Genomic DNA, 115343 nt, shown 5'->3' with positions numbered 1-115343 from the left:
CGAACGATTGAGGCGGTGGGCCAGATCGTTCATCACCTGGCGTCCTGTGAGGCAAGGCACGTTAGATGACAGTAATTTTCCGGTATGTCTGTCCATAAGACCGGGCATGCCGATGCCAATTTTTCCTTGCGTTCCAGTCGCCCAGTCGGCGGTATCAATAAGTGAAGTAAAGGTCGAAAGAAAGAGTTCATAATCCTGCACTGGCGTGGCGACGCGCTTACGCCAGCAAACCTGCATTTCCTTATCAAAAGCGACAATTTCAGTTTTGGTTCCACCAATATCAACACCGTAAAACATGCCTCATCTCCTCCGGCTTCACAGCGTAACCAGACTGTTTTCCTTGCGAGCGCGCTCTGCGGCAAAGACCATTAAGTGACTTTCCAGTGATTCATCCGGGCCAGAAAGGATCATATTTTGATCGTTGGCCATCACTGCGTGGATAAAGCGATCCATCAGGTAGTAATCGCCACCACCATGCCCCCCCATCTGGGTTTGTGTGCCAGCGGCGATCTCCTCGATCTGATGCACTGTTTCTTTGTCTGTCAGGAAATCAAACACCCGGATCTGCTCGCCATCGCCTTCCAGATAACCTCTGGTACCAAACAGGCGCGTTTTTCGATCTTCCATTTTGGTAAACGCGGTCATGGTAAAGGTCACTGTCTGCTGGTGGGCAAAACGTAAGTTAACAACCTGATGATCCACCACATCATTATCACAACGATAAACGCAACGACCATAAGGCCCATCGCGCAGCGCCTGGCGAACATTCTCTTCGCTAGGATCTGCAGTCAGCACCCGACGGAAGTGTGGAGTGCATTTGTGGTTTTCACCCAGATAAATTTTGCAGGCAGACCAGGGACAGGTTGATTCAACCTGACAATCAAGGCAGCGGTCGGCGGCACCAGCAGGCTGATTCTCTTTCACAAAGTGACTCAGGCTACCAAATGATCCTACGTCCTGGCAGTTGTCGCTCATGATGTAGCGGATCCAGTCCAAATCATGACAGGATTTCTGTAACAACATAAATGACGATTCTGCTTCATTGCGCCAGTTACCACGTACAAACGAGTGCGCCTGATGCCAGTAACCTACGGGTTCGAGATGCTGCATGCTGACAATATCGCCAATTACGCCATCATCAAGCAGTGATTTCAGCTTTTGCGTATAGCGGGTGTAACGCAGGACGTGCGCGACGGCCAGTAATACGTTGTTGCGTTTGACCGCATCAATAATGATCCGGCAATCTTCTGGCGTAGGGGCGAGCGGTTTTTCCAGCAGAATGTGATAGCCGAGATTAGCAAATGCCACGGCAGGATCTTTGTGCATATTATCCTGCGTGCAAATAAGTACCACATCGGCCATTTTGGGTTGGGCCGCAGCTTCTTGCCAGTCGCAAAACACGTTATTTGGGTCAATCTTATGCTGTGCGACAAACTGCTGGCGGTATGCCTCTCTGGGCTCGGCAACGCCTACCACCTGCATTCTGTCTGGATGTTCAAGCGCATAGCGAGAATATATTTCTCCGCGCGCACCAGCCCCTACCACTAATACGGTCACTTTATTTGCACACATATAAACCTCTCATTTTTCACTTAGCCTGAATAACGGTCAGGCCAAATTTTCTTCATGTTTTTTATCAAACAAAAAGGCGGCATCCAGATTAAATTTCACTTTGATAGATTCACCGGGAAGTGGGGTCCAGTCGGGTGAGGAGTTAATACGTAAGATCATATGTTGCTCACCAATATCAAAATGCAGAAGGTCTTCGTTGCCCATCCTTTCTACGTTGGTAATGTGCGCATCGAACGCAGAGGCATCATGCTGCGAGGCTAACTGAATGGCCTCTGAGCGGATGCCAAACCAGACGCTGGAGTGCGGATATTGCTCCAGTAGGTTACTCAAGCGCGTATTTAATGGCAGGATTAAATTATCAGCCAGGCGCAGGCCACGAGTGCTGGGGTCAATATCAAGCAGCATAATATTCATTGCCGGATTACCAATAAAACCAGCAACAAATTTGTTCCTGGGGTGATGGTAAATATTCCCTGGGGTATCCACCTGCATAATACGACCGCCATTTAGAACGCAAATCCTGTCTCCCATCGTCATTGCTTCAATCTGATCGTGCGTGACGTACACCATGGTTGCGCTCACGCCTTCGTGACGCAGTTGTCGATGCAGTTCTGTCAGCCGCACGCGCATTGAAACACGCAGTTTTGCATCCAGGTTGGACAGCGGCTCATCAAACAAAAAAACGTCTGGCTTACGCACGATGGCCCTGCCAACGGCTACTCGCTGGCATTGACCGCCTGAAAGCTGACCGGGCTTTTTGTCGAGCAATGTTTCGATTTCCAGCTTGTGTGCAGCTTCCCGGACGCGGATATCAATCTCTTCTTTGCTCATTTTCCCTAACAGACTGAATGCCATATTTTTATAAATCGTCATGTGGGGATAGAGGGCATAATTCTGGAAGACCATGGCAACGCCTCGCTCCTTTGGTAGCAGGTCGTTGACGCACTTCTCTCCGATTGCGATATGGCCATGAGTGATATCTTCCAGACCTGCAATCATGCGTAGCAGCGTTGATTTGGCGCAGCCTGATGGCCCGACAAACACCATGAATTCGCCGTCGTGGATTTCAAGATCAACGCCATGGATCGCCTGAAAGCCATTGGGATAGACTTTGCTTACTGCCTGTAATTGAATACCTGACATAACACTGCCCCTTATCCTTTAATTCCGGCACCAGCGATGCCGCGAATAAAATAGCGCTGGAAGAAGATATAAAGTAACAACATCGGGATAATCGCCAGCAATGCGCCCGCCATTAACATCGGATATTCCACGCCTGAACGGCCAGAAAGTGAGGCTAATCCTACTGGTAATGTCATTTTATCCATGGAGGTGTTGACGATCAGTGGCCACATTAAATTATTCCAGCTCCACAGTCCGTTAATAATGACGCAGGCAATCAGTCCCGGTTTAATTAATGGCAGCATAATTTTGAAGAAAATAGTCAGATGGTTATACCCATCCATAATGGCCGCCTCTTCCAGTTCTTTAGGTACTGACAGAAAAAACTGACGTAATAAAAAGGCGCTATATATGCTGAATAAACCCGGTAACACCAGTCCAGGAATTGAGTTCAGCAAACCGATTTTTTCAACGGTTAAAAACTGTGGGATTAAAAAGATCTGACCGGGCACCATCAGAATTGAAATACACAGCATAAACAGGACATCTCGTCCTTTGAAACGCAGTCGGGAGAAACCGTACGCTGCCATTGCCGCAATCAGCGTCTGCAAAATGACGATGACCAGCGTGGAGACGATCGAGTTAAAGTAAAAGCTGCCAAAAGGCATTTCATGCAAGATTTTACCGTAAGCCTGAAACCCTGGGTTGGCGGGTAGCAGTATCGGCGGAAAGGCGATGCTTTCTGCCTGGGTTTTAAAAGAGGTGATGATCATCCAGATAAACGGAACCACCGTTACCAGCGTCGCGAGGATCATCAGGCCGTAAATTAGCCATTTTTCACGTTTTGTCATGAACATCGTGGTGCCTCACTGTGCTTTAAGTCGTTTACCAATCCATATTTGCAGCAGCGTCAGGACCATCGTGATAACGAAAATCACCACGGCGATTGCTGAGGCATACCCTTTTTCATGGTAGATAAAGGCGTATTTATAGAAGAGATAGGCGATGGTCATCGTCTGATCGTCCACCATGGATGAACTGCCAAACAGCAGATAAACCACATCGAAAATTTGCAGCGTTTCGATAAAAGAGATCACCAGTACGAAAAACAGCGTTGGGATCATTAGCGGTAAGGTAATAGACCAGAATCCACGCAATTTGCTGATGCCATCCAGCGACATCGCTTCATAAATTTGTTTGGGGATCCCCTGCAATCCAGCGAGCAGAATGATCATCTTCAACGCAATAGCCGACCAGATGATAACCAACGAGGCGCTCAGGCGGACGACATCGGGATCGGATAACCAACCGATGGCCGGAAGATCGAAAAAAGCCAGGATCTGATTAATTAAGCCGAAGTTTCGGTTCATCAACCACTGCCAGACCATAGCAATGGCCGCAGGCATAGTGACAGCGGGTAGAAATAACAGTGTGCGAAACAACCACTGACCGCGAATCGCCTGATTCAGGCCAATTGCGAGCAGTAATGACAAAACGGTGATTATCGGTACGCAAATAAAAACATAGGCCAGGGTGTTATATATTGCTGAACGAAACTCATCATCGCTGAATAAATTAATATAGTTATCTAAGCTGATCGTCGTCCAGATCTGAAACTCGCCGAGGTCGGTGAAACTATAAAAAACGTTCTGGAAGAATGGAGTAAAGTAAAAAACAATTAACCCCGCCAGTAACGGCATAATCATTATCCATCCCCAGAAGCGTTCTTCTTTTTCCAGCTTGGTCAGGGATTTTTTGTGCACTTCCATGGCTGGTAATTGTGGGGATGCAGCTTCATCTGAATAGCTCATACAGACTCCGGGATGCTCACTGTGCAACCAAAATATATTGCGTGGGCGAAAGCGAGAGGGAGCATGGCTCCCTCAGGATTATTTCTGCATTTCTCGTTCAACGCGTTTTGCAACACCAGGCATGACTTTTTCTGGGTCAGTACCCGTCCAGACTTTTTTCAAGCCATCATTCAGGATGCTATTCCACTTGGCGGTATTGGAGCCTGCGGTTGGATATTTATGTGAGAAAGCCAATGAATCGATATAGGCTGAAACATCAATACCCTTAAAGCCTTCAGCCCACTCTTTGGCCACTTTTTGGTTAGCGGGGATCACGACTTTTCCCGTAGCCAGCGTCTGCTGCGCATGCTCAGAACTCATGAACTCAATGAACTTCCACGCCGCATCTTTATGCTGACTTTTTGCTGACATGGCAAATGCCAGGCTATGGGATACACCTGCCTGCTCTGCCATTTTAGGCATTGGTACCACGCCGATGTGATCTTTAATCAGCTCGTTTTGAGAGAAGGGTAATGCCCACCATGAGCCCGCGTAGACCATGGCCACTCGGTTGGACTGGAAGACATCCGAGGCTTCCATCTCGCCTGGCGGTTGGATTAGTCCCGCGTTCAGCATGCCTTGAACATCGCGATAGACGGCGATGGCTTTGTCATTGGCAACATCCGTTTTGCCCTCAGGCAGGACAATCTTATCGCCAGCCTGTAATAGCAGATTAAAGTAACTGTCCTGCCCGCTGCTGAATTCCATTGCCAGTGGATAAGACTGTTTATCCAGACCTTTACGCAACTGCTCTGATTTTTGTTTTAAATCGTCCCATGTCCAGTTTTTATCGGGATAGCTCACGCCAGCCTGATCGAACATTTTTTTGTTGTACCAGATGGCAATTGCATCAATATCTCTTGGGATGGCATATTGCTGCGACTGGTATTGATAGGCATCGACTGAGCTTTTAACAAAATCATCCAGTTTCGGCGCTGATTTCTCTTTCAGATAATTGCTCAGTGGTTCCAGCATGCCATTTTTAACATATTGCTGGAAATTAGGCATATTCATCCAGAATACATCCGGTGCTACATTTCCACCGACTGCTGAACTTAGCTTGATAAAATATTGGTCATAAGGTGTTAATTCAATTTCGACTTTGATGCCAGGGTTGTTTTTTTCGAATTCATTAACGAGCTGTTGTTCGCCAGGGAGTTGATTACGGTCCCATAACGTGTAGCGTAATTTAACAGGCTTTGCGTCCGATTGGCCTTCAGCACTCGCGACGACAGGAGTTGCCAGTAAACAGGAAATAAGACAGGCCAATGCGACATTATTTTTATTCAGGGTATACATAACTTCCCTCTTTATTCAGGTCAGAATGCTTATGAGGTAAATTACAGGAGCCTATGAATAATCTGTTTTACATCGGAGAAAGTCAAAGCGGTAAAAAATAGGGAATTATCGCATTAAAACAAGGTCGTCTTTCGGTAGGTTTCTCTTTTATCAAAACGAAAATATAACATAAAACAATGGTGGCATTATTTCGTTTAATTTCATATTGTTAGGTTAATTTTGTAGGTTTGAATCGAAAAAAACAGATGTTTGAAAAAACCTCTTAAAATGCGAACGTTATCACTTTATTTGTTGTTACATAGACATAAAAAACGGGGATAAATCCCCGTTTTTTCGTTGGCTTTCGTTTCGATATTCAGGTCACTGGCGCCGGGTTAAACACCGCCAGCTGGTTATGCAGTCCCCACTGATCCGAGAAGGTTTTCTTACGCCCGCTGGCGACGTCGAGAATAAATTCGAACAGTTTCAGACCCACATCTTCAATGGTTTCTTCTCCGGTGGCGATGGTGCCCGCGTTAATGTCCATCAGGTCAAACCAACGGTTGGCCAGCTCGGTGCGTGTCGCCATTTTAATCACCGGCACGGCCATCAGGCCATATGGCGTACCGCGACCGGTAGTGAACACCTGCACGGTGATCCCGGAAGCGACCTGTTGTGTACCGCAAACAAAATCACTGGCGGGGGTTGCAGCGTAAATCAGGCCACGTTTGGTTGGACGCTGACCCGGCGACAATACTTCGACAATCGCGCTCTTGCCAGACTTGGCAATTGAACCCAGCGCCTTTTCCACCACGTTTGCCAGGCCGCCTTTCTTGTTGCCCGGAGAAGGGTTAGCGCTGCGATCCGTTTTGCCCATATCAAGGTAGTTATCGTACCAGGCCATCTCTTCGAGCAGGCGTTTACCTACTTCTTCGTTAATCGCACGTGGGGTCAGAAGGTGGATGGCATCGCGCACTTCGGTTACTTCAGAGAACATTACGGTCGCGCCGCAGCGTACTAACAGGTCGGAGGCATAACCCACCGCCGGGTTGGCCGTCACGCCGGAGAACGCATCGCTACCGCCGCACTGCATACCGACCACCAGTTCTGAAGCCGGACAGGTTTCACGTTGGCGCTGATTGAGCTTTGCCAGATGACGTTCGGCCACCTGCAGAATATCGGTGACCATCGATTGAAAGCCGACGTGCTTTTCATCCTGCAGGCTGACGATACTGGCGCTGTCGACCGGAATACTTTTCACATCGTGCGTGCCTTCCAGCAGCCGCTCTGGCTGCAGTTTTTCGCAACCGAGGCCGATGACCATCACTTCACCGCCAAAATTCGGGTTAAGCGCAATATTGTGAATGGTGCGAATCGGCACGATGGCGGCTGGAGCATTGATCGCCACGCCGCAGCCGTACAGGTGATTGAGCCCCACCACACCGTCAACGTTCGGGTATTTAGGCAGCAGATCGCGCTCAATGATTTTCACCACATAGTCCACCACGCCCGCTACGCAGTGCACGCTGGTGGAGATGCCGAGTAGATTTTTGGTACCTACGCTACCGTCAGCATTGCGGTAACCTTCAAAGGTATAGCCCTCTAGCGGTGGCAGCGGCTCTGGTACTTTAGTTGCCAGCGGCAGCGTCTCCAGCGGTGGGGCTTTGGGCAGCTCAACCATTGATTCATCAATCCAGCTGCCGCGTGGGATATCGCGAACGGCATAGCCTATCACTTCGCCATAACGCACGATTTCGCCATGAACAGGAATATCCAATAGCGCCACTTTATGACCCTGGGGAATATGTTCAATGAGTTCCAGTCCGTCCGGAAAACGCGTTCCGGCTTTCAGACCATTGTCATTGACAATTATCGCCACATTATCTGTTTCGTGAACTTTAATATAAAACGCCGTTGGCGATTCTTGTCTGATTTCGATGTCGGCCATTGTCCAGTATTCTCCAACAAGGTGGTGATAATAGTGTGGATATTTATATTTTGAATCTAATTGTAAGTAATAAAGATTCGGTATCGTGAAATAAGAATGTCAGGAGTTTAACGTGAAGAATGTGACGATGATCACTTAAACTCAGTAAGGCCGCGTCACCAGTGGTAGCAATACGTAAATGTGTGCATTAGCGCCCATGCTTGTGTGCATATGCCCAAAACATTAATTTAATAACGTGTATTTAATGAGCACTTGCACAATGATTAACGTTGTGCTGATGATTATACTAAATCACGGTTTCATAACGTCTGATAAATTATTATCTATTTTTATTATCGGTAATTTATCACGAGAAATACCCACAAAATAATAATAAAAACCTTTTATGTGCCCGAGGTAAATAGAATGATATTGGATACAGTTGTCGAGAAAAAGAAAGGTACGCACACCCGTTATTTAATATTGCTGATAATATTTATTGTTACAGCCGTTAACTATGCGGACCGTGCGACGCTGTCTATTGCCGGAACTGAAGTGGCGAAAGAGTTACATCTCAGCGCCATCTCAATGGGTTACATTTTCTCAGCCTTCGGCTGGGCTTACCTGTTGATGCAAATCCCCGGCGGCTGGCTGCTGGATAAATTCGGCTCGAAGAAAGTCTACACCTACAGTTTGTTCTTCTGGTCACTGTTTACCTTCCTGCAGGGCTTTGTGGACATGTTCCCGCTGGCTTGGGCGGGTATTTCAATGTTCATCATGCGCTTTATGCTGGGCTTCTCGGAAGCGCCATCCTTCCCGGCTAATGCCCGTATCGTGGCGGCATGGTTCCCAACGAAAGAGCGCGGCACGGCATCTGCGATTTTTAACTCCGCACAGTATTTCTCCCTGGCGCTGTTTTCCCCGCTGCTAGGCTGGCTGACCTTCGCCTGGGGCTGGGAGCACGTCTTTACCGTGATGGGCGTGATTGGTTTTGTGCTTACCGGACTGTGGGTAAAGTTTATTCATAACCCAACCGATCACCCACGCATGTCGCAAGAAGAGTTGAAGTTTATCTCTGAAAACGGCGCGGTCGTGGATATGGACCATAAAAAACCGGGCGATGTGAAGTCAGGTGGTCCTAAACTGCATTATATCAAGCAGTTGCTCACGAACCGTATGATGCTTGGTGTGTTCTTTGGCCAGTATTTTATCAACACAATTACCTGGTTTTTTCTCACCTGGTTCCCGATTTACCTGGTTCAGGAAAAAGGTATGTCGATTCTGAAAGTGGGCCTGGTGGCTTCGATTCCGGCACTGTGTGGGTTTTTCGGTGGCGTGCTCGGCGGCGTGTTCTCTGATTATCTGATTAAACGTGGTTTCAGCATTACCCTGGCGCGTAAGCTGCCGATAGTGCTCGGCATGTTGCTCGCATCGACCATTATTCTGTGTAACTACACCGATAATACCGCTCTTGTGGTGGCGCTGATGGCGCTGGCGTTCTTCGGTAAAGGTTTCGGTGCGCTGGGTTGGCCGGTGATTTCCGATACCGCGCCGAAAGAGATTGTCGGTCTGTGCGGTGGGGTATTTAACGTATTTGGCAACGTGGCTTCCATCGTCACCCCGCTGGTGATTGGGTATCTGGTGAGCGAGCTGCACTCATTTAATGCTGCGCTGATGTTTGTAGGGTGCTCGGCGCTGATGGCAATGGTTTGCTACCTGTTTATTGTCGGTGACATTAAACGTATGGAATTGCAGAAATAAACAAAGGTATAGGCGATGAATAACACGATTTTCCCGAATAAGTTTAAAGCGGCCCTCGCGGCGCAACAAATTCAGATTGGCTGCTGGTCTGCATTGGCCAGCCCAATCAGTACCGAAGTTTTAGGCCTGGCAGGTTTTGACTGGCTGGTACTGGATGGCGAACATGCGCCGAATGATATCTCGACGTTTATTCCGCAATTGATGGCGCTGAAAGGCAGCGACAGCGCGGCGGTAGTGCGTGTACCAACCAACGAGCCGGTAATTATCAAGCGTCTGCTGGATATCGGGTTTTACAACTTCCTGATCCCGTTCGTTGAGACGGAAGAAGAAGCGGTTAACGCTGTGGCGTCGACCCGCTATCCGCCGGAAGGTATTCGCGGCGTGTCCGTATCCCATCGCGCCAATATGTTTGGCACCGTACCGGACTACTTTGCGCAGTCGAATAAGAACATCACCATCATCGTGCAGATCGAAAGTCAGCAGGGAGTTGATAACGTTGACGCAATCGCGGCGACAGAAGGCGTTGACGGTGTCTTCGTCGGACCAAGCGATCTGGCCGCGGCGCTAGGTCACCTCGGCAATGCGTCACATCCTGATGTGCAGAAAGCTATCCAGCACATTTTTGCCCGCGCGAAAGCACACGGAAAACCAAGCGGCATTCTGGCCCCGGTAGAGGCGGATGCGCGTCGTTATCTGGAGTGGGGCGCGACGTTTGTTGCCGTTGGCAGCGACCTTGGCGTGTTCCGTTCAGCCACGCAGAAACTGGCTGATTCTTTTAAGAAATAACCACCATCGACAGTAGAGAGAGATAAAGACATGACAATGAAAGTTGGTTTTATTGGCCTCGGTATTATGGGTAAACCAATGAGTAAAAACCTCCTCAAGGCAGGTTACTCGCTGGTGGTTGCTGACCGTAACCCGGAATCCATTGCGGAAGTGATTGCCGCAGGCGCTGAAACAGCCGCCACGGCGAAAGATATCGCTGAGCAGTGTGATGTGATCATCACCATGCTGCCGAACTCTCCGCATGTTAAGGAAGTGGCACTGGGTGAAGGCGGCATTATTGAAGGGGCGAAACCGGGCACAGTGCTTATCGACATGAGCTCCATTGCACCGTTGGCCAGCCGTGAAATTAGCGACGCGCTGAAAGCGAAAGGCGTGGATATGTTGGATGCGCCGGTCAGCGGCGGCGAGCCAAAAGCGATTGACGGCACGTTGTCGGTGATGGTCGGCGGCGATAAAGCGATTTTCGACAAGTACTACGATCTGCTGAAAGCGATGGCAGGCTCCGTGGTGCATACCGGTGAAATTGGCGCGGGTAACGTCACCAAGCTGGCGAATCAGGTGATTGTGGCGCTGAACATTGCCGCGATGTCTGAAGCGCTGACGCTGGCGACCAAAGCGGGTGTGAATCCGGATCTGGTGTATCAGGCGATCCGTGGCGGGCTGGCAGGCAGCACCGTGCTGGATGCGAAAGCGCCGATGGTGATGGATCGCAACTTTAAACCAGGTTTCCGTATTGACCTGCATATCAAAGACCTGGCGAACGCGCTGGATACCTCTCATGGCGTTGGCGCTCAGTTGCCGCTGACTGCAGCAGTCATGGAGATGATGCAGGCGCTACGCGCAGATGGATTGGGTACTGCCGATCACAGTGCGCTCGCATGCTACTACGAAAAACTGGCGAAAGTGGAAGTCACTCGCTAACAAGAAGGGCGCGGATGTGCGCCCTGTATTTCTTGCCTTGCGCGGCACAGTCAGGCTACATAACTATGAAAATCGTAATTGCCCCAGACTCTTATAAAGAAAGCCTTTCTGCCACCGAGGTAGCTCAGGCAATAGAAAAAGGATTTCGGGAAATTTTCCCCGATGCGCAATATGTTTCTGTTCCGGTTGCCGATGGCGGCGAAGGAACGGTTGAAGCCATGATTGCCGCGACGCAAGGGAGTGAACATTCAGCGCAAGTAACGGGGCCGCTGGGCGAAAAAGTGAATGCCTGCTGGGGCATGTCTGGAGATGGTAAAACTGCGTTTATCGAAATGGCGGCAGCCAGCGGTCTGGCGTTGGTGCCTCCTGAAAAGCGCAACCCTTTAGTCACTACGTCACGCGGTACCGGAGAGCTGATTTTGCAGGCGCTGGATAGCGGTGCGCAGAGCATCATTATTGGCATCGGCGGCAGTGCCACCAACGACGGTGGCGCGGGTATGGTGCAGGCGCTGGGGGCAAAACTTTGCGACGCCAACGGGACAGAAATTGGCTACGGTGGTGGAAGCCTGATGAGTCTGAACTCCATCGATATCTCGGGTCTGGATCCGCGCTTAAAAACCTGTTCCATTCGCGTGGCCTGCGATGTGACTAATCCACTCATCGGCGATTCTGGCGCTTCGCGCATTTTTGGCCCGCAGAAAGGGGCGACGGAAGAACGCATTCTCGAACTGGACCGTAATCTGTCTCATTATGCCGACATCATTAAAAAATCGCTGCGGGTCGATGTGAAAGATGTGCCAGGCTCCGGTGCGGCAGGCGGAATGGGCGCGGCATTAATGGCTTTTTTAGGCGCCGAGCTGCGCAGCGGTATCGAGATTGTGACCCAGGCGCTCAATCTGGAAGAGCATATTCACGACTGTACGCTGGTGGTGACCGGCGAAGGGCGGATCGACAGCCAGAGCATTCACGGCAAAGTGCCGGTAGGCGTGGCGAATGTCGCGAAGAAGTACCACAAGCCGGTTATTGGTATTGGCGGCAGCCTGACGCGCGATGTGGAGATAGTGCATCAATATGGTATCGATGCGGTATTTAGCGTATTGACCAGCATCAGCACGCTGGAAGAGGCCTTCCGTGGGGCATTTGATAATATTTATCGCGCCTCAAGAAACATCGCTGCCACGTTAGCTATAGGAATGCGCAGTGCGGGGTGACATTGCCCCGCAAACCCTCTATACTGCGCGCCGAAGCTGACCAGACAGTCGCCGCTTCGTCGTCGTCCTCTTCGGGGGAGACGGGCGGAGGGGAGGAAAGTCCGGGCTCCATAGGGCAGGGTGCCAGGTAACGCCTGGGGGGGAAACCCACGACCAGTGCAACAGAGAGCAAACCGCCGATGGCCCACGCAAGTGGGATCAGGTAAGGGTGAAAGGGTGCGGTAAGAGCGCACCGCGCGGCTGGTAACAGTCCGTGGCACGGTAAACTCCACCCGGAGCAAGGCCAAATAGGGGTTCACAAGGTACGGCCCGTACTGAACCCGGGTAGGCTGCTTGAGCCAGTGAGCGATTGCTGGCCTAGATGAATGACTGTCCACGACAGAACCCGGCTTATCGGTCAGCTTCACTCTTTATAAAACCCCGCTTCGGCGGGGTTTTTGCTTTCTGGGTAAGCCAGATGAATGACTGTCCACGACGCTATGCTCAAAAGAACGCGGCTTATCGGTCAGCTTCACTCTTTATAAAACCCCGCTTCGGCGGGGTTTTTGCTTTCTGGGTAAGCCAGATGAATGACTGTCCACGACGTTATGCTCAAAAGAACGCGCCTTATCGGTCAGCTTCACTCTTTAATAAAACTCCGCTTCGGTGGCTCTTTATTTTGTATAATAAAAAATTGGTACGACAATAGATAATTTCTCTTTTCTAACTTTATTTTTTACACATAATCAAGTGTTGGCTGTTAAATTAATCATATCGTTTCTTAGCTTCCGTAATGCTATAAAATAATCTTTACCATCATCATGATTAACCAGACATTCATTGAGTTTCGCTGAAATCCATGATAAAGATGTGTGCTCAATTTTTTCATTGTTCAGATATTTCAAAAAAAATAATATATCAGCACATTCTATAAAACCATAGTTCCTGACAATATCCATAATATATTGTTTATGCATTAAATAACCTCTTCTATTTTTAGCTATACTACAGGGATAAAATAATCACAAGATATTGTGCCTGGACTTGCATCATCTATATATTTTAAAATCTCAATGTCTGATCCCTCTCGTCTTTTTAATCCAAGTTTAGGAAGTACATAATAATAGACGCTCCTTGGGAAGTATATATATTCATTGAGGCTGCCATTAAATGAAAATTTTATATACTTACCATTTTCAGATGTGAATACCTCATCGGTTGATATCAACCGATCATTTTTAGCGTGAAAACCTAAGAATGAGTTAACGCTCAGTTGGTGATCTTTCTGAGGGTGAGGAGAAAAAGTGCTGCTTATAAATAAATCAGACTGATGTTTCCTCATTATATCAATGATCTTTTGATATCTGATGATGGTTTCATGTTCTCTAATGAAATACATTTGCTGCTCAAAACTAAAGCGGTATCCATGGTATTTTTTTGATTCCAAAATGCAATACTCGAATTTTATTTCAGGTATGTTTTCTGGCTGAATCGGAAGCTGTAAAGCTTTAAAATCCCACTCTCTGGATTTTCGATACTGGCGAGGGGAATATCCGAATAATTTACTGAACTCTCTGCTAAAGGATTGCTGGGAATCGAATTTCAATTGATATGCGATATCCATTATCTTGAGGTTTGTTAATCGTAGTAAAAAAGCAGCGCGACAAAGCTTTCTTTCTCTAATATATTTTGCCGGGGTTAAGTTTGTATACTGCATAAATATGTTTGATAAGTGTCTAATAGTATAGCCACTAATGTTTTCAAGTGTTGAACTGCAGATCTTTTCGTCGATGTTATCCTCAATCCAATGGATGATATCAGCAAGAAATTTCTTTTTCATAGGCTCCTGGCTAAAAAAATCTTAATTTAAATAATGCCCAAAATAAATTATTTGCTTGAAATTTATTCAGTAATAAATGACGGGTGTGAGTATTGATTAGATCTTGCCAATTGTTGATGCTCACAGTATTAGATGCAATTATTAACGCTGTTTCGTCCAGTACGAGTTTGTCCTTGTTGGTTTACGCAATGTAAAGCGTGATATAAATAATACGGCTAAGAACCCCTCTGCTAACTTATTCATTGTTAATCGGTGATTTGTTAATATAAATTCGAGATTTGCTGATTATTATAGCGCATAGGAAAGTAAGATGATTTAAGTTTGAGCTATAGAATTAGTTATAAGAGCTATAATATTATAGCTTCGGTGTGGACATGAATTTTTTCTCTTTCGACTGATACAGTTTTGTTGCAGATTGATCAGGGTTAGCAAAAAGATACGACATTGAATTGCGAATCTGTCGTATCTTTTGTTATCACTATGTTTTACCCAGAAGCAAAGCCTTCACGATTTGAGCAACGGTAGCGCCATACTTATCTGGAGATGTTTCTCCTGTCCCGTTGTTATTTAAAATGTATTTACCATTAACATAGAATGATGGTGTGCCTTGAACCTCAAAACTTTGGGCTGCGTGTATCTGTTTTTGCGTTAGCGCTTTAACCACAAAACTGTCTTTTGCTGCATCGTATTCTGTGGCTGAAATTCCTGCGTCAATAAATACCTGGCGAATATCTTCCTCATTGCGCAAAGATTTTTTATCCTGTACGGCAATAAATAGAGGATGCTCAACCTTGTCTGTTACTCCTAATGCCATTGCAACCGACCACGCTGTTGTCAGATTTTGTCCCAGACTACCCATCGCGCCAACATGGTACTTTTCAACTTTTGTCCCTTCAGGTAGTACCTGGTTTATGGCCTCACTCACTTTATATTCACGAGAAAATGCCATGCAGGGTGGACAATAGAACGAAAAAAACTCGACTACCATAGGTGCTTCTTTAACTGGTCTTTCCATTCGTGAATATTGTTGACCTTCCGCAATAGGAAAAGCGCTAACGCTAAAGGTACAAAATGTCAGAACAACAAAGGAAAATATTTTTTGTATCATGCTTGCTCTCATATCGTTAGTATAAATATGTAAAAAATAATAGGTGTTTGCATTAGAACGAACAGCATATTTCTATTGAGACGGCGCTAAGGTGTGGTGTATTCATATGCGTAGTAATTTGCATCTTCCCTTGTGATACCATTAAGAATAACGCCTTTCACGTTTATTCCATTTTGCTCAAATTTTCGCAGGCATCGGTTCACCTGTTGCAAGCTATCCTGATTTGCGCGCGTAACCACCAGACAAGTTCCTGCCTCGTACCCGGCGATGATTGCATCCGCAACCGCAAGAACCGGAGGGCTGTCGACGATCACCATGTCATATTCATTGTTTGCCCATTTCAATAGCTGCTTAAATCGCTCGTTGGCCAGAAGATCCACAGGACTGGAAAGTAATGTTCCACGGGTAAGTATATCGAATTGGCCTTTCAGACAATGTTGGATACTTTCCGTTAACGTTGCGTTTCCACTTAGAAAATCAGAGAGGCCATTTTTGTTGTCAACGTTGAATAAAACATGGGTATATCCACGCCGCATATCGGCATCAATAAAAAGTACGCGCTGGCCGGACTGAGCAATAACAGCCGCAAGGCTGCTGCTGATAAATGTTTTACCGCATCCCATTGTTGCGCCAGAAATCATCAGCACTCTGTTCGGTGTCTCCTTCATGATAAAATGTAGCGTGGTACGCAATCCGCGAACAGCTTCTATGGAAATATCAGCTGGCTCTTCAAATGCCAGACAAAATCCTGGCGACGTATCTCGTCGGAAGAAGTTCACGATTGAAGACCTTTGCTGATGCCGATATTTTTTTTCCAGCGATTTAGACACCGGCACGGTTGCCAGCACATGAACTCCCGCATTTTCTAATGTTTCTGATGATTCGATCCCACGACGCAGGGCTACGCGAGCAATAGTCAGACCTGATGAAGTGATCAGACCAAGCATCATCCCAAGCATGATAATCAATGCTTTTTTAGGTTTGACCGGTGAAGGCCAGGTCACTGCGGGATCGATAATGCGCACATTCCCCACGTTGCTGGAGCGGGAGATGTTGAGTTCCTGCTGACGGCTTAGAAGCTGTAAATAGATCTCTCTCCCTGTTTCAACATCACGGCTCAACTTCAGAACTTCTTGCTGAGTGGATGGCATTGCAGATATACGCTTGTTAAGTTTGTTCTTTTCCTGCACCAACGTTTGGCGTTTATCGAGTAATGCGCGGTAGGCTGGGTGACTTTTCTTATAAAGTTGCGAGATCTCTGCTTCCCGGAAAGTTAACGCGTTGAGTTGGTTATCTACGTTCACCATCTGTTCAAGTACCGTTTTTGCTTCCAAATTGAGATCAACAGAATCCTGTTGCTGTCGGTAAACGTTAAGTTTGCTTTCAGCATCATCCAGTTCAGACTGCACTTTCGGCAACTGGTGTTGTAAAAAAGCCAGACTGTTGGCGTCGCGGGCTGCCTGACGATTGATATTCTGCTGAACGTAGTTGTTCATTACCGTATCGAGAATGCGTGCGATTTCATTTGGGTTATGTCCCGTGATACGAAGTGCGATCATTCCGCTCTCTTTACCCTGTTGGGACACGTCAATTTGCTGTTGCAAATTGCTGATAGCTTCCAGTTTACTTATTTCACGGAGCTTGAATCGAGAGCCAGGGACAGCATGTATGTTGCTAACTTCGATGATGATATTCTCTTTCTTCAGTCGCTCTCCAACCTTACCCTCTAAAGAAAAGTTTGTTCCTTGTAGATGAAACAATCCCTTCTCTTGCACTGTAAGAATAACCTCCGAGTTTTGATCGTTAGTCTGCGGCAAACTGAGATCTTGTATTGTAATTTTTGCTGATGATTCTCCCTTCAGCTTCGCCCAGAGGTATCCTGTGACAGGAAAATAAATTTGCTCCGATTGTATTCTTAGATTGAGATCATCAACTGTTTTTCCCAGAATCATTCGTGACTTAAGCAACTCAATTTCAGCTGATACAGTAGATGTGTCGGTTGGTAAAACATTCTTCAAGCGGTTCAAAAATGCCTGATTTTGCTTTTGCTCAACCTGAATTAGGGCATCTGCTTGATACACAGTGGGAGATAAAAATGCGTATAGTGATGCAGCCAGGGTAAAGGCGATGGTTATGCAGAGGATTATTTTCCATTGCAAAAATAATGTATGCAGTAGCTGGATAAGATCCAGTTCTTTTTCCGCCGAGGAAGTACGCGGATATTTCGAATTCTCATTCAAGATTAAACGGTCCTTTTTTACACCAGATGCTGGGCCCATCTTTGTGCATCCAGTTCCAGTTGGTGAAACACATACTCATAAACATCACGACTTTTGCGATAAGGGTCGGGGATTGCTTGTTTACTGGACCAATAGCTGAATAATAATGTTTTGCCTCTGGCTTCTGCCGCCATTGATGTAACAAACGCAATATGTTTTGGTTCCATCGCCAGGATAAGTCCGGAGTCACGTAGCATTTCCAGGGTGACATTTCGCGCGATGTGTCCGCTCAGTGACACACCATGCTCGAACGCCACTGCCGCGCTCATGTTTTCCGCCGGATGCCCATAATGGGCATTGATCCCGGCAGAGGTGACAGAAATAGTTGGTGGCAAAAATTGACATAATAAACGTTCTGCAATGACCGAACGGCAAATGTTCCCAGTACACAGCACCAATATCGAGGTGAAATTTATCGGGCCCATGTTCTGATATACCGCGTGGTTTCAGTCAAATCGCGCACACCAACAATGGTGGGCAGTAGCTGTGATATAACGCGATTCCAGCGTGCCAGAGGCGCTGTCGTTACATAGACGATATCGTATGGTTCCAACTGGAATTCGGTACTGAGTACCATTGCGGAAGCATCCTGAGCATCCAGTTGATAAATGTTGGCAATTTTGCCCTCGGGCTTACCTTTCAGCGCCCGAATCACGAAAATACCGGTTGCATCTGAACTCTCTTGCTTCATGCCTTCGGCATTTCCCAGCGCCTCTGCCAGCGTCATTCCACTTCTGTCCATTTTGAGGGTGGCTTGTCTGCCGACCTCACCCATGACAAAAACTTTCAAATCATCATTACGGGGTATAAATAAAATGTCACCAGGATGAAGCAGACGGTTTTGCGTCAGATCACCGCGCTGTAATAGTGCATATAAAGAGAGGTGAGATTTCTGTCCATTATGGGTGAGAGTGACATTGCGCCAGTCGGCGTCCGCAGTCAGACCACCTGCAGCGTTGACTGCATCCATTACCGTAAGTGGAATATTGGTAACAGGTAGTACACCTGAACGCATCACTTCGCCTGTAACGTATATTTTCTGTGAGCGGAAGGCGGCAATACTGACATCTACCTGTGGATTTTCTATAAATGCATTCAGTCGGGTAGATATAGCGTCGCGAACTTCATTTAAGGTTTTACCTGCCACATGCAGGCGCCCGACGTAAGGATAAAAAATAGTGCCGTCAGCACTGACCCAGTTGCCAGTATCACTGGCACTGCGATATTGGCCCGCTGGCGTAGTCAGCTCCGGATGATCCCAGACGGTAACCATTAAGACATCACCCACACCAATACGATAGTTATAAGAAAGCAACTGTTTTTCTAATTGAGGGTTTGGACGAGAAACGATATTAGCCGGACGCAGTATGTCGACAAGTCCGGGAGTCAGCATAATAATATTGAGCCTGTCATTCAGTGCATCACGATTGTGTGGCATACCAGTGTTCTTTTTCCCCTGAACAGGGAGCCCTTGTCCTGGCAATATCGTACATCCGGAAAGCAGTATCATTGTGCCAAACAGAATGAGGCACATAAAACGTTGTCTGTTCATATTATCTCAAGTCGAACGGTTTCAGGCTTGCGTTAAAATTCATAGCCTAAGAATATATAATTGGTCATCGCGTTAATGTGCACCATTCATTATAATTTAACTCTACTGCGTTAATAAATCTGAGCATCTGCTTGCTAATGTTGTTAATAGTATATAGCTTCCTCGATGTTGGCGATAAAATATCCATGGGATTAGGTGCATGAGTTGATAATACCCGCGCCATGATCTTTTGCATGTTGCTTTCAAGGATAAGAAGATACTCTCCCTCACCAACACACACTGATTCAATGACTCGCCATTCCTTGTTGATTTCTTTATTTAATAGTTTGTCCATTTTATGGATATAACTGTCAATGGAATCATTGCTATGAAATGACATTTGTATTTAGTTCCCCATAAACAGAACAATGTTTAGTAATAGGTGATGTTAATTGTCAAATCAGCCTGGTAGCGGCCCGGAGTTAATGATGCAGAAGCAGTATTGATAATGGTTGGATACACTTTAAACGAGCTATCATATATGCTGGGCTGAATCTCAGCATCTTTAACTGACAATATATCTGTAGCAGTGGACAAATCAATCACGCTTGCGCCATTACGTTTCCAGCGGGTAAGGAGAGCAATGTTTGCCATTGTGGTATTCACCAAACCATTCGCTGCATTCTGAAAACCAGGGGTCGCAGCAGTAAAAGAAATCGTGAGTGCGCTGGGCTTGACGCCTTTGCTGCAGTCGATAATGAGCGGTACATCAGTAGCGCTAACGCGATCAATGACGTTACCGCTTTCGTTCATTAGCGGCAGGTTATATGCTCCAGAAATACCTTTTCCGCCATTAACAGTACAATTAGCATGGGTAATCTTCATTTTTACCCCGATACTGGATGTGCTGTTACCAGCGATCGCAGTTAATGAGCATAGTGATGACAATATAATTATGGAGCATGGTAGCAGCAGCTGTTTAATCATAACTCAGCCTTAAAATAACAGATGTATCAATATTTCCAGCTGCCATCTGTTCAGCCGTTATTGGTAATAATTTGAATTTAAGGTCAATAGTTTTTTCATTATAAGGATAATCCTCATTAAAATTCAGGGCACCATACAACCCCATTTTCATTACACCAATACCAATACCATTCAGTCCTGATTTCATTATTGATTTCCCAAAATTTGTTTGACCTGATACGATCCCTTGTGCGGGAACAAACCTCATCTTAGTATTTGCCTCGGCCAAATCACAGTTACGTGTGAAGTTAATTGACTTTTCTACCTTTCCAGCAATTAGGTCATGTGCAGAAACAGAACCAAAGCTAACCTCAGAAGAGATACTAATGGAACAGGTAGCTTCGGTAATTGCGCCATTTATATTAACAACTGTATCCGTTTGCTGTGCGTTAGCGAGACAAGCAAAACAAAACGCAACAAAGAAATATACTCTGAATGGCATTGCTTAAATTCCTGGTCAGGGTTATCACTAATCGTAAGACAGGCGTATGGTCAGCGTCGTATCAATATTACCAGCAGCAATATCCTCTGAAGGTATTTTTACTGGTTTGATTTTTACATATATTCTTCTTATTCCGCCACCAAAACCAGATGGAAACCAGATATGTTCAGTATTAAATGATAAATTATTTATCTTGTCCATTATTGGTAATTTAAACCCGACTCCGGCTAGACCAGATTGCATTATCTTATCATCTCCAGAAACAATTGCACCAGGAATGAATGAGAGCGTTACTCTCTTTGTCATCCAATCACAATTTGCCGTCATGTTAATATCTTTTTCAGAAACGGTATTGTTATTAATGTCTAATGCAGTAATAGAACCAAAGTTTACCTCAGGATCTGCCGTGAAGGTACAGGTGGCTGACGTGATGGTGCCTTTCACTGGGACATTTACTGTTGCCGTAGATGCAAATACAGAGGATGAATAAAGGGAAATTAGCATTGCTATTTTTTTCATCTTTTTTCCTTAATCGTACTGAACACCAATGGTCAGGCTGGTATCAACATTACCGGCTGCGATATCCTCGCCGCTGATATAGAATGGTTTAAGCGCAATTTTACCACCTAAATTGTAAGGTGATGCTGTTGTCGTCGTACTTGCCCAGGTTTGCTCTACGCCAAAGGGGATATCAGTTAATGTACCTCCCGCAGTGTTAGCAAATTGGAGCTTGAATCCTAAACCCGTTTTACCCGAGCGCATTACGCTGGTGTTGCCGGTAACGGTACCTTCCGTAGGGGTAAATGTCACTTTTACATTTTTAGCAATCCAGTCACAGTTCAGGGCAAGACTTACCTCTTTGGCGGCAATTCTGTTATTGCCGATATCTCCTGCGGTCAGAGTATTAAAGTTAATTTCAGTAGGCGTTGGTACAATATTACAGGTAGCGCCTGTTACGCTGGCTTTAATTGCGACAGTCGTATCCGCCGTTTTGGCATAAGAATGAGGAGCTATACCCAGCAGAAAAACGACCGGAATTACTTTTTTCATATTTTATCCTTATATCAAATATAAGTTAACTGAATTGTCATTGAGGTATTAAAAACCCCTTTGGTTATCACGCCATTTGCACCCAGGAGCATCGTGACAGATGTCGTCCCTGGTGATGGCCAAACTATATTACTGTTAAAATTAACATTGTTAACCCCCAGACCTGTCAATGAAACTGTATACATTACACTAGTGTTACTGGTTAATGCCGCATCATTTCTACCGCTTACTATGCCATTGCGTGGAATAAACATTAACTCGACCCGTGAAGCATTGTGGCAAGATGCGGTAATATCAAAATTCCTGATTCGTAAATCTGGATTACCATTTAAGAAATCATTTCTGTTAATATCCCCAAAATTAATCACCGCAGGGGCAGTTAATGTACAGGTCGGAATGATTAGGTTTGCCCCTACGGTTATGCTTAGTGTGCTGGTCTTGGCCGAGACGCTATGACCGCATAGCAGCAGTGTAAACAGGAATACTCTTGTCATCTTTGCACTCTACGTATAAGTCAGCTCAGCGTTAAGTACGACGGATACCGAACCTGAGGTTATCGTTCCGCTGCTACTTTTTTTAACAAGTTTAAATTTTAATTTGTATCCCGAACCACTCAATGTTTTTAAATTATAATCGGAGTTAAACTGCATCCGGGCATTATTGAAAAAGGGAAGGATCGCAACATTATGCCCGGCATCTAAAAAAGCGCCTCCTGACCCCCCGGTACTTACGGGGGAGGTGAAACGCAAGTTAGCCGATTGCAAAGCTGTGATTGCGTTATTCCCGGTTAACTCTGGCGTAGCGCTATCAAGACGACATGTTAACGTCAAATCGGCTTCGATTTCCGGTCCTTCAGTAAGTGTTAAGGTCGTAATATTAACATCACCAAAGCTTAAATTACTCCCTCTGCTGGAGGCGATATTGCATGTAAATTCTCGGAATTTAACAGAGAGAGCAACCGTAGTACTTGTTACTTTAGCGGATGCCTCGATGGTGATGAAGCAGAGTAAAGATAGTAAAACAAGTATTACGCGCATTACAGTAACTCCGTTTAGTTATAGGCAATTTCAAAAGTCACAGCACCATTCCAATCAACACTATTTCCTTGAGTCGAACCGTATTTGTACGGATAAACAGGTATTGAGATCTTATCTAAGTTATTAATATTTACAGCATCCCCGGTCCTGAATCGTAGTCCCCATCCATTACCTATCTGAAGACCAACACTATTTGATGCTGCCAGCCACTCACTAGTGGCATTTGTGGGTGTGACTGCATTCATTCTGGCAGACCCTGCAATAATGAATGATGGATAATTTGATGTCATATTCCCACCACCAGGCCCCAGGCCACATTGCATCGTCAAAATAATAGTCGTCAGTGGTGTGTTTAAATCACCATGAATATTAACTACACCTAAATTCAGGTTGTTTGTATTGCTTGTGACAGAGCATGTTACCGTATTTGTATAATTCAATGTAGTACTGTTATTTGTTACTGAAGGCGTTACGTGCTTAGATCCGGGTATGAGACCACCTGATCTGTAGTTTATCTTGTTCCCGGTTGCTGAAGTCAGCATTGAGATAATTTTACTACTGGACGCAACATTACCACCAATATTTCTATTGGTATATATGCCATAAGTAAATGTCGGGCCAGTATTTGTTGTTGGCCATCCGCCTAGAGCATTTGAAAACTCCACGAGAATAGATGGGTAATTCCAGGCATGGCCGCTTTTATCTTTAAAGTTAGTTCGAGAGGACGCTATTCCTTCTCGCTCTAAATATATCCACCCACTGTTATGCTCCAATCTGTTACTATTGATAAAGTTAAATTCTGGAAGTGGTACATATATATATCCTTTGGAGCCCCCTAAGTAATCATCGGTATTCCAGGCATTTGGTCCGACATAATATGGGCAGCTAAAGGTTATCTTCATTGTTCCTATTCTTGTACCCGCAGCAGTCTCTGTTGTGAGAGTGCTTTGCGAATAAGATATCTCTATTTTGCTGGAAGGCGATCCCCAATAGTAAGCTGCATTGCCCGCCGCAAAACATCCTGCATATGCTGAGGGCACTGCTAGTATTGATAGCAAGAAAATCCAAGAATATATTTTTCTCATTTACTTAACCTGGTATTGATTATTTGCGCCGTAATCATCAATCGCGTTCACCGATACATTCCCGGTTAATGAGTTGCTGATCTGTACTTTGCTAAACGGCGCAAATTTGGCTAGCTGTGCCCCTTCTTTTTTAGTGAGTTTTACCTCATTGCCATTCACTTTTATCCCGGTAATAGCAAAATAGTAGGGAGTGGGGTTTTCAAGAAAATATTTCCCGTCATTCTTTAACAACCTGATCTGCTTTTCTGCTTCTTTTCGCCCATCGACCAGCGTTTGTGGACGATAAATCAGCTTAACGCGAGTGTTTAACGCAATAGCCAGAACATTCCCACCTGATTTAGGGGCCGGTGGGATCTCCTGTACATTAAGCCAGGTTAACGTCTCACGATCTTGCGGCAGATTAGGGTTGATATCCAGAATCCTGATCGTCTGTCTGCTTTTCGGGTCTACTTTAAAAAATGTTGGACTGGTTGTGAAGTAAACGTCTTTATCTTTTTCATTGTCATTATCAATCCATACCTGCCCGGCATATTTTTGCTCGCTTTCATTAGAGACCATTACGGACAGGCTTTTTTTGCCACCTTCATAAACATAGCGAGTACCATTAAGGCTAAACGCGGCATTACTGCTCAGGCTTACAGATAGCATGGCAACAGCAATAAAAGCTTTGATTTTGTTATTTACAGTAAACATCTTGAATTGTTCTCTTGGTTGGACTTAATTTTTCTAAATTAATGACACACTGATCGAGTGTGATATTTTGTACTTTACTATCAACGTTAAGTAACAATACGCCACCATTACTGACAAAACCCACTTCCTTGCCTGCATCATCCTTTGCAATAGTTCCCATAGGAATGACGTACTTATTTTTACTAAAAACGCGTAAAATATAGTGATGAACACGACGATACTTTATCTTCCTGTAGATAATAGCCTTCTCGGTTGGTACAACATTAATCACATTGCCCTGTATTTCAATATCTGTTGGCAACTTATCGACATCGATATTAATAGAGTTCGGTGAATAACTCGCCAGAGAGATCACCGCTCTCCCGTTGCTGTCTGTCGGAAGGCCGCCATTAATTACCGCACCGCTAATTCCATCCATATCGATCACTGCCAGCGTACCATTACTATTCTGTGACAACATCAGCCCACCACCATAAACCCCCAGCACTGATCCGCTCATCTGCAAGCTCAGGTTTTGGCTGGTAGAACCTTTCGAATACATGCTGTTTAATTGGGCATAATCCGAAGCATAGCCAGTGGATAACGAAATATTATTCCCGTTATTATCTCGATTCATACTAACGTTGTAACTCAGTCGATCGTTAAGATTTGCAGAGCTACCCGCCATATAACTCATTCCGCCTTCACGAGTATAGGTCATCGAGGTATTACTATAATGCATCACATCGAATGCACTGAACGGGATGTTAAAGGAGATGCTGGTCATATATTCTCCGCCATTCTCCCCCTTCTTACTGTAACTTCCACTCAGCGAGGCCGAAAAGCGGCTAAATGATTTGCTGAGCATAAAATTCACTCCACTCTCCTGTGGCTTATCCCAATATTGCTGCATCCATCCGCTCATACTGAGATAAATATTTTGTTCCGGTATACGGTGGGCCAGGATCGCCTCATAACGATTTTTCGACTTAAACTCATCCGTGCTGTAGCTCAGGTAATCATAATTGGCATACTCGACATATCCGCGGTCCGTAAACCGGTAGCCGATTAACTGTAAATCCGTCTTATCGGTTAGTGAGCGAGCATACTTAACGGAAGCACTATACCCTTTCTGCTCATCTTTCTGTTTAAACCGGGCTTTTGACAGGTTCAAACTGGTCGATAATGCGCCAAACCATCCGAGCGAATGGGTGCTACCAATACCCATGTTTTGATAGTTCTGACTTAATAACAATGCTGAGTTAAACGTTGCATAGTTAAAACCGTAATCCAGGCTGCCCAGCCCGAAGGTACCGTCGGCGGAACTTTTATTATTGCCCGCCATTTTTTTACCCACGGCCAAACCATAGTCCATGGCACCGGGGCGCAGGAGGTTACCCATTATGGTTACAGGAAAATGTTCTGTTCTTTTACTGCCATTTTCCTCCGTAATAGTCATAATCAGATCCCCGCTACTGATTGCGCCCAGATTGTTAATTTCAAACGGTCCCGGGGGGACAACAATAGATTCTAATACGCGCCCATTCTGCTCTACGGTCACCCTGGCATTACTGGTTGCAATTCCCTGCAATTTAGGTGCATAGGTTCTGCTTAACCATGACGACATGTTCGCATTCGAGGTCAACTGAATCCCGCGAAAACCAAACCCATTCATTAACGGGCTATAGGTACTCTGCGCCTGACCGATGCTTAGATCGGCCTTAATGGATTCCAGCGCACGGGTTAAACGTAGATCGCTGGTGTTAAAACCACTTTCATCGGTGGCATTTGTGGTAAATGAAAGCACCCATTTGCCAATGTTCGCATTACCATTCACACCCAGATAGTTAGTACGCTGTTGCCCTGAGCTTTTACTGGTGTTCGCGTTATATGCTAATTGAAATCCGGAATCGCCATAATCCCAAGGGCGTTGGCTGCGTTCCCCAGATAATAAGGCTGCCTGCGGAATACGTAGTTTCAGCGTTTGTGTACCATTATCCAGCTCAACTTTAGTTGTTTTATTATTGCTTAATACATAACACTTTCGGGTTGCGTCGAATTCCTGTGCATAAAAGTCCTCCTTGATAAAAACGCCTTGTTCTCTTAACCATTCGTTTGTCAGGCAAAGAGCTTGCTTTTCGCTGTCGGTAACGGTAATAAAACCGCTACCGACCTTTTCGCCATTAACCTCAACATCAACCAGATATTCACCAGGAACAAAGTTAACGTTTTTATCAAAGACTTCTGGTAATTCATCCTGTGCACCACCACGAATAAAACTCATGTTAAATTCGTCATCTGCCATTACTGTAAATACAGGCTGTAATGCAGAGCAAATCAGTAACAATAATATTTTATTTTTAAGCATGTCATATATTATTTCAACTGTAAAATAAACGGGCTGCATATTTTATGCAGCCCAAAGGCGCATGAGGGTAATACGATTATTTATAGGCTACGGTATAGGATGCTGAAGTGGCAAAACTACCGGCGCTGACCGTACCACTTTTAACCGTTTTAACCAACTGAGCTTCGTAATCAAACGTTGTCAAAGGTGTGGCTGGGGTGCCAGTACCTGCATATGCAATAGTACGGTTGGTGTCGGTCACCAGTTCGTCAGCTTTCGTGGCATTCTTGGCTTTTAGCTGCAGGGATACGCCGGTTGCCGAACCGCCGCTGTTACCCAGTCCTGCTGCATCCATGTTTGGTGCGCTCCAGCTCACGTCAGCAGCGGTTTTAGCCAGACAGTCGGCGGCAGAAGGGCCAGCTGGCGTCAGTGAAAATTGGACGGTTTTGGCTGTGGTTAAATCCGTGCCCGGCGTACCCAAATCGATTGAGCTTGCTACACCACCTCCCACAACCGGACTTACCGTACAGGTTGCAGAAGTAATCGTACCGGTAAAATTAATGGTACCGCTGTTTGCTGATGCGACAGAAGAGAATGCTACCGCCGAAGCCAGTGCTCCAAGAATAAATAGTTTTTTCATTTTAACTCCAGGGATTAACTTTTTGTGATTACCTGTAAGTGCTAATCAGCGCACTTAAGGGATGTGGTCATATTATCTTTTGAATGGTGAAAGACAATGGCTCAATAGAGGGTTGAGCTAAATGTGTAATATTTTGCGTTTCATTCTGGTATGTTTTATTTTTAATAGCATGAGCGCTGAAGATACTAACCTCCTTAGCTTATAAAGCTTACCATATTAACCAATAGAAAATGGGGGTATCCGTAGTTGATAGATTAATGGGCATCGATACGAAAATGTGTCGATTAATCTGTTGCCTGTTTAGTTGGGCCGGAGTCAATAATGAAGGAGACGGTGGCGAATGCCCTCGTCCCGCTAAAGTATAATTATTAATGGGGTTTTAGCTATGATGAGGGCGCTTAGTTACTGTAAGAATGGAAAGGTCAAGGGGGCTTGATGAAGACAATTCAACCAGATTAACGTTTGCCATTGTATTGATAGTGAAGCGTACTTTCAGTGGTTTACCAGACTCATAAAAGTATAAGGGGTCATCTGGAAGTATTTCTTGAATGTGGTGATAAAATAAGACGTATGGTTGTACCCACACATCACTGAAACCTGAGTAATATTATAATCGCCTGTACGTAGTAGCCTTGCCGCCATACACATCCTGGCATCGAGATAGATCTCGCTGAAGGATGTTTGTTCTATCGCAAGTTTACGTTTTAGGGTGGAGCGGCTCATATACAACCTGGCTGCAACATCGTCCAGGCTCCATACTTTGGATGGAGTATTTTTCACCATATTATATACTTTTTCTCTCAGGCTTGATTTAACCGTACGAATTAGTATGCCAATACCATCCTCGTGAGCGGTAAAGGCCGAAAGCAGAAACATTAACGTAAAATCCAGCGGTGAACCTTCAGTTCCGGTGTCACAGCGTGTGCAATCCCCACATTCACTGCGCTCTGATTTTTGCAGGCAGCCAAAAACATTGTCAAAGGCTTCATTCATCCCTGGACGTAACGGTGAACAAAGCATGCGCGAGCTTATGCTTTTGTGCACGCCTGACATATATTCCTGTTTGTTCCCGGTGATCAGCAATGAGTACATTTTACTCATTAACTCATATGAAATATCGATTAGTTTGAATTCTAAATGATTATCGATATCACTGCATTTAATGTTAAGTGTTTGGTTTTTTTCGATAAGAATAAGGCTTTCTCCAGTGCATTTCAGCATATCATTATTGCTGGAGTTAATGATGAGTTCTCCCTTGCTTAATTTGATGAGTGTTGTATTGGCAACGTAGATATGATTTAAAACTACACCTTCGGTTGATTGATAATAGTTACTATTACTCACATTTTGTTGTTTACAATTCACCATGTCTGAACATTTTCTTTGGTTCATCGAATTTTGCATTGCAGCACCTTTGTTTTTATGTGGTTAATATACATATTATCAAGTAATGATTTTTTCTATGCTTATTTGAGAGGGTTGGTCTGATAGTGAAAAAATTACAGCTAATATTAATATGCAGAGTTGGTGCTGTAGTATTGCATCAACTAAAACCTCAATATTTGAGTTATGTTCATCTCAGGTGTCATAAAAAAGCACGATCAACGAAAGATATCTTCTGAATGGTGTGAGGGGATTTTATGAGTGATGGAAACCATGCATACCGAGTAAAAAAAGATACACGCGATTAAAAAAACACCCGATCAGGCCCGGTAATATCGTTGAACCTGAAATTCAAAATGAATTCAACCGTCTTATGATGCGTCGTCGGGCGTTGTACAACCAGGAGTACGCAAATAACTTAAGGAATTTGGGTGATGTCGACAGGGATTGTGACGTTCAGAACTGTATCAGTTTCATCACACTCAATCACTGAGCGGGCGAAAAGATTTAATTCAATAATCCGTAATCCTGTTTCAATCATAAAGCGATGGTTTGCATAATCCGAGACAAATTGGATTTTCGGACTGATACTGTTCTCTTTGATAAATCGACTTTGAGCAAATGGTGTATCGATGCTAATGACATAATATTTTGTAGTACTAACATCCTCATGAGTTAGCGACTCACTGAGCTGTTTTATTTGGGATTCACAAACTGGTGTATCCAGTGATGGTACGGTGTAAATAATCTTCCTGACACCTTTCGGTAATTTAAAAACATCCAGTTCTGGAGTCACCAGATCGTGTGCTGCTGGCAGTTTACCGCCTACGGACATGAAACCTTGATCCAGCGTCAGATCGTTCTCACCGAACTTTAATTTGAAATCCTTTCCTAAGCGAATATTATTAATTGATTTGACAAGTTTCATTAATCTTTATCCTTATATAATATAAATGCGGATAACCGCTAAAATCGGCATAGCAACTGATAGGGAAGAATCATTTTCTGAATAAATCGAATCGTATTCAATTTTTTATTATTCAGTTGTCTCCCTAATTAAATAATAGCAGATGCGAATTTCAAAAACTTAGCTAAAAAGGAAATGTATGAAATGAATTTTTAGAATGCTTAATGATTAGAATGTATATCCCCCTATAGGGGTATTTTATCTATGTAAAGAAAATGACTTTAAAAAGCATTGGCTTGAGCAAACTTTGTCTTCTTGCGAGTATCAATAAAGGGGGAGCTAACGATTGTCCGATGGGGAGAACTCTCTATTGCCCGTAAAGAAACACTTGCCAATTAGCCATACCCCTCCATCACCGTTAGTGTGGTCAGGTGCGCATGTTAACTGACATGGAAATGTTCTCGGGACTCTATTCCGCACTCATTTCCTGGTGGCTTTCTTTTATGCAGTGACTACTACTGGAAGGTGATAATCGAGACGATTTGGATACAAATGGTATATAGGTCTCTAAAAGAGATTTCTGATTTTGTGACTGTCAACACAAAACGCTACGCGATACGTTTTTACTGAGAATAATCACGCGCAATAGATCGCCATCACAAAATTAGTTGCTGACAAAATGCGCAAAACCAGTGTTAATGTAATGTTGCTAATAGTGGTCATTTGTTTTAATTGGTTTAAATATTGATAAATGCAATGTTTCTTTATAAACAAACAAGGCAAAAAAATGTGATGCATGGCGTTATTTAAACACCATAAACGATAAAATATAATTATATTTGATAAATTACTTATTAAATTTAAGCGCCATTTTTACCGATAATTACTCGGTAATTGATTGAAATATAGCCTTTCGTGGTTCGAAGAAATAACAACAAAAATGATGTCGTTATAGCCATAAAAAATCGTTATCCCCCCATCTTTTTTTGATTAAAGTCAGGGTTAAGTGAGATTGGTATTTTCTATCTCTATGATTAATAAGAAATTATCAATTTAATAATAATCTTACAAAATGTAAGGGAAGGGGATTTGTGAGTGGTCGCACATATCCTCGTTGGCTTAATTTGGTACACTTCCTGCCGTCAACAAAGTAATTAACGCAGGTCGATATGAATACTATTACACTCCCTAAAACACAGCACTTAGTGGTCTTTCAGGAAGTCATTAGAAGCGGTTCTATCGGCTCAGCTGCAAAAGAATTAGGTTTAACCCAACCCGCTGTCAGTAAAATCATCAATGATGTTGAGGCTTATTTTGGTATTGAGTTAGTTGTACGTAAAAATACTGGTGTGACATTGACTCAGGCAGGTCAGGTGATGCTCTCATGGTCTGAATCTATTACCCGTGAAATGAAAAACATGGTTGATGAGATGAACAGTATGACGAGCAATGCGGTCGTTGATGTGTCGTTTGGCTTTCCTTCACTGATTGCCTTCACCATCATGTCCGGCATGATTAAAAAATTCAAAGAAGTGTTCCCGAAAGCGCAGGTTTCTATGTATGAAGCTCAGCTCTCCTCCTTCTTACCGGCGATTCGTGACGGACGTCTGGATTTCGCCATCGGTACGCTGAGTGATGAGATGAAACTGCACGATCTGCATGTTGAGCCGCTCTTTGAGTCAGACTTTATCCTGGTTGCCAGCAAGTCCCGAACATGCACCGGCATCACCTCGCTGAGCGCGTTGAAAAACGAACAGTGGGTGTTGCCACAAACGAATATGGGGTACTACAGCGAACTTCTTACCACGTTACAGAATAATGGCATCAGCAGTGAAAACATCGTTAAAACAGACTCTGTCGTTACGATTTATAATCTTGTTCTCAATGCTGATTTCTTAACAGTAATTCCCTGCGATATGACCACTCCGTTTGGCTCAAACCAGTTTATTACTATCCCGGTAGAAGAAACCTTACCCGTCGCGCGTTATGCCGCCGTGTGGTCGAAAAATTATCGAATTAAAAAAGCAGCATCTATTTTGGTGGAATTAGCCAAAGAGTATTCATCATATAATTGTCGGAGACGAAGGCAATTAATTGAAATTGATTAAAAATTAAATTTGTTTTAACACGAAATAAACGCCATTTGTCTATATCTGACAATGGTCACGGCTATCTATTTACTTTAATACCCAGGTAAGAGGTTCTAATGCACATTACATACGATCTCCCAGTTGCAATTGAAGATATCCTCGAAGCGAAAAAAAGACTTGCGGGGAAAATTTATAAAACGGGAATGCCTCGCTCTAACTATTTTAGTGAACGTTGCAAAGGGGAAATTTTCCTCAAGTTTGAAAACATGCAGCGTACCGGTTCATTTAAAATCCGTGGTGCTTTTAACAAGCTCAGTTCATTAACCGAAGCTGAAAGATGTAAGGGCGTGGTGGCTTGCTCTGCAGGTAACCACGCGCAAGGTGTTTCTCTCTCCTGCGCTATGCTCGGAATCGACGGCAAAGTGGTGATGCCGAAAGGCGCACCGAAGTCTAAAGTAGCGGCAACCTGCGATTATTCCGCAGAAGTTGTACTGCACGGCGACAACTTCAACGACACCATCGCTAAGGTTAGCGAGATTGTGGAAACTGAAGGCCGCATCTTTATTCCACCCTATGATGACCCGAAAGTTATTGCTGGTCAGGGCACTATTGGTCTGGAAATTCTGGAAGACTTGTACGATGTCGATAACGTGATTGTGCCAATTGGCGGTGGTGGACTGATTGCTGGTATTGCGGTGGCAATTAAATCTATTAACCCGACCATTAAAATTATTGGCGTACAGTCTGAAAACGTTCACGGCATGGCGGCTTCTTTCCACGCTGGAGAAATAACCACGCACCGAACGACCGGCACCCTGGCGGATGGTTGTGACGTTTCCCGCCCGGGTACTTTAACGTATGAAATTGTTCGTGAGTTGGTGGATGACATTGTCCTGGTCAGCGAAGATGAAATTCGCAACAGCATGGTGGCATTAATTCAGCGAAATAAAGTTGTGACTGAAGGTGCCGGCGCGCTGGCATGCGCAGCATTATTAAGCGGGAAATTAGATAGCTATATCCAGAACAGAAAAACAGTCAGCATTATTTCTGGCGGTAATATCGACCTTTCTCGTGTATCTCAAATTACTGGTTTAGTTGACGCTTAATATACTTCGTTGAGGATAGGATATGAGTACTACTGATAGCATTGTATCCAGCCAGACAAAACAGTCGTCCTGGCGCAAATCGGACACCACCTGGACACTGGGTTTATTTGGTACAGCCATCGGCGCTGGGGTGCTGTTCTTCCCTATCCGCGCAGGTTTTGGCGGACTGATCCCCATTCTGATCATGCTGGTGTTAGCATACCCCATCGCTTTCTATTGCCACCGTGCGCTGGCACGCCTGTGTCTTTCCGGTTCTAACCCTTCCGGCAACATCACAGAAACGGTTGAAGAGCACTTTGGTAAAACGGGCGGCGTGGTTATCACGTTCCTCTACTTCTTTGCGATTTGTCCGCTGCTGTGGATTTATGGCGTCACCATTACCAACACCTTTATGACCTTCTGGGAAAACCAGCTGCAGATGCCCGCGCTGAACCGTGGCTTCGTGGCATTGTTCCTGTTGCTGCTGATGGCATTCGTCATCTGGTTTGGTAAAGATCTGATGGTTAAAGTGATGAGCTACCTGGTATGGCCGTTCATTGCCAGCCTGGTGCTTATCTCTCTGTCACTGATTCCTTACTGGAACTCTGCGGTTATCGATCAGGTTGATATCAGCAATATCGCCCTGACTGGCCATGACGGCATCCTGGTTACCGTATGGCTGGGTATTTCCATCATGGTGTTCTCTTTCAACTTCTCGCCAATCGTTTCTTCCTTCGTCGTCTCTAAACGTGAAGAGTATGAGAAAGATTACGGTCGTGAATTTACCGAGCAGAAGTGTTCCAAAATCATCTCCCGCGCCAGTATGCTGATGGTTGCGGTGGTAATGTTCTTCGCCTTTAGCTGCCTGTTCACGCTCTCTCCGGCAAACATGGCGGATGCGAAAGCGCAAAACATTCCTGTGCTGTCTTACCTGGCAAACCACTTCGCTTCACTGTCCGGTACGAAGTCCACCTTCGCAACTGTTCTGGAGTACGGTGCTTCAATCATCGCCCTGGTTGCTATCTTCAAATCTTTCTTCGGCCACTATCTGGGCACGCTGGAAGGTCTGAACGGTCTGGTGCTGAAGTTTGGTTATAAAGGCGATAAAACGAAAGTTTCTGCCGGCAAACTTAATACCATCAGCATGATCTTCATCATGGGCTCCACCTGGGTTGTGGCTTACGCCAACCCGAACATCCTGGACCTGATTGAAGCAATGGGCGCGCCGATTATTGCCTCTCTGCTCTGCCTGCTGCCGATGTATGCCATTCGTAAAGCGCCATCACTGGCGAAATACCGTGGCCGTCTGGATAACGTGTTTGTTACCGTGATTGGTCTGCTGACCATCCTGAACATCGTCTACAAACTGTTTTAATCCTTAAGCTCAGGATGAGCGGAGTAGTGAAATGAATGAGTTTCCGGTAGTACTGGTTATTAACTGTGGTTCGTCTTCCATTAAATTCTCAGTGCTGGATGCAGCAAACTGTGAAGTTTTAATGGCGGGAATTGCAGACGGTATTAACTCTGAAAATGCGTTCATAGCAATTAATGGGGGAGAGCCAGCTAAGCTGGCTCACCACAGCTACGAAGACGCATTAAAAGCAATTGCCGTTGAACTAGAGAAACGTAATTTAATGGACAGTGTGGCCTTAATTGGCCACCGCATTGCCCACGGCGGAAATATCTTTACCGAATCAGCAATTATTACTGACGAAGTTATCGATAATATTCGTCGGGTATCGCCGCTAGCTCCGTTACATAATTATGCGAACCTGAGTGGGATCGAATCTGCTCAGCACCTTTTCCCAGGCGTGCAGCAGGTGGCGGTATTTGATACCAGCTTCCACCAGACGATGGCCCCAGAAGCCTATCTGTACGGTTTACCATGGAAATATTTTGAGGAGTTGGGCGTTCGTCGTTATGGCTTCCACGGCACGTCGCACCGCTATGTTTCTCAGCGAGCGCATGAGCTTCTCGAGCTGCAACATGATGACTCTGGTCTGGTTGTGGCGCACCTGGGGAACGGCGCGTCAATCTGTGCGGTACGTAATGGACAGAGCGTTGATACCTCTATGGGCATGACGCCGCTGGAAGGGCTGATGATGGGCACACGCAGCGGCGACGTCGATTTCGGCGCGATGGCGTGGATTGCCAGCGAAACCAACCAGACGCTGAGCGACCTTGAGCGCGTAGTGAATAAAGAGTCCGGTTTACTGGGTATTTCCGGTCTGTCCTCTGACTTACGTACGTTAGAAAAAGCCTGGCACGAAGGACATGAGCGTGCGCAGCTGGCGATTAAAACGTTTGTGCATCGTATTGCACGCCATATCGCCGGACATGCCGCATCGCTGCATCGTCTTGATGGGATTATTTTCACCGGCGGAATTGGTGAGAACTCGGTATTAATTCGTCGTCTGGTTATTGAACATCTCGCCGTTTTAGGGGTGAATATCGACAGCGAAATGAATAGCCTGCCAAATTCCCATGGCGAAAGAATTATCTCTAATAAAGATGCTCGTGTTATTTGTGCGGTTATTCCCACAAATGAAGAGAAAATGATTGCGCGTGATGCCATTGCCTTAGGCAAAATTAATACACCAGTAGAATTTGCATAATTAAATTTCAGCAGAGAGATTATTTTTCATGAAGGTAAATATCGATACCAGCGATATGCTGTATGCCGAAGCCTGGAATGGCTTTAAAGGTACGGACTGGAAAGAAGAAATTAATGTCCGTGATTTTATTCAGCACAACTATACGCCTTATGAAGGGGATGAATCTTTCCTCGCCGAAGCAACGCCTGCGACCACTGCATTGTGGGAAAAAGTTATGGCGGGCATCCGTATTGAAAACTCGACGCACGCGCCGGTTGATTTCGATACCAATATTGCGACCACGATAACCGCGCATGACGCCGGTTATATTGAACAAGAACTGGAAAAAATCGTCGGTCTACAAACGGATAAGCCGCTCAAGCGTGCTCTGCATCCGTTTGGCGGCATCAATATGATCAAAAGCTCTTTTGATGCTTATGGTCGTGAGATGGATGCTGATTTTGAATACCAGTTTACTGAACTGCGTAAAACCCATAACCAGGGCGTATTCGACGCCTACTCTCCGGATATGCTGCGCTGCCGTAAATCCGGCGTGCTGACCGGCCTGCCGGATGGTTACGGTCGTGGTCGTATCATCGGTGATTATCGCCGCGTCGCGCTGTACGGTATCCGCTATCTGGTGCGTGAGCGTGAACTGCAGTTTGCCGATCTCCAGTCGAACCTGGAGTGGGGCCAGAATCTTGAAGCCACGATTCGTCTTCGCGAAGAGCTGTCTGAACACCGTCGCGCCCTGCTGCAAATGCAGGAAATGGCGGCGAAATACGGCTGCGATATCTCCCGTCCGGCGCGTAATGCGCAGGAAGCGGTGCAGTGGGTGTATTTTGCTTACCTGGCTGCGGTGAAATCGCAGAACGGTGGCGCTATGTCGCTGGGCCGTACCGCATCGTTCCTCGACATCTACATTGAGCGCGACTTCAAAGCGGGAATTTTAAACGAGCAGCAGGCGCAGGAGCTGATCGACCACTTCATTATGAAGATCCGTATGGTGCGCTTCCTGCGTACGCCGGAATTCGACACCCTGTTCTCAGGCGACCCAATCTGGGCGACCGAAGTTATCGGCGGTATGGGACTGGATGGCCGCACGCTGGTGACCAAAAACTCGTTCCGCTATCTGCATACGCTGCACACCATGGGCCCGGCACCTGAGCCGAACCTGACGGTGCTGTGGTCTGAGCAGCTACCGATAGCCTTCAAAAAGTACGCCGCCCAGGTGTCTATCATCACCTCGTCTTTGCAGTATGAAAACGACGATCTGATGCGTGCCGACTTTGACAGCGATGACTATGCCATTGCCTGCTGCGTCAGCCCGATGGTTATCGGCAAGCAAATGCAGTTCTTCGGGGCACGTGCCAACCTCGCCAAAACGTTGCTGTATGCAATCAACGGCGGCGTGGATGAGAAGCTGAAAATCCAGGTCGGGCCGAAAACGGCACCGCTGATGGATGACGTGCTGGACTACGACACGGTGATGGAGAGCCTGGACCACTTTATGGACTGGCTGGCCGTGCAGTACATCAGCGCGCTGAACATCATCCACTACATGCACGACAAGTACAGCTACGAAGCTTCGCTGATGGCGCTGCACGATCGTGATGTCTATCGCACGATGGCCTGTGGTATGGCGGGTCTGTCCGTGGCGGCGGATTCTCTGTCGGCTATCAAATACGCTCGCGTGAAACCGATTCGTGATGAAAATGGTCTGGCAGTTGATTTCGAAATCGAAGGCGACTATCCGCAATACGGCAACAACGACGAGCGCGTAGACAGCATTGCCTGCGACCTGGTCGAACGCTTTATGAAGAAAATTAAGGTGTTGCCAACCTACCGTAACGCGGTGCCGACGCAGTCCATTCTGACCATTACCTCCAACGTGGTGTACGGACAGAAAACCGGTAATACGCCGGACGGACGTCGCGCAGGTACGCCGTTTGCGCCAGGGGCGAACCCGATGCACGGCCGCGATCGTAAAGGTGCGGTGGCGTCGTTAACCTCGGTTGCCAAACTGCCGTTCACCTATGCCAAAGACGGTATCTCGTACACCTTCTCCATTGTGCCGGCAGCGCTGGGCAAAGAGGATGGAGTGCGTAAAACCAACCTGGTCGGTCTGCTGGACGGTTACTTCCACCATGAAGCACATGTGGAAGGTGGTCAGCATCTGAACGTTAACGTTATGAACCGTGAAATGTTGATGGATGCCATTGAGCACCCGGAAAACTATCCGAACCTGACGATCCGCGTGTCTGGTTATGCGGTGCGCTTCAACGCGCTGACCCGCGAACAGCAGCAGGATGTTATTTCACGTACTTTCACCCAGGCGCTCTGACGCCGGAGGGACTATGAGAAAAGTAATTGCAACCGAATGTGCGCCAGGGGCGATTGGGCCTTACGTACAGGGTGTGGATCTGGGCAGCATGGTGTTGACGTCAGGTCAAATCCCGGTATGTCCACAGACCGGTGAAGTGGCTGAAAACGTGTCCGATCAGGCGCGTCAAAGCCTGGAAAACGTGAAAGCGATCGTCGAGTCCGCAGGTTTGAAAGTGAGCGATATCGTGAAGACGACCGTTTTCGTTTCTGACCTGAACGACTTCGCCACCATTAATCAGGTGTACCAGCAGTTCTTTGATGAGCATAAGGCAATTTACCCTACGCGCAGCTGCGTACAGGTCGCCCGCTTACCAAAGGATGTGAAGCTGGAGATTGAAGCCATCGCCGTACGTGGCGACACGCTGTAATCCCTTGCGGGGCGATCTCAGGATCGCCCCGATCCTTAATGAGTGTGAAACCTGGTCTTCACTGAACGGCAATCCGAGGGTGTGGATATGATTAGCGCATTCGATATTTTTAAGATTGGCATTGGACCTTCCAGCTCCCATACCGTGGGGCCAATGAACGCAGGTAAAAGCTTTATCGATCTGTTGGTCAGCAGCGGGGAACTTCCCAAGGCTACGCATATTGTGGTCGATCTTTATGGATCACTTTCCCTGACCGGAAAAGGTCATGCGACAGATGTCGCCATCATGATGGGACTGGCCGGTAACAGTCCGCAAAACGTTAATATAGATTCAATCGCTGGTTTTACTCAGGAAGTGGCCCGTACCGGACGTTTACCGGTTGCAGAGGGCACGCATATTGTCGATTTCTCCCCAGACAAAAATATCCTCTTTCACGCCGAAACGCTGCCGCGCCATGAAAATGGCATGCGTATCACCGCATGGAACGGCACCGAGACGCTATTAAGCAAAACCTATTACTCCGTCGGCGGTGGTTTTATCGTTGAAGAGGAGCAATTTGGTCAGGCGCATGATGTTGAAGCACACGTGCCCTACAATTTTCATTCCGCCAGCGAACTGCTGAAACTGTGCGAGCGCAACGGGCTATCCGTTTCCGGTCTGATGATGCAGAACGAACTGGCGATGCGTAGCAAAGAAGAAATCGATGCTGGTTTTGCCGCCATCTGGGACGTCATGCACGCCGGCATTGAGCGTGGCATGAACACCGAAGGCGTCCTGCCGGGTCCATTGAACGTCCCGCGCCGCGCCGTGGCATTACGCCGGTTGCTGGTTTCCAGCGATAACCTGTCCAGCGACCCGATGAACGTTATTGACTGGATCAACATGTTCGCGCTGGCCGTGAGCGAAGAAAACGCCGCCGGGTGCCGGGTTGTTACGGCACCGACCAACGGCGCATGTGGAATTATCCCTGCCGTATTGGCCTATTACGACAAGTTCCGCCGTCCGGTGAATGCAAACTCCATTGCCCGCTACTTGCTGGCCGCGGGGGCGATAGGGGCGCTGTATAAGATGAACGCCTCTATTTCTGGTGCCGAAGTCGGCTGTCAGGGTGAAATTGGCGTAGCCTGTTCAATGGCGGCAGCCGGGCTGACCGAGTTGCTCGGCGGTAGCCCGTCGCAGGTTTGTATTGCGGCGGAAATCGCCATGGAGCATAACCTGGGGCTGACCTGCGATCCGGTTGCTGGACAGGTGCAAATACCTTGCATTGAGCGTAATGCGATCAACGCGGTAAAAGCCGTCAACGCCGCACGCATGGCGCTACGTCGCACATCTGAGCCACGCGTTTCGCTCGATAAAGTGATCGAGACCATGTATGAAACGGGCAAAGATATGAACGACAAATACCGCGAAACGTCACGCGGTGGTCTGGCGATTAAAGTGGTCTGTACCTGAGATGAAAGGGTGCGTTTGTAGGCCGGATAAGGCGTAAGCGCCGCCATCCGGCAATGAATTCATCAATACGGCATGATAAAAAAGTGCACTTTGGTGTAATACCTCTCAGCTAAGTATGTATGGTGAGTATGTGATTCTTGCTCAGGGTTCCGTTCACCTCAGCGGTGTCATCTCTCTGAAACGCCGTTACCCGTGAACGTGCAAGGGAGGCTCACCGCCGCCTCCCTTGCATCCCGGGCTCCCGGCGGGAAAATCGTCGCTGCGCGAGCTATTCGTCTTATTCCGTCTGCCTGTCGGGTCGGGGCCGAGCCTGCATCCATGCAGGCCGTCCCCTCTGCCCGCATCCCTGCGGGCAGTCCCGGTCAGCCGTCAACGCCTCATCGATTTTCAGCCGGACCGGGGTCATCGCTTCAACCCTCTGACTTCCAGTTAAATCTGTTTTGCTGTTTTAACAAAAAACGTAGAAGGTGAGGTGTTAACTGATCAGCATTAGCACTTTAGCGCGCATTTTTTGTTGTGATCTGCTTCAAAAATGGAATTTAAATCCTACATAAGCATATAAAATAGAAAATATTTCTTAACTTTTAGAAATTACAGGGGTTTGTTTGTGAAGTTTTTCTCTGATCCTGCGCGTATGATTTCTTCATTACTCCAATAGCTCACCTGCACCTAAGTACTGCGTATCGCATTGATGCAGTACGAAAAAAATATAAAAACCTCTACCTACACATTGAGCGGGAAATTATGGAAACGGCAACGAATAGTAGCGTAATACTCGACGCATCTGCTCCGGCACGTCGGGCGGGAATGACCGAAAGCGAATGGCGTGAAGCCATTAAGTTCGACAGCACGGACACCGGCTGGGTCATTATGAGTATCGGTATGGCAATTGGCGCGGGGATTGTTTTTCTTCCTGTCCAGGTAGGATTGATGGGGCTGTGGGTGTTCTTGCTCTCCTCTATCATCGGCTACCCAGCCATGTACCTGTTCCAGCGCCTGTTTATCAACACGCTGGCTGAGTCCCCAGAGTGTAAAGACTACCCGAGCGTGATCAGCGGCTATCTGGGTAAGAACTGGGGCATCCTGTTAGGTGCGTTGTATTTTGTGATGCTGGTTATCTGGATGTTCGTTTATTCCACCGCCATCACCAATGACAGCGCCTCCTATCTGCACACGTTTGGTGTGACGGAAGGTTTACTGTCCGACAGCCCGTTCTATGGCCTGGTACTGATTTGCATCCTGGTGGCTATCTCGTCACGCGGGGAACAAATGCTGTTTAAAATCTCCACCGGCATGGTAATGACCAAGCTGCTGGTTGTGGCAGCGCTTGGCGTGTCGATGGTAGGGATGTGGCATCTGCATAACGCGGGTTCACTGCCGCCGATGGCGCTGCTGATCAAAAATGCGATCATCACTCTGCCGTTTACGCTGACCTCTATTCTGTTTATTCAGACCTTAAGCCCGATGGTTATCTCATACCGTTCACGCAACAAATCCATCGAAGTGGCGCGCCATAAAGCCCTGCGTGCCATGAACATCGCGTTCGGTATTCTGTTTGTTACCGTCTTTTTCTACGCCGTTTCCTTCACGTTGGCGATGGGCCACGACGAAGCGGTTAAAGCTTATGAGCAGAACATTTCCGCTCTGGCGATTGCCGCGCAATTTATCAATGGTGCGGGTGCTGGCTGGGTGAAAATCGTCAGCGTTATTCTGAACATTTTCGCCGTTATGACCGCTTTCTTCGGTGTCTACTTAGGTTTCCGTGAAGCGACTCAAGGGATCGTGATGAACATTCTGCGCCGCTATATGCCGGCTGAGAAAATCAACGAAACCTTTGTTCAGCGCGGCATTATGATTTTTGCCATCCTGCTGGCCTGGAGCGCAATTGTGCTCAACGCGCCGGTGCTGAGCTTCACCTCTATTTGTAGCCCTATCTTCGGCATGGTGGGTTGTCTGATCCCGGCCTGGCTGGTCTACAAAGTTCCTGCACTGCACAAATACAAAGGCGCTTCCCTGTATCTGATTATTTTCACGGGCCTGCTGTTGTGCGTTTCTCCGTTCCTGGCATTTTCCTGAGATATTTGAGCAAAGGTTGTTGTTATGTTTGAGACTACATTGAATCCATTATGGGATAGTTTTATCCGCGCGGTGCAGGAAGAAGTTAAGCCTGCGTTGGGCTGTACAGAACCTATCTCTCTGGCTCTGGCGGCGGCGGTTGCATCCTCTGAGCTGGACGGCGCGGTTGAACGCATTGACGCGTGGGTCTCACCGAACCTGATGAAAAACGGCATGGGCGTTACCGTGCCGGGTACCGGAATGGTCGGGTTACCTGTCGCGGCGGCGCTGGGTGCGCTGGGGGGAAATGCCCGTGCCGGTTTAGAGGTACTGAAAGATGCGTCACCACAAGCGATCGCCGATGCGAAAGCGATGCTGAGCGCTGGCAAGGTTGCGGTGATGCTGCAGGAGCCTTGCGAGGACATCCTCTTTTCCCGCGCGAAGGTTTACAGCGCTGAAGGATGGGCGTGCGTGACGATTGTGGGCGGTCATACCAACATTGTGCACATCGAGACCAATAAGGGCGTAGTGTTCACCACAGAACAGAATGCTCAGGAAGAGGAACAGGAGTCGCCGCTGGCGGTACTGTCTCACACCTCGCTGGAAGAGATTCTGGCGTTCGTGAACGCGGTACCGTTTGAGTCAATCCGCTTCATTCTCGATGCGGCAAAACTGAACGGTGCGCTGTCTCAGGAAGGGCTGCGCGGTAACTGGGGTTTGCACATCGGAACCACGCTTGAGAAGCAGTGTGCGCGTGGCCTGCTGGCGAACGATCTCTCCACCTCTATTCTGATCCGCACCAGTGCGGCATCGGATGCGCGAATGGGCGGGGCGACGCTGCCGGCCATGAGCAACTCCGGCTCCGGTAATCAGGGCATTACCGCGACTGTTCCGGTGATGGTGGTGGCTGAGCACTTTGGCGCGGATGAGGAGAAACTGGCACGTGCGCTAATGTTGTCTCATCTGAGCGCTATCTACATCCATCATCAGCTTCCGCGTTTGTCTGCACTGTGTGCGGCAACTACGGCGGCGATGGGGGCAGCTGCGGGGATGGCATGGATCGTAGATGGTCGCTACAACACCATCGCGATGGCGATCAGCAGCATGATTGGTGACGTGAGCGGAATGATATGCGATGGCGCTTCAAACAGCTGCGCGATGAAAGTCTCAACCAGTGCTTCCGCGGCGTGGAAAGCGGTACTGATGGCGCTGGATGATACTGCTGTAACCGGCAACGAAGGGATTGTGGCGCATAACGTGGAACAATCTATCGCTAACCTGTGCGCGCTGGCATGTCGTTCGATGCAGGAAACCGACAAGCAGATTATTGAGATCATGGCCAGTAAGGCACATTAATCTGTAGGCCGGGTAAGCCGTTGGCGCCACCCGGCATAAGTCTAAGCCGCCTGTTCAGGCGGCTTCTTCGTCTTCCAGCCGTAGTTCGGCATCGGCCACAATCGCTTCCAGCTCTGTCAGCATTTCTTCATAGCCGAAGGTAACTGTTTCCTGTTTTTTCGGCTCAACCTGAGGCTGGCGTTTTTTTGATGATTTCTTGCTCAATAGTCGTACTCCATTGTTTTCCCTGACTATACGGGCAAATCTATCAGCAAAGCGCGCAGCGGGGTATCGGCGACTAACGTTATGTTAGTTTCGTCACGAATAAATGCCCCATCGCCACAGGTGAGCGCTTCTTTTTCGGCGCCAGACGTCACCGCATGGAATCTGCCGTGAATCGACTGTAAATAAGCCCGCGGCCCATGTAACTGAAAACTCAACGATTCACCTTGCTGCAGCTCAACGTGGTGCACCCATACCTGTTGGCGCAGATGCAGGCTGCCTTGTTCACCGTCCGGCGAGGCCAGCAGCTGATGCTTACCGGTGCTCAGCGTGGCTTTCTGTACACAGGCGTTTTCACGCTGCGGGCAGGCGTCCAGCCAGAGCTGCATCCGGGTTAACGGTTTGTCTTTGCTGATATTGTGTTCGCTATAGCTAATCCCGGGCTGTGTCGCGAGCAGCAAAACTTCACCTGCTTTGGCCTTGATATGGTTGCCTTCGCTGTCTCGGTACTCCGCTTCCCCTTCGAGGATCAGATTGACGATATCCACCTTCGGATAGGTCCGTGGCTGGAAAGAGGCCCCCGGTGCCAGAACTTCCTGGTTCAGAACACGCAGCGAGGCATAACCCAGCAGTTTAGGATCAAAATAGTGTCCAAAGGAGAAGGTATAACGGGCCTGCAGCCAGCCGTAGTCTGCTTGCCCGCATTGTTTGGCTGTACGGGTAGTAATCATAGTTCTTGACCTCTCTTTACTTCCTTTTATGTTAAATGGCTAGACGCTGCATTGTTAGCCAGATATTCTGCCCGGTATGTTCAAATTTCCTGAATGAGAACGAGATGGCCAAAGAAAGGGCTTTAACGCTTGAAGCGTTACGCGTCATGGACGCAATAGACAGACGCGGTAGTTTTGCTGCTGCGGCAGACGAACTGGGACGCGTTCCTTCCGCACTTAGCTATACCATGCAGAAGCTGGAGGAAGAGCTGGACGTGGTGCTGTTTGACCGCTCAGGCCACCGCACAAAATTCACTAACGTTGGGCGTATGTTGCTGGAGCGCGGGCGCGTACTGCTGGAAGCTGCGGATAAACTGACTACCGATGCCGAAGCATTGGCTCGCGGTTGGGAAACGCATCTGACTATCGTTACCGAAGCGCTGGTGCCGACGGCGGCGTTTTTCCCGCTGATCGACAGGCTTGCCGGGAAGGCCAATACCCAGCTTTCCGTTATTACCGAAGTTCTGGCCGGGGCGTGGGAGCGTCTTGAGCAGGGGCGGGCGGATATCGTGATTGCGCCGGATATGCATTTTCGCTCATCCTCAGAAATCAACTCGCGCAAGCTGTACTCGCTGATGAACGTCTATGTAGCGGCCCCGGATCATCCCATTCATCAGGAGCCGGAACCGTTATCGGAAGTCACCCGCGTTAAATACCGTGGGATCGCGGTGGCGGATACCGCCCGTGAACGTCCGGTGCTGACGGTTCAACTGCTTGATAAGCAGCCGCGTCTGACGGTGAGTACGATAGAAGATAAACGTCAGGCGCTGTTGGCAGGACTTGGCGTGGCGACGATGCCGTACCCGCTGGTGGAAGAGGATATTGCGGCTGGTCGGCTGCGGGTCGTTAGTCCGGAATCGACAAGCGAGATAGATATTATTATGGCCTGGCGTCGTGACAGCATGGGCGAGGCGAAATCCTGGTGTCTGCGGGAAATCCCCAAGCTGTTTGCGGGTAAATAGCCTGACTGTTACGCCGGATGCGGTGCGAAGCACCTTATCCGGCCTGGAAGACGGAGTATGTTGTAGGCCTGATAAGCGCAGCGCCATCAGGCATCTACATATGCTACGTCAGGATAACTGTTTGGGATCGGGCCCGAAGCGGTTACTCCCCTGAGTACCGTTTTGGCAGTTGAAAATGATGATCACCAGCCAGCCTACGATCGGGATCAGCAGCACCAGTAGCCACCAGGCTGAACGATCGGTGTCATGTAAACGCCGGAACTGTACCGCCCACCACGGAATAAAGACCAGAACCCCGTAAATCGTCGTTAATATGCCTTCTCCACCGGCGCGCTCCCAGCCAAACATTCTGTCCAGAATACCCAGCACGAATGTGAAGATGATGTTGACCAGCACAAACATCCAGTATTCTTTACGACGCGCGCGGCCACCAAAACCAAAGTAATTCTTTAATACGTTTAAATACCAATCCATTTTTGCCTCATTCTGCATTCAATTACTTGTTTTTAAAGTAATCAAATTAAGAATAGCTGTGAATGAAATGATGGTAAATATTTACGGTATTAATTATTTAGCCCCCAAATGGGGGCCTGTGTAAATCATGCGAAACGCTCGTCACGCCCATGAGGTTCGTTGAGGTCCTGCCACGGCCCAACAGAAATAATGCCGGTCGGGTTAATGGTTTTGTGGCTACGGAAGTAGTGATTGCGGATATGATCGAAATTGACGGTTTCCGCAATACCCGGCATCTGGTAGATATCACGCAGGAAACCGTACAGGTTCAGATAGTCGCTAATCCGGTGTTTGTCGCACTTGAAGTGGGTGACATACACGGGATCAAAGCGTACCAGCGTGGTCCACAGGCGAATGTCGGCCTCGGTTAACTGGTCGCCGGTCAGGTAGCGATGTTGCCCAAGGATCTGCTCCAGCCGTGCCAGAGATTGAAAGACGTTATCCACGGCGTCGTCGTAGGCTTCCTGACTGGTGGCAAATCCGGCTTTATACACGCCGTTATTAACGTTGTCATAAATCCAGCCGTTCAGCTCGTCGATTTTGCTTTGCAGGGCAGGGGGATAGTAATCTCCGGCTTTCGCGCCCAGCGCATCAAACGCGGTGTTAAACATGCGGATGATTTCTGCAGATTCGTTGCTGACAATAGTGTGGTTCTTTTTATCCCACAGCACCGGAACGGTGACCCGACCGCTGTAGTGCGGATCGGCGTGTAAATAGAGCTGATAAAGAAATTCGTGCTGATACAGGGTATCGCCAGTTGCCGCCGGGAAGTTATCGTCAAAGGTCCAGCCGTTTTCCAGCATCAGCGGATGCACAACAGAAACGGAAATAAACGGTTCCAGCCCTTTGAGTTTGCGCAAAATCAGCGTGCGATGCGCCCACGGACAGGCCAGAGAAACGTACAGATGATAGCGGTCTTTTTCGGCAGCAAAGCCACCTTCACCGGTCGGGCCAGGCGCGCCATCCGCGGTGAGCCAGTTACGGAAAGCCGATGCAGAACGTTGAAATTTTCCACCGGTTGATTTGGTATCGTACCAGGTGTCATGCCAGACGCCGTCAATCAGTTGTCCCATGATTTTCGCCTCCTCAGATAGCAAAAGCGAGGAGATATCTCCTCGCTTTTTGATGTGTTCAGTATAGTTTGATTACCACTTTTTATTCAGCACGCGGTCAATACTAAATGCGCCTGGACCGGTGATAGCCAGCAGCAGGAAACCGCCTGCGATGGTCAGGTTTTTCATGAACATCAGAGAGTTCACACCTTCCGCAAAATTGCTGTGGAAGAGGAACGCCGTCAGCAATGTGAAGCCTGCGGTGAACAGCGCGGTTGTACGGGTCAGGAAACCGAACAGAATTGCCAGACCGCCGCCAAACTCAAGCAGAATCACCAGCGGCAGCATAAATCCTGGGACGCCCATGGCTTCCATGTACTGTTGGGTACCCGCATATCCGGTGATTTTTCCCCAACCTGCGGTAATAAACAGGATTGGCATCAGAACGCGCGCTACCAGTACACCTACATCTTCTAATTTCTTCATCATACTCTCCAGGAAACCACTCAGGCGGCTTATTGTGTTTTTTTGTGCATCGACGCTGCAGAGCGCGTCGTTGCTGTCGATGGAGAGAATCATAAACGTGCTTAATGAGAATTGTTAGCAAGGAAAACTGTCAGTATTTTTCAAAAATTTTGAGGTTGGGGGTAAGGAAAGGATTAGCCGCGCAGTTGCTGCTGTCTGATGGTTGATTTCACCAAACGCCAGATGCTCCAGACGCTAAAGCCGCGCTTAGCCCAGCGTACCAGCAGATTCGGGTTGCGGATGGTGCGAACCGCCATAATACTGCTCCCGACCAACACCCAGCCACGCAGGTTCAGTAGCGTCTTCCAGCCACGATCGTAGACCTCGGTGGCTTCCAGCCAGTCGCGGCGAGTCGCAGACAGATCCAGCCGTTGCTGCTGGATCTGTCCAAGCAGTTGCGCCTTACGCTTTTGACGTTCGACTTTGCTGCTCATTATGCATCATCCTCCAGGGCTTGCCTGTCATTAGCGAGTTCCTGGCGTGTATGGCGTAGCAGCGTTGTTTTGCGTGCTTTACGCAGCGTCCATATCCCGCCAATCAGCGCTAACAGCAACAGCACAACGGTGGTGGCAATCATGGCGTTCAGGCGGTATTGAGGGTCAATGGCCCAGATGATAAGCACCATCAGGCTCATCAGGCCAAACGCCGCGAACAGCATAGTCAGCCCAAGCATCAGCAGGATCTGGATGAGATTGGCTTTTTCCTCTTCCAGCTCAACGACGGCCAGCCGCAGCCGTGTTTCTACGATCTCAACGAGAATCGTCAGGATCCGCTGTCCAATACCCAGTACGCCTTTGCCTGGACCTTGTGCGTGTTGAGAATCAGCCATTGTTAACGGCGCGACAGCAGTACACCAAGCACCACACCGACTGCAGCGCCAATGCCGACGCCTGTCCATGGGTTTTCGCGCACGTAGTTATCGGCTTTAGCCGCGGCCTCACGGGTCTGTTTGGCAATTACATCGCTGGTTTCACTCAGACGATGGCGGCTCTCGCGCAGCGCATGTTCGGCTTTGCTGCGAATTTTACTCATCTCTTCCTTCGACTTATCGCCAGAGGAGCTAAGTACTTCTTCAAGCGTATCCGCAAGAGATTTCAGCTCAGCGCGCAGGTTTTCCGTAGCATTATCTTTCGACATAGTTTTCTCCAGTTGAGTGGCTAGTTACCGTACTTAGTAATCGCGGGTCTCGAGTTCTTTTAGCTCTTGCTGAGCTTCAGCAAGCTTGTGTTCGCGCTTTGCGATTTTTTCCGCATCGCCTTTTTGCTTAGCTTCGGCTAAGTCACGTTGACGCTCGGCAATCTCATTTTTCTGCTCGGCGATTTTTTTCTGATGGTTGGCGCGCAGTTTGCTGTCAGTACAGTTTGCTCTGACTTCGCTCAGTGCTTTGTTCAGCCCATTGATACGGCTCTGATTGTTGTGTTTTTCGGCATAGCTAATCTCCCGCTGAATGTCTTGTTCTTTTTCCTGACAGAGGGTGGTGGCGTAGCTGCCGGCACTGAGAGCGAAAAGGCTAATTGCCAAAGCGATGCGGTATTTCATTCTTGAACCTTCCATTGTGATTCGACCTCGTCGTTTAGGGTCGATGCTCCAGAATAATAAAGCGTTGGGTCATAAACCCAGTTTATTAATCATAGGCGCTAAACGGTGAAATCACCAAAGTGAGTGATCTAATTCAGATTCCTGGAAATTAACCAAAACGGTGTGGGGTCTCACGTAAGCGGGATAACCACTGAACCGCCTGATTATTATCATCCTGCTGAGCGATAACGAAACCGTGCGGTAACGTTCGATCCAGTACGACCTTCGCCGCTGCGCTCTGTGCACTGGAATCAAAGGTAATCAGCAGGGCGTCATTTTGCGGAGTGATGCTTTTAAAACGAATGCCGTTGGCATCCAGGTGATGCCAGATAGAGAAGCCATCAGGCATGCTGGCTCCCTGGTTTACGGCACGAATGGCAAGCGTTGACTCCTGCTGGCGAATGACCGACCAGGTCAGGAGCAACGCGCCGATGAACAACATAAAAGTGGTGGACCAGGCAAGTCGTCGGAGCGTTATGCATGATTTCAGCATAATTTACCCTCGGTTCCCGTATTTCTTTTTCCAAAGAACAACCAGTGAACCTGCCAGACCAAACACCAGTAACACCACAGGAAGCAGCATCAGGCAAGACATCAGCTGATCTTCATATTTGAGAAACACCGGTGTTTTGCCCAGCAGATAGCCCAGCGATGTGAGAATAAGGACCCAAAGCAGTCCGCTCATCCAGTTGAAGAACTGAAAGCGCGCATTGTTCAGGCCGGACAATCCTGCGATGGTCGGCAGTAATGTTCTGACAAACGCGATAAAGCGACCGACCAGCAGCGCAGACAAGCCATGCTTATGGAACAGATGATGCGCACGCTGATGGTAATGTGCAGGAAGATGAGATAACCAGTTTTGCACTGTGCGGGTATTGCCCAACCATCGACCTTGTATATAGCTGAGCCAGCAACCGAGGCTGGCTGCGGTGGTGAGTAGTAGCACCGTTTGCGGAAAACCCATTGCGCCTTTGGCAATAAGTACGCCGACCAGTACCAGCAAACTGTCGCCAGGTAAAAAGGCTGCTGGCAGCAGTCCGTTTTCCAGAAACAAAATGGTAAAGAGTACAAAATAGAGCATGCCAATCATGGAAGGATTGGCCAGCGTTTCAAAATCCTGAGCCCATAAAGCATTTAGTAATTGAGTCAGTAGTTCCATTCAATATTCCTGGAGAATCGGTTGTCGTCATGCCGGTTTTCTGGTTTTTGTAACACCACGATTTTATTAATATTTTTTACATGACTCGCGGTTTGATACAAATTCACGGCCTGAACTATTCCCTGTAAAGTTGTGAAGTTAGCAAGCTCTTAAACACAAAAATTCAAACAGCATCTAATTGTAACAAAGGTCAACGTAGTCCGTTATAGAAATTACGGTTGTTGAACTGTGATTTTGCTTATCGCAATGGAGGGTGGCGAGAGGATTTACACAGGCTGACATTTTATACCTAATGCTTACCAAGTGTCAGAAACAGGCGCGTGGTCGCGCCTGCATTGATAAGATTGTTTATTTTGCGCTGTTAGCCGCTGTATCGAGGTGAACGACCGGATTTTCGGTAAATAGATAACGGTCCGCATTGAACTCAAAATCATCGCTGGTTTCGTTAAACAGCATCTGCTTCGTGTTCTCAAGATGCTGCCACATCGCCAGTTTGGCGGCATGAGGATCTTTGCGAATCAGCGCCCGAAGGATCTGGTCATGGTCATCACACCAGTTATCAACCGTGCGCAGGTCGATGTGGTCGTGCAGTTTCTTCCAGTAGGGGTTATGAATGCGCTGAGTCCACATTTTTTCAACAATCGCGGCCAGAGCCGAGTTCTGCGTTGCCAGGGCGACCTGCACATGGAACTGGAGATCCCACTCGGAGTCACGAAAGCTTTTTTCGTTTCGTGATTTCTCCTGAATCTCCATCAGCTTCATGATGTCCTGTTTGGTCACCTGGGTGGCAGCAAACTCGGCAATGTTACTCTCAATGAGCTGACGCGCCTGGAGCAGCTCGAAAGGACCGTAGCTGGCAAATTCCAGGTTTTCATCTGGCGCAACATAATGTCTGGGTTGGTTGGAAATGACGTGGATCCCCGATCCTTTGCGCACCTCAACGTAACCCTCTACCTCGAGCATGATAATTGCTTCACGAACCACGGTACGGCTGACATTTTTTTCATCGGCGATAAAGCGCTCGGCAGGGAGTTTGTCACCCACCAGATAGACGCCTTGCTCAATGCGTTCTTTCAGATCAGCTGCAAGTTGTTGGTACAAACGTCGTGGTTCGGTGATTTCCATATGCGCTCCAGGCATGATACGGCAGACTATATTTGTTATACCACTTTTGCGATTACTGCTCCACTCGCGGCGATAAAAAAGCCGCCAGATGACTGGCGGCTTCGCATTATATACCCTTGATGAAAAACAGCGGGTTAATTTTGCGGAGCGGGATCGCCAGTCTGTGATCCCGAGTCGACCTCGCTGGCCGATTTGTTTTGCAAGACCGTCCAGATAACGAGTGCGCCGAGCAGGTCGAAGACCGCCAGTACGGCGAACAGCGGGCTAAAGCCGATAGTGTCAGCCAGTGCGCCAACAACCAGTGCAAACAGCGTACTTGCAAGCCAGGCGGACATACCGGTCAGGCCGTTTGCCGTTGCCACTTCATTACGACCAAATACGTCAGAAGAAAGCGTAATCAGAGCACCGGACAGCGCCTGGTGAGCAAAGCCGCCAACGCACAGCAGGGCGATAGCAATGTACGGGCTGGTGAACAGACCAATCATCCCTGGGCCAATCATCAGCAATGCGCCCATGGTGACGACCATTTTACGTGAAACGATCAGGTTAACGCCGAACCAGCGCTGGAACAGCGGCGGTAAGTAGCCCCCAACGATACAGCCCAGGTCAGCAAACAGCATCGGCATCCAGGCAAACATCGCAATCTCTTTCAGGTTAAAGCCGTAGACTTTAAACATGAACAGCGGGATCCAGGCGTTGAAGGTACCCCAGGCCGGCTCTGCCAGGAAACGCGGCAGTGCGATGCCCCAGAACTGGCGGTTACGCAGGATCTGACCGAGCGACATTTTTTTCGAGGTGTTGTTTTTATGCTGTGATTCCTGACCATTCAGAATGTAATCACGTTCTTCATCAGACAGCTTTTTCTGGTCGCGCGGGTGTTTGTAGAACACAAGCCAGCACATCGCCCAGATGAAGCTCAGCGCACCGGAAATAATGAATGCCATCTGCCAGCTGTGCATGACGATTGCCCAGACGACCAGCGGCGGAGCAATCATCGCACCGATAGAAGAGCCGACGTTAAAGTACCCAACGGCAATTGAACGTTCTTTTGCCGGGAACCACTCAGAACTGGCTTTCAAACCCGCAGGGATCATTGCGGCTTCAGCGGCACCTACCGCGCCACGCGCCAGCGCCAGTCCACCCCAACTGCCAGCCAGTGCGGTCGCGCCACAGAAGACGGCCCACAGAACGGCGAACATCGCGTAACCAACTTTTGTGCCGAGCACATCGAGCACGTAGCCGGCAACGGGTTGCATTACGGTGTAAGCAGCAGAATACGCTGCGATGATATAGGAATACTGTTGAGTGGAGATGTGTAACTCTTCCATCAGAGTTGGCGCAGCTGCCGCCACAGTGTTACGTGTCAGGTAACCCAGCACGGTGCCAAGCGTCACCAGTGCAATCATGTACCAACGTAACCCTTTAATTTTACGCATGTAAAACCTCATCGTTTTGTTATGTCCGCGAACGAGCGGTCATCTTCCAGTTCAGGGCGGAGGATGTTCTTTTACGAGGGGGGACCGAAAAAAAGCCGGTACTCCCCGAACTTTGCCATGTCAATAATTGTGCTAATTCGGTTTCCGTACCGGTCAATCCGATGGTTATACATCGGTAATTTGCATTCCGTCGGCTTATGTATCGCGACGGCCAAAAGATAACTTGTCATACAGCTTTAAAAGGTGAGTGCCATCACAAAAGCGTGAATCTTCGTGTGGTCATTATTTCGATTCAGCAAAGCCAGCACTGGCGCGGCTTGACGCGTGATTTACCTCTTTGAGAGTAATTTTTTTGTCACCATTTGTTGATCTAACTCACGAAAATATCTTCAGTGCATGGAAATTGGTGTGATAACTTTGTCAACATCAAAACATAAGCAATCTGACGCACTCGTTGAGAGGAAGACGATAATGACCCCGTTTATGACTGAAGATTTCCTGCTGGACACCGAATTTGCCCGCCGTCTGTACCATGATTACGCCAAAGACCAGCCGATCTTCGATTACCACTGCCATTTACCACCGCAACAAATCGCTGAAAACTACCGTTTTAATAACCTGTATGACATCTGGCTGAAGGGTGATCACTACAAATGGCGTGCGATGCGTACCAACGGCGTCGCTGAGCGCTTGTGTACCGGCGATGCGTCCGATCGCGAGAAGTTTGACGCATGGGCCGCCACGGTTCCGCACACTATCGGTAACCCGCTGTACCACTGGACCCACCTCGAATTACGTCGCCCGTTTGGTATTACAGGTAAGCTGCTTTCTCCTGCGACTGCTGATGAAATCTGGAACCAATGCAACGAGCTGCTGGCGCAGGATAAATTCTCCGCGCGCGGCATCATGCAGCAGATGAATGTGAAAATGGTCGGCACTACCGATGACCCGATCGACTCTCTGGAGCATCATGCGGCCGTTGCTAAAGACGGAAGCTTTGATGTGAAAGTGCTGCCGAGCTGGCGTCCGGATAAAGCCTTTAACATTGAGCTGGCGACCTTTAATGACTACATGGCGAAGCTCGGTGAAGTGTCTGACACGGATATCCGCCGATTCAGCGATCTGCAAGCTGCACTGACCAAACGTCTGGATCACTTCGCGGCTCACGGCTGTAAAGTTTCTGACCACGCGCTGGACGTGGTGCTGTTTGCCGAATCTAACGAATCTGAACTGGATAGCATTCTGGCGCGTCGCCTGGCGGGTGAAACCCTGAGTGAGCATGAAGTTGCCCAGTTTAAAACTGCCGTGCTGGTGTTCCTTGGTGCGGAATATGCTCGTCGCGAATGGGTACAGCAGTACCACATCGGCGCGCTGCGTAATAACAACCTGCGCCAGTTCAAACTGTTGGGCGCGGATGTTGGCTTCGACTCCATCAATGACCGTCCGATGGCTGAAGAACTGTCCAAACTGCTGAGCAAGCAGAACGAACAGAACCTGCTGCCGAAAACCATTCTCTACTGCCTGAACCCGCGTGATAACGAAGTGCTGGGCACCATGATCGGCAACTTCCAGGGCGAAGGTATGCCGGGCAAGATGCAGTTCGGTTCCGGTTGGTGGTTCAACGATCAGAAAGACGGGATGGAACGTCAGATGACGCAGCTGGCCCAGCTCGGCCTGCTGAGCCGTTTCGTCGGCATGCTGACCGATAGCCGTAGCTTCCTGTCATACACGCGCCATGAATACTTCCGTCGCATTCTGTGCCAGATGATTGGCCGTTGGGTTGCTGCAGGTGAAGCACCGGCAGATATCCAGTTGCTGGGTGAAATGGTCAGAAATATTTGCTTTAACAATGCGCGTGATTACTTCGCCATTGAACTGAACTAAGGCCCGGGTGAAGGTATGCAATACATCAAGATCCATGCGCTGGATAACGTCGCGGTAGCGCTCGCTGATTTGGCTGAAGGAACCGAAGTCACCGTTGATGGGCAGGCGGTAACCCTGCGTCAGGCGGTCTCTCGTGGCCATAAATTCGCTTTACGCGATATTGCGAAAGGCGAAAACGTCATTAAATACGGTTTGCCAATTGGCCATACGCTGGTGGACGTTGCGGCGGGTGAGCATATTCATGCTCACAACACGCGCACTAATCTGAGCGACCTGGACACGTATAGCTACCACCCTGATTTTCAGGCGGAAGTTGCACAACCGGCGGATCGTGATGTGCAGATCTACCGTCGTGCCAACGGGGAAGTTGGCGTGCGCAACGAACTGTGGATCCTACCGACGGTAGGCTGTGTTAACGCCATGGCGCGCCAGATGCAGAACCGTTTTCTGAAAGAGACTAACGACGCCGAAGGAATCGACGGCGTGCATCTCTTCAGCCACACCTACGGCTGTTCACAGCTCGGCGACGACCACATTAACACCCGCACCATGCTGCAAAACATGGTGCGTCACCCGAATGCGGGTGCGGTGCTTGTGGTTGGCCTTGGTTGTGAAAACAACCAGGTTGATGCCTTCCGCGAAACCTTAGGCGAGTACGATCCTGAGCGCGTTCACTTCATGGTCTGCCAACATCAGGAAGACGAAGTGGAAGCGGGGATTGAACATCTTCACCAGTTGTACAACGTGATGCGTAACGATAAGCGTGAGCCGGGTAAGCTGGGCGAGCTGAAGTTTGGTCTGGAATGCGGCGGCTCTGACGGCCTGTCTGGTATTACCGCCAACCCGATGCTGGGTCGTTTTTCTGACTACGTGATTGCCAACGGCGGCACCACCGTACTGACCGAAGTACCGGAAATGTTCGGCGCCGAGCAACTGCTGATGGACCACTGCCGCGATGAAGAAACCTTTGGCAAGCTGGTCACCATGGTCAATGACTTCAAGCAGTACTTCATTGCTCACGACCAGCCGATCTACGAGAACCCATCGCCGGGCAACAAAGCGGGCGGTATCACCACGCTGGAAGATAAATCTCTCGGCTGCACGCAAAAAGCAGGCTCCAGCCAGGTAGTGGACGTACTGCGCTACGGCGAACGTCTGAAGACGCATGGTCTGAACCTGCTGAGCGCACCGGGTAACGATGCGGTGGCGACCAGTGCCCTGGCGGGCGCGGGCTGTCATATGGTGCTGTTCAGTACCGGTCGCGGTACACCTTACGGTGGTTTTGTGCCGACGGTGAAAATTGCCACCAACAGCGAGCTGGCGGCGAAGAAAAAGCACTGGATCGATTTTGACGCTGGACAGTTGATCCATGGTAAAGCGATGCCGCAGTTACTGGAAGAATTTGTCGATACCATCGTCGAGTTCGCCAACGGCAAGCAAACCTGCAACGAGCGGAATGATTTTAGAGAGTTAGCGATATTTAAAAGCGGCGTAACGTTGTAGCAAATACCTGATGGTACCTGCATGCAGGTCTGCGCAAACCGTAGGCCTGATAAGCGCAGCGCCATCAGGCACAAACCGTTGCCGGATGGCGGCGAACTCGCCTAATCCGGCCTACGAGATAGAATTGGGGTTGCTTGCATGACCGCGTATTGGCTGGCCCAGGGCGTAGGTGTCATCGCCTTTCTGATCGGTATTACCACCTTTTTCAATCGCGATGAGCGCCGGTTCCGGCTGCAACTCGCCGTCTATAGCGCCACCATCGGCGTGCATTTTTTCCTGATGGGGGCCTGGCCTGCGGGAATGAGCGCAGAACTCAACACCATCCGCACACTTGTCTCAATGCATACCCGCAAACTGTGGGTAATGACCGTTTTTATTGTCCTCACCCTGGTTCTCGGACTGGCGAAATTACAGCATGCGATGGAGCTGTTGCCGATAATTGGCACGCTGGCCAGCACCTGGGCGCTGTTCCGCTGCAAGGGGTTAACCGTGCGCTGCGTCATGTGGTGCGCAACTGCCTGTTGGGTTATCCATAATTTCTGGCTGGGATCGATTGGTGGGACGATGATCGAAGGGAGTTTTCTGGTGATGAACGGCCTGAACATTATTCGCTTCAGGCGGATGCAAAAACGCGGAATTGATCCGTTCAAAATTGAAAAAAGCGTACAAGAAGAGAACCCCTCCGCCCGATGACGGAGGGGGGACAGCGATTAGCCGCGCAGGGCGCTATTTGCCAGACGTTCGTCTTCAGCCTGGCAGGCCGCAGCGGTAAACAGGACGTCTGTAGAAGAGTTCAACGCCGTTTCACATGAGTCCTGCAATACGCCGATGATAAAGCCAACGGCAACAACCTGCATGGCGATGTCATTCGGGATACCGAACATGTTGCACGCCAGCGGGATCAGCAGCAGAGAACCGCCCGCCACGCCCGATGCACCACAGGCACACAGCGAAGCCACCACGCTCAGTAACAGCGCCGTCGGTAAATCAACCGGAACACCCAGCGTATTCACCGCCGCCAGCGTCAGTACGGTAATGGTGATCGCCGCGCCAGCCATATTGATGGTGGCACCCAGCGGAATAGACACCGAATAGGTATCACGATCCAGATTCAGCTTCTCACACAGTGCCATGTTCACCGGAATATTTGCTGCCGAACTGCGGGTAAAGAAGGCATACACGCCGCTTTCACGCAGACAGGCCAGCACCAGCGGGTACGGGTTACGGCGAATTTTCCAGAAGACCAGCAGCGGGTTAACCACAAATGCCACCAGCAGCATACAGCCTACCAGTACGGTCAGCAGTTGGGCGTAGCCCCAAAGCGTTGCGAAACCGGTGGTTGCCAGCGTGGAGGAGACCAGACCAAAGATACCGATTGGCGCGAAACGAATCACCAGTTTCACCATAAAGGTGACGGCGTTGGACATATCATTGACCAGATTTTTGGTCGTTTCATTACCGTGGCGCAGTGCAAAGCCCAGACCAACGGCCCATACCAGAATACCGATATAGTTAGCGTTAAGCAGGGCATCAACTGGGTTAGAAACCATGCTCATCAGCAGGCCGCGCATCACTTCAACAATCCCGGACGGCGGTACGATATCCCCCGCGCTGCTGGAAAGATGCAGTGTTGATGGGAAAGCAAAGCTGAAGACAACGGCGGTTAATGCCGCTGAAAATGTTCCGAGCAGGTAGAGGAACAGAATGGGGCGGATATTGGTTTTTTGCCCGTGCTGGTGGTTGGCGATAGAAGCCATCACCAGCATCAGAACCAGAATTGGCGCGACGGCTTTTAATGCGCCGACGAACAGCGTACCCAGCAAACCAACGGCTTCAGCCGCAGGTTTTGACACCAGTGCCAGTAAAATCCCCAGTACCAAACCGATCAAAATTTGTTTAACCAGGCTCCCTTGCGCCAAACGCGAGAGTAGCCCCGATGAACGTTGCGTAGTCATGTAGTGATCCTTTCATTGTGTTGTTGCCTTACCTTTGTGCGTTCTGTTGACGCATCTTTCAGGATCGGGCAAATGTTTGCATGGCTGAGTATAAGGAAAGAACGCGGTTCGGGAAGCGAAATATCCTGGATTCCGCGTTGAGATCATATTTTATAACTTTAACTTAACATTATTTTGACATGATAAACAAAAAGCCCGACGCACGCAGTGTGCTGTCGGGCTTTTCAGCTAGCAGATGAAACTTACTGTATTTGCTGCTTTTTATCGTGCTGGTGGTTGACCCAAGCGTTCACAATCAGCGTCACAAACAGAATGCCAAATACCACGCCTAACGAGATAGCGATCGGGATATGGTAGAAATCGACGATCAGCATCTTAATACCGATAAACACCAGAATGACCGACAAGCCGTACTTCAGCATGGAGAAACGCTCCGCCACGCCCGCCAGCAGGAAGTACATCGCACGCAGACCCAAAATAGCAAACAGGTTCGAGGTCAGCACGATGAACGGGTCGGTGGTCACGGCAAAGATAGCCGGAATACTGTCGACGGCGAAAATCACATCGCTCAGCTCAACCAGAATCAACACCAGCATCAGCGGCGTAACAAACAGCAGGCCGTTTTTACGCACGAAGAATTTTTCATCTTCGATGGTATCGGTCATGCGCAAATGACCGCGCAGCCAGCGTACTAACGGTCTGTCGCCAATACCGGAGGCATCTTCTTTCGCCAGCGCCATCTTCACGCCGGTAAACAACAGGAACGCGCCGAACACGTATAACAGCCACTCAAACTGGGTGATAAGCCAGCTGCCCGCGAAGATCATGATCGTACGCAGCACAATCGCACCCAGCACGCCATACACCAGTACCCGACGCTGCAACGCAGGCGGTACGGAGAAGTAGCTGAACAGCATCAACCAGACAAAGACGTTATCTACCGCCAGCGATTTTTCGATCAAATAGCCGGTCAGGAACGCCAGCGCCTGTGGGTCGGCAACGGCGCGCCCCTGGGTTTCCGCCAGGTACCACCAGAAGGCGGCGTTAAACAGTAACGACAGCGTTACCCAGACGATAGACCAGGCTGCAGCCTGCTTCATTGACATCGTATGCGCGCCACGACGACCCTGTAACAGCAGGTCGATGGCCAGCATAATTACCACTACGACAGCGAAGCCACCCCATAACAACGGTGTGCCGACAGTATTCATTGTATTTCCCCATGCATAAAAAAAACGGCCAACGCCGAATGACGTTAGCCGCTGCTTTTTATGCATAGACCTTGCCATTCGGCAAGGTCTCACTTACAACAACAAAGGAATACGGTGGCGTATTCCTTTGTTATCGCCCGGTGACCGGATGTGGTTTTTCACACATCGTAATGACGATCAACCGACAACGAAGTTACTCCCCTTTGCGGGTTACAAAATATTACAGGCCATGCTTTCAGTCAATGGCCTGCAACATTCGTTTTACACACCTTTACGCAGTCAGCGATGTTTCCGCTTCGTCTGCCGGGAAAACCACGCCGGTCTGGCGGCGAATCTCCGTTTGCAGTTTGGCGGTGATACGGCTGACGGCCAGTGCCGGGTGATCCACTTCGCCGGATTCAACCAAATGGGCAAAAGCCTCTGCCTCATACAGCATAGTATTGATGTGTTGAGGCGTCGTCAGATCCTGCGTTTTCCCACCGCGTGGCACGAAGCACACCTTTTGGCATTCGGAGATATGCTCGATGACCAGCGATCCCGACTCGCCCTGAATTTCACTGGCTAATACCGAGTCGCTTACTTTTGAGTGCTGGAGCGTAACGCTGAAATCACCGTAATTCAGCACCACCACGCCGTGGGCATCCACGCCGCTTTCCAGCAGGCTGGCGCTGGCCTGAACGCTCTGCGGTTCGCCCCACAGCGCAACCGCCGAGGCCAGGCAGTAAAAACCGATATCCATAATCGAGCCATTGGAGAACGCCGGATTAAACGTGTTCGGATTTTCACCGTCCAGATAGCGCTGGTAACGCGAGGAGTACTGGCAGTAATTGATAAACGCTTTCCTGATTTTTCCTACTCTGGGTAGTGATTGCTGTAACAGCAGGAAATTAGGCAGGTAGGCGGTTTTAAACGCTTCAAACAGCACGACCCGATTCTCACGCGCGCAGGCGATAGCGGCTTCGGCTTGCGCCAGATTGGAGGCCAGCGGCTTTTCGCAAATAACATGCTTTTTGTGCCGCAAAAACAGCTCGGTCTGAGGGAAATGCAAAGAGTTTGGACTGGCTATGTAGACGGCGTCGATCGCCTCGCTTTGCGCCATCGCTTCCAGTGAGGTAAACAGATGTTCGACAGGGTAATCGTTGGCGAAGGTCTGCGCCTGCTCAAGGCTACGAGAATAGACTGCGGTTAACTTATATTTGCCGGTTTCATGGGCGGCATCGACAAACTGGCGGGTGATCCAGTTTGTGCCAATTACTGCGAAACGTATCATAAAGGCCTTCAGGCTGCGAAAAGGGATTCTTTCGTCAATTTAGCATGCCCTGAAGACAAAGCCAGTGCGCGACTACGCAGTTTGCTTTAACGATTGTTGCGTTAACCACAGGCGGGTATCGAACTCCAGTTGATGATACTGAGGCTCCATATGACAGCAAAGCTGGTAAAACGCTTTGTCGTGCTCTTTTTCCTTCAGATGCGCCAGTTCATGAACGACGATCATGCGTAAAAAGGGTTCTGGGGCATTGCGAAACACGGTGGCGACGCGGATCTCCGCTTTGGCTTTGAGCTTACCGCCCTGCACGCGAGAGACGGCGGTATGCAGCCCCAACGCATTCTTCAGAACGTGGATCTTGCTGTCATACATGACTTTATTCAGCGGCGGGGCGTTACGCAGAAACTGATTTTTCAGATCCTGGGTATATTGCCAGAGCGCTTTGTCAGTCGCGAAGTCATGCGTACCCGGATAGCGCTTCTCCAGCACTGCGCCCAGGCGCTGCTCAGCAATCAGAGTTCTCACTTGAGAAAGCAAATGTTCCGGGTAGCCCTGGAGGTAAGTTAGTTGGTTCATTCATGTCCACGCAAATCATAAAAGTGTATACTCACGCACCCTTTTCAGGGATACGCCGAAATTTTACCATTCAGGAGGGCCGATGAGCCACATAGACAACGGTTTCCGTTCGCTGTCACTTAAACGTTTCCCGGAAACGGATGACGTTAACCCGCTGCTGGCGTGGGAAGCTGCAGATGAATATCTGCTGCAACAGCTGGACGATACCGAGATTAGCGGCCCGGTGCTGATCCTGAATGATACCTTCGGCGCGCTGGGCTGTGCGCTGGCGGAACATGCGCCGTACAGCATCGGCGATTCCTATCTCAGCGAGCTTGCCACACGCGAGAACCTGCGTCACAACGACATTGCCGAGTCGAGCGTCAAGTTCCTCGACAGTACCGCTGACTATCCGCAGGCACCGGGTGTGGTGCTGATTAAGCTGCCAAAAACCATGGCGCTGCTGGAGCAGCAACTGCGTGCGCTGCGCGAAGTGGTAACGCCAGAAACGCGCATCATCGCCGGGGCAAAAGCGCGTGATGTACATACCTCGACGCTGGAACTGTTTGAAAAAGTGCTGGGTCCAACCACCACGACGCTGGCGTGGAAAAAAGCGCGTTTGATCAACTGTACGTTCAGCAAACCGGAGCTGGCCGCTGCCTCACAAACGCTAAGCTGGAAGCTGGAAGGCACCGACTGGACTATCCATAACCACGCCAACGTCTTCTCCCGTACCGGGCTGGATATCGGCGCGCGCTTTTTTATCGAGCATCTGCCGGAAAACCTCGAAGGGGAGATTGTTGACCTTGGCTGCGGTAACGGTGTTATCGGTATGACGCTGCTGGCGAAAAACCCAGAAGCCAGTGTGGTATTTGTTGATGAATCGCCAATGGCGGTGGCTTCAAGCCGCCTGAACGTGGAAAGTAACATGCCTGAAGCGCTGGATCGCTGCGAGTTTATGATTAACAACGCGCTGTCTGGCGTTGAACCGTTCCGCTTTAACGCTGTGCTGTGCAACCCACCGTTCCACCAGAAGCACGCGCTGACGGATAACATTGCCTGGGAAATGTTCCACCACGCCCGTCGCTGCCTGAAAATCAACGGTGAGCTGTATATTGTGGCTAACCGTCACCTCGACTACTTCCACAAGCTGAAGAAGATTTTCGGCAACTGCGTAACCATCGCCACCAATAATAAATTCGTGGTGCTGAAAGCGGTCAAAACCGGTCGCCGTCGGTAATAGCGGGTGCCGGATGCGGCTAACGCCTTATCCGGCCTACGAAATACATCCTGTTAAATTTCCAGTGCCAGTCGGGTGCCTTGCGCAATAGCGCGTCGGGCATCCAGTTCCATCGCCACATCGCAGCCGCCGATCAGATGCACCGTTTTACCTGCCGCGTGCAGCGGATCGACCAGTTCACGGCGCGGCTCTTGTCCGGCGCAAATCACCACGTTATCCACGTTAAAGATCACCGGTTCGCCGTTCAACACAACGTGTAACCCATCATCATCAATCTTCTGATAGCTGACTGCCGGGATCATTTTCACGCCGCGTGAGAGCAGGGTGGCGCGATGGATCCAGCCCGTCGTTTTACCTAAACCTTGTCCCGGTTTGCTGGCTTTTCGCTGCAGCATCACTATCTGGCGAGGGCTGCGGGATAAGTGCGGGCCTTCCGGGCGTAAGCCGCCAGGTTGTTGCAGGCTGGTGTCGATCCCCCATTCCACGCAGAACTCCGCAATGTTCTGGCTGGTGGGTTCACCCGGCTGACTCAGATACATTGCGGTATCGAAACCGATCCCGCCGCAGCCCACGATCGCCACGCGTTTACCCACCGGCGTTTTATCGCGCAGCACGTCGAGATAGCTCAGCACTTTCGGATGATCGATCCCCTCGATCGGCGGCATACGAGGCTCGATCCCACTGGCAAGGATCACTTCGTCGAAGGTGTGCAGATCGTGTGCGCTGACAAAGTGATTCAGCTTCAGGGTCACGCCAGTCACGTCGATCATCCGACGGTAGTAGCGCAGGGTTTCATAGAATTCTTCTTTGCCGGGGATCTGTTTGGCGATATTAAACTGCCCGCCAATCTCGCCATGTGCGTCAAACAGCGTCACGTGATGCCCGCGCGCTGCGGCATTAATGGCGAAGGCGAGGCCCGCAGGCCCCGCACCGACAACCGCCAGATTTTTCGGCACAACTGCCGCAACGATCGGCATTTTGGTTTCATGGCAGGCGCGCGGATTGACCAGGCAAGAGGTGACTTTGCCGACGAAGATCTGATCCAGACAGGCCTGGTTACAGCCGATACAGGTGTTGATCTCATCCGCTCGTCCGGTTTGCGCTTTTGACAGCAGTTCGGCATCGGCGAGGAACGGACGGGCCATCGACACCATATCGGCATCGCCACGGGCCAGAATGTCATCGGCGACCTGGGGATCGTTAATGCGGTTGGTGGTGACCAGTGGGATTGTTACATGCCCTTTCAGCTTACGCGTCACCCAACTAAACGCACCGCGCGGTACCGGGGTAGCGATAGTGGGAATACGTGCCTCATGCCAGCCAATACCGGTGTTAATAATGGTGGCCCCCGCGGCTTCTATAGCCTGCGCCAACTGAACGGTTTCGTCGAAGGTTCCGCCGTTTTCCACCAGATCGAGCATCGACAGGCGGAAGATAATAATAAAGTCATTCCCGGCACGCTGACGTACCGCTCGCACCACCTCAACGGCAAACCGCATGCGGTTGGCATACTCACCGCCCCATTGGTCATCGCGCTGGTTGGTACGCAGTGTCAGGAATTCGTTGATGAGATACCCTTCCGACCCCATCACTTCCACGCCATCGTAGCCCGCTTCCCGCGCCAGCTGTGCGCAGTGGGCAAAATCTTCAATCAACTGCAGCACTTCATCGTGCGTTAATTCATGTGGCGTAAAGCGGTTAATGGGTGCCTGAATAGCAGAAGGCGCCACCAGATGCGGCTGGTAGCTGTAACGTCCGGTATGCAGGATTTGCAGGGCGATTTTGCCGCCTTCATCATGCACAGCATCGGTAATGACGCGATGGTGAGCAAGCTGGCTGGTGTCGTTCAGCATCGCACCGCCTTCCATCCCCACGCCGGAAAGCGCAGGCGCAATACCTCCGCTCACAATTAACGCTACGCCGTGACGAGCGCGCTCGGCGTAGAACGCGGCCAGCCGTTCTGCACCATCAGGATACTCTTCCAGCCCGGTATGCATTGAACCCATCAGCACGCGGTTTTTAAGCGTGGTGAAGCCTAAATCGAGCGGGGCGAACAGCGACGGATAGCTCATAAAGGTGTCCAGTATGTAAAATTATTGTTATGTGGTCGGATGAGTTAATAATTTAGCCGTCGCCGCGTAAAAGGGAAAAGGGGAATGCCGTGATTGTGATGGGATTCAAAAAAGGAGTGGAGCCAGAGGACGAATATGCCGGATATCGGTGCAAGCACCTAATCCGGCCTGTGAAAATGTGTCTTTGTAGGCCGGATAAGCGAAGCGCCATCCGGCGTTATGTCACAGACTACTGTTTTTTAAGAAAATCGTTATACAGCATATAGAGATGCGCCGCGCTCCAGGAGAAATTCGGTGCGCCCTGCTGTGCGCCGGTCAGCGGGTTATAGTTTTCCTGAATCGGACCGTCAGCGGTGAGGCCTTTGGCGTGGCTGAAGAAGGTATCCGCCAGTTTTAACGCGTCATCGCGATAGCCGTAACGCTCCATACCTTTTAGCCCGAACCAGAACTGATCCACCCAGACGCGCCCGCGCCAGTAGATATCCGCGCCAAAAGCCGGGTTGGTCAGCGCCGCTGTGCCAAGTGGGACAAAGGTGTTGAACTCTTTGGGGTCGAGCATCACCTTAACCACCGCGTCCGCATGGGGCTGCGTTGCTGCGCCGTTAAACAGCGGTGACCAACCTTCCGGCCCTTTGCCACGTTCGACGATCGGTTTACCCGCGCAGCCGTTTGCCAGCGGTTGCTCCTCAATACGAACGTCATAATAGAATTTTGTTGTCGGGTCGAACATGCAGGTGTTGATGTAATCTGCGAGTTTTTGCGCCAACTGGCGATAGCGTTGCGCCTCTTGGTGTTTGCCGAGCAGGGTCGCCATCTGCGCCAGATAATGGTTGTCGCTGTACATGTAGCTGGCCTGATCGACTGACTCCTGCAACAGCGAGTAACCCAGCAAATTACCGTCTTTACTGCGGTTTTCGGCAAATTTCACCACCCAGTCGCTGCGTTTTCCACCACCCGCGACGTATTTATCCAGTTGATCTTTATCGATAAAACCGAATACAGCCGCATCGTCACGACCGGACTCCCACGAGGCGGCAACCTGCGCTGGGATCTCCAGGCTGTCATACTGACCCTTATCGATCACGGTGGCGTAGTTGTTAAGCCCGGAGAGCGTTTCTTCCTTGTCGCCTTTTTTCACCGTAAACAACATTTCGCCGCGGTCAGTATTGTGGGCTTTATCGCGGGTAGCGCCGTATTCCGGCACGCCGTTGCCATTATGATCGCGGTTACGCAGCCACCAGTCGTGATACGCAACCAGCTTTGGATACATCTCTTCGAGCCAGGCCTTGTCTTTGGTGACGTTGTAGACCTCCATCACCGACCAGGCTGCCAGGCTGGGTTTGGTGTTGCGCTCGTTCCAGTTACCGCCGTCGCCGCCGCGTTCCGGGCTGAGATTCCAGGCAATCAGGTCGGGAATGAATCCGGCATCCTGCGGGCGAACCGGATCACCGGGTTTAACCTGCCATGAAAAGACGGCGCGAATATTCTCTTTGGCGATCTCCGGGTTAAAGTGCGCCATAGCGAAGGCCTGCTTCCAGGTGTCCCACGGCCAGGTTTGGTTGCCGGAGAACCAGCGGCCGGTGACCGATGGCGTCACGGTATTGTGTTTTACCGCACCGCCTGGCGAGCGCCAGTTGCCGTTTAGCGTTTCAATAGCTTTTACCGCGACCCGGGTTTGTTCCGTTGTGGCATCCGGGTTGGTTAAGCCTTTTTGCAGATAATCTGCCCAGCGCTTTTGTGATGCAGCAAGATACCAGGCCGGGCGCGCCAGAATATCGCGGATCTGCGGCTGCTCTTTCGCCACATCCTCGGCGGTAAGCAGATGAGACCAGGTGGTGTAAATAGTTGTCGAACCGCTGATATGGGCCTTCCCCGTAAAGCGATGACCGTTAACCGTGGTTTTCATAGCGACAGATTTATGCACCTGATACTCCGACTCACCGGAGGTGAGCAGATCCCAGGTTGAGCGCACTTTGCCGAAGGTGACTTTCAGACCGTCGTGCGTGGCGGTGATTTTGCGCTGATAGCCAGGGAATTCGCTATCAATGGTTTTATCCGACAGCGCTTTTCCCTCTTTGGCTTCCAGTTTCTCCAGCAGCTCGCCGTCCCACACCAGATCCAGCGGCGTGTTGCTGGTGATTTTGGTTTCCAGCAGCGAGGTGCGCGGGCTGGCAAAACGCAGCGTCATCTCTATTTGCACATGCTTAGATGAAAGCTTTTGCACCAGCGCGCCGGGAATGCTGTAGGCCTCAAGCGCGAAATCGACCTTTTTACCGTGCTGGTACACCGTCAGACGGTCAAAATTGTTGGCCATAAAATTGATGTATTCTTCGGTCAGCAAAGCCACGCCTGGAAAGCCGCCCATCGTTGCAGGGCCGTCCGGGAGCAAATGACCGTGCCAGGCGCCAAGATCGAAAAATGGATTAAAGCGCTGGTGGTCGTCGTGATCGTAGTCATGCATGTAGCCCGGCGCACCGGTGCGATTAATGATGTTTTTAAAGTCGTTAGCACTGGCGGCATGTGCGGAGAAGTTCATCAGCAGAATACAGGCCAGCGGCGTGAGAATAGGTTTCATGTTCATGGTATTCCGGTCCTTGTTACCAATAGAAATATTGCATCAGGAAGATTTGGTCGCTCGGGTCGCCGGATGCATTCTGCATATAGAACCGACTGTCGAAGGCGGTAGCGAAACGGCCGCCGCCGTATTCATACCAGATACCGAACTGCATAAAGGAAGTGGTTTCGTCCTCGGCGCGATCCGGTCGGTGTTTGGCGTAGCTATAAGCAGTGGAGAGGTAAACGCCTTTTAGCGCTTCATACATTGCGCTGACCATATAGCCGGTTTCGGTGCCGGACACATCCAGCCCGTCGGCGCGGCCCGTGTGGTGCCAGGCGCGGGCGGCGAAGTTGGGCGAAAGGATGCCGGTCAGGAACAGCTGTCCGGTACCATCTGTGATCTCCAGGCCGTTCATCCAGGTTACGCCTTCAGTCAGGTCGTACTGGATATAGCCGTTCATCATGGCCGGATAGGTATATTTATCGTCGTAGCGATCGTATTTACCAAAGTGCAGCCAGGCTTTGCTCTCGTCGTGGTGTCCGGCGGGCGTCGCGGTCACGCTATAGCGCAAAGGACCGGTCAGGTTTTGTACCTTAATGGCGGTCATGATGTCGCGGGTGTTGGGAATAACGTAGCCCAGGTCTGGAGTGAAATCCCCCCACCATTGCAGGTCATCCAGCGAAGAGTCCTGGCGCAGACTGAGTATCAGCTCCGTGCCATCATCGGTGCGGTAACCACCGTAAAAGCGGTTGATCCCGCCCTCGAATCCGCCCCAGCTATGGTCAGGAACCCAGGCATTGCCCTGATGGTCGGCCTGCACGGTCCAGCCCTCGCCGTAGATCAGACCAAACCAAGAGCCGTGTTTTATCTCCAGGCCACCTTCTATATAGGTACCATCACTGTATTTATGTTTGTCTTGTCCTTCTAAATCCATATATCCTCCCATGCCCAATTCGCCATAAAAGCGAAATGAGGGGGAAGATATTTCTGGCGTTTTCGTGTCGTCGTGTTCTGCAGGGCGAACTTCTTCTGCACCCAGAGAGGAGACGCAGAAAAAGGGCAGGGCAATAATTGCCCTGCAACAATGGCTAATGTTTTTCATGCTTCGATCCTAAGAAAATAAAATTTAATTTTTATTGTTATATATCCGTCATACTTCAAGCTGCATGTGCGTTAGCTACGTTCGTTCACCCCAGTCACATAGTTATCTATGCTCCTGGGAATTCACTCACTTGCCGCCTTCATGCAACTCTAATTATTTTGGTTATAGCCTTGGAGAATATTGTTTATTGTTATTATGTTTTAGTCATTAATTGATATCTGAAGCAGGGGCTGCCTCAATAGCTTTTTCTTCTTTGGTTAGCCCTTTGATATATTTACTGTATTTCCACCAGGCAAAACCGAGGAAAATAACAATCCCACCGACGTTATAGAAAATAATGGTCATGATATTGCCGCCGGTTGGGAAGGTAGAGGCAATAAATCCGATGGTGAAAAGAACGATCAGCATCGACACCACAACAATGCCGGTTTTTTGCGAACCCATACGGAAGTCGCGCGGTAAGTGGTCCAGTTTTGCACGCAGATTCAGGTAAGCCAGCATAATAAACAGCGGCGGCAGCATCGAGGCGGCGGCGGTCATGTTGATGATGGCGTTCATTAAATCCTGCACGGTATTGGAGCCGAGCGTCGGGATAATCATCAGCGGGATAACGATCAGGAACTGGATCCATGCTGCACGGGCCGGGACGCCGTTTTCATTCAGTTCGACGGTTTTTTTACCGAAAATACCCGCCGGAATTTCAGAGAAGAAGATCTTCACCGGCGTTGCGGTCCACATCAGCAGGGAGCCGAACATCGCGGTAAAGGAGACCAGGCCGACAAAGCGGTTCACGACCAGCTCCGGCAGGCCGAAATATGCCGCCAGGCCGTGGAATACCTGCACCGAACCACCGGTAAACTTCAGCTCTTTGCTGCTGACGAAGACGTTGATTAGCACCGAGGAGATGGAATAGAGCACGCCGATAAAAATCCCGGCAATGATAATGACCTTCACGAATGATTTGGAGCCGCCCTTGACGTCGTTGACGTAAACCGCCACCGACTCCGCGCCGCCTGCCGCCATAAAAATCCAGGTGGTGATACCGAGGAAGGCCCAGTTAAAATTCGGGATCATTGCGTCTACGGTGATAGGGTCAGCAGGCTGTACGCCACCAACCAGCGCCGTACCTGCCAGTAAAATATAGGACAGCGTCAGCAGCAGCATCAACGTGGAGGTGACCGAGGTAATCGGCCCTAACATTTTTGCACCATTGGTCGAAACCCAGGTGGAGAAGGCAAACAGCACCATACTTAACACGGTGGTTGCGAACGGCGTCAGAATGTATTCGTAGCCTAAAAAAGCATATGAGGCGTAGGCAATAACGCGGGGCAAAAGCGAGGTAAAAAAGAACAGGTTAACGAACCAGTAGGTGTAGGCAGTAATAAATGCCCAACGTCCACCCAGCGAACTTTTTACCCATGCGTAGACACCGGCTTCGGAGTTTTTATTCAGCGAAACAAATTCGGCGATGATTAAGCAAAACGGAATAAAGTAGAAAATCGTCGCGAGGAAAAACATCGGTGCGGATGCCAGACCAAGCTCAATATTATTGTTGATTACGTTATTAAAACTATAAACCGCGGCAAAGGTGAGTGAAAGTAAGCCGAACTTGCCGATGGTATTACGTTTGGTATCAGACATAGCACATCTCCGATTCCTGATTATTATAGGGTACTGGCGGCGCAACGTCGGCGCCGCCTGTGTTTTTATTTATTATGAAAATAACCATCTTCGATGGTGACTTTGAGTACGACTTTTTTCACTGCGTTATTACAAATAAAACGATAGGCTTCATGGTTGTCACAAATAACCATTTGTCCTTCGTGCACTTCGATGGTTTTTCCACAACCTTTCAGATATTCGCGATCGGTTTCATCGCGATAATATTCAACCACCTGGAGATCCTCTTTGGCGGCATACTCTATTTTTTGCTGCCCTTGCAGGTAGTAATGGATCTCAAAATAACGACGATGACCGGTAAACAGCGCATCGGTCGCGGAGTCTGTCTCCACGCGGTAGCTCAGGGAATCACCGATAGAGTGGGCGACGCCTGGCTGAATATTGTCAATATTTTCAATAGCCTCGACGCAGCGTTGCCATTTCCGACCTGAAGCATAGCGTTGCTGGAACTGCTCTAAGTTGTCGATGATCCTCATTTTGTATTCTCGCTGTGCATATTCGTGGAAAAGAACCCGGTGCCAAAGGCGCGGTTGGCGGTGGTTTGAGCGCCAGATTCGCTGCCGGAAACCGGCAACAACGTGAAGCCGTAGCTGAATGACGTAAACCAGACGCGCCAGGAATCGAGTACTTCACTTCCCCACGAGTTGGAACCTAAGCCCAGTAACTGGTGATCCAGATTCAGGGTGATGTCATCGCTACGCTGTAGCGCGTTGCAGTGTTGTGCGGCAAAGATATTTTCCGGCGTATAGCGCCAGGCGCTCAGGTTGACAGGGCGCTGCGGGACCACCAGCAGGCCGTTGCCGTGGCGGTTGGTTAGCGTTGCCCAACGCACGTCCTGACGATTGCCGTTGTTTTGCGGGAAAGGATAATTTTCGAACATCTCATCCACGCTGCTGCGCCAGATGTCGATGATGTTGGCCTGCTGGCTATCGGCATAGTTTTCACCGGGACCACGTCCGTAATACGCCACCTGGCCCAAATCACCGTTGATGCCCATCGTGAAACCGATGCACGGAATAATGTCCCGGTACTCGCCGTAAGGCTGGCCAGAAAGTTCCACATTCAGCTGACCGTCCGCGGCAATGCGCCAGCGATAGGTGCAGCGTATACCGAAATCGAATACCGGCGGGGCGATAATGGTCTGGCTGGTTATCAGCAGCGCATCATCGGTTTGCTCAAGGGTAAATTCGCGCAGATGCTCCTGCATAATCTGTAAATGATTCGGCTGCCAGAGGCCTTCGAACTCTTGCTTGTGGTTATCAATGGTCGGTTTGAAGAAATTAATCTTCGGCTCGCGGGTAATCAGCTCTTCGCCATTGACGTTCCAGGCGATCGGTTTACCGGTCAGCTTTGAGAAGGTCAGATGGAAGTTATAACCGCGAACGGTGCAGCTCTGGCGGCTGTCTTCCAGCGTCAGAGGGTTGGCGTTTTGCAGGCTAAACGGTACGGCAGCCGCCGTTCTGGCCTTCAGCGGGAACTGATAAGTCGCGATGTGATGCCCGGCTTCACTGTATGACGTGCGGGAATCTTTCGTCACGGTGACGTTAAGGAACGCTTCGCGCGCATCCAGCTCCGGCAGTTCGCATTGCAGCAGCGCGTCGCTGTTGGGAGGAACGTCGCGCAGTTTTATCTGCTGAACAGAGAGCGTATCTCCTTCGGCGCGAACCTCAATATGCAAGGTGTAGTCGTCAAGCGTGGTGAACCAGAGTTTGTTTTCTACCCGTAGCTCGCCGCGGGCCAGATCCTGTGCGCGCACTTTCACCGGCGCAATTACCTGCTTGTACTCTTTCAGTCCCGGTCCTGGGGTTTGATCGGAATAAATCAGGCCATCAAGGCAGAAGTTGTAGTTGTTCGGATAGTCGCCGTAGTCGCCGCCATATTTGTACCAGACGTTGCCGTCGTCATCTTTAGCCTGAATCCCGTGATCGCACCACTCCCAGACATAGTGCCCCTGAATGCAATCATGCTGATAGAAGACGTTCTGATATTCCGTTAGCCCGCCGGGACCGTTGCCCATGGCGTGAGCATATTCACAGATGATGCGCGGTTTAGGATGCGGATATTCACCAAACTCATTCATCAGCGGCACGCGGGTGTACATGGTGGAGATGATATCCACCACTTCAGCGTCACGATCTTCTTCGTAATGGATCAGACGCGTGTCATCCAGCGCTTTCGCAGCGTGATACATGGCGCGGATGTTACAGCCGTATCCGGATTCGTTACCGAGCGACCAGATGATGATCGAAGGGTGATTTTTCTGCGCATGGACGTGGCGCACGATGCGCTCAACGTAGACATTTTCCCACAGTGGATCGTCGGTGATCCGACTGATATCGCCGATATTGGCGAAGCCGTGAGATTCAACGTCTGTTTCGGCCATCACGAACAGGCCGTAGATATCGCACAATTCATAGAAGCGCGGATCGTTCGGGTAATGGGCGGTGCGTACGGAGTTGATGTTGTGCTGCTTCATTAACAGCAGATCTTTTTCAACGCGATCCATACCGACAGCACGGCCCTTAAGATGATCGTTATCGTGGCGGTTAACACCATGCAGCATCACGTAGCGGTTATTGATGTAAAACAGACCGTCGCGAACTTTAATATCGCGGAATCCAACACGCTGTGGCACGACCTCAAGGATGTTGCCGCTGGCATCTTTCAGCGTCATCACCAGATGGTAGAGATACGGCGATTCCGCAGACCACTGCTGCGGCGCGCTAACCTTGAAATGAAAAGCGGTCTGCGTTTGTTTATCCACCTTCAGGGTGTTAATCACACCGCTATGCAGCGCCTTCTCACCGTCAAACAAGGTGTATTCCAGCGACGCTATCGCTGGCGTGGAGGCCAGGTTTTCCAGCGCAATGTCGCAGGAGAGGGTGGCGTCGCGATAGTCATCATCGAACTCGGTGCGAACGGTAAAATCCTGAATGTGGGTCGCCTGTTTGCCGACCAGATAGACGTCGCGGAAAATTCCCGCCGACCACCACATATCCTGGTCTTCAACGTAGGTGGAATCAGCCCATTGCATTACGCGAACGCACAGCAGGTTATCACCGGTCTTCACCACCGCGCTGATATCAAATTCGGCCGTCAGGCGACTGCCTTTGCTGAAGCCAACGTACTGACCATTCACGTAAACTTCGAAGTAGGTTTCTACGCCATCAAACTTAATCAGCGTCTGTTTGCCCTGCCAGCCTTCGCTGAGGGTGAAAATACGCTGATAGGCCCCGGTGGGGTTATTGGTCGGAACGTAGGGGACATCAATCGGGAAAGGAAAACCTTCGTCGGTATACTGCAGCTTGCCGTGTCCTTCCATCTGCCACATGCCGGGGACGGTGATGCTGCCCCAGTCACTCATAAACTGCGACGTAAAGGCTTCCGGCACCTGCAGCGGATGCTCAAAGAACTGAAAATTCCACTGACCGCTTAGCAGCTGAAAGAGACTGCTGGTTTCGCGGGCAAACGAGCGAGCCTGCGCAACGGAGTCGTAAGAGAAAAAATATGCGCGTGGCGCCAGTCGATTTTCGTGGGTGAGCTGAATGTTTTCCCAGCGATTCATAAGGCCTCCCGGTGGAGAAAAATCGGAACCATTCATTGTAATGGTGGGTAAGTGTAATTGATGGTGATTTTAGTAAAAGTTTTACTAAAATATAGCGGGTGAGGTGATTTACTTTAACTGGATCACGAAAATAATTCGGACGCGGAAATGAATGCATGACATTGCGCGCCCGGCATCAGAAGAAACCGGGCGGGTTAACGGGGGATTTCAGCGGGTGGTGCCGCGCAGTTTCAGCTTGCTGGGAACAAAAACCAGCAGGGGGAGCGCACGCCCGTCACGGGCTTTTTCGAACAGCAGGTTGACGCCCTGACTGCCCATCATTTCCGAATGAATGCGAACGGTGGAAAGCGGAGGAAAGGTGAAACGCGCCGTTGGGATATCATTAACGCTAATCAGCGAAATATCCTGCGGAATATTCAGACCACGCTCGTGGATGGCGCGCAGAACGCCAATGGCAATCGAGTCTGAAGCCACAAACAGGGCGCTGGGATAGTCGGGTTTCGCCAGCATTTCTTTAGCCAGTTCATAGCCTGATGAACTGGAGAAACCGCCGCGATAGATATCCTGTTCAGAAACGACCTGCTGTAGACGACCGTATTCGACAAACGCGGCTTCGCGGATATCGGCCTTGCCTGGCTGGTCTTCGCCACCGATGAAACCAATGCGGGTGACGCCCTGGGCAATGAAGAAGTCGATGCTCTCTTTGCTGATGCGTGCCAGATCGATATCGACGGCATCATATTCGCTGCCGGATTCATGGAAATCGATAAAGCAGATGTTGTCGGTAAGCGCTGTTGCCGCCTCGCGCAGAGCGGGGGAAGGCTTGCCGACAATAAGAATGCCGGTAATGTGTTTGCTCTCCGGCAGACCACTGTGCTCATAGCAGTTGGTCAGTTCGATCCCGAGTTTCTCACACTGGGTTTCAATCCCATGGCGGATCGCGAGGTAGTAAGGATCGTTGATTTCCAAATCTTGCTGATAGCTGTAGAGCGCCAGAATATGCTGGGGGCCGAGCGCGCTGGTCTGGTTCTTTCGGGCGCTGCTGGTTTTGTACTCCAGCTTTTCCGCGATCTCCAGAATGCGATGCTTAGTCTCTTCTTTTACATTCAGCGTGGGGTCATCGTTTAAAACCCGGGACACTGTCGCCAGGGACACGCCAGCTTCGATTGCGATGTCTTTAAGTGTTGCCATGTTTGCCTTTTCCCTGAGTTACCTGCGCATTGTAAATGAAGTGCTTATCTATTCATCTGTTTTCAGTAAAAAAAGCATGATTAATTGACATGCTCGGGGTAAAACTGGGCTTTCAGAGTGTGATGAGTACGTCATTTTCCCGCTTTTGAGAACAATGCCCGGAAAATATTTTGCTAGTATTTAGTAAAATTTTACCAAAGGAGAAAACAATGGATACCGTCGCATTTGCTGATTTTGCCCGAATGGAAATACGTGTTGGAAAAATCGCACAGGTAAAGCGCCATGACAATGCCGATAAGCTGTATATCGTACAGGTAGATGTGGGAGAGCGTACGCTGCAAACCGTAACCAGCCTGGTGCCTTACTACAGTGAAGAGGAGTTGATGGGCAAAACGGTGGTGGTGCTGTGTAATCTGCAAAAGGCCAAAATGCGCGGTGAGACATCAGAGTGTATGCTGCTGTGTGCGGAAACCGACGACGGTAGTGAAAGCGTACTGTTGACGCCAGAACGCCTTATGCCTGCTGGTGTGCGGATTGTTTAAGTTAGGCTAATTGCCGGATGGCGGCTACGCCTTATCCGGCCTACAAAAGAGTGTCTTCTATAGGCCGGGTAAGGTTGTTACATTTGCTCCACGCTCACCCGTAATGCTGCCAGGGCTTTGCGCGTCGATCGCAATACCAGATCGCATTGCTCGATCGTTAACGTCAACGGCGGTTCGATGCGGATCGTCTTTGCATTATTAAGCGTGCCGGCAACCAGCACCCGCTGGCGGAACATCTCACTGGCAAAGTTGTAGCCGATTTCATTATCGACAAACTCAATCGCCATCAGCATTCCCTTACCGCGTACATCATGCACCAGGTCAGGGTACTCCCGCGCAAGCTGGCGGAAACCATCCAACAACATATCGCCTTTCTGCTCCGCCTGAGCCGGTAAATTTTGCTCCAGCAGGACGTTAATGGTGGCCAGCGCCGCTGCACAAGCGAGCGGGTTGCCGCCAAACGTGGTGGTATGCAGGAAAGGATTGTCGAACAGGACGGAGAACACCTCTTCGGTGGCAATGGTCGCGCCAATTGGCATCACACCGCCGCCCAACGCTTTGGCCAGGCACATAATGTCGGGTTGCACGTTTTCGTGTTCGCAGGCGAACATCTTGCCGGTACGCCCCATGCCGGTTTGCACTTCGTCAAGGATCATCAGCGCGCCAAACTCATCGCAAAGTTTACGAACGGCGGTCAAATAACCTTGCGGCGGCAGGATCACCCCTCCTTCACCCTGGATCGGTTCGAGGATCACAGCTGCGACATCGTCACCGGTCTTTTTACACTCGCTGAGCATGGTGCGCATTGCGTTAATATCGCCAAACGGCACATGACGGAAGCCCGGCAGCAGCGGCATAAAAGGTTTACGGAAGGTGGATTTAGCCGTAGCGGACAGCGCGCCCAGTGATTTACCGTGGAATGCGCCGCTGGTGGCAATAAACGTAAATTTACCGCGCGGCGATTGATATGCTTTCGCCAGCTTCAGGGCGGCTTCAACCGACTCGGTCCCGCTGTTACAGAAAAAACTGTATTTCAGTTTACCGGGCGCCAGTGCGGCGAGGGTTTTTGCCAGCATGGCCCGCAGAGGGTCAAGTAACTCCTGGCTGTGCAGAGGTTGTTTCGCGAGTTGATTCTGTACGGCGGAAACCACGACTGGATTACGGTGCCCCACGTTGAAAATTCCAAAACCACCCAGGCAATCGACGAACTCCTGCCCCTGGGTGTCGACAAGCGTATTCAGGCTTCCCGCTTGCCACTCTACGGCTCCGTAATCCCCGCCTGCAGTTACAGATTTTCGATACTCTAAGAACCCCGGATTGACATGCTCCTTGAAGTACTCAATCACCTCTCGGTTTAACGATTTCATTTCCTCATGATCAAGCGTGCGCTTTTCGATGAGATTCAGTGCGTGTGCGCTGCAGGCCAGGGCCGATGCGCTGGAAGGTAACCTGTTCAAAATATGCTCCCGGAGCTCGCGTATCACATGATACTGAATTAAGTATTGCAGGGATTGCGCCATTCCGGCGCGCTTAGCAAAAATCGGGATAAACACCAGGAAACATCTCATTTACGCAACATTTAATGCCGCGATTTAACATTTGCTGGCATTTTGCCCAAGTAAGGAGCCTGAAAACAGATCGAATAAACGCAAATTTGCGCTAAAAATGGGCAATATTTGCACTGTGACGGTGCGCTGGTAGAAGTGACGTTGAATAGTTACTAGATGAAAGTATTTTAAATCAATGGATTAGAATGCGTACAGATTTTGAGGTTTAATCGCAAATTGCGATCTAAATCAAATTTAACAACTAAAGATAAAAAAATTATCGCCGAAATAACATAAGCCGAAAGAGTTAACAACCAGATAACCTGCACAGGACGCAATCATGTCTTCTCATCCCTACGTTAGTCAGCAAAATACACCGCTGGATGATGATATCACCCTCATGTCTACCACCGATTTACAAAGCTATATCACCCATGCGAACGATACATTTGTCCAGGTCAGTGGCTATCAGCTGAATGAATTGCTCGATAAGCCGCACAATCAGGTTCGTCATCCGGACATGCCAAAAGCGGCGTTTGCGGATATGTGGTACACCCTGAAGCAGGGCGAGCCATGGAGCGGGATTGTGAAAAACCGGCGTAAGAATGGCGATCACTACTGGGTGAGGGCCAATGCGGTACCGATGGTGCGGGAAGGACGCGTGACCGGGTATATGTCGATTCGTACCCGGGCTACTGACGAGGAAATTGCGGCGGTAGAGCCTTTATATAAAGCGCTGAACGAAGGACGTTGCAACCGACGTATTCATAAAGGGCTGGTGGTACGCAAAGGCTGGCTGGGTAAACTGCCGGCGATGCCGATTCGCTGGCGGGTGCGCAGCGTGATGGCATTCATGTTTGTCCTGCTAGCGGTCGCATTGCAGCAAATGGGCGCCGAATGGCCGTTACAGCTGATGAGTGCATTGGTGATGCTTTTTGGAACGGCTATTTTCGAATGGCAAATTGTGCGTCCTATTGAGAATGTCACCCGTCAGGCGCTGAAAGTGGCGACCGGTGAGCGGAACAGCGTGTCGCATCTTAACCGTAGTGATGAACTGGGCCTGATGCTACGAGCAGTGGGCCAACTTGGATTAATGTGTCGCTGGCTCATTCACGACGTCTCCAGCCAGGTGAGTTGCGTGCGCAGCGACAGCGAAACGCTGGCGAAAGGCAGCGATGATTTAAACAAGCATACGCAGCAGACTGTCGAGAACGTGCAGGAAACGGTGACCACCATGAATCAGATGGCGGCATCGGTGAAACAAAACTCAGAGACCGCCGCCGCGGCCGATAAGCTCTCTATTGCCGCCAGTAGCGCGGCAACGCACGGCGGTGAGGCGATGGATACCGTCATCAAAACCATGGACGATATCGCCAACAGCACCCAGCGGATCGGCACCATTACGACGCTGATTAACGATATTGCCTTCCAGACCAACATTCTGGCTTTGAATGCCGCTGTTGAAGCCGCGCGGGCGGGCGAGCAAGGGAAAGGGTTCGCCGTGGTGGCGGGAGAAGTACGTCATCTTGCTAGCCGTAGCGCCAGTGCAGCCAATGATATCCGCAAGTTGATTGATGCCAGCGCTGACAAGGTGCAGTCCGGATCTGACCAGGTTCACGCCGCAGGACGCACGATGGACGATATTGTGGCGCAGGTGCAAAACGTCACTCAGCTGATCGCCCAAATCAGCCACTCCACGCTGGAACAGTCAGATGGTCTTTCCAACCTGACCCGCGCGGTGAATGAATTAAGCAACATTACACAGAAAAACGCCGAACTGGTTGAAGAGAGTGCGCAGATTTCCGCGATGGTGAAACATCGCGCTGGTCGTCTGGAAGATGCGGTTACGGTGCTGCATTAATACTAAAAATACAGGCGGAACGTCAGGCATATGGGTTCCGCCTGCTGTGCAGATTAATCCAGCTGAGTAATATCCAGTGCAGCGCGATCGATAATACCGATGATTTTTTTGATCTGCGCATCGCTGGTATCACCATGATTGACGCGTAGATCCAGCACGGCTTTGAAGTTTTCCAGCGCGCGTTTCATCTGTGGATTTTTGCGTAATTCAAAACCTACGCAGCGGGCTTTAATCCGTTCGTGGATATGTTCCAGATGTTCACGGTTCTCATCCAGCCACTGCTGGCCCTGAGTCGTGATCGCAATCTGTTTACGCCCACCTTCCTCGTCGCTGACGGTGATCAGTGCCTGATCCTGCAAGAAATCCAGCGTTGGATAGATAACGCCCGGGCTTGGGGTGTAATTACCCTGGGTCAGGGTTTCAATCGCTTTAATCAGCTCATAGCCGTGGCTGGCGTCGCGGGTCAAGATATCCAGAATCACCAGGCGTAATTCGCCGTGGCCGAAGAACCGCTGACGACGACCCCCTCCGCCGCCACCACGACCGTGGCGATGTCCGCAACCCTGCTTGTGGTGATGTTCTTTGTTACAGCCTTCATGGCGATGTTCTTCACCTTTGCAGCAACCTGCATGGTGCTCGTTGTGGCGGCCTTCATGGTGATGTCCTTCACCCTTGCAGCAGCCTTCGTGTTGGTGCTCTGAGTGCTTACAGCAACCTTCATGATGGTTTTGCATCATCGTCTCCTGATGTTGTTTAGATATATCTAATTTATATCTAAAAATTATCAGTTTGCAAGTCTACAAATAAAATGTTGTATAACATTATGATTATTATCTATTTTTATGTGTCTGTGATAACTGGGTAATCATAAGTTAACTATATCAAAAAGTGCTTGCAATATTTTTGATTAGCAATCATTATCATTTAAAAAATCAATTTAGATATATCGTATTATCTTCACAAGGCGAAAAAATGACAAAAAACATCTCACGCTACCCACAGCGCGTTCGCAATGAACTGCGTTTTCGAGAACTTACTGTCCTGCGCGTAGAGCGTATTAGCGCGGGCTTTCAGCGTATTGTACTGGGCGGTGACGCTCTGGACGGTTTTAGCTCACACGGCTTTGACGACCATACCAAGGTCTTTTTCCCTGAACCGGGCAGCAACTTTGTACCACCTGTCGTCACCGATGAAGGCATTGTCTGGGCTGACGGTGTACGTCCGTTATCCCGTGACTACACGCCGTTGTATGACGAAACGCGCCATGAGCTGGCACTGGATTTCTATATTCATGACGGCGGCGTGGCAAGTACGTGGGCGATGAATGCCCGTGGGGGTGACAAGCTGACGATCGGCGGGCCGCGCGGTTCTTTGGTGGTACCAGAGGACTATGCGTATCAGGTTTACGTGTGTGATGAGTCGGGAATGCCCGCGTTGCGCCGACGCCTGGAGTCGCTCAGCCGTTTGGCGGTACGTCCGCACGTCACGGCGCTGGTTAGCGTGCAGGATGCAGCCTACCAGGACTATTTTGCCCATCTCGACGGATTTACTCTTCAGTGGTTTATCGGCCATGATGAGCAGGCGGTGAATGAACACTTATCGCGGCTAAGCGTGCCCGCAGACGATTATTTCATCTGGATCACCGGCGAAGGCAAGGTGGTCAAAAACCTGAGTGCTCGTTTTGAAACCGAGGCGTTCGATCAGCAACGGGTTCGTGCAGCGGCTTACTGGCATCAACGCCGTTAATCAGTAATTAGAGGGCGGAACGCCAAACGCCTGGCGGAATGCGTAGCTAAATGCCGCGGTGCTTGAATACCCAACGTCGAGTGCCACGGCGGTTACGCTTTTATTTTTCTTCAGCATTAATACCGATTCAAGTATTCGCATTTTTTGCTTCCAGACGCTGAAAGGCAATCCGGTTTCTTTTTTGAAATGGCGTGAAAAGGTACGGGCAGACATACCCAAATGCTGCGCCCAGTATTCAACCGAATGCTCCAGTGCGGGGGATTCTTGTATTGTTCGGCAGACTTTGGTTAATTCACGATCCTGCGGCCAGGGTAATACAAAAGCGACTTCCGGGAGTTGCAGAATAATATCGACCAGCACACTAACCAGCTTGCCCTCTTTTGACTGACTATCATAATGGCCTGAAATTGAATTCGTGGCGTAATGAATAAACTCTCTGGCGAAATCACTGATAGCCACTACTTTGCATTCATTGATGCTCTCTTCAAGAAAACCCGGTTTAATATCCAGATTTTCTAAATACACATCATCTAATGCCCAAACCGCATGCTCCGTATTATTTGGGATCCAAATGCCATAATGCGCCGGGATTATCCAGCACTTACCGGCAACATCAATGCGCATGCTGCCTTTGCGGGCGAAATGAAACTGCATAAAAGAGTGTGAATGCTGCGGTACATGGTGGTTGGCTTCCAGGACATAAGAGCGAAAGAATACGTCCTGCGGCAGTTCGGTCATGGAGTTATCCGGGAAGGAGTTCCACTGTTTTTGCGCGAGAGTTTCCATAAATGAATCGTCAATGCTCCCGATGGTGTGTCCGCTGCTCGATAGATCTTGTCCGCGGATCATAATACATACACTCTTTTTTCCATAATAATCTTGCGTAATAATTTTTAGCCCACTTTTGGTAAATACCATGAACTCGCTTTGTTCAGATGCTGTCATCGTCAATGAAACAAATGATAACTGGACCCGAATGGGAAAAGAGCTGCTTTCGCAAGCGGATATCAGAATTAATGGCTCGCGCGCCTGGGACATTCAACTTCATCATACTGGTTTCTTTAAACGGGTATTGCAACAAGGCTCATTAGGGCTTGGCGAAAGCTATATGGAAGGCTGGTGGGACTGCGAACGGCTCGATATTCTGTTCTGCAAAATCCTGAAAGCAAAACTCGACCAGCAGATGCCAGGTAATCTGAAAGATATTTTGCGCATTGCCAGCGCACGCCTGTTTAATTTGCAGTCACGTAGCCGCGCATGGATCGTCGGTAAAGAACATTATGATATTGGTAACGATCTCTTTGCGCTGATGCTTGATCCGCATATGCAATATTCCTGCGGTTACTGGAAAGACGCGACCACATTAGACGAAGCGCAAAATGCCAAATTAAAAATGATCTGCGAGAAGCTGCAGCTTAAGCCGGGTATGCGTTTACTCGATATCGGTTGTGGATGGGGCGGGTTGGCAGAATATGCGGCGCGTCATTATGGCGTGGCGGTAGAAGGCGTTACCATTTCCAAAGAGCAGCAGAAAATGGCGCAGCAGCGCTGTGAAGGGCTGGACGTTAACATTCTGCTGCAGGATTATCGCGATCTTGATAAACACTACGATCGCATTGTGTCTGTGGGGATGTTTGAACACGTCGGGCCGAAAAACTACGACACCTATTTCAGCATCGCCGACCGTTGTTTAAAACCGGACGGACTGTTCCTGCTGCATACTATTGGCAGCAATAAAAAAGGGATGAGCGTCGATCCGTGGATCAATAAATACATTTTCCCGAACGGTTGCTTACCGTCGATTTCCCATATTGCCGAGGCCAGCGAATCACGGTTTGTGATGGAGGACTGGCATAACTTCGGCAGCGATTATGATAAAACGCTGATGGCCTGGCATGAGCGCTTTAATCAGGCCTGGCCGGAGCTGTCATCACGTTATTCCGCCACCTTCAGAAGAATGTTTAATTATTATTTATGTGCCTGCGCAGGGGCTTTCCGCGCCAGAGATATTGAGCTTTGGCAGGTGCTGTTTAGCCGCGGCGTAGAGGGCGGGATCCGCGTTTATCGTTAACGTTCTGCCGGATGGCGGCGTTGCCTTATCCGGCCTACATAGGTTTGTACTCGTAGGCCTGATAAGCGCAGCGCATCAGGCGTATCTTCGCCGGATGGCGGCGCAAGCGCCTTATCCGGCCTACATAGGTTTGCACTCGTAGGCCTGATAAGCGCAGCGCATCAGGCATTTCTTCGCCGGATGGCGGCGCAAGCGCCTTATCCGGCCTACAAAAGTTTGCACTCATCGGCCTGATAAGCGCAGCGCATCAGGCGTATCTTTGCCGGATGGCGGCGCAAGCGCTTTATCCGGCCTACAAAAGTTTGCACTCGTAGGCCTGATAAGCGCAGCGCATCAGGCACTTCTTCGCCGGATGGCGGCGCAAGTGCCTTATCCGGCCTACAAAGGTTTGTACTCGTAGGCCTGATAAGCGCAGCGCATCAGGCGTATCTTCGCCGGATGGCGGCGCAAGTGCCTTATCAGGCACTTATGGCTTAGCTCAATTCACTCTCTGCCAGCGCTTTAAATACCATTGCGACGGCATGCGCGCCGGGGTCCATATTTCCGAGCAGGCTTTCGCTGCTCAGATACGATGCGCGACCCGCATTGGCTTTGCTCGACAAACAGGTTCGTTCGGCTCCCGCTTGCGCGGCGTCGAAGGCGGCCTGCAGATTTTGCGGCTGCGTGAGCAGCGAAGTCAGAGCCGGTTGCAGCGCATCAATCATGGTGCGATCGCCTTCGTCTGCGCCGCCGTAGAACTTCATCTGCGCCAGTCCCGTATTCAGGGCTTCGGCAACGTTAGCTCCCTGTTCCAGTTTCTGCCCGGCGGCGGTAAAGAAAATAGACATCAGCACACCGCTGGAACCGCCCATCACCACGGTCAGACGTTCGCCAATCAGCGCAAACAGCGTGGCAAGGTTATCCAGCGGCAACTGCTGACGATGCAACAGACCGGCAATTTCGCGCGCGCCTGCGGCAAAGGTTGAACCGGTATCGCCATCGCCGACTTTGGCATCCAGCGCATTAAGATGGGTCTCCAGATCGGAAAGGGTTGTGGTGACAAGCTCCACAATCCCGGCCACCAGGGCATTTGCCGAAGGCTGGAATTCCACGCGTGCGCTACGCTGAGATGACGGTACACAGCTGATTTCACGCGGTGGGACCGGCGTCGGCCAGTTACTGGTTTCCACCTCTGTGAGCAGCGCTTTTTCGATGCTCTCTTCCAGCACGATGGCCGTCAGCGAAAAGCCTTTCATATCCAGTGCGGTAACCAGCGAGGCCGGGCCAATCAGCCAGTCGATACGCGGATGCAGCGGGCTGCTGGCCAGTTCGCGGGTAATGATGGCCATTTCGGCAACAGAAACGCCGCCAAGATTGTTAATCATCACCGCCAGACGGCCGGTTTCAGGCAGGGCAGCCAGCAGTTTATCCACCATCAGGTTCACCACCTGCGCACTGTTCTGGGTGTCGATGACCGAGGCGCCTGGTTCGCCATGAATGCCCATACCCAGCTCCGCGTGGCCCGGATGATGACGCGGTGCGGCGTCGGTTTCTTGCGGCAGATGACAGCTGGAAAGCGCAACGCCCAGACTGAAGGTGTTATTGGCCGCGTATTGCGCTTCACGCAGGACGGTGGCGAGGTTGTAGCCGCGTTCGGCAAAATAGCCCGCGATTTTATGCACCAGGATGGTTCCCGCAATGCCGCGCGGGTGTTTGTTATCCGGCAGGGAGATGTCATCGCCGACAATCAGCATTTCAACGTTGTAACCAAGGCGACGGGCTTTCTCGGCGGCAAGACCGAAATTAAGACGGTCACCGGTGTAATTTTTCACGATCAACAAACAGCCCGCCTCACCGGTTACCGCCTGAATGGCGGTCAGTACCGCATCTACGCTCGGGGAAGCGAACACGTCGCCACAGACTGCGGCGGTTAGCATACCTTTACCGATAAACCCAACGTGCGCGGGTTCGTGCCCTGAACCGCCGCCGGAAATGACCGCTACGTTATTTTTGTTGAGGTCACGACGGACCACGATGCGAATGGCCGGATCGCTTTCCAGACGCGCCAGGTTATTCCACGGGCTGGCGATAATCGTACCGTCGATGACGTCGCTCACGAGATGGGTGCGTTGATTAAAAAAGAATTGAGACATAACGGCTCCTTGAGGTTGAGTGTAAGACAAACCCCCGGAAGCATGGTCATGGTGCGGAGGCGATAGAGAGATTCTGGCGAAGTCAGCGTGGAAAAAAACAACGTTAAAATGAGTTTCATTACGGAACGTTGTTATTGTTTTTTGTTCCGAAATGAAACCTAAAAGAACGGGGAACGACCACAATGCGAGCTCGCTCGACTTTTTCCTCTCGCGATGAATGCAGGTCACACGGTACTGTCAGCTTTTTTTTACCGGTATTTTGGCAAGTGAGTGGGTAAAAGAGAAAGTGAGATTCGTCTGTGCCGGAGATTTGGTGGCAAATGCACGGATCGGGATCGCAAACCTTATATTTTTTATGGTTAAGCGTTCCAATATGAAACATGTGTTGTTTTTATCTGTTTCATATCAGAACAAAAAGACGAAAGATTTTTTTGTGCACGCCTCGCCATACAGTTATTGCATCGCTCCGGTACCTCCCGTTTTCGCCGTCAGCATCAGGCCAAACAGGTTAACGCCAGGGCTCACCATGTAAAAACATGTACTTATTTGAGGATGAAAGGAATGCTAAAAGTTATTCAATCTCCAGCCAAATATCTCCAGGGTCCTGACGCTTCCACCTTGTTTGGTCAATACGCTAAAAATCTGGCGGACAGCTTTTTCGTGATTGCGGATGACTTCGTGATGAAACTGGCGGGAGAGAAGGTACTCAACGGCCTGCACAGCCACGACATTAGCTGCCATGCGGAACGCTTTAACGGTGAATGTAGCCATGTTGAAATTAATCGCCTGATTACCATTCTGAAACAGCACGGTTGCCGCGGCGTGGTTGGGATTGGTGGTGGGAAAACGCTGGATACCGCCAAAGCGATTGGCTACTACCAGAAGTTGCCGGTGGTGGTGATCCCGACTATCGCGTCTACCGATGCGCCAACCAGCGCGCTGTCCGTTATCTATACCGAAGCCGGTGAGTTTGAAGAGTATCTAATCTACCCGAAAAACCCGGATATGGTAGTGATGGACACTGCAATCATTGCCAAAGCGCCGGTACGTCTGCTGGTGGCCGGGATGGGCGATGCGCTCTCGACCTGGTTTGAAGCGAAAGCCTGTTATGACGCCAGAGCGACCAGCATGGCGGGCGGACAGTCCACCGTGGCGGCGCTGAGCCTGGCGCGCTTGTGCTATGATACCCTGCTGGCGGAAGGCGAGAAGGCACGCTTTGCCGCGCAGGCCGGCGTGGTGACCGATGCGCTGGAGCGTATTGTCGAAGCTAACACTTACCTCAGCGGCATCGGCTTTGAAAGCAGCGGTCTGGCAGGGGCGCATGCGATCCACAACGGCTTTACGATTCTGGAAGAGTGCCACCATTTGTACCACGGTGAAAAAGTCGCCTTTGGTACGCTGGCGCAGCTGGTGTTGCAAAACAGCCCGATGGAAGAGATCGAAACCGTGCTGAATTTCTGTCAGAAAGTAGGCCTGCCGGTAACGTTAGCGGAAATGGGCGTGAAAGAAGACGTTGACGGCAAGATCATGGCGGTGGCGAAAGCGACCTGTGCAGAAGGTGAAACCATCCATAATATGCCGTTCCCGGTAACGCCTGAAAGCGTACATGCCGCTATTCTGACGGCAGACCTGCTGGGGCAGCAGTGGCTGGCGCGTTAATCAGTCGTCGGTAGGTTTTTATCCGGCATCTTCTCCCCCTCTGACAGTCTCTGCCGGAGGGGTTGTCTATGGTTAAACAGCGGAAAGGGATATGACGGCGCACACGCATAGCATCGGGAAGGAAGTCTCTTCAGTCATTGCCCAGTCATGGCATCGTTGCAGCAAGTTTATGCAGCGGGAAACCTGGCAGGCGCCGCATCAGGCGCAAGGGCTGACCTTTGAGTCGATTTGTCGTCGCAAGACGGCGTTGCTGACGATCGCTCAGGCTGCGCTGGAAGATGCCTGGGAGTTTATGGACGGCCGCCCGTGCGCGCTGCTGATTCTGGATGAATCAGCCTGTATCCTCAGCCGTTGCGGCGACCCACAGACGGTGGAACAGCTGGCGGAGCTTGGGTTTCGCGACGGCAGCTACTGTGCGGAAAGCATCATTGGCAGTTGTGCCCTGTCGCTGGCGACGATGCCGGGCCAGCCGACAAAAACCTCTGGCGATCAGCATTTTAAACAGGCGCTGCATCCGTGGTCGTTCTGCTCGACGCCGGTCTTCGATAACCATGGTCGACTGTTCGGCTCCATCTCGCTGTGTTGTCTGGTGGAGCATGAGTGCGTTTCTGATTTATCCCTGACGCTGGCGATAGCCAGAGAAGTCGGCAACTCTTTGCTGACCGACAGCCTGCTGGCTGAATCCAACCGCCATCTGAACCAGATGTACGGGCTACTGGAAAGTATGGATGATGGTGTGATGGCCTGGAACGAACAGGGCGTATTGCAGTTCCTCAATGCGCGTGCGGCGCTGCTTTTGCATCTCGATGCACAGGCCAGCCAGGGAAAAAATATTCACGATCTGCTCAATCTCCCCATGCTGCTGCGCCGGGCGATCAAACATGCCCGCGGCCTGAATCACGTCGAAGTTACCTTTGAAAGCCAGCATCAGTTTGTTGATGCCGTCATCACCCTGAAACCGATTGTTGAGGAGCAGGGCAACAGCTTTATCCTGCTGCTGCATCCGGTGGAGCAAATGCGCCAACTGATGACCAGCCAGCTCGGCAAGGTGAGTCACACCTTCGAGCAGATGTCGACTGACGATCCGGAAACCCGCCGTTTGATCCACTTTGGACGCCAGGCGGCGAGGGGGAGTTTCCCGATCCTGCTGTGCGGGGAAGAGGGCGTTGGTAAGGAGCTGCTGAGCCAGGCCATTCACAACGAAAGCGAGCGCGCCAGCGGGCCGTATATCGCCGTGAACTGTCAGCTGTATGCCAACAGCGTGCTGGGGCAGGATTTTATGGGCAGTGCGCCCACCGACGATGAAAATGGTCGGCTGAGCCGTCTTGAACTGGCGAACGGCGGCACGCTGTTTCTGGAAAAAATTGAATATCTGGCGCCGGAGCTGCAATCTGCGCTGTTACAGGTGATCAAGCAGGGGGTACTAACCCGCCTGGATGCCCGTCGGCTGATTCCGGTGGATGTCAAAGTGATCGCCACCACCACGGTTGATCTCGCCAATCTGGTGGAGCAAAACCGCTTTAGCCGTCAGCTGTATTACGCGCTGCACTCTTTTGAGATAGTGATCCCCCCGCTGCGGGCGCGGCGTAACAGTATTCCCTCGCTGATTTATACGCGGCTGAATAGCCTGAAAAAACGCTTTTCATCCAGTTTGAAGATCGACGACGACGCGCTGGCACAGCTGGTGGCCTATTCGTGGCCGGGCAATGACTTTGAGCTGAACAGCATTATCGAAAACATCGCCATCAGCAGTGATAACGGCCATATTAGGCTGAGCAATCTACCGGATTATCTGTTTGCCGAACGTCCTGGTCTGGAGACGGCGTCTTCACTGCTGCCAGCCAGTCTGACCTTTACCGCTATCGAAAAAGAGGCGATTATCCATGCTGCTCGCGTCACCAGCGGGCGCGTACAGGAGATGTCGCAACTGCTGAACATTGGTCGCACTACCTTGTGGCGCAAGATGAAGCAATACGACATTGATGCCAGCCAGTTTAAGCGCAAGCATCTGGACTAGTTTCTTCAATTCTCGCCATCGAGAACAGCGCGTCCGACAGTCGGTTGATGTAACGCCTGGGTTCATCGCGTAACGTCAGCGTTCTGCTCATTGCGATAAGGATCCGCTCCAGTCGGCGCGTCAGAGTTCGCGCAACGTGTAGCTGTGCCGATGGCAGATTTTTCCCCGGAATAACAAACTCTTTGAGCGGGCCGCTTTGCGCCATATTGCGGTCAATAAGCTGCTCCAGCGCCTGAATATCCTCATCGCCAATACGCTGTTGTAAGCGAGCGAGTCCTTTCTCATCGCTGGCGAGTTCCGCACCCAGTACAAACAGCATCTTCTGCATGGCGTGCAGATCCTGGCGTAGTTCAGCCTGGTGCGTGCTGGCATAGCAGACGCCAAGCTGGGAAATCAGTTCATCCACCGTGCCATAGGCCTCAACGCGGATGTCGTCTTTGTCGATACGGCTGCCGCCAAACAGCGCGGTCGTGCCTTTATCGCCGGTTCGGGTGTAGATGCGGTACATTTATTTTATCTCGCTGAAGGGAAGTACTTTAACCAGTTGACCGGCATTGGCGCCAAGCGTTCGGATCTGCGCAATTCCGGCGCGGATATGCCCACGGATCAGCGCCCGATCTTCGGGCAACTGGGCGTGGGTTAAAGCAATATCACCCGTGGCGTTAAGACCCAGACCGACACGTAGCGTTGAGCTTTTGGCCGCAAGTTTGCTCAATGCCAGCGCGCAGTCATGCTCGTCGCAACAGATTGCCCGGCAAGGGACGCCTTGCTCTTCCAGTCCCCAGCACAGCTCATCAAGCACGCTAGTATCCTGCCAGCGTGAGTGATAAAACAGATGTACGCCCGGTGATGAAAGTGACATTGCGCCCCCTTATTTATCAGAATGCCTGACGGAAGATCTCGGCAATTTCTTTCTCGTTCCCTTTACGCGGGTTGGAGAAGGCATTGCCGTCTTTCAGCGCCATTTCCGCCATATATGGGAAATCGGCTTCTTTAACGCCCAGATCGCGCAAATGCTGCGGAATGCCGATGTCAGCGGAGAGACGGGCAATGGCGTGAATGGCCAGTTCGGCGGCATCCATGGTGGAGAGTCCGTCAGTGTTTTCGCCCATAAATTCTGCGATATCGGCAAATTTCTCCGGGTTAGCGATCAGGTTATAGCGCGCCACGTGCGGGAGCAGTACGGCATTCGCCACGCCGTGTGGCATGTCGTACAGACCGCCAAGCTGATGCGCCATTGCGTGAACGTAGCCGAGGTTGGCGTTGTTGAAGGCCATGCCCGCCAACAGAGAGGCGTAGGCCATGTTCTCGCGAGCTTTCAGGTTGCTGCCCAGCGCTACGGCCTGACGCAAGTTGCGTGCGATCAGGCGAATAGCCTGAATAGCGGCGGCGTCGGTGACCGGGTTGGCATCTTTGGAAATATAGGCTTCTACGGCGTGGGTCAGGGCGTCCATGCCGGTCGCGGCGGTCAGCGGAGCGGGTTTGCCGAGCATCAGCAGCGGATCGTTAATGGAGACCGACGGCAGGTTGCGCCAGCTGACAATCACAAACTTCACTTTGGTTTTGGTATTGGTCAGCACGCAGTGGCGGGTGACTTCGCTGGCGGTACCGGCAGTGGTATTCACTGCAACGATAGGCGGCAGCGGGTTGGTCAGGGTTTCAATCCCGGCATAGCTGTAGAGATCGCCTTCGTGAGTTGCCGCGATACCGATGCCTTTACCGCAGTCATGCGGGCTACCGCCGCCAACGGTAACGATGATATCGCAATGCTCTTTGCGAAAGACCTCCAGACCATCGCGCACGTTGGTGTCTTTGGGATTTGGCTCAACGCCGTCAAAAACCACCACGTCAATGCCTGCTTCACGTAAATGGGCGAGGGTTTTATCTACCGCACCGTCTTTAATAGCCCGCAGACCTTTATCTGTAACCAGCAGCGCTTTTTTACCGCCTAACAGTTTGCAGCGTTCGCCGACAACGGAAATAGCATTGGGGCCAAAGAAGTTCACATTTGGCACCAGGTAATCAAACATACGATAGCTCATAATATACCTTCTTAGATTTAAATTATAATTCAGAGAAACAATTCAGTGCGGTTTCTGCTAATAATCTGTCTTGTTCGACAGTGCCGCCGCTAACGCCAACGGCACCAATTAATTTACCGTTTAATATGACAGGTAAGCCGCCGCCGAAAATAACAATGCGCTGTTGGTTAGTAAGCTGCAAACCATATAGCGAAGCGCCAGGTTGCACCGCGTCGGTAATTTCATGGGTACCCTGGCGCAGGCAGCAGGCGGTATACGCTTTATTAAGAGAGATATCACAGCTGGTGACAAACGCATCGTCCATGCGTTGCATTAGCAGCGTATTCCCGCCGTGATCCACCACGGAAAAGACCACCGGAACGTTGATCTCAAGCGCTTTAGCCTCAACGGCCTGCGCCATTTTTTTTGCAGCCGCCAGCGTAATGGTGGCAATTTGTTGGCTCTTATTCACAGTCTCTCCTGAAAATGTTGTAGGGCTGAGGTCACGAAACATATCGCGCAACAGCTATTTTTATCATTGGCTTTACCTTATTTTCTCGCCGCACGTTATTAAGTCAATAGGGTGGGTTTTTCATAAAAATTAAATTCATTTCCCTGATTTTGCGTTTATTGATAATGATCATTTAACCTCGTCACAATTCACGATGGATATTCCTGAATTGCGTTTCAATATGGAACGATGCGTTTTTATTAGGTGCCAAATTGGAACGAAATTAATTTTATTTTTTTATTGCTTGGCTCATTTAGAGTTCGGCCATTGCTGATGAAAGGCGAATACCGGGTGTGGTGTCCCCGGCAATATGGCCCGGCGTCCCTATTTTTTACCTTTTGAGTCAATAAATCATGAGAAGATCAAAACGATTCGAAGTGCTTGCGAAGCGGCCTGTAAATCAGGATGGGCTGATTGGCGAATGGCCTGAAGAGGGGCTGATCGCCATGGAAAGCCCCTACGATCCGGCGTCGTCGGTGAAGGTCGAAAATGGTCGTATTGTTGAGCTGGACGGTAAGAGCCGCGCCGAGTTCGACATGATCGACCGTTTCATTGCCGATTATGCCATTAACGTGGCCGAAGCTGAGCGCGCCATGCAGCTCGACGCGCTGGAAATCGCCAGAATGCTGGTGGATATCCACGTCAGTCGGGAAGAGATTATTGCCATTACCACCGCCATCACCCCGGCGAAAGCGGTGGAAGTGATGGCGCAAATGAACGTGGTGGAGATGATGATGGCGCTACAAAAAATGCGTGCCAGACGCACTCCCTCCAACCAGTGCCACGTGACTAACCTGAAAGATAACCCGGTACAGATTGCCGCCGACGCTGCTGAAGCGGGGATCCGCGGCTTTTCCGAGCAGGAAACGACGGTCGGGATCGCCCGCTACGCGCCGTTTAACGCCCTGGCACTGCTGGTGGGTTCCCAGTGCGGTCGCCCCGGTGTGCTGACGCAATGTTCCGTTGAAGAGGCCACGGAGCTGGAGTTGGGCATGCGAGGGCTAACCAGTTATGCCGAAACGGTGTCGGTGTATGGCACAGAATCGGTGTTTACCGACGGTGATGACACGCCGTGGTCCAAAGCGTTTCTCGCCTCGGCTTATGCGTCGCGTGGTCTGAAGATGCGCTACACCTCCGGCACCGGCTCGGAAGCGCTGATGGGCTATTCCGAAAGTAAATCGATGCTTTATCTGGAGTCGCGCTGCATTTTTATCACCAAAGGCGCGGGCGTACAGGGGCTGCAAAACGGCGCGGTCAGCTGTATCGGCATGACCGGCGCAGTGCCGTCAGGGATCCGCGCGGTGCTGGCGGAAAACCTGATTGCCTCAATGCTCGACCTTGAAGTGGCCTCCGCCAATGACCAGACCTTTTCCCACTCCGATATTCGCCGTACTGCCCGCACCCTGATGCAGATGCTGCCGGGTACCGACTTTATTTTCTCCGGTTACAGCGCGGTACCCAACTACGACAACATGTTTGCCGGGTCGAACTTCGACGCTGAAGATTTCGATGATTACAACATTCTGCAACGCGATCTGATGGTTGACGGCGGTCTGCGTCCAGTCACGGAAGAGGAAACCATCGCCATTCGCAATAAGGCCGCACGCGCCATTCAGGCAGTGTTCCGCGAACTGGGCCTGCCGCTGATTAGCGATGAAGAAGTCGAAGCTGCTACTTATGCTCACGGCAGCAAAGATATGCCTGCGCGTAATGTCGTTGAGGATTTGGCTGCCGTGGAAGAGATGATGAAGCGCAATATCACCGGGCTGGATATCGTCGGCGCGTTGAGTTGCAGCGGCTTCGAAGATATCGCCAGCAATATCCTCAACATGCTGAGACAGCGTGTTACCGGTGATTACCTGCAAACGTCGGCCATTCTGGATCGCCAGTTCGACGTCGTCAGCGCCGTCAACGACATCAATGATTATCAGGGACCTGGTACCGGCTATCGCATCAGTGCCGAACGCTGGGCGGAAATTAAAAATATTGCGGGCGTGGTTCAGCCCGGCTCGATCGAATAAGGCGGTACACAGTGGAATGCACAACTGAACGTAAGCCGGTTTTCACCTTACAGGTGAGCGAAGGCGAGGCGGCTAACGCGGATGAGCGCGTTGATGAGGTGGTGATTGGCGTCGGCCCGGCCTTTGATAAGTATCAGCATAAAACCTTGATTGATATGCCGCACAACGCGATTTTGAAAGAGCTGGTTGCAGGCATCGAAGAAGAGGGACTGCATGCGCGAGTAGTGAGGATCCTGCGCACCTCGGATGTTTCTTTTATGGCATGGGATGCGGCAAATCTCAGCGGCTCAGGCATTGGGATTGGTATCCAGTCGAAAGGAACCACGGTGATTCATCAGCGCGATCTGCTGCCGCTAAGTAACCTGGAACTGTTTTCTCAGGCTCCGCTGCTGACGCTGGAAACCTATCGTCAGATTGGTAAAAACGCCGCGCGCTATGCACGCAAAGAGTCGCCTTCGCCGGTGCCAGTGGTCAATGACCAGATGGTGCGCCCTAAGTTTATGGCCAAGGCCGCGCTGTTTCATATCAAAGAAACCAAACACGTGGTGCAGGATGCTGCGCCTGTCACGTTGCATATTGCACTGGTAAGGGAATGACCATGAACGACAACATCATGACCGCGCAGGATTACCCATTAGCCACCCGCTGCCCGGAGAAAATCCAGACGCCTACCGGCAAGCCGCTAACCGACATTACCCTTGAGAATGTGCTGGCGGGCCACGTAGGGCCGCAGGATGTGCGTATTTCTCAGCAAACGCTGGAGTACCAGGCGCAGATTGCCGAGCAGATGCAGCGTCATGCCGTGGCGCGCAATTTTCGTCGTGCGGCAGAACTGATTGCGATCCCGGATGCCCGCATTCTGGAGATCTACAACGCACTGAGGCCGTTTCGTTCTTCATTCGCCGAGTTGCAGGCCATTGCCGATGAACTGGAACACACCTGGCACGCCACGGTGAACGCCGGGTTTGTCCGCGAATCGGCAGAGGTATACCAGCAGAGAAATAAACTGCGTAAAGGCAGCCAGTGACGGAGGCAGCATGCCGTTAATAGCAGGGATCGATATCGGCAACGCCACCACTGAAGTGGCGTTGGCGCAGGATGGCCGGTTTATCGGCAGCGGGATTGTCGCCACGACCGGGATGAAAGGCACGCGGGAGAATATCGCCGGGGTGATCGCGTCCCTGCAGCAGGCGCTGGATAAAACGCCGTGGTTGCTGCAGGACGTGGCAAAAATCTGCATCAACGAGGCCGCACCGGTGATTGGCGATGTGGCGATGGAAACCATCACTGAAACCATCATTACCGAATCAACGATGATTGGCCATAACCCGCAAACGCCCGGCGGCGTTGGCGTGGGCATGGGAACTACCATCGCCGTGGAGAAGTTGGCGGCGTTGAGCGAGGATCGATTTGCCCAGGGTTGGATACCGTTGGTGGGTGAGGAGATGGATTTCCTTGAGGCGGTTTGGTTTATCAATGAAGCGCTGGATCGCGGCGTCAACGTGGTGGCGGCCATCCTGAAAAAAGATGATGGCGTGCTGGTGAATAATCGCCTGCATCGGCCAATACCGGTGGTTGATGAAGTCACTCTGCTGGAGAAGGTGCCGGAAGGCGTGCTGGCGGCGGTGGAAGTGGCGGCCCCGGGACAGGTGGTGCGGGTGCTGTCGAATCCTTACGGTATCGCGACCTTCTTTGCCCTGACCCCTGAGGAAACGCAAACTATTGTCCCCATCGCCAGAGCGCTGATTGGCAACCGTTCCGCCGTGGTGCTGAAAACCCCGCAGGGAGATGTGCGATCAAGAGTGATCCCGGCGGGTAAGATCTTTATCCGTGGTGAAAAGCGTGGCGGTGAAGCCGACGTAGCGCAAGGCGCGCAGGCCATTATGCAGGCGATGAGCGCCTGCGCGCCCGTGTGTGATATTCGTGGTGAAGCTGGCACGCACGCAGGCGGCATGCTGGAGCGGGTGCGAAAGGTGATGGCCTCGCTGACCGGTCATGACATGAACACGGTGCATATTCAGGATCTATTGGCGGTTGATACATTTATTCCGCGCAAGGTGCAGGGCGGCATTGCCGGAGAGTGTTCAATGGAGAACGCCGTGGGCATTGCGGCGATGGTGAAAGCCGATCGTTTACAGATGCAGGCCATCGCCAGTGAGCTGAGCGCCCGGTTAAACACGCCGGTTGAAGTTGGCGGCGTGGAGGCCAACATGGCCGTGGCGGGGGCGTTAACTACGCCCGGATGCGCCGCACCGCTGGCGATCCTCGACTTAGGCGCAGGATCTACCGATGCCGCCGTCATCAATAGCGACGGCGTAGTGAAAGCGGTACATCTGGCCGGCGCGGGGAATATGGTCAGCCTGTTGATTCAAACTGAGCTGGGCTTAAGTGATGCATTTCTGGCGGAGGAAATAAAAAAATACCCGCTGGCAAAAGTGGAGAGCCTGTTCAGCATTCGCCATGAGAACGGCGCGGTGGAGTTTTTCCGCGAACCGCTCAGTCCGTCAGTATTCGCCAAAGTGGTGTACTTGAAAGAGGGCGAGCTGATCCCGGTAGATAACCAGACTTCGCTGGAAAAAATCCGTCTGGTGCGCCGACAGGCTAAAGAGAAGGTTTTTGTGACCAACTGCCTGCGCGCGTTACGTCAGGTGTCACCCGGTGGCTCTATTCGCGATATGACTTTTGTGGTGCTGGTAGGTGGTTCTTCGCTGGATTTTGAAATCCCGCAGATGATCACCGATGCGCTGGCGCATTACGGCGTTGTCGCCGGGCAGGGTAATATTCGAGGTACCGAAGGGCCGCGTAATGCGGTGGCAACTGGGCTGGTTTTAGCCGGAGAAGCAAAAAAATAGCGCAGAAAACAGCCGCGCAAGCGTTTAGCTGCGGGGTAAGTCAAATAAAGGCGATGTTCTCTTTGATATCCCGGCGGAGTTGGGTACATAGTATAAATGTGTCTCTCACGTGGTTAATTTTAAGGATAAGAGCATGCCAACAGCAATTGAGAAAGCATTGGATTTTATTGGTGGTATGAACACTTCGGCGTCAGTACCACATTCAATGGATGAAAGTACCGCTAAGGGAATCTTAAAGTATTTGCATGACTTAGGTGTGCCAGCAAGTCCGGAAGTTGTGATGGCACGGGGTGAGCAAGAGGGATGGAATCCCGAGTTCACGAAAAAAGTGGCCGGATGGGCAGAAAAAGTCGCCTCCGGTAACCGCATCCTTATCAAGAACCCAGAGTATTTTTCAACCTATATGCAGGAGCAGCTCAAAGAGCTAGTGTGAGCTGACTATCGAATTAAACTCTAACGGACGTTTCCATCCCAGGATGGCGGCGTCCAGATGGGGTTGCCATTAACATGCTGTTTTCTGAACAGGTGTATCGCGTAAATAGCTTTAGCCCCCGCCAGCCATGTTCTTCTGTGTACTCATTCAACATATTGATGCAAGCAAGTATTGATTTGTTCCAGGGCAAACTCTTTTTTGCTACATGCCAATTTCTACGGAATACCCATAAAAAAAGGACCTGCGATTTCTCGCAAGTCCTTGATATTTGGTGGCCCCTGCTGGACTTGAACCAGCGACCAAGCGATTATGAGTTCCTACAGGAACAACCGAAAATCAATACTTTGCGTTTAAAAACAGTTAATTAGATTATCAAAAATTATCTATGATTATCATCATTACTCATTTCTACCGCCACTTTATCGCCACTCACCGCCAGAGGGTTGAGCTTAACGGCATCCTCTAAATGGTCAGGAGCAAAGTGCGCATATCGCATCGTCATTTTGATGTCGGTATGGCCGAGCACTCGCTGCAAGACCAGAATATTGCCACCATTCATCATAAAGTGGCTGGCGAAGGTGTGGCGCAAAACGTGGGTCAGTTGCCCTGCCGGAAGTTCGATGCATGTTCTTTCCAGTGCAGACCGGAATGCGCCATAACAATCGCTAAATAACCGACCTTTTTTATCATTAGGCAGAGAATCGTAAAGTTCTTTGCTAATTGGAACGGTGCGATTTTTTCTGCCTTTCGTGTTGGTGTATGTGATTTTGTATTTCGCAAGCTGGCTTTTTCTCAGGCTCTCAGCCTCAGACCATCGAGCGCCAGTTGCGAGACATATTTTTACCACGGTTTCTAAATCAGGGTGGTCATGCCGTTTGCATTCTCCGAGCAGTTGCGCAATCTGGTCGTGAGTTAACCAAGCCATTTCCATTTCTTCTGTGCGGAAAGGGCGCATATTCTTTAGCGGATTTTCACCCTTCCATTCTCCAAGACGATTTAACTCATTAAACACTGCGCGGAAGTAGGCGAGTTCAAGATTAAGCGTGCGAGGGGAAACCTCTTTAACCCTATTTGAACGGGCATGCTCACCCTTTAGCCGCTTTTCCCGGTAGCGAGAAAACATCTGCGCATCGAAATCGCGTGCGAGCGGTTCGCCCATGCACTCAAAGGCATGATGCATAGCTAACTGACGTTTTAGCCCGTCTTTCAGAGTAATACCGTGAGCGCTGTACCATGCGTCAACCAGTTCTTTTAATGTGCGTCGATCTTCCTTTTCTTCCTGCCAGGGGTTTTGTACGGTGTACTGCTCAAATGCCAGCGCCTCGCCTTTAGTTGCGAATTTCTTTCTGATTCGTTTGCCTTTTGCTCCGTTTGGATAGAGCTCGCAAATCCAGCCTCCGTCCGGATTTTTACGGACAGTCATTAACTCACCTCACTATATACACCCACCACGCGGCCTAATGTTTGAATGTCATCAACCAAGCATTCAAAAGGGACTTTCCCTCCGGCAACGTGTAGTTTTCTACCTGGTAAAATCGTTAACTCACGAATGCTTTTTGCGCCCTCAATATCTACAAGCCATGAACCATCTGACAGCAAGGCATCAGTCTCAATAAAGTGAGCCGCATTGTCCGACAGTATGCATTGTGGGTTGTTAAGCGGTCGATTAAAGAGGGACTTAGATATCCTCAAATCTGTACCGTCAATCAATCGACCTTCACTTAATGTGAATGATTTGACTGTTAACTCATCAGATTCAACAGGTGCCTTGAGGTTACTGCCTGATAGCTTTTCCCCTTTACCTGTAAGCAACCATTCTACATTTGCACCTGTTTCCAGAGAGCAATGAACTATGAAGTCATAGGAGATAGCCCCTCGTGTGTAGCGGTTTTGCAGGGAACTGGCCGCAATATTGAAGTGCCGTGCAAGCTGGATTTTTTGAGCAAATCCGTAGATTTCACAAATCCTATCTAAGACGTGTTCGTTACTAATTTCTGAATTAATTTCCATAAAATTCGCATCCGAGTATTGACCGTTGCGGCTTTTGCGCATTAACATGCGGCTTAACCGTAATGCATTGATGATAATCGCTGACAATCGAAGAGCATCAATGATAATTATTGATAAACAGGGAATGATGCAATATGGCTTCTGAAATTACAATTGTGAAAATTCCAAGTGAGATTGTTTCTCCTCATGAGTTTGCCGCTTTAGAGCGGGTCTCTATCGCTACAGTTCGTCGCTGGACTACTGGCGACAACCCTTGCATACCAATCGAGCCGCGAGTCATTAAGCCAGGTCGTAAACGTGCAAGCGGCATGGTTCGCATTTACTACGCGCGCTGGAAAGAAGAGCAGTTGCGCAAGTCGCTGGGACATTCCCGCTTTCAACTCGTTATTGGTTCTTGATTCACTTTATGTGAATTATAAGGATGCAGCATGTTAGATTTTCGCGTTTCGTCACATACACACTTTGATGACGCTTGCAGTAAATTTGCAGCCTCTCACAACGTTAAAGAGCTAGCGGTAAAGGCTGGCATCAAGCCTCATACGCTTTATAACAAGCTAAACCCTGAACAGCCGCACCAGTTAACTCCCCGCGAGATATGGACGCTGACAGACCTGACCGAAGACTCAACCCTCGTTGATGGTTTTCTGGCGCAGATTCATTGTCTGCCATGCGTGCCAGTTAATGAGCTGGCTAAAGACAAATTGCAGTCTTATGTCATGCGCGCAATGAGTGAACTCGGTGAACTGGCGAGCGGTGCGGTATCTGATGAACGACTGACCACTGCCCGTAAGCACAACATGATTGAAAGCGTTAACTCCGGCATTCGCATGTTGTCATTGTCGGCTCTGGCGCTGCATGCACGTCTGCAGACTAATCCCGCTATGTCGAGTGTGGTCGATACCATGAGCGGTATTGGCGCATCGTTTGGTCTGATTTGAGGTGCGTATGCTGAAAACTGAACCGTCATTCGCGTCTCTGCTCGTTAAGCAAAGCCCAGGCATGCACTACGGCCACGGCTGGATCTCAGGTAAGGACGGCAAGCGCTGGCACCCGTGCCACTCACAGTCCGAATTATTAAAAGGGCTGAAAACAAAGTCGCCGAAATCGTCAGGTTTTTTAATTATTCGTATTGTCCACTTTGTAATTAAAGGAGTGAAACATGTCACGCGATGAATTAAGAATTGTTTTAGGTGCCATGATTCCAAATATGGAGGAAGGTTTTGAAATTAAAACCCGCGATGGCGCGATACTTCGTGTTGACCCTGAGTGGGAGTGCTGCAAAGAATTTAAGGATGGATTAAAAGCTGAAATTATCAAGCAGTTAAAAAATAAACCTGCTGTTGTATTTGGATATAGTTAATTAATTAAACGTAATTACTTGGCGTAAACCCGCCGGGCATTCTTTTGCCAAAAATCAGGAGGATATATGAGTCGAACTATTTATTTATCAACGCCGAGTAGTGCTGGCGAGCACGCTCTGGAGTCTTTGTTTAAAGAAGCAAAAAAAGAAGAGCGCAAAGACCGCGCTCTCGCCGTTTCAATCCGTCTCGAAGCTCTGGCCGTTCACATTACCAATTCAAATATGACCGGCAAAGAAGCGGCCGAACTTTTGCGGCGCGAAGCCACTCGCTTTGAGAACGAATCACAGGAGCTGCACTAATGGCCGACACAATTGATTTAGCCCAGCAGCGTGAGCAGGAAGACCGCGAGCGCTACATCAACAAAGCGCGCAGCCGTATCGCTGCGCCTTCCCGTTTTTTCTGCGAAAAATGTGACGCACCAATCCCAGAAGCTCGCCGCATTGCGATTCCGGGCGTGTCTTTGTGCGTGACCTGCCAGCAAATCGACGAGCTCAAATCTCAGCACTACAGGGTAGGGGTGTAAATGGGCACTGTTCACGAACTAAAAATAGGACCGATGTTTTTTTCTGAGGTTTTATCAGGCAATAAAAAAGCCGAATTCAGAATCAATGACCGCGAATTTAAGTGTGGTGACTTCTTGATGTTGCGTGAATGGGAAGGTGAATACACCGGCAATCAATTTATTGTGAGAATTACTCACATATTAGAAGTTAGCAAGTTAGTAAGTGATTGCAGCAATTGGGTGATGTTGTCTATTGAGCCTATTAATGACCAGTCAGCTTCCGTGAAGGGGTGAACGTGGGGATTTCTTACGCTTACCCGTGGAATGCTCCACGGTCGGCAATAGCCAGCCCATATCTTACCTATGACCAACAGCATCGCCGCGACCGTATGTTCGCGGCTTTGCTGCATGCGAGAAAGGTGCTTTCTCTCCAGCCAGAGTGTGTGCGCTTTGATGTTTATCGTACCGCAGCGGTGCTGGAGCAAAATCAGGGCAGTCAACGAGCCAATGCCTTTTTAATCAGCTTCTGCAAAAAGGCATTGCCGCGTCTTGAACTGGTCGCAAAAAAATACGAGTGCGCGGGTATTAACAGCAATGTATCAGGTGCTGTTTTCGATGGTCATTTTGATACCCAGCTTATGCAATATTTGGCGTCACGCATGGTCAATATGGTCGCCAGATTTAACCGCCTCCCGGATATGTCGCGCGCCGATATTGACCTGCTGGCCGCTGATATCGCTAATTTCATTCGTGCTGAACTGGCTGATATTGATGACACCGGATTTAGCGAACTCAAAACGCTGTACACCTGGTACATGCGCGCCGGTTTTATTTCCCTGCAATTCAACGTTACACCGCCGAAATGGGAGCGTGTGACTAAAAAATATTTTGGCGAGGATGAAATCGCACCGGCAGTGATGCGTATGTTTAATGAGATTTGGTGGCGTGGTCGTTTACGTCGCATTGCGTCTGCATGGCGCGAACATCTACAAATTGCTGTTGGCAACGTCAGTAAGAAAAAACACGCCTACGCGAGTAAAAACTGCGTGACTGACTGGCGCGAGCAGAAGCGCCGCACGCGCGAATTTCTTAAAGGACTGGATCTCGAAGACGAATACGGTAATCGCATCAGCCTGATTGAAAAATTCGACGGCTCGGTCGCTAATCCAGCAATACGTCGCTGCGAGCTGATGGCTCGTATACGTGGGTTTGAAAATATCTGTAATGAGCTCGGTTATGTCGGGGAGTTTTATACTCTGACTGCACCGTCTAAATATCACGCTACCACCAAAGCGGGCTACCGTAACAGCAAATGGAACGGAGCAAGCCCGTCAGACACGCAGAGCTATCTCACGGGTCTTTGGGCGCGTATTCGCGCCAAGCTACACCGGGAAGAAATCCGCATTTTTGGCATACGTGTTGCCGAGCCTCATCACGACGGAACGCCGCATTGGCACATGCTTATGTTCATGTTGCCGGAAGACGTCGAGCGTGTGCGCCTCATCATCCGTGATTATGCGTGGGAGGAAGACCGCCACGAACTGAGAAGCGACAAAGCCAAAAAGGCGCGTTTTCATGCCGAAGCCATTGACCCGGAAAAGGGCAGCGCTACCGGATATGTAGCTAAATACATTTCCAAAAATATCGACGGCTATGCTCTCGATGGCGAAACCGACGATGAAAGTGGTGAGTTATTAAAAGAGTCTGCTCCAGCTGTTTCTGCATGGGCGGCGCGCTGGCACATCCGTCAGTTTCAGTTTATTGGCGGTGCGCCGGTGACGGTATACAGGGAACTACGCAGAATGGCTGACCCTGAAACAGCCAGGGCGCTTAGTGTTGAGTTCGCCGCAGTGCATGATGCAGCCCACTATGGCCGCTGGGCTGATTATGTGAATGCTCAAGGCGGACCATTCGTTCGCCGTGACGATTTACAGGTACGTACATTGTATGAGCCTCGAACTGAATTTAATCAGTATGGCGAAGAAACTGTGTGTATCAAAGGTGTCTACGATGCCTCGATTGGTGCTGGCTCTCCTATTCTAACCCGGCTCACTCAGTGGAAGATTGTTCCAAAACGTGCCGTTGATTTGGCCGTTGACGTTAAGGGCGCTTCTGCGCCCTCTCGGAGTTCTGTCAATAACTGTACGGGAAGCGAAAGCGATCCACCGAAACTCGATTTATCAAAACCACTGAGCCGACGTGAAAGACGAGAACTGACAAACCGGCTCAGGAAGCCAAAACCAGCAATGCGGCGAAAATTCATCCACGGAACGGATGAGCAAAATGCAGCTATAGCGAAAACTATCGACGAAATACATCTGACAACCGGCATCACTATTAGCCGGGGCGAAGCCTTGCACCTGATTGCAGGTGGCAAAAGTTGCTTTGATGGTAAATGGTTGCGAGGAACGGCCACAGGAGAAATATTTACCGCAGCGCCATCACATCAGGCTAAAGCTAAGGAGCATCAGACCAAAGCTACAGAAATCCTCAATCGTGTTGCGGCTTTAGCTGAACTGGCAACGAAAGCATAACCGTTAATATTCATCCATATCATGTACATACAGTGTATTTACTGCTTTTTTTTCTTCACATTTTTTATCAATACGTGCTACTGTATGTTTATACAGTATCTCGTTATGGAGGTTGTGTGGATAGAGAGTTAAGTGAGCACGTTATGATTGAGCGGGTCGAAATGATTGCGCGTCTGACGGCTGAAGGGACTTGTCAGGAAAGAGACCGTGAAATCGCATTGAATTTAATTGCGGAGATAGCAAGAGGCAACTTAATGAAAAACAATAATTTTTCTGTTGTTTTTTCCGCGCCGCCAGTTGATGAAACTTTTGCGAGGGAGAGCAAGGTGAGGGTAAATATCACATTAGATAAAGACCAAATAGTCGGTCAGCCGGTGATTGATGCTTTTCAGAGTGAATTATCTAGGCGAATACAGTCTGTTTTTCCATCGACGCGAGTTACGGTCAAAAAGGGATCCATGACTGGTGTCGAACTGATGGGGTTCGATAAAGATTCAGACCGCGAAGCGCTGGACGCTATTCTTCAGGAAGTTTGGGAAGATGAGAGCTGGCGGTAGCTCTTCAAAAAAGCGCCAATATCAACCTCATGTTTGGTAGCATGGGGTTGTTTTTTATGGGATTAGATAAAGGAAAATCATGGATACCGTAATAGCATTTTTATCTCTGGCTCTTTTTATTGCTTTTATCATTGGTCTTATCAAGCCGTCGCTGGTTAGGATGCCAAATCGAAAGCGCTCAAGTGCGGTTTATCTCGGCGGCTGTCTGGCGCTGGGCGTTATTGGCTCAATATTATGGCCGACTGAAAAGGGTCAGCCTGTAGCGAAAAATGATGTACCGACGGTTAAAGCGGAACCGGCTACGCCAACGTTTGAGTACGCAGATAAAACCCTCAAAGAATATCGCAACGAGCCAAAAGAAACCCGGCACGAAATCGTTAAAGACTATGTTGGCTTCAAAGGTGTACCGGCCAGCTCTGCAGATGTTTTTTATGCCTGTATGAGTGAGTACACTTTTACTAAAGATGATGCGTTAAAGCTCGGTGAGGTGTTGGGGTGGTGTTTCAACGACTTTGAGAAGGATCCACAATCTCTAAATAATAAAATCAACCTTGATGTATTTCAGGGAAATTTTAGCGGTTGGGATGGCTCTTATCGTCCGTTAGAGAAGCTGATAAAAGCCAGCATGAATGATGATTCCTCTTATAAACATGTTTCAACGGTTTACCATCTTATTTTGAATAAAGACCCGCATGCCGTTGTCAAAACAACGTTTCGCGGAACTAATGCTTATGGTGGAGTGGTTAAACAGACCGTAGCAGCGCGCGTCGATGTTCGAACGGGTGAGGTTGATTCAATACTCGAAAATTAAGTAATACAGTGACAAACGCCGCCGGTGTTGAAAAACGACTACCGCGAGGCGTTTGTCCTGCCTTTCAAAATTTCCAGATGTGTTATTGGTTACACACTAGTGATGAATGGGACGTTACCTTAGCGGGTTTTATAGTGGCGCTTTGACGACACTAAATAAAATTCATTGAGGGCGATATTATGCATCGACTACCGGGAGAAATTCCGCAGCACAAAACTAAAAGCATAAAACTGATGGCAATCGTTCATCGTCTGCAGACGATAATGGTCAATGAGAACCTGACGCCAGCAGAACTGGTTGGGTGTGCAGAAATAGTCAGGGATAACTACGGCAAACTGGATAATATCAGCAGGCCGATACAATACGCACCTCCACCACGTCGTCCATAGCAAACGTCGCCAGCGATGAAACTCGCTTTCAGTGCTGGCGGGGTTGAACAACGAGCTACGCGAGGCGTTAGTGTTAATTTAGTTTTAATGAATGGTACTCAACCGAGTCGACCTTAGATTTGATATATGTACAATCATTTACAGAGAGTAATGCTGCTAGTAAGCGACATACCAGAGCCTGCATTTCTCGTAATATATCATCACCATATTGACCGCCATTAACACTGGAGAAACCAAGCGGTTGACCATAGAAAATAGCCTCATGAAAATTATCATTGCGGATGGTTGTAATATTTTTTTTGCCTGTTACCCATGAAGGCCGTGGTATGCCATAGGTTTCGCACAGCCATTTTAACCGCCTGGAGTGATTTAACGTTTTTTCAGGGCACTTGTTTTTTTCTGCCCACGCTAAAGCAAAACAACCATCCAATGCCATGTAAAGATACTGGAACTTTTCAAATGAAAGGTATTGTGGGTTGTGAGATAAAAATAGTGCGTGCACCACTGCCGCTATTTTTATTGGTGATTTCTCAGTTTTTTGCTCGCTAGATATGTAATTGAGGGCCAATTCTATGATTGCTTTTTCAGAGCATCTGCCGAGAATAAAGTCTGTTAACTTAGCAGGCTTGATGGGGGTTGCATCTAAAAAACCAGCATCGGTGGTTGTTAATCTCATCCCCCTGAAAAAAGACAGGCACCACACAACAAAGTTGAGAGTTTCTAGCGAGGATGTATTTTTTAATTTTAGTATGTGCGTTTTTGGCAATCCGAATACTCGGCAACTATAAGGCATTATGGATATGCCGCCATTAAAGTTATATATCTCTTGGTTTCCTGGGTATATCCAGCCATTAACAACATTTTTGTCATTGTTAACGCGCTCTACTTTCTCAGCGAGGCCGGGTAAAGTAAGTAAAGAAAAATTTTCAGTCTCAATGTTAACTTCTACTGGATAGTATCCAAACTCAGATCCAATCTCATCGGGCTGCTGTTCGTTAACTTCACCTTGCATATCTTTCTCCGTTCAAAAATAGGCTCGATAGTTATGGAGAGGCTATCATGTTTGGAAATTGCCAATGTTCGTGATTTTTGTAAATTTAAGGTGATTTATCAATAAATAAGCTGTGCATGCAACAGGTGCATGGTTTTGCATGCGTCAGGCTTGCCCGTTCTGGTAGTGCGCCGCCAGAGCTGGCGCGGATCCAGAGTGGTCATGCAACTGCATTAAAACCGACCCATAAAGCGGGCAGGCGTGGCGGGGAAAGCATTGCGCGCCAGAGGTGGTGCGGAATAATAAAAATTATCGTCTGAGCGCCTCGTAATGGCGCTATCGTGGTTGCTGTTGCTTCGTTGGTGGTCGTGTGTGTTCGTGCGCGTGTGGCGCGTCTGAGGCGTGATGGTGGCGGGGTATGAAAAAGCCGCCATGCTGGCGGCTTGAGGGGGTTATTCCGGGTTGTCGAGGGTGTACTCTTTGAACCTGATGACCTCCATGCCGAGCCAGTCGTTTACCTCCCTGAACCTGTCCTGTAGCGGCGACAGCTCATTGCGCACAAATACCTTTGCCACCTTCTCAACGTCACCGAGTGAGCCGATATTCTCGGGCTTGCCGCCCATTAGCTGGAACGGTACGCGGTGCGCATCCATCAGGTCGGCGGCACTGGCTTTCTTGATGTTGAAAAAGTCATCCTTTGTGGCGACCTCGCTCAGTGGCACGATTTTGATGCCGTCCGGTTTTCCGCCGGGGGCGTAGAAAAACAGGTTCTTAAAGTTGCCGAGCCCTTTCGAGTTACGCATCGCCTCGCGTAGCGATTCGACGTCGGTCGCGCTCTGCGCAGGGTCAGTCACATACATGATGTAACCCGCGTGCGCGCCGTTCTGGTAATACTTGCGGCGAAACAGCGTTGCGGATTCATTCAGCCAGGCAGAATTAAGCGCGCTGAGATATTCCGGCAGGCCGTAAATCTCCTGATTAATGTCAGGCTCCAGCAGGTGAAATACGGTGTCAGGCGCGAATTCATGCGGCAGAGTGAAGTTTTCCACAAACCAGAAAATCGAATCATCAACCCCACGACGGGTGTATTTGGCCGGTGAGGTCAGTAGCTTGATTAACTGGCCGGTGACGCTGTGGCGCTGCTCAAGAAAGGCGTTGCCGAAGACCAGATAGTCGAGCGCAAAACGGCTGAAATCCTGACGGGACAGCAGCGGGTGTGGAATGTAGGTGCTCGCGAGTACGTTGCGTTTAACGTAAATCGGTGAGCTGTGATGTACAGCAGAGCGCAGGCTCTTTGCCAGCCCGGAAAAGCTGACCGGCGGCTCGTACCATTTGCCGTTACTGATGCACTCGACGTAATCCAGAATATCGCGCTTGTCGAGCACCGGCACTGGCTCACCGAAGGTGAACGCTTCCATTTTTTGCGGTGCGCTGGCTTTCAGTTGCTGTGGGGCGCGTGTTTTCTGCGCGGCGGCTTTGCGGGATTTTTGCTTACCCATTAGTTGAACTCCAGAATAGATTTAGGCTGCATGCCGCTACCGGCAGAAAGCGGTTCGTTTAACAGGGCGTGCATGGTCGCCCATGCGATATCGGCGTGACTGGCTTCCTCGGTACGACTGGCCTCGTAGGTGGCGCTTCGCCCGCTGCTGGTCATGGTTTTGCGAATCGACATAAACGACTGCGTGACATCGGTTGCCCCGGCGTCGTACTCCAGACAGCCACGGCGAATGGTGTCTTTCGCCTTGAGTACCATCGCGGTTTTCATTTCAGGTGTGTAACGGATGCCGCGTGCCGCCGGGTAGAATGAGCGCACCAACTGGAACACGCCGAGACCGAGGCCGGTTGCATCAATGCCGATGTATTCGACGTTGTATTTCTCGGTCAGCTTGCGGATGCCCTCTGCCTGTGCGGCAAAGTCCATACCCTTCCACTGGTGGCGCTCAAGCATGCGGAACTTGCCACCCGAGACCACCGGCGGCGCGAGCACGACGCACCCGGCACTGTCGCCAGTGTGCGACGGGTCGTAGCCAATCCAGACCGGGCGAGAGCCGAAAGGATGGTCGGCGAACGGGGCAAAATCCTCCCATTCTTCCATCACATCGACCATGCAGCGCTGCAGCTCCTCGAACGGGAATACCGATGCCTTATCGTCGACAAACTCGCACATAAACAGGTTTTTAAAATCATCATCACTGTTTTCGCGTTTGAGCTGGTCGAGGTCGAACAGGGTGCAGCCCCCGGCAAGGGCGTCCTCAATGGTGACAATCTGCCGCCACTGGCCATCATCGCAGAGCTGACCACCGGCGAGTGCGCGGTGACTGATGTCGATTTCGATGTGGTCAGCGGCACTGGCGCGCCCCTTGTTGAACAGCTCACCCGACCAGAAGGGGTAAGCCCCGTGCGCCAGCGTTGAGGGCGTCGAAAAGTAGGTTGAGCGCAGGTGCTTCTGCGATGCCATGCCCGAGGCGACTTTGCGCAGTTTCTGAAAGTTCGGGATCCAGAATATTTCATCGACATACAGGTCGCCGTTATGGCTCTGCGCGGTGTTGGAATTGGTACCGAGAAAAATCAGTTTTGCGCCGTTGTTACCGATGACAATCGGGTCGCCGGTCAGGTCAACGTCGACCAGTCGCGCAAACTGGATGATGTATTCGCGGAACACGTAAGCCTGCGTTTTACTGGCTGATAAAAATATCTGGTTATGGCCGGTCTTGAGCGCGCGCAGCAGTGCCTCGCGGGAGAAATAGAACGTCGCGCCAATCTGGCGGGATTTGAGAATGTCGCGAATACGGTGCGCCAGTCCTGCGCGGTACCACTGCAACTGGTACTCGAAAGACTGGTCGAAAAATAGCTCCTCCAGTTTCTCGATAGCCTCGTCGCTGAAAAAATTCTTTTTCGGCTTTTTGCGCTCCCCTTTGTTGCGGTTGGCGACGTTGGGGTTAAGGTCGGCCTCGTTGCCGGTCTGGCTATAGCGGTTGACGCGCGCCAGCCGTTCAATCTGCCGTCCGAGCAGGTCAATCTCTTTGAAATCGCCGCCTGTCTTTTGCGGCTTGGCGATGAGCTGAATCAGCCTGGCCTCAAGGCTGCTTTCAACGCGGGAAATCGGCGCGATGCCGTCCCAGCCGTCGCGCTGCTTCCAGCTCTGCACGGTCGGGCGCTTGACCTGCAGCATTTCGGCAATCTGTGGCACGGAAAACCCCTGCCAGTAAAGCAGCGATGCCTGTCGTCGCGGGTCATGCAACAAGGTTGTATCGGTGGAAATGGTCATTGATGCCTCGCCGTAGTGGATTCAGGGCAAGGCTACTTAATGGCCGTCAGTGATTCGCTAAGGTGCTGTTGTGTGGGGGATTGTCCAGCCGTCATCGGTGGTCTGGTGTGCTCTGAGTCTGGAAACTGGCGTTGACCAGTAACCCTAACTTCAGGACTCCTGACAATGGCAAAAAAAGTCTCAAAATTCTTTCGCATCGGCGTCGAGGGTGATACCTGCGACGGGCGCATTATCAGCGCCAGTGATATTCAGGAAATGGCCGACACGTTTGACCCGCGCGTCTACGGTTGCCGCATCAATCTTGAGCACATCAAAAGCGTGTTTCCTGATAGCCCGTTCAAACGCTATGGCGATGTGGTCGAGCTGAAAGCGGAGAAAATCGAAGATGACTCCGCGCTTAACGGAAAGCTGGCTCTGTTCGCAAAAATCAGCCCATCCGACGATTTAGTCGCAATGAATAAGGCGCTCCAGAAGGTTTATACCTCAATGGAAATCGCGCCGAATTTCAGTAACAGCGGGAAATGCTATCTCGTTGGTCTGGCTGTGACCGATGACCCGGCAAGCCTCGGCACCGAATACCTCGAATTCTGTCGCAATGCAAAACACAACCCGCTTAACCGCTTTAAGGCTAACCCTGAAAACCTGATTTCAGCGGCAACGCTTGCAGAGCTTGAGTTTGAAGACCAGCCGGAAACGGTATTTACCGCCCTGACTGACAAGGTGAAAGCCATTTTCAGCCGTAAACAGGTCAGCGACGATGCGCGCATGAATGATGTGCATGAAGCGGTGACCGCCGTCAGCGAGCATGTGCAGACCAACCTCACTGCGCAGGATAGGCGTATTTCCGATATGGAAACCGCACTTGCCACCTTCAAACAGGAACTGACCGGCAAGGTTGAAGAAACCAGCCAGGCATTTTCCGCCCTGAAAACCACCCTCGATAAAACCGAAAGTTTCAGCCAGCCGCGACGCACGAAAGCCAGCGGCGGTGGTGGCGATGAGCTGCTGACCGACTGCTGATAAGCCGCAAACCCGAAACCGGGCGGCAACCCCGCCCGATGCAGTGACTAACCGATAATTTCAAACAGGAAATACTATGCGCCCGGAAACCCGTTTTAAGTTCAATGCCTATCTGACCCGCGTCGCTGAGCTGAACGGCATCAGCACTGATGATGTCAGTAAAAAATTCACCGTCGAGCCGTCCGTCACGCAAACGCTGATGAACAAAGTGCAGGAGTCATCCGCGTTTCTGCAGACGATTAATATCCTGCCGGTCGCAGAAATGAAGGGTGAGAAAATCGGCGTCGGTGTGACCGGTACTATCGCCAGCACGACCGACACCTCGGGTGATGATGAGCGTAAGACCGCAGACTTTACCGCGCTTGAGTCCAACAAGTACGAGTGCGACCAGATTAACTTTGACTTCCACCTGAAATATAAAACCCTCGACCTGTGGGCGCGTTTTCAGGACTTCCAGCGCCGTATCCGTGACGCCATCGTCAAGCGTCAGGCGCTCGATTTCATCATGGCCGGTTTTAACGGTACCACCCGCGCCGCCACCTCTGACCGCACCAAAAATCCGATGCTGCAGGATGTGGCCGTCGGCTGGCTGCAGAAATACCGTAATGAAGCCCAGACGCGCGTGATGAGCAACATCACCGACGCTGACGGTAAGGTCGTTTCAGCAGTGATTCGTGTCGGTCGAAACGGTGACTATGAGAACCTCGACGCGTTGGTGATGGATGCGACCAACAACCTGATTGACGAGGTTTATCAGGATGACCCGAAACTCGTTGCCATCGTTGGCCGTAAGCTGCTGGCCGACAAATATTTCCCGCTGGTGAACAAGCCGCAGGAAAACAGCGAGGCGCTCGCGGCAGATATCATCATCAGCCAGAAGCGAATCGGCAACCTGCCTGCTGTGCGTGTGCCGTACTTCCCGGCGAATGCCGTGTTAGTGACCACGCTGGAAAACCTCTCTATCTATTTCATGGATGAGAGCCACCGCCGCAGCATTGATGAAAACCCGAAAAAAGACCGTGTGGAAAACTACGAGTCGATGAATATCGACTATGTGGTCGAGGCGTATGCCGCCGGGTGCCTGCTGGAAAACATCACCCTGGGCGATTTCACCGCACCTGCAGCACCGGAAAGCGGAGCCTAAACCATGACGAGTCCCGCACAGCGTCACATGATGCGGGTCTCGGCCTCTCAAGCCGCGCAGCGGGAGCAAGCCCCGCTGCGCCATGCAACCGCCTATGAGCAGATGCTGGTTAAGCTGGCCGATGACCGCCGCACGTTAAAAAACATCCGTTCAAACGAACGTAAAGCCGAGAAAAAGCGCGAGCTGCTGCCGTTCTATGCGCCGTGGGTCGCCGGTGTGCTGGCTGATGGCCGTGGTGCGCAGGATGACATTGTCATGACCGTCATGCTGTGGCGTCTCGATGCCGGTGATATCGCTGGCGCGCTGGAAATTGCCCCCTACGCGCTGAAATACGGCCTCACCTCTGACCATCGCCGCACAACACCTTACATGCTGGTTGAGGAAGTGGCGCTTGCCGCGCAGCGTCTGCGCGATGCCGGTGAGTCTGTCGACCTTTCCTGGCTGCAGACCACTATCGATCTGACCGACGGCGCTGACGTTCCCGATATGGTGCGTGCCCGTCTGCATAAGGTGACTGGCCTGACCCTGCGTGATGCCGGTATGAATGCCGAGGCGCTGGCGCAGTTTCAGCGCGCGATGCAGCTCGACCGCAATGCCGGTGTGCGCAAGGAGATTGAGCGACTGGAACGGGCATTGAAGCCAAAGCCAGAGGCCGCACCCCGTAAAACGACTAAACCGCGCACGCGCAAACCTGCCAGCAAACCGGCAGCAAAGCGCGGGCGTCCACCAAAGGCGGCAAAACCGCCGGTTAACTGAACGCTCCCCGAGCCGGGCGGCACGCCGGTCAAAGCAGGCAAAGACCTGACGGCGACCGGCGTCCACCGCCCAACCTGATGAGGTTGTCATGACGACAGTGATACTGAACCAGCCCGATGAACCGCAGGACGTACCGGGCGTGGTGATTCCCGCACCGGAGACGGGCGGTGCAGTGATTAAAAACACGTTCTTTTTCCCTGATGTGGATCCGAAGCGCGTGCGCGAACTGATGCGCCTTGAGCAGACGGTTTCCGATGCGCGCCTGCGCAATGCCATCAAGACCGGCATGGCCGAGACCAATGCGGAGCTTTACGACTACCGGCTGCGCCAGACTGCCGCCGGGTTTAAGCAACTGGCCGACGTGCCTGCCGAGGAAATCGACGGCGAGAATGTGCGCGTTTTCCACTACCTCAGCGCCGTGACGGCGATGGCGACCGCCACCCTGTATGAGCGTTATCGCGGCGTTGAGGCCACCGGCAAGGGTGACAAAAAAGCCGACAGTGTGGAAACCACCATTGATGACCTGTGGCGGGATATGCGCTGGTCAGTTGCGCGTCTGCAGGACAAGCCGCGCTGCATAGTGGGTCAGCTCTGATGAAAGTCAGGGCAATGCAGGGCGACACCCTCGATGCGATTTGCGCCAGGTATTACGGGCGCACTGAGGGCGTGCTCGAGACGGTGCTGCAGGCTAATCCGGGTCTGTCTGAGCTGGGAGTCATTCTGCCGCATGGTACCGAGATTGACCTGCCCGATGTGCCGTCTTCACCAGTAACTAACACTATCAATCTTTGGGAGTAAACCATGACAGAAGGGGAAAAAGGCGTCCTGTCACTGTTTGTGATTGGCGTGATGATTGTTGTCGGGAAAGTGCTGGCAGGTGGTGAGCCCATCACCCCGCGCCTGTTTGTCGGACGCATGCTGCTCGGCGGTTTCGTTTCGATGGTCGCCGGTGTTGTTCTGGTGCAGTTTCCTGATATGTCACTGCCTGCCGTGTGCGGGATTGGATCCATGCTCGGTATTGCCGGTTATCAGGTGGTGGAAATCGCCATACAGCGCCGCTTTAAGTCACAGAAAGGGGAAGACGATGCCGGTCATTAATACTCACCAGAATATCGCCGCCTTTCTGGACATGCTGGCGTACTCCGAAGGAACGGCGAACCATCCGCTGACGAAAAACCGTGGCTATGACGTCATTGTCACCGGCCTTGATGGTAAGCCAGAGATTTTCACCGATTACAGCGACCACCCTTTCGCACATGGCCGACCACCGAAAGTGTTTAATCGCCGTGGCGAGAAATCCACGGCATCGGGGCGTTATCAGCAGCTTTATCTGTTCTGGCCGCACTATAAAAAACAGCTCTCATTGCCTGATTTCAGCCCACTGTCGCAGGACAAGCTCGCGATCCAGTTAATCCGGGAACGCGGTGCCATTGACGATATCCGGGCGGGGCGTATTGAGCGTGCTGTTTCCCGTTGCCGCAATATATGGGCGTCATTACCGGGTGCCGGTTACGGCCAGCGCGAGCACAGTCTCGAAAAGCTGGTCACTGTATGGCGCACGGCTGGCGGGGTGATGGCATGAAAGTCCTGATAACGCTGCTTGTGCTGGCCGTGCTCGGGTTGCTGTGGTTGCGCCATGAGAACGGCAATTTATCCCGCTCCTTTGAGACGGCAAACCGTGTCGCGAGCGAGCAAAAGACGACGATTGGCATGCTGAAAAATCAGCTCAGTGTTGCCGGTCAGCTCGCCCGACGTAATGAATCCGCGCAGGTGGCACTGCGCGAGCAGCTCGCAAAGGCAAGTGCAGAAGCCAGCCGCCGTGAGCAGACGATAACGAGGTTACTTAATGAAAATGAAGCCTTTCGCCGCTGGTATAACGCTGCTCTGCCTGATGTTGTGCGTCGGTTGCACACCCGCCAAGCCTGCGCCAGCGCCGGTGATTGTGGTCAACGGATGCCCGAAGGTGAGCCTTTGCCCGATGCCGGGAAGTGACCCGAAAACAAATGGTGACCTGAGCGCGGATATTCGCCGTCTTGAGGGCGCGCTGACTGCCTGTGCGCTGCAGGTCAAAACCGTCAAACACTGTCAGGATGAACTCGATGCAAAAGCACAAAAGCCTGCGCAAAGCGCTGATTAACGCCGTGCCGCAGCTCCGAAATAACCCCGATATGCTGCGCCTGTTTGCCGACAACGGCCATACCGATTCCCGACTGGCGAGCTCGCTGTCGTTTGAAAAGGTGTACGTGCTTAACGTGGTGGTGACTGACTTCACCGGCGACCTCGACTTGATATTTGTGCCGGTGCAGGCGTGGCTGCGTGAGCATCAGCCGGACATTATGACCACCGACGCCGGGAGGGAGAAAGGATTCACCTGGATGATTGATATCAATAACGACGATTCGCTCGATATCAGTATCAGCCTGAGACTCACCGAGCGCACGCTCGTCAAAGAAGTCGACGGCGCACTGCACGTCAGCTATGCGCCGGAGCCGTCGCTGCCTGAACCCGTGACGCGCCCGGTCGAGCTGTACGTTAACGGTGAGCTGGTGAGTAAGTGGGATGAGTGAGTTAACCGCACTGCAGGAGCGCCTTGCCGGTCTGATTGCCAGCCTGTCACCGGCGGCGCGTCGTCAAATGGCGGCTGAGATTGCGAAAAAGCTGCGCGCCAGTCAGCAACAGCGTATTAAGCGGCAGCAGGCACCCGACGGCACCCCGTATGCCGCGCGAAAGCGCCAGCCGGTGCGGAGCAAGAAAGGCCGCATTAAGCGCGAAATGTTCACCAGACTGCGCACCAGTCGCTTTATGAAAGCCAAAGGCAGCGACAGTGCGGCGGTGGTGGAATTTACCGGCAAAGTGCAGCGCATGGCGCAGGTGCATCAGTATGGCCTCAAAGACCGGCCAAACCGCAACAGCCGCGATGTGCAGTACGAGGCGCGCCCGTTGCTCGGTTTCACCCGCGACGATGAGCAGATGATTGAAGACGTCATTCTCAGTCACCTCGGCAAATAAATATTGTGTGAGCCATCACCGGAGCCGCGCGAATTGGCGCGGCTCCAGACCAGAGGCATCCTTGCGCTATGAATACGTTATCCACTTTACAGGAGCTCGCGCGCGCAATTCGCAACCTCATCCGCTCAGGTGTGGTGACTGAGGTCGATATTGTGAAGGGGCTGTGCCGCGTACAAAGCGGCGGGATCCAGACTACATGGCTGAACTGGCTGACTACCCGCGCCGGTCGTTCGCGTACATGGTGGGCTCCCTCGGTCGGTGAGCAGGTACTGCTGCTGGCGATTGGTGGCGAGCTTGATACCGCTTTCGTTCTGCCGGGGATTTTCTCAGACGATAACCCCGCCCCGTCTGCCTCGGCGGATGCGTGGCATGTGCTGTTCCCTGATGGCGCGGTTATGGAGTATGAGCCGGAAACCGGTGCGCTGACGGTCAGCGGCATCAAGACTGCCGACGTGACGGCATCGGAGTCCATCACCGCCACCGTGCCGGTGGTGCTGGTCAAAGCGGCAGAGCGTATCACCCTCGACACCCCGGAGGTGGTCTGCACCAACAAACTGACGACGGCGACGCTTGAGGTGCAGAAAGGCGGCACCATGCGTGGAAACATCGAACATACCGACGGCACGTTGAAATCAAACGGTGTGCAGGTTGATGACCACGGTCACGGCGGCGTGCAACGGGGTGGGAGCTGGACGGAGGGCACCAAGTGACGGCGCGCTATATGGGGATGAACCGCAATTCCGGCCTCGCTATCCGTGACAGTGAGCATATCAGCCAGAGCATGCGCGACATTCTGCTGACGCCGGTCGGCTCGCGGGTAATGCGTCGTGAATATGGCTCGCTCCTGTCTGCGTTGATTGATATGCCGCAAACCCCGGCGCTCAGGCTGCAAATCATGGTGGCGTGCTATTCCGCGATCCAGAAGTGGGAACCACGCATCAGGCTTACATCCATCAGTTTTGAGCGCGGCGACACTGGCGAAATGTATGTCGATATTACCGGGATGCGTACCGATACCGGTGCGTCAGTTTCAACCACTGTTTCACTGAGTTAAACCACTATGGCAACTGTTGACCTGAGTCTGCTACCTGTTCCCGATGTGGTCGAGGAACTGGACTATGAAACTATCCTTGCGGAGCGCATTGCAACGCTGATTTCGCTCTATCCAGAAGACCAGCAGGAATCCGTCGCCCGGACGCTCGCGCTTGAGTCTGAGCCAGTTGTTAAGCTGCTGCAGGAAAACGCCTACCGTGAGGTTATCTGGCGCCAGCGTGTCAACGAGGCTGCGCGCGCAGTCATGCTGGCTTATGCCATAGACAGTGACCTCGATAATATC

At 50.4% G+C, this 115343-nt stretch carries 115 protein-coding genes and 1 other RNA gene (2 of these 116 running past the window's edge); 55 read left to right on the top strand and 61 right to left on the bottom strand.

What is annotated here, in order from left to right; genetic code table 11:
• From OGY67_RS11860 to garD, 7 genes are all read right to left on the bottom strand, one after another.
• Nucleotides 1-297: the start of an ROK family protein gene (locus tag OGY67_RS11860; protein WP_008785896.1), read on the bottom strand. It extends 624 nt beyond the left edge of the window; the window shows 297 of its 921 coding nt (coding positions 1-297); the start codon lies at nt 295-297; its stop codon lies off the left edge, out of view.
• 18 nt (nt 298-315) lie between these two features.
• A complete protein-coding gene (locus tag OGY67_RS11855; protein ID WP_286573994.1) occupies nt 316-1572 on the bottom strand; it encodes a Gfo/Idh/MocA family protein in 1257 nt (418 codons plus the stop codon).
• A 36-nt stretch (nt 1573-1608) separates the two neighbouring features.
• Nucleotides 1609-2715 carry an ABC transporter ATP-binding protein gene (locus OGY67_RS11850; RefSeq protein WP_008785894.1) on the bottom strand — a complete coding sequence of 369 codons (1107 nt, stop codon included), beginning with the start codon at nt 2713-2715 and terminating at the stop codon, nt 1609-1611.
• 11 nt (nt 2716-2726) lie between these two features.
• Nucleotides 2727-3551, bottom strand: a complete 825-nt coding sequence (locus OGY67_RS11845; RefSeq protein ID WP_003024907.1) for a carbohydrate ABC transporter permease — start codon at nt 3549-3551, stop codon at nt 2727-2729.
• Between the two features lie 9 nt (nt 3552-3560).
• Nucleotides 3561-4505, bottom strand: a complete 945-nt coding sequence (locus tag OGY67_RS11840) for a carbohydrate ABC transporter permease (RefSeq protein WP_267445032.1) — start codon at nt 4503-4505, stop codon at nt 3561-3563.
• A gap of 78 nt (nt 4506-4583) precedes the next feature.
• Nucleotides 4584-5843 (bottom strand): ABC transporter substrate-binding protein, encoded by a 1260-nt coding sequence (locus OGY67_RS11835; RefSeq protein WP_286573993.1) that lies wholly within the window; start codon nt 5841-5843, stop codon nt 4584-4586.
• 355 nt (nt 5844-6198) lie between these two features.
• The gene (gene garD / locus OGY67_RS11830) at nt 6199-7770 is read right to left on the bottom strand and encodes a galactarate dehydratase (protein WP_057067637.1); all 1572 of its coding nucleotides are present in this window, start codon (nt 7768-7770) and stop codon (nt 6199-6201) included.
• Between the two features lie 405 nt (nt 7771-8175).
• Here garD and garP point away from each other — a divergent pair, with 405 nt between their 5' ends.
• The 5 genes from garP to rnpB all read left to right on the top strand — a co-directional run bounded on the left by garP (nt 8176) and on the right by rnpB (nt 12837).
• A complete protein-coding gene (gene garP / locus OGY67_RS11825) occupies nt 8176-9510 on the top strand; it encodes a galactarate/glucarate/glycerate transporter GarP (RefSeq protein ID WP_008785890.1) in 1335 nt (444 codons plus the stop codon).
• Nucleotides 9511-9525: 15 nt separating this feature from the next.
• Nucleotides 9526-10296: a 2-dehydro-3-deoxyglucarate aldolase gene (gene garL, locus OGY67_RS11820; RefSeq protein ID WP_008785889.1), complete on the top strand. Its 771-nt coding sequence runs from the start codon at nt 9526-9528 to the stop codon at nt 10294-10296.
• A gap of 30 nt (nt 10297-10326) precedes the next feature.
• The gene (garR, locus tag OGY67_RS11815) at nt 10327-11217 is read left to right on the top strand and encodes a 2-hydroxy-3-oxopropionate reductase (RefSeq protein ID WP_003828600.1); all 891 of its coding nucleotides are present in this window, start codon (nt 10327-10329) and stop codon (nt 11215-11217) included.
• A gap of 65 nt (nt 11218-11282) precedes the next feature.
• Nucleotides 11283-12428, top strand: a complete 1146-nt coding sequence (gene garK, locus OGY67_RS11810; RefSeq protein WP_032941740.1) for a glycerate 2-kinase — start codon at nt 11283-11285, stop codon at nt 12426-12428.
• 32 nt (nt 12429-12460) lie between these two features.
• Nucleotides 12461-12837, top strand: an RNA gene (gene rnpB / locus OGY67_RS11805) — RNase P RNA component class A.
• Between the two features lie 570 nt (nt 12838-13407).
• On the opposite strand, the gene OGY67_RS11800 is transcribed toward rnpB, so the two are convergent.
• The 17 genes from OGY67_RS11800 to OGY67_RS11720 all read right to left on the bottom strand — a co-directional run bounded on the left by OGY67_RS11800 (nt 13408) and on the right by OGY67_RS11720 (nt 29775).
• Complete coding sequence (locus OGY67_RS11800) at nt 13408-14247, bottom strand: helix-turn-helix domain-containing protein (protein WP_234692426.1); 840 nt, start codon at nt 14245-14247, stop codon at nt 13408-13410.
• 478 nt (nt 14248-14725) lie between these two features.
• Nucleotides 14726-15355 (bottom strand): DsbA family protein, encoded by a 630-nt coding sequence (locus OGY67_RS11795; protein WP_201287296.1) that lies wholly within the window; start codon nt 15353-15355, stop codon nt 14726-14728.
• Nucleotides 15356-15441: 86 nt separating this feature from the next.
• A complete protein-coding gene (locus OGY67_RS11790) occupies nt 15442-17598 on the bottom strand; it encodes a polysaccharide biosynthesis tyrosine autokinase (protein WP_462562430.1) in 2157 nt (718 codons plus the stop codon).
• A 14-nt stretch (nt 17599-17612) separates the two neighbouring features.
• Entirely contained in the window at nt 17613-18059 is a 447-nt protein-coding gene (locus tag OGY67_RS11785) for an arsenate reductase/protein-tyrosine-phosphatase family protein (protein ID WP_234692424.1), read from the bottom strand.
• On the bottom strand, nt 18047-19186 hold the full coding sequence (locus OGY67_RS11780) for a polysaccharide export protein (protein ID WP_234692423.1): 1140 nt from the start codon (nt 19184-19186) through the stop codon (nt 18047-18049). The genes OGY67_RS11785 and OGY67_RS11780 overlap by 13 nt, the downstream gene beginning before the upstream one ends.
• Nucleotides 19187-19597: 411 nt before the next feature.
• Complete coding sequence (locus tag OGY67_RS11770) at nt 19598-20152, bottom strand: fimbrial protein (protein ID WP_233623708.1); 555 nt, start codon at nt 20150-20152, stop codon at nt 19598-19600.
• Entirely contained in the window at nt 20145-20633 is a 489-nt protein-coding gene (locus OGY67_RS11765; RefSeq protein WP_234692422.1) for a fimbrial protein, read from the bottom strand. The genes OGY67_RS11770 and OGY67_RS11765 overlap by 8 nt, the downstream gene beginning before the upstream one ends.
• A 27-nt stretch (nt 20634-20660) precedes the next feature.
• The gene (locus OGY67_RS11760) at nt 20661-21152 is read right to left on the bottom strand and encodes a fimbrial protein (RefSeq protein ID WP_286573991.1); all 492 of its coding nucleotides are present in this window, start codon (nt 21150-21152) and stop codon (nt 20661-20663) included.
• 9 nt (nt 21153-21161) lie between these two features.
• Nucleotides 21162-21683: a fimbrial protein gene (locus OGY67_RS11755; protein WP_234692420.1), complete on the bottom strand. Its 522-nt coding sequence runs from the start codon at nt 21681-21683 to the stop codon at nt 21162-21164.
• A gap of 14 nt (nt 21684-21697) precedes the next feature.
• Entirely contained in the window at nt 21698-22177 is a 480-nt protein-coding gene (locus tag OGY67_RS23715; protein WP_234692419.1) for a fimbrial protein, read from the bottom strand.
• A gap of 9 nt (nt 22178-22186) precedes the next feature.
• The gene (locus OGY67_RS11750; protein WP_234692418.1) at nt 22187-22720 is read right to left on the bottom strand and encodes a fimbrial protein; all 534 of its coding nucleotides are present in this window, start codon (nt 22718-22720) and stop codon (nt 22187-22189) included.
• A gap of 14 nt (nt 22721-22734) precedes the next feature.
• Nucleotides 22735-23805, bottom strand: coding sequence for a hypothetical protein (locus tag OGY67_RS11745; protein ID WP_286573990.1), 1071 nt, complete (start codon nt 23803-23805; stop codon nt 22735-22737).
• Nucleotides 23806-24498 (bottom strand): fimbrial chaperone, encoded by a 693-nt coding sequence (locus OGY67_RS11740; protein ID WP_234692416.1) that lies wholly within the window; start codon nt 24496-24498, stop codon nt 23806-23808. It lies immediately after the preceding gene.
• Nucleotides 24482-26884: a PefC/AfrB family outer membrane usher protein gene (gene pefC / locus OGY67_RS11735; RefSeq protein ID WP_286573989.1), complete on the bottom strand. Its 2403-nt coding sequence runs from the start codon at nt 26882-26884 to the stop codon at nt 24482-24484. The genes OGY67_RS11740 and pefC overlap by 17 nt, the downstream gene beginning before the upstream one ends.
• Before the next feature lie 37 nt (nt 26885-26921).
• A complete protein-coding gene (locus OGY67_RS11730; protein WP_150345455.1) occupies nt 26922-27464 on the bottom strand; it encodes a fimbrial protein in 543 nt (180 codons plus the stop codon).
• Nucleotides 27465-27956: 492 nt separating this feature from the next.
• On the bottom strand, nt 27957-28868 hold the full coding sequence (locus OGY67_RS11725; RefSeq protein WP_286573988.1) for a helix-turn-helix domain-containing protein: 912 nt from the start codon (nt 28866-28868) through the stop codon (nt 27957-27959).
• A gap of 397 nt (nt 28869-29265) precedes the next feature.
• Entirely contained in the window at nt 29266-29775 is a 510-nt protein-coding gene (locus OGY67_RS11720; protein ID WP_159121525.1) for a redoxin family protein, read from the bottom strand.
• 1148 nt (nt 29776-30923) lie between these two features.
• Between OGY67_RS11720 and tdcA the strand changes: the two genes are divergently transcribed.
• The 9 genes from tdcA to OGY67_RS11675 all read left to right on the top strand — a co-directional run bounded on the left by tdcA (nt 30924) and on the right by OGY67_RS11675 (nt 43139).
• Nucleotides 30924-31862, top strand: coding sequence for a transcriptional regulator TdcA (gene tdcA / locus OGY67_RS11715; RefSeq protein WP_003828596.1), 939 nt, complete (start codon nt 30924-30926; stop codon nt 31860-31862).
• Nucleotides 31863-31960: 98 nt separating this feature from the next.
• Nucleotides 31961-32950, top strand: a complete 990-nt coding sequence (tdcB, locus tag OGY67_RS11710) for a bifunctional threonine ammonia-lyase/L-serine ammonia-lyase TdcB (protein ID WP_003828594.1) — start codon at nt 31961-31963, stop codon at nt 32948-32950.
• A 22-nt stretch (nt 32951-32972) separates the two neighbouring features.
• Nucleotides 32973-34304, top strand: coding sequence for a threonine/serine transporter TdcC (tdcC, locus tag OGY67_RS11705; RefSeq protein WP_008785886.1), 1332 nt, complete (start codon nt 32973-32975; stop codon nt 34302-34304).
• Between the two features lie 31 nt (nt 34305-34335).
• Nucleotides 34336-35544, top strand: coding sequence for a propionate kinase (tdcD, locus tag OGY67_RS11700; protein ID WP_032945082.1), 1209 nt, complete (start codon nt 34336-34338; stop codon nt 35542-35544).
• A 28-nt stretch (nt 35545-35572) separates the two neighbouring features.
• Entirely contained in the window at nt 35573-37867 is a 2295-nt protein-coding gene (pflB, locus tag OGY67_RS11695; protein ID WP_043017750.1) for a formate C-acetyltransferase, read from the top strand.
• Between the two features lie 13 nt (nt 37868-37880).
• Nucleotides 37881-38276: an enamine/imine deaminase gene (locus tag OGY67_RS11690; RefSeq protein WP_003024870.1), complete on the top strand. Its 396-nt coding sequence runs from the start codon at nt 37881-37883 to the stop codon at nt 38274-38276.
• Nucleotides 38277-38363: 87 nt separating this feature from the next.
• Nucleotides 38364-39728, top strand: a complete 1365-nt coding sequence (gene tdcG, locus OGY67_RS11685) for an L-serine ammonia-lyase (protein ID WP_008785882.1) — start codon at nt 38364-38366, stop codon at nt 39726-39728.
• Nucleotides 39729-40472: 744 nt separating this feature from the next.
• Nucleotides 40473-41804 (top strand): SLC5/6 family protein, encoded by a 1332-nt coding sequence (locus OGY67_RS11680; RefSeq protein ID WP_020996346.1) that lies wholly within the window; start codon nt 40473-40475, stop codon nt 41802-41804.
• Between the two features lie 24 nt (nt 41805-41828).
• Nucleotides 41829-43139, top strand: a complete 1311-nt coding sequence (locus OGY67_RS11675) for an L-cysteine desulfidase family protein (protein ID WP_008785880.1) — start codon at nt 41829-41831, stop codon at nt 43137-43139.
• Between the two features lie 54 nt (nt 43140-43193).
• Here the strand turns inward: OGY67_RS11675 and OGY67_RS11670 are convergent, their stop codons facing one another.
• Both OGY67_RS11670 and OGY67_RS11665 read right to left on the bottom strand, forming a co-directional pair.
• Nucleotides 43194-43343 (bottom strand): protein YhaL, encoded by a 150-nt coding sequence (locus tag OGY67_RS11670; protein ID WP_003828578.1) that lies wholly within the window; start codon nt 43341-43343, stop codon nt 43194-43196.
• A 26-nt stretch (nt 43344-43369) separates the two neighbouring features.
• The gene (locus tag OGY67_RS11665; RefSeq protein ID WP_060683154.1) at nt 43370-44071 is read right to left on the bottom strand and encodes a pirin family protein; all 702 of its coding nucleotides are present in this window, start codon (nt 44069-44071) and stop codon (nt 43370-43372) included.
• Between the two features lie 104 nt (nt 44072-44175).
• Here OGY67_RS11665 and yhaJ point away from each other — a divergent pair, with 104 nt between their 5' ends.
• Nucleotides 44176-45072 carry a DNA-binding transcriptional regulator YhaJ gene (gene yhaJ / locus OGY67_RS11660; RefSeq protein ID WP_003024855.1) on the top strand — a complete coding sequence of 299 codons (897 nt, stop codon included), beginning with the start codon at nt 44176-44178 and terminating at the stop codon, nt 45070-45072.
• Nucleotides 45073-45180: 108 nt separating this feature from the next.
• On the opposite strand, the gene OGY67_RS11655 is transcribed toward yhaJ, so the two are convergent.
• The 11 genes from OGY67_RS11655 to OGY67_RS11605 form a co-directional block, all read right to left on the bottom strand.
• A complete protein-coding gene (locus OGY67_RS11655) occupies nt 45181-45546 on the bottom strand; it encodes a DUF805 domain-containing protein (RefSeq protein WP_008785879.1) in 366 nt (121 codons plus the stop codon).
• Between the two features lie 125 nt (nt 45547-45671).
• Nucleotides 45672-46658 carry a glutathionyl-hydroquinone reductase YqjG gene (yqjG, locus tag OGY67_RS11650; protein WP_008785878.1) on the bottom strand — a complete coding sequence of 329 codons (987 nt, stop codon included), beginning with the start codon at nt 46656-46658 and terminating at the stop codon, nt 45672-45674.
• 72 nt (nt 46659-46730) lie between these two features.
• The gene (locus OGY67_RS11645; RefSeq protein ID WP_048236819.1) at nt 46731-47123 is read right to left on the bottom strand and encodes a DoxX family protein; all 393 of its coding nucleotides are present in this window, start codon (nt 47121-47123) and stop codon (nt 46731-46733) included.
• Between the two features lie 173 nt (nt 47124-47296).
• On the bottom strand, nt 47297-47596 hold the full coding sequence (locus tag OGY67_RS11640) for a YqjK-like family protein (protein WP_003828569.1): 300 nt from the start codon (nt 47594-47596) through the stop codon (nt 47297-47299).
• Nucleotides 47596-47991 (bottom strand): phage holin family protein, encoded by a 396-nt coding sequence (locus OGY67_RS11635; RefSeq protein WP_003828567.1) that lies wholly within the window; start codon nt 47989-47991, stop codon nt 47596-47598. Before OGY67_RS11635 ends, OGY67_RS11640 begins: the two co-directional genes overlap by 1 nt.
• Before the next feature lie 2 nt (nt 47992-47993).
• On the bottom strand, nt 47994-48299 hold the full coding sequence (locus tag OGY67_RS11630) for an ElaB/YgaM/YqjD family protein (RefSeq protein ID WP_003024832.1): 306 nt from the start codon (nt 48297-48299) through the stop codon (nt 47994-47996).
• A 33-nt stretch (nt 48300-48332) separates the two neighbouring features.
• Nucleotides 48333-48701: a DUF1090 domain-containing protein gene (locus tag OGY67_RS11625; protein WP_103284684.1), complete on the bottom strand. Its 369-nt coding sequence runs from the start codon at nt 48699-48701 to the stop codon at nt 48333-48335.
• A gap of 148 nt (nt 48702-48849) precedes the next feature.
• On the bottom strand, nt 48850-49218 hold the full coding sequence (gene mzrA, locus OGY67_RS11620) for an EnvZ/OmpR regulon moderator MzrA (RefSeq protein WP_162623447.1): 369 nt from the start codon (nt 49216-49218) through the stop codon (nt 48850-48852).
• An 18-nt stretch (nt 49219-49236) separates the two neighbouring features.
• Nucleotides 49237-49899 (bottom strand): DedA family general envelope maintenance protein YqjA, encoded by a 663-nt coding sequence (yqjA, locus tag OGY67_RS11615; protein WP_003828561.1) that lies wholly within the window; start codon nt 49897-49899, stop codon nt 49237-49239.
• A 348-nt stretch (nt 49900-50247) separates the two neighbouring features.
• Nucleotides 50248-51024, bottom strand: a complete 777-nt coding sequence (gene exuR, locus OGY67_RS11610) for a transcriptional regulator ExuR (RefSeq protein ID WP_003828559.1) — start codon at nt 51022-51024, stop codon at nt 50248-50250.
• 134 nt (nt 51025-51158) lie between these two features.
• Nucleotides 51159-52460 (bottom strand): MFS transporter, encoded by a 1302-nt coding sequence (locus OGY67_RS11605; RefSeq protein ID WP_048215487.1) that lies wholly within the window; start codon nt 52458-52460, stop codon nt 51159-51161.
• A gap of 471 nt (nt 52461-52931) precedes the next feature.
• Between OGY67_RS11605 and uxaC the strand changes: the two genes are divergently transcribed.
• From uxaC to OGY67_RS11590, 3 genes are all read left to right on the top strand, one after another.
• Nucleotides 52932-54344, top strand: coding sequence for a glucuronate isomerase (uxaC, locus tag OGY67_RS11600; RefSeq protein ID WP_003024811.1), 1413 nt, complete (start codon nt 52932-52934; stop codon nt 54342-54344).
• A 15-nt stretch (nt 54345-54359) separates the two neighbouring features.
• Complete coding sequence (locus OGY67_RS11595) at nt 54360-55847, top strand: UxaA family hydrolase (protein ID WP_286573987.1); 1488 nt, start codon at nt 54360-54362, stop codon at nt 55845-55847.
• A 138-nt stretch (nt 55848-55985) separates the two neighbouring features.
• The gene (locus OGY67_RS11590) at nt 55986-56540 is read left to right on the top strand and encodes a YgjV family protein (protein WP_008785870.1); all 555 of its coding nucleotides are present in this window, start codon (nt 55986-55988) and stop codon (nt 56538-56540) included.
• 17 nt (nt 56541-56557) lie between these two features.
• On the opposite strand, the gene sstT is transcribed toward OGY67_RS11590, so the two are convergent.
• The 4 genes from sstT to OGY67_RS11570 all read right to left on the bottom strand — a co-directional run bounded on the left by sstT (nt 56558) and on the right by OGY67_RS11570 (nt 60856).
• A complete protein-coding gene (sstT, locus tag OGY67_RS11585) occupies nt 56558-57802 on the bottom strand; it encodes a serine/threonine transporter SstT (protein ID WP_286573986.1) in 1245 nt (414 codons plus the stop codon).
• 242 nt (nt 57803-58044) lie between these two features.
• The gene (locus tag OGY67_RS11580; RefSeq protein WP_003828551.1) at nt 58045-59013 is read right to left on the bottom strand and encodes a TerC family protein; all 969 of its coding nucleotides are present in this window, start codon (nt 59011-59013) and stop codon (nt 58045-58047) included.
• 271 nt (nt 59014-59284) lie between these two features.
• Nucleotides 59285-60283, bottom strand: coding sequence for a Gfo/Idh/MocA family protein (locus OGY67_RS11575; RefSeq protein ID WP_008785868.1), 999 nt, complete (start codon nt 60281-60283; stop codon nt 59285-59287).
• A 72-nt stretch (nt 60284-60355) separates the two neighbouring features.
• Nucleotides 60356-60856: a M48 metallopeptidase family protein gene (locus tag OGY67_RS11570; protein WP_016154609.1), complete on the bottom strand. Its 501-nt coding sequence runs from the start codon at nt 60854-60856 to the stop codon at nt 60356-60358.
• A gap of 82 nt (nt 60857-60938) precedes the next feature.
• On the opposite strand from OGY67_RS11570, the gene rlmG reads away from it, so the two are divergent.
• Nucleotides 60939-62075 (top strand): 23S rRNA (guanine(1835)-N(2))-methyltransferase RlmG, encoded by a 1137-nt coding sequence (gene rlmG / locus OGY67_RS11565; RefSeq protein ID WP_286573985.1) that lies wholly within the window; start codon nt 60939-60941, stop codon nt 62073-62075.
• A gap of 53 nt (nt 62076-62128) precedes the next feature.
• Here rlmG and OGY67_RS11560 read toward each other — a convergent pair whose 3' ends face one another.
• From OGY67_RS11560 to ebgR, 7 genes are all read right to left on the bottom strand, one after another.
• Nucleotides 62129-64147, bottom strand: coding sequence for an oxidoreductase (locus tag OGY67_RS11560; protein ID WP_286573984.1), 2019 nt, complete (start codon nt 64145-64147; stop codon nt 62129-62131).
• 229 nt (nt 64148-64376) lie between these two features.
• On the bottom strand, nt 64377-66728 hold the full coding sequence (gene ygjK, locus OGY67_RS11555) for an alpha-glucosidase (RefSeq protein WP_286573983.1): 2352 nt from the start codon (nt 66726-66728) through the stop codon (nt 64377-64379).
• Nucleotides 66729-66744: 16 nt separating this feature from the next.
• Nucleotides 66745-67806 (bottom strand): protein YgjJ, encoded by a 1062-nt coding sequence (ygjJ, locus tag OGY67_RS11550; protein ID WP_286573982.1) that lies wholly within the window; start codon nt 67804-67806, stop codon nt 66745-66747.
• Nucleotides 67807-68013: 207 nt separating this feature from the next.
• Entirely contained in the window at nt 68014-69447 is a 1434-nt protein-coding gene (locus OGY67_RS11545) for an amino acid permease (RefSeq protein WP_286573981.1), read from the bottom strand.
• A 65-nt stretch (nt 69448-69512) separates the two neighbouring features.
• Nucleotides 69513-69962 carry a beta-galactosidase subunit beta gene (locus tag OGY67_RS11540; RefSeq protein WP_153686680.1) on the bottom strand — a complete coding sequence of 150 codons (450 nt, stop codon included), beginning with the start codon at nt 69960-69962 and terminating at the stop codon, nt 69513-69515.
• On the bottom strand, nt 69959-73051 hold the full coding sequence (ebgA, locus tag OGY67_RS11535) for a beta-galactosidase subunit alpha (RefSeq protein ID WP_286573980.1): 3093 nt from the start codon (nt 73049-73051) through the stop codon (nt 69959-69961). The genes OGY67_RS11540 and ebgA overlap by 4 nt, the downstream gene beginning before the upstream one ends.
• Nucleotides 73052-73258: 207 nt before the next feature.
• Nucleotides 73259-74242: a transcriptional regulator EbgR gene (gene ebgR / locus OGY67_RS11530; protein WP_032945068.1), complete on the bottom strand. Its 984-nt coding sequence runs from the start codon at nt 74240-74242 to the stop codon at nt 73259-73261.
• 209 nt (nt 74243-74451) lie between these two features.
• Here ebgR and OGY67_RS11525 point away from each other — a divergent pair, with 209 nt between their 5' ends.
• Nucleotides 74452-74784 (top strand): tRNA-binding protein, encoded by a 333-nt coding sequence (locus OGY67_RS11525; protein ID WP_016157522.1) that lies wholly within the window; start codon nt 74452-74454, stop codon nt 74782-74784.
• Nucleotides 74785-74861: 77 nt separating this feature from the next.
• Here the strand turns inward: OGY67_RS11525 and ygjG are convergent, their stop codons facing one another.
• On the bottom strand, nt 74862-76241 hold the full coding sequence (gene ygjG, locus OGY67_RS11520; protein WP_167371260.1) for a putrescine aminotransferase: 1380 nt from the start codon (nt 76239-76241) through the stop codon (nt 74862-74864).
• A 430-nt stretch (nt 76242-76671) separates the two neighbouring features.
• Between ygjG and OGY67_RS11515 the strand changes: the two genes are divergently transcribed.
• On the top strand, nt 76672-78192 hold the full coding sequence (locus tag OGY67_RS11515) for a methyl-accepting chemotaxis protein (protein WP_286573979.1): 1521 nt from the start codon (nt 76672-76674) through the stop codon (nt 78190-78192).
• Nucleotides 78193-78245: 53 nt separating this feature from the next.
• Here the strand turns inward: OGY67_RS11515 and OGY67_RS11510 are convergent, their stop codons facing one another.
• Entirely contained in the window at nt 78246-78929 is a 684-nt protein-coding gene (locus tag OGY67_RS11510) for a PadR family transcriptional regulator (protein ID WP_286573978.1), read from the bottom strand.
• A gap of 235 nt (nt 78930-79164) precedes the next feature.
• On the opposite strand from OGY67_RS11510, the gene OGY67_RS11505 reads away from it, so the two are divergent.
• The gene (locus tag OGY67_RS11505) at nt 79165-79938 is read left to right on the top strand and encodes a siderophore-interacting protein (RefSeq protein ID WP_057067405.1); all 774 of its coding nucleotides are present in this window, start codon (nt 79165-79167) and stop codon (nt 79936-79938) included.
• On the opposite strand, the gene OGY67_RS11500 is transcribed toward OGY67_RS11505, so the two are convergent.
• Nucleotides 79939-80787, bottom strand: a complete 849-nt coding sequence (locus tag OGY67_RS11500; protein WP_003828520.1) for a helix-turn-helix domain-containing protein — start codon at nt 80785-80787, stop codon at nt 79939-79941.
• A gap of 67 nt (nt 80788-80854) precedes the next feature.
• On the opposite strand from OGY67_RS11500, the gene cfa reads away from it, so the two are divergent.
• Nucleotides 80855-82009 (top strand): cyclopropane fatty acyl phospholipid synthase, encoded by a 1155-nt coding sequence (gene cfa / locus OGY67_RS11495; protein ID WP_048225647.1) that lies wholly within the window; start codon nt 80855-80857, stop codon nt 82007-82009.
• 473 nt (nt 82010-82482) lie between these two features.
• Here cfa and OGY67_RS11490 read toward each other — a convergent pair whose 3' ends face one another.
• Nucleotides 82483-84141, bottom strand: a complete 1659-nt coding sequence (locus tag OGY67_RS11490) for a glycerone kinase (protein WP_048215500.1) — start codon at nt 84139-84141, stop codon at nt 82483-82485.
• A 561-nt stretch (nt 84142-84702) separates the two neighbouring features.
• On the opposite strand from OGY67_RS11490, the gene OGY67_RS11485 reads away from it, so the two are divergent.
• Nucleotides 84703-85800, top strand: coding sequence for a glycerol dehydrogenase (locus OGY67_RS11485; protein WP_079935257.1), 1098 nt, complete (start codon nt 84703-84705; stop codon nt 85798-85800).
• A gap of 91 nt (nt 85801-85891) precedes the next feature.
• Entirely contained in the window at nt 85892-87817 is a 1926-nt protein-coding gene (gene dhaR, locus OGY67_RS11480; protein WP_003828512.1) for a dihydroxyacetone kinase operon transcriptional regulator DhaR, read from the top strand.
• Here dhaR and OGY67_RS11475 read toward each other — a convergent pair.
• The 4 genes from OGY67_RS11475 to OGY67_RS11460 are packed head-to-tail and all read right to left on the bottom strand — an operon-like array spanning nt 87795 to nt 90310.
• Nucleotides 87795-88325, bottom strand: a complete 531-nt coding sequence (locus tag OGY67_RS11475; protein WP_008785856.1) for a cob(I)yrinic acid a,c-diamide adenosyltransferase — start codon at nt 88323-88325, stop codon at nt 87795-87797. The genes dhaR and OGY67_RS11475 overlap by 23 nt on opposite strands.
• A complete protein-coding gene (locus tag OGY67_RS11470; RefSeq protein ID WP_286573977.1) occupies nt 88326-88679 on the bottom strand; it encodes a glycerol dehydratase reactivase beta/small subunit family protein in 354 nt (117 codons plus the stop codon).
• A gap of 16 nt (nt 88680-88695) precedes the next feature.
• Nucleotides 88696-89859, bottom strand: coding sequence for a 1,3-propanediol dehydrogenase (gene dhaT, locus OGY67_RS11465; protein WP_003024734.1), 1164 nt, complete (start codon nt 89857-89859; stop codon nt 88696-88698).
• Nucleotides 89860-89881: 22 nt separating this feature from the next.
• Nucleotides 89882-90310, bottom strand: coding sequence for a GlcG/HbpS family heme-binding protein (locus OGY67_RS11460; RefSeq protein ID WP_003828504.1), 429 nt, complete (start codon nt 90308-90310; stop codon nt 89882-89884).
• A gap of 392 nt (nt 90311-90702) precedes the next feature.
• Between OGY67_RS11460 and OGY67_RS11455 the strand changes: the two genes are divergently transcribed.
• From OGY67_RS11455 to OGY67_RS11435, 5 genes are all read left to right on the top strand, one after another.
• Nucleotides 90703-92370 (top strand): propanediol/glycerol family dehydratase large subunit, encoded by a 1668-nt coding sequence (locus OGY67_RS11455; protein ID WP_057067396.1) that lies wholly within the window; start codon nt 90703-90705, stop codon nt 92368-92370.
• Between the two features lie 11 nt (nt 92371-92381).
• On the top strand, nt 92382-92966 hold the full coding sequence (locus OGY67_RS11450) for a propanediol/glycerol family dehydratase medium subunit (protein ID WP_008785852.1): 585 nt from the start codon (nt 92382-92384) through the stop codon (nt 92964-92966).
• Between the two features lie 2 nt (nt 92967-92968).
• The gene (locus OGY67_RS11445) at nt 92969-93397 is read left to right on the top strand and encodes a diol dehydratase small subunit (protein ID WP_258885863.1); all 429 of its coding nucleotides are present in this window, start codon (nt 92969-92971) and stop codon (nt 93395-93397) included.
• Between the two features lie 10 nt (nt 93398-93407).
• Nucleotides 93408-95222, top strand: a complete 1815-nt coding sequence (locus OGY67_RS11440) for a diol dehydratase reactivase subunit alpha (RefSeq protein WP_286573976.1) — start codon at nt 93408-93410, stop codon at nt 95220-95222.
• A 109-nt stretch (nt 95223-95331) separates the two neighbouring features.
• Entirely contained in the window at nt 95332-95655 is a 324-nt protein-coding gene (locus OGY67_RS11435; RefSeq protein WP_001573898.1) for a DUF1889 family protein, read from the top strand.
• A 379-nt stretch (nt 95656-96034) separates the two neighbouring features.
• On the opposite strand, the gene OGY67_RS11430 is transcribed toward OGY67_RS11435, so the two are convergent.
• Together OGY67_RS11430 and OGY67_RS11425 are read right to left on the bottom strand one after the other, a co-directional pair.
• Nucleotides 96035-97078, bottom strand: a complete 1044-nt coding sequence (locus OGY67_RS11430; protein WP_057517732.1) for a phage integrase — start codon at nt 97076-97078, stop codon at nt 96035-96037.
• Nucleotides 97078-97707 carry a phage repressor protein CI gene (locus OGY67_RS11425; protein WP_151217910.1) on the bottom strand — a complete coding sequence of 210 codons (630 nt, stop codon included), beginning with the start codon at nt 97705-97707 and terminating at the stop codon, nt 97078-97080. Before OGY67_RS11425 ends, OGY67_RS11430 begins: the two co-directional genes overlap by 1 nt.
• 92 nt (nt 97708-97799) lie before the next feature.
• Between OGY67_RS11425 and OGY67_RS11420 the strand changes: the two genes are divergently transcribed.
• From OGY67_RS11420 to OGY67_RS11370, 11 genes are all read left to right on the top strand, one after another.
• Nucleotides 97800-98063: a hypothetical protein gene (locus tag OGY67_RS11420; RefSeq protein ID WP_074011536.1), complete on the top strand. Its 264-nt coding sequence runs from the start codon at nt 97800-97802 to the stop codon at nt 98061-98063.
• A gap of 30 nt (nt 98064-98093) precedes the next feature.
• Nucleotides 98094-98603 carry a phage regulatory CII family protein gene (locus OGY67_RS11415; protein ID WP_061873355.1) on the top strand — a complete coding sequence of 170 codons (510 nt, stop codon included), beginning with the start codon at nt 98094-98096 and terminating at the stop codon, nt 98601-98603.
• 7 nt (nt 98604-98610) lie between these two features.
• Nucleotides 98611-98838, top strand: a complete 228-nt coding sequence (locus OGY67_RS11410; RefSeq protein ID WP_080211872.1) for a phage filamentation protein Fil family protein — start codon at nt 98611-98613, stop codon at nt 98836-98838.
• Nucleotides 98825-99025: a hypothetical protein gene (locus tag OGY67_RS11405; RefSeq protein WP_151217780.1), complete on the top strand. Its 201-nt coding sequence runs from the start codon at nt 98825-98827 to the stop codon at nt 99023-99025. Before OGY67_RS11410 ends, OGY67_RS11405 begins: the two co-directional genes overlap by 14 nt.
• 66 nt (nt 99026-99091) lie before the next feature.
• Nucleotides 99092-99325, top strand: coding sequence for a DUF2732 family protein (locus OGY67_RS11400; RefSeq protein WP_151217779.1), 234 nt, complete (start codon nt 99092-99094; stop codon nt 99323-99325).
• Entirely contained in the window at nt 99325-99549 is a 225-nt protein-coding gene (locus tag OGY67_RS11395; RefSeq protein ID WP_151217778.1) for a TraR/DksA family transcriptional regulator, read from the top strand. Before OGY67_RS11400 ends, OGY67_RS11395 begins: the two co-directional genes overlap by 1 nt.
• On the top strand, nt 99550-99822 hold the full coding sequence (locus OGY67_RS11390; RefSeq protein WP_103014766.1) for a DUF3850 domain-containing protein: 273 nt from the start codon (nt 99550-99552) through the stop codon (nt 99820-99822).
• 95 nt (nt 99823-99917) lie between these two features.
• On the top strand, nt 99918-102062 hold the full coding sequence (locus OGY67_RS11385; RefSeq protein ID WP_502872216.1) for a replication endonuclease: 2145 nt from the start codon (nt 99918-99920) through the stop codon (nt 102060-102062).
• 116 nt (nt 102063-102178) lie between these two features.
• Nucleotides 102179-102619 carry a DinI family protein gene (locus OGY67_RS11380; protein WP_000373436.1) on the top strand — a complete coding sequence of 147 codons (441 nt, stop codon included), beginning with the start codon at nt 102179-102181 and terminating at the stop codon, nt 102617-102619.
• Between the two features lie 79 nt (nt 102620-102698).
• Complete coding sequence (locus OGY67_RS11375) at nt 102699-103430, top strand: hypothetical protein (RefSeq protein WP_286573974.1); 732 nt, start codon at nt 102699-102701, stop codon at nt 103428-103430.
• A gap of 179 nt (nt 103431-103609) precedes the next feature.
• Nucleotides 103610-103819 carry a hypothetical protein gene (locus OGY67_RS11370; protein ID WP_024132455.1) on the top strand — a complete coding sequence of 70 codons (210 nt, stop codon included), beginning with the start codon at nt 103610-103612 and terminating at the stop codon, nt 103817-103819.
• Nucleotides 103820-103892: 73 nt separating this feature from the next.
• Here OGY67_RS11370 and OGY67_RS11365 read toward each other — a convergent pair whose 3' ends face one another.
• From OGY67_RS11365 to OGY67_RS11355, 3 genes are all read right to left on the bottom strand, one after another.
• On the bottom strand, nt 103893-104831 hold the full coding sequence (locus OGY67_RS11365; RefSeq protein ID WP_001161212.1) for a hypothetical protein: 939 nt from the start codon (nt 104829-104831) through the stop codon (nt 103893-103895).
• Nucleotides 104832-105262: 431 nt separating this feature from the next.
• A complete protein-coding gene (locus OGY67_RS11360) occupies nt 105263-106309 on the bottom strand; it encodes a phage portal protein (RefSeq protein WP_087856846.1) in 1047 nt (348 codons plus the stop codon).
• Complete coding sequence (locus tag OGY67_RS11355; protein ID WP_286573973.1) at nt 106309-108078, bottom strand: terminase ATPase subunit family protein; 1770 nt, start codon at nt 108076-108078, stop codon at nt 106309-106311. The genes OGY67_RS11360 and OGY67_RS11355 overlap by 1 nt, the downstream gene beginning before the upstream one ends.
• Nucleotides 108079-108243: 165 nt before the next feature.
• On the opposite strand from OGY67_RS11355, the gene OGY67_RS11350 reads away from it, so the two are divergent.
• From OGY67_RS11350 to OGY67_RS11285, 14 genes are all read left to right on the top strand, one after another.
• The gene (locus OGY67_RS11350; protein WP_286573972.1) at nt 108244-109098 is read left to right on the top strand and encodes a GPO family capsid scaffolding protein; all 855 of its coding nucleotides are present in this window, start codon (nt 108244-108246) and stop codon (nt 109096-109098) included.
• A 76-nt stretch (nt 109099-109174) separates the two neighbouring features.
• Nucleotides 109175-110242, top strand: coding sequence for a phage major capsid protein, P2 family (locus OGY67_RS11345; RefSeq protein WP_218451668.1), 1068 nt, complete (start codon nt 109175-109177; stop codon nt 110240-110242).
• Between the two features lie 3 nt (nt 110243-110245).
• Complete coding sequence (locus OGY67_RS11340) at nt 110246-110998, top strand: phage terminase small subunit (RefSeq protein ID WP_111987011.1); 753 nt, start codon at nt 110246-110248, stop codon at nt 110996-110998.
• Between the two features lie 88 nt (nt 110999-111086).
• Nucleotides 111087-111593, top strand: a complete 507-nt coding sequence (locus OGY67_RS11335; protein WP_000214253.1) for a head completion/stabilization protein — start codon at nt 111087-111089, stop codon at nt 111591-111593.
• Complete coding sequence (locus OGY67_RS11330; protein ID WP_286573971.1) at nt 111593-111796, top strand: tail protein X; 204 nt, start codon at nt 111593-111595, stop codon at nt 111794-111796. Before OGY67_RS11335 ends, OGY67_RS11330 begins: the two co-directional genes overlap by 1 nt.
• 3 nt (nt 111797-111799) lie before the next feature.
• The gene (locus OGY67_RS11325) at nt 111800-112096 is read left to right on the top strand and encodes a phage holin family protein (RefSeq protein WP_023135264.1); all 297 of its coding nucleotides are present in this window, start codon (nt 111800-111802) and stop codon (nt 112094-112096) included.
• The gene (locus OGY67_RS11320) at nt 112083-112580 is read left to right on the top strand and encodes a glycoside hydrolase family 24 protein (RefSeq protein ID WP_286573970.1); all 498 of its coding nucleotides are present in this window, start codon (nt 112083-112085) and stop codon (nt 112578-112580) included. The genes OGY67_RS11325 and OGY67_RS11320 overlap by 14 nt, the downstream gene beginning before the upstream one ends.
• A complete protein-coding gene (lysB, locus tag OGY67_RS11315) occupies nt 112577-112990 on the top strand; it encodes an Rz-like lysis system protein LysB (protein ID WP_286573969.1) in 414 nt (137 codons plus the stop codon). The genes OGY67_RS11320 and lysB overlap by 4 nt, the downstream gene beginning before the upstream one ends.
• Nucleotides 112890-113135 (top strand): Rz1-like lysis system protein LysC, encoded by a 246-nt coding sequence (gene lysC / locus OGY67_RS11310; RefSeq protein WP_286573968.1) that lies wholly within the window; start codon nt 112890-112892, stop codon nt 113133-113135. The genes lysB and lysC overlap by 101 nt, the downstream gene beginning before the upstream one ends.
• Nucleotides 113098-113565: a phage tail protein gene (locus tag OGY67_RS11305; protein WP_023136325.1), complete on the top strand. Its 468-nt coding sequence runs from the start codon at nt 113098-113100 to the stop codon at nt 113563-113565. The genes lysC and OGY67_RS11305 overlap by 38 nt, the downstream gene beginning before the upstream one ends.
• The gene (locus tag OGY67_RS11300; RefSeq protein ID WP_057517716.1) at nt 113558-114007 is read left to right on the top strand and encodes a phage virion morphogenesis protein; all 450 of its coding nucleotides are present in this window, start codon (nt 113558-113560) and stop codon (nt 114005-114007) included. The genes OGY67_RS11305 and OGY67_RS11300 overlap by 8 nt, the downstream gene beginning before the upstream one ends.
• Before the next feature lie 68 nt (nt 114008-114075).
• Entirely contained in the window at nt 114076-114717 is a 642-nt protein-coding gene (locus tag OGY67_RS11295) for a phage baseplate assembly protein V (protein WP_023136327.1), read from the top strand.
• Entirely contained in the window at nt 114714-115061 is a 348-nt protein-coding gene (locus tag OGY67_RS11290) for a GPW/gp25 family protein (RefSeq protein ID WP_023135260.1), read from the top strand. The genes OGY67_RS11295 and OGY67_RS11290 overlap by 4 nt, the downstream gene beginning before the upstream one ends.
• Before the next feature lie 6 nt (nt 115062-115067).
• Nucleotides 115068-115343, top strand: partial view of a baseplate assembly protein gene (locus OGY67_RS11285; protein ID WP_286573967.1) — the 5' portion only. Its footprint extends 633 nt past the window's final position; only the first 276 of its 909 coding nucleotides appear in the window; its start codon is at nt 115068-115070; the stop codon falls past the right edge of the window.

The organism is Citrobacter sp. Cpo015, assembly GCF_030333035.1.
GTDB classification, from domain to species: domain Bacteria; phylum Pseudomonadota; class Gammaproteobacteria; order Enterobacterales; family Enterobacteriaceae; genus Citrobacter; species Citrobacter portucalensis.
The sequence above is the reverse complement of the archived record's forward strand: the minus strand, read 5'-3'. Positions and strand labels throughout refer to the sequence as shown.

Bases quoted from the DNA above. Each gene is read 5' to 3' on its own strand.
- OGY67_RS11630 (WP_003024832.1), bottom strand. From the start codon at position 48,299: ATGTCGAAAGATAATGCTACGGAAAACCTGCGCGCTGAGCTGAAATCT.
- OGY67_RS11415 (WP_061873355.1), top strand. From the start codon at position 98,094: ATGTTAGATTTTCGCGTTTCGTCACATACACACTTTGATGACGCTTGC.
- ebgR (WP_032945068.1), bottom strand. From the start codon at position 74,242: ATGGCAACACTTAAAGACATCGCAATCGAAGCTGGCGTGTCCCTGGCG.
- OGY67_RS11840 (WP_267445032.1), bottom strand. From the start codon at position 4,505: ATGAGCTATTCAGATGAAGCTGCATCCCCACAATTACCAGCCATGGAA.
- OGY67_RS11720 (WP_159121525.1), bottom strand. From the start codon at position 29,775: ATGAAACTTGTCAAATCAATTAATAATATTCGCTTAGGAAAGGATTTC.
- OGY67_RS23715 (WP_234692419.1), bottom strand. From the start codon at position 22,177: ATGACAAGAGTATTCCTGTTTACACTGCTGCTATGCGGTCATAGCGTC.
- garP (WP_008785890.1), top strand. From the start codon at position 8,176: ATGATATTGGATACAGTTGTCGAGAAAAAGAAAGGTACGCACACCCGT.
- OGY67_RS11580 (WP_003828551.1), bottom strand. From the start codon at position 59,013: ATGAATACTGTCGGCACACCGTTGTTATGGGGTGGCTTCGCTGTCGTA.
- OGY67_RS11780 (WP_234692423.1), bottom strand. From the start codon at position 19,186: ATGAACAGACAACGTTTTATGTGCCTCATTCTGTTTGGCACAATGATA.
- garR (WP_003828600.1), top strand. From the start codon at position 10,327: ATGACAATGAAAGTTGGTTTTATTGGCCTCGGTATTATGGGTAAACCA.
- OGY67_RS11455 (WP_057067396.1), top strand. From the start codon at position 90,703: ATGAGAAGATCAAAACGATTCGAAGTGCTTGCGAAGCGGCCTGTAAAT.
- OGY67_RS11850 (WP_008785894.1), bottom strand. From the start codon at position 2,715: ATGTCAGGTATTCAATTACAGGCAGTAAGCAAAGTCTATCCCAATGGC.
- OGY67_RS11745 (WP_286573990.1), bottom strand. From the start codon at position 23,805: ATGAGAAAAATATATTCTTGGATTTTCTTGCTATCAATACTAGCAGTG.
- OGY67_RS11515 (WP_286573979.1), top strand. From the start codon at position 76,672: ATGTCTTCTCATCCCTACGTTAGTCAGCAAAATACACCGCTGGATGAT.
- OGY67_RS11570 (WP_016154609.1), bottom strand. From the start codon at position 60,856: ATGAACCAACTAACTTACCTCCAGGGCTACCCGGAACATTTGCTTTCT.
- OGY67_RS11740 (WP_234692416.1), bottom strand. From the start codon at position 24,498: ATGTTTACTGTAAATAACAAAATCAAAGCTTTTATTGCTGTTGCCATG.
- garL (WP_008785889.1), top strand. From the start codon at position 9,526: ATGAATAACACGATTTTCCCGAATAAGTTTAAAGCGGCCCTCGCGGCG.
- uxaC (WP_003024811.1), top strand. From the start codon at position 52,932: ATGACCCCGTTTATGACTGAAGATTTCCTGCTGGACACCGAATTTGCC.
- OGY67_RS11690 (WP_003024870.1), top strand. From the start codon at position 37,881: ATGAGAAAAGTAATTGCAACCGAATGTGCGCCAGGGGCGATTGGGCCT.
- lysB (WP_286573969.1), top strand. From the start codon at position 112,577: ATGAAAGTCCTGATAACGCTGCTTGTGCTGGCCGTGCTCGGGTTGCTG.
- OGY67_RS11330 (WP_286573971.1), top strand. From the start codon at position 111,593: ATGAAAGTCAGGGCAATGCAGGGCGACACCCTCGATGCGATTTGCGCC.
- yqjA (WP_003828561.1), bottom strand. From the start codon at position 49,899: ATGGAACTACTGACTCAATTACTAAATGCTTTATGGGCTCAGGATTTT.
- garD (WP_057067637.1), bottom strand. From the start codon at position 7,770: ATGGCCGACATCGAAATCAGACAAGAATCGCCAACGGCGTTTTATATT.
- OGY67_RS11370 (WP_024132455.1), top strand. From the start codon at position 103,610: ATGCATCGACTACCGGGAGAAATTCCGCAGCACAAAACTAAAAGCATA.
- tdcD (WP_032945082.1), top strand. From the start codon at position 34,336: ATGAATGAGTTTCCGGTAGTACTGGTTATTAACTGTGGTTCGTCTTCC.
- OGY67_RS11350 (WP_286573972.1), top strand. From the start codon at position 108,244: ATGGCAAAAAAAGTCTCAAAATTCTTTCGCATCGGCGTCGAGGGTGAT.
- sstT (WP_286573986.1), bottom strand. From the start codon at position 57,802: ATGACTACGCAACGTTCATCGGGGCTACTCTCGCGTTTGGCGCAAGGG.
- OGY67_RS11475 (WP_008785856.1), bottom strand. From the start codon at position 88,325: ATGTACCGCATCTACACCCGAACCGGCGATAAAGGCACGACCGCGCTG.
- OGY67_RS11485 (WP_079935257.1), top strand. From the start codon at position 84,703: ATGCTAAAAGTTATTCAATCTCCAGCCAAATATCTCCAGGGTCCTGAC.
- OGY67_RS11300 (WP_057517716.1), top strand. From the start codon at position 113,558: ATGAGTGAGTTAACCGCACTGCAGGAGCGCCTTGCCGGTCTGATTGCC.
- tdcG (WP_008785882.1), top strand. From the start codon at position 38,364: ATGATTAGCGCATTCGATATTTTTAAGATTGGCATTGGACCTTCCAGC.
- OGY67_RS11320 (WP_286573970.1), top strand. From the start codon at position 112,083: ATGCCGGTCATTAATACTCACCAGAATATCGCCGCCTTTCTGGACATG.
- OGY67_RS11655 (WP_008785879.1), bottom strand. From the start codon at position 45,546: ATGGATTGGTATTTAAACGTATTAAAGAATTACTTTGGTTTTGGTGGC.
- tdcC (WP_008785886.1), top strand. From the start codon at position 32,973: ATGAGTACTACTGATAGCATTGTATCCAGCCAGACAAAACAGTCGTCC.
- OGY67_RS11375 (WP_286573974.1), top strand. From the start codon at position 102,699: ATGGATACCGTAATAGCATTTTTATCTCTGGCTCTTTTTATTGCTTTT.
- pflB (WP_043017750.1), top strand. From the start codon at position 35,573: ATGAAGGTAAATATCGATACCAGCGATATGCTGTATGCCGAAGCCTGG.
- OGY67_RS11730 (WP_150345455.1), bottom strand. From the start codon at position 27,464: ATGAAAAAACTATTTATTCTTGGAGCACTGGCTTCGGCGGTAGCATTC.
- OGY67_RS11835 (WP_286573993.1), bottom strand. From the start codon at position 5,843: ATGTATACCCTGAATAAAAATAATGTCGCATTGGCCTGTCTTATTTCC.
- OGY67_RS11365 (WP_001161212.1), bottom strand. From the start codon at position 104,831: ATGCAAGGTGAAGTTAACGAACAGCAGCCCGATGAGATTGGATCTGAG.
- OGY67_RS11590 (WP_008785870.1), top strand. From the start codon at position 55,986: ATGACCGCGTATTGGCTGGCCCAGGGCGTAGGTGTCATCGCCTTTCTG.
- OGY67_RS11445 (WP_258885863.1), top strand. From the start codon at position 92,969: ATGAACGACAACATCATGACCGCGCAGGATTACCCATTAGCCACCCGC.
- OGY67_RS11765 (WP_234692422.1), bottom strand. From the start codon at position 20,633: ATGCCATTCAGAGTATATTTCTTTGTTGCGTTTTGTTTTGCTTGTCTC.
- yhaJ (WP_003024855.1), top strand. From the start codon at position 44,176: ATGGCCAAAGAAAGGGCTTTAACGCTTGAAGCGTTACGCGTCATGGAC.
- OGY67_RS11430 (WP_057517732.1), bottom strand. From the start codon at position 97,078: ATGACTGTCCGTAAAAATCCGGACGGAGGCTGGATTTGCGAGCTCTAT.
- OGY67_RS11595 (WP_286573987.1), top strand. From the start codon at position 54,360: ATGCAATACATCAAGATCCATGCGCTGGATAACGTCGCGGTAGCGCTC.
- garK (WP_032941740.1), top strand. From the start codon at position 11,283: ATGAAAATCGTAATTGCCCCAGACTCTTATAAAGAAAGCCTTTCTGCC.
- OGY67_RS11675 (WP_008785880.1), top strand. From the start codon at position 41,829: ATGTTTGAGACTACATTGAATCCATTATGGGATAGTTTTATCCGCGCG.
- OGY67_RS11410 (WP_080211872.1), top strand. From the start codon at position 98,611: ATGCTGAAAACTGAACCGTCATTCGCGTCTCTGCTCGTTAAGCAAAGC.
- OGY67_RS11295 (WP_023136327.1), top strand. From the start codon at position 114,076: ATGAATACGTTATCCACTTTACAGGAGCTCGCGCGCGCAATTCGCAAC.
- OGY67_RS11545 (WP_286573981.1), bottom strand. From the start codon at position 69,447: ATGTCTGATACCAAACGTAATACCATCGGCAAGTTCGGCTTACTTTCA.
- OGY67_RS11395 (WP_151217778.1), top strand. From the start codon at position 99,325: ATGGCCGACACAATTGATTTAGCCCAGCAGCGTGAGCAGGAAGACCGC.
- OGY67_RS11390 (WP_103014766.1), top strand. From the start codon at position 99,550: ATGGGCACTGTTCACGAACTAAAAATAGGACCGATGTTTTTTTCTGAG.
- ygjJ (WP_286573982.1), bottom strand. From the start codon at position 67,806: ATGAAAAACATTAGCCATTGTTGCAGGGCAATTATTGCCCTGCCCTTT.
- OGY67_RS11510 (WP_286573978.1), bottom strand. From the start codon at position 78,929: ATGATGCAAAACCATCATGAAGGTTGCTGTAAGCACTCAGAGCACCAA.
- OGY67_RS11540 (WP_153686680.1), bottom strand. From the start codon at position 69,962: ATGAGGATCATCGACAACTTAGAGCAGTTCCAGCAACGCTATGCTTCA.
- OGY67_RS11425 (WP_151217910.1), bottom strand. From the start codon at position 97,707: ATGCGCAAAAGCCGCAACGGTCAATACTCGGATGCGAATTTTATGGAA.
- OGY67_RS11405 (WP_151217780.1), top strand. From the start codon at position 98,825: ATGTCACGCGATGAATTAAGAATTGTTTTAGGTGCCATGATTCCAAAT.
- OGY67_RS11490 (WP_048215500.1), bottom strand. From the start codon at position 84,141: ATGTCTCAATTCTTTTTTAATCAACGCACCCATCTCGTGAGCGACGTC.
- ygjK (WP_286573983.1), bottom strand. From the start codon at position 66,728: ATGAACATGAAACCTATTCTCACGCCGCTGGCCTGTATTCTGCTGATG.
- OGY67_RS11305 (WP_023136325.1), top strand. From the start codon at position 113,098: ATGCAAAAGCACAAAAGCCTGCGCAAAGCGCTGATTAACGCCGTGCCG.
- OGY67_RS11575 (WP_008785868.1), bottom strand. From the start codon at position 60,283: ATGATACGTTTCGCAGTAATTGGCACAAACTGGATCACCCGCCAGTTT.
- OGY67_RS11725 (WP_286573988.1), bottom strand. From the start codon at position 28,868: ATGCAAAATTCGATGAACCAAAGAAAATGTTCAGACATGGTGAATTGT.
- OGY67_RS11605 (WP_048215487.1), bottom strand. From the start codon at position 52,460: ATGCGTAAAATTAAAGGGTTACGTTGGTACATGATTGCACTGGTGACG.
- OGY67_RS11795 (WP_201287296.1), bottom strand. From the start codon at position 15,355: ATGATACAAAAAATATTTTCCTTTGTTGTTCTGACATTTTGTACCTTT.
- OGY67_RS11640 (WP_003828569.1), bottom strand. From the start codon at position 47,596: ATGAGCAGCAAAGTCGAACGTCAAAAGCGTAAGGCGCAACTGCTTGGA.
- OGY67_RS11625 (WP_103284684.1), bottom strand. From the start codon at position 48,701: ATGAAATACCGCATCGCTTTGGCAATTAGCCTTTTCGCTCTCAGTGCC.
- tdcB (WP_003828594.1), top strand. From the start codon at position 31,961: ATGCACATTACATACGATCTCCCAGTTGCAATTGAAGATATCCTCGAA.
- OGY67_RS11760 (WP_286573991.1), bottom strand. From the start codon at position 21,152: ATGAAAAAAATAGCAATGCTAATTTCCCTTTATTCATCCTCTGTATTT.
- OGY67_RS11755 (WP_234692420.1), bottom strand. From the start codon at position 21,683: ATGAAAAAAGTAATTCCGGTCGTTTTTCTGCTGGGTATAGCTCCTCAT.
- OGY67_RS11440 (WP_286573976.1), top strand. From the start codon at position 93,408: ATGCCGTTAATAGCAGGGATCGATATCGGCAACGCCACCACTGAAGTG.
- OGY67_RS11360 (WP_087856846.1), bottom strand. From the start codon at position 106,309: ATGGGTAAGCAAAAATCCCGCAAAGCCGCCGCGCAGAAAACACGCGCC.
- OGY67_RS11635 (WP_003828567.1), bottom strand. From the start codon at position 47,991: ATGGCTGATTCTCAACACGCACAAGGTCCAGGCAAAGGCGTACTGGGT.
- dhaR (WP_003828512.1), top strand. From the start codon at position 85,892: ATGACGGCGCACACGCATAGCATCGGGAAGGAAGTCTCTTCAGTCATT.
- OGY67_RS11855 (WP_286573994.1), bottom strand. From the start codon at position 1,572: ATGTGTGCAAATAAAGTGACCGTATTAGTGGTAGGGGCTGGTGCGCGC.
- OGY67_RS11560 (WP_286573984.1), bottom strand. From the start codon at position 64,147: ATGAGCTATCCGTCGCTGTTCGCCCCGCTCGATTTAGGCTTCACCACG.
- OGY67_RS11525 (WP_016157522.1), top strand. From the start codon at position 74,452: ATGGATACCGTCGCATTTGCTGATTTTGCCCGAATGGAAATACGTGTT.
- OGY67_RS11340 (WP_111987011.1), top strand. From the start codon at position 110,246: ATGACGAGTCCCGCACAGCGTCACATGATGCGGGTCTCGGCCTCTCAA.
- OGY67_RS11665 (WP_060683154.1), bottom strand. From the start codon at position 44,071: ATGATTACTACCCGTACAGCCAAACAATGCGGGCAAGCAGACTACGGC.
- tdcA (WP_003828596.1), top strand. From the start codon at position 30,924: ATGAATACTATTACACTCCCTAAAACACAGCACTTAGTGGTCTTTCAG.
- yqjG (WP_008785878.1), bottom strand. From the start codon at position 46,658: ATGGGACAACTGATTGACGGCGTCTGGCATGACACCTGGTACGATACC.
- OGY67_RS11385 (WP_502872216.1), top strand. From the start codon at position 99,918: ATGTTCGCGGCTTTGCTGCATGCGAGAAAGGTGCTTTCTCTCCAGCCA.
- OGY67_RS11770 (WP_233623708.1), bottom strand. From the start codon at position 20,152: ATGATTAAACAGCTGCTGCTACCATGCTCCATAATTATATTGTCATCA.
- OGY67_RS11800 (WP_234692426.1), bottom strand. From the start codon at position 14,247: ATGAAAAAGAAATTTCTTGCTGATATCATCCATTGGATTGAGGATAAC.
- OGY67_RS11645 (WP_048236819.1), bottom strand. From the start codon at position 47,123: ATGAAGAAATTAGAAGATGTAGGTGTACTGGTAGCGCGCGTTCTGATG.
- exuR (WP_003828559.1), bottom strand. From the start codon at position 51,024: ATGGAAATCACCGAACCACGACGTTTGTACCAACAACTTGCAGCTGAT.
- pefC (WP_286573989.1), bottom strand. From the start codon at position 26,884: ATGCAGCCCGTTTATTTTACAGTTGAAATAATATATGACATGCTTAAA.
- OGY67_RS11335 (WP_000214253.1), top strand. From the start codon at position 111,087: ATGACGACAGTGATACTGAACCAGCCCGATGAACCGCAGGACGTACCG.
- cfa (WP_048225647.1), top strand. From the start codon at position 80,855: ATGAACTCGCTTTGTTCAGATGCTGTCATCGTCAATGAAACAAATGAT.
- ebgA (WP_286573980.1), bottom strand. From the start codon at position 73,051: ATGAATCGCTGGGAAAACATTCAGCTCACCCACGAAAATCGACTGGCG.
- rlmG (WP_286573985.1), top strand. From the start codon at position 60,939: ATGAGCCACATAGACAACGGTTTCCGTTCGCTGTCACTTAAACGTTTC.
- lysC (WP_286573968.1), top strand. From the start codon at position 112,890: ATGTTGTGCGTCGGTTGCACACCCGCCAAGCCTGCGCCAGCGCCGGTG.
- OGY67_RS11785 (WP_234692424.1), bottom strand. From the start codon at position 18,059: ATGGGCCCGATAAATTTCACCTCGATATTGGTGCTGTGTACTGGGAAC.
- OGY67_RS11325 (WP_023135264.1), top strand. From the start codon at position 111,800: ATGACAGAAGGGGAAAAAGGCGTCCTGTCACTGTTTGTGATTGGCGTG.
- OGY67_RS11470 (WP_286573977.1), bottom strand. From the start codon at position 88,679: ATGTCACTTTCATCACCGGGCGTACATCTGTTTTATCACTCACGCTGG.
- OGY67_RS11500 (WP_003828520.1), bottom strand. From the start codon at position 80,787: ATGATCCGCGGACAAGATCTATCGAGCAGCGGACACACCATCGGGAGC.
- OGY67_RS11505 (WP_057067405.1), top strand. From the start codon at position 79,165: ATGACAAAAAACATCTCACGCTACCCACAGCGCGTTCGCAATGAACTG.
- OGY67_RS11680 (WP_020996346.1), top strand. From the start codon at position 40,473: ATGGAAACGGCAACGAATAGTAGCGTAATACTCGACGCATCTGCTCCG.
- dhaT (WP_003024734.1), bottom strand. From the start codon at position 89,859: ATGAGCTATCGTATGTTTGATTACCTGGTGCCAAATGTGAACTTCTTT.
- OGY67_RS11750 (WP_234692418.1), bottom strand. From the start codon at position 22,720: ATGCGCGTAATACTTGTTTTACTATCTTTACTCTGCTTCATCACCATC.
- OGY67_RS11345 (WP_218451668.1), top strand. From the start codon at position 109,175: ATGCGCCCGGAAACCCGTTTTAAGTTCAATGCCTATCTGACCCGCGTC.
- OGY67_RS11355 (WP_286573973.1), bottom strand. From the start codon at position 108,078: ATGACCATTTCCACCGATACAACCTTGTTGCATGACCCGCGACGACAG.
- OGY67_RS11420 (WP_074011536.1), top strand. From the start codon at position 97,800: ATGGCTTCTGAAATTACAATTGTGAAAATTCCAAGTGAGATTGTTTCT.
- OGY67_RS11400 (WP_151217779.1), top strand. From the start codon at position 99,092: ATGAGTCGAACTATTTATTTATCAACGCCGAGTAGTGCTGGCGAGCAC.
- OGY67_RS11845 (WP_003024907.1), bottom strand. From the start codon at position 3,551: ATGTTCATGACAAAACGTGAAAAATGGCTAATTTACGGCCTGATGATC.